Genomic DNA, 115,343 nt, shown 5'->3' on the forward strand with positions numbered 1-115,343 from the left:
TTCTGCTTCGCTAACGCTGCCGCTTTTGCTTTTGCAGCAGCTGCTGCCTTCGCCTTGGCTTTCGCTTTTTCTTCTTCCGTTACTTCTTCTGTTCCCTCTCTTTTTTGCTTCGCTAACGCTGCCGTTTTTGCTTTTGCTGCCGCTGCTGCACGTCGTTTTGCTTCTTCTATAGTAATATCATCATTTTTTGGTAGCGCTTTCTCTTTTTCTTGATCTTCTGCCTCAAGCTCACTTATTTCCGCCTCGTGTTTCGCTACAAGGCGTTTTCTCGCTTCTTCTTTTGCACGCCTAGCTGCTTCTTTTTTCAGATCCTCTAAATCTTTGTTTGGATTACTCATTTATTCGTCACCTGCTTCCCGGTCTTTGCTTCGTAACGAATTTTTTCTTTTAATTTATTAATTCCATAAATTAAAGCAGCCGGATTTGGGGGACAACCAGGAATATACACATCAACTGGTACGATTTGGTCTACACCTTTCACAACAGCATATGAATTTACATACGGACCACCTGCTGTCGCACAAGATCCCATCGCAATAACCCATTTCGGTTCAGGCATTTGATCATATAAACGCCGAACAATAGGAGCCATCTTCTTCGTTACTGTTCCCGATACAATCATGACGTCCGATTGCCTTGGTGAAGTCCGAAAAAATGACCCAAATCGATCTAAATCATAATGTGATGAGCCTACTCCCATCATTTCAATTGCACAGCACGCCAGTCCGAATGTCATCGGCCATAAAGAATTGCTCCTCGCCCACCCTTTCAACTGTTCCAATGTAGAAAAAAAGATATTTCGTTCTAATTCTGCTCGCTCATTTGGATGTAATTCCTCAAAATTTATAACCATTGTAACACCTTCTTTTTCCAAGCATACGCTAATCCAACTAGCAACATTACAACAAAGATGAGCATCTCAATTAATGCAAATAAACCTAGCTTGTCATACGCAACAGCCCAAGGATATAAAAATAAAGTTTCTACATCAAAGATCACAAACAATAAAGCGAAAATATAATAACGAGCATGAAACCGAATATTTGCATCGTGAAAAGGCTCAATTCCACTCTCATACGTCGTCGCCTTTGCTGCACTTGGTTTATTTGGGCGCAGCATCCTTCCTAATGTAAGAGCCACTACCGGCAGCAATATACCTAATAGCAAGAAAATCAAAACGATCATATAACTATTTTCATATACACTTGCCATTGTGAAACCCTCCCCCCTAAATTAAGAACAAGTTCACATAGTAAACAATATGTCCTAGTTGCAGCAATTATTATTTTTAAATTTTTCTAAATAATGCAACTATTCTAATCATTATAGCAAACTTCAAATTCCTATGTCGATATGTTGGGAGACAGAAACAAGAATTATTAAAATCTATCTTTACAACTTGCTATAATTGTGCAAAATAAATATAAAACTTATATATGCTTTTCAAGAAACCGTAGGTGATATAAATGAAAAAACAAACACATGTAAGTATTCTTATAATCATTGCATTACTGTCTATAACGATTCACTACGTAGCGATGCCTTTTTTATATGATTACTCATTTCCTTTTCAGCTATTAATCGGAATGAGTACCCTATTAATTGATATTATCGCTTGTAGTTATATACTTTACTTTTCAAACATGAAAGAAGGGCTACCTCGTTTATTTTGGATCATATTATCTGTTGGAGCTCTCTCTTATTTTATCGGTGATATAGTCGTTGCCTATCAGCGTTTAATTGTAAAGGACTTCTATACGTTCGTTGATCCATCTGACTTTTTTTACTTACTTTTTTTAGTTAGTTTTGCCTTTGCCTTTCTATACGAAATCATTTACAACCGAGATTTATTAGAAAAACTTTTTATGCTATGTGATATTTGTATTATCGTTACAGCTCAATTTACTTTAAGTTACTACTTACTTATTGAACGAACCATTCACATCTTTACAACATCCTATATCGACATATTTGTTCAACTTACCTATCCAATGGCTGATTTACTCTTTCTCTTAATAGGAATCAATCTTTTATTCAAACCACTATCCTTATTACCTAAAAAGGTTGGTGCGCTTCTTGGCAGTGCTTTAATTTTATATGCTACTACCGATGCGATTTATGCTTATATAAAATACTTCATACCAGAGTATTCTATGTTTACAGTTACTCCTTTCTATCAAGTAACCTTAGTACTAGTAGCAATTGCCTGTATTCTCCATACAAAAGAACCTGAAAAACAAGAACAAGTACTACTAACACTTAAAATTGGTGAAGCAATCCGATTATCATTACCGTATATTTCGGTAGTAATGCTTATTGTTTTTATATTAGTCGAATACGTTTTTACGCCTATTATAGTAATCGGACTTATAATAACTTTCTCTTTCGTTCTCATACGTCATAGTTTAGTTCGAAAACAAAATAAAATATTATTGCTTGCTCAAATGCAATTCAACTCAGAACTCGAGAAACAAATTGAACTACGTACAGAAGATTTAGTAGAACAGAAAAATGAACTCTATCATAATCAACAAATGTTTAAATCTTTATACGAGCATCATCCAGATCCAATCTTCACATTAGATTTGTACGGTAATTTTCTCAAAGTAAATAACGCTGGTACTACTTTACTTGGTTATCAAACGAATGAATTATTAAATCAGCCTTACTATTCACTCATATACGAAGAAGATTTAGAAGAAATGATTAACGCCTTTCATCGTGTAAAAAAGGGATATTCTATCTCTTTAGAAATACGGGCGTACCATAAAAACAGAGATATTTACTACTTGCACGTTACCGCCGTACCGATCTTTTTAAAAGAGAAAATTTCTGGGGTTTATTTAATGATTAAAGATATTACGGAAAGCAAACAACAACAAGAACAAATTAATTTCCTAGCATACCATGATACTTTAACAGAGCTTGCAAATCGTCGTGCATTTCATCAACATTTAGAACAGGCAATTGCACGAGCAAAAGTATCGAAAAAGTCTTTTGCTGTTATGTTTCTCGACCTAGACCGTTTTAAAGTTATTAATGATACCCTCGGTCATCGAGTAGGAGACCTATTGCTTATCGCAGTAGCAAAAAGGCTCGAAAGAATATCAACATCAAATATGAAACTCGCACGGCTAGCTGGGGATGAGTTCACGATCCTTATCGAAAATTACAAAAAAAAGCCAGATGTCCAAAAAATGGCTGATATGATTGTAGCGGCCATGAATGAGCCATTTGAAATCGAAAATCAACATTTACAAATCTCACCAAGTATCGGAATTGCAATATATCCTGAAGCAGGTGAAGATCCGCTATCCATTTTGCAGCATGCTGATATGGCCATGTACGAAGCAAAGAATAAAGGAAAAAACGGTAGCTCTCTTTACACGAAAGAACTATATAAAAAAATGGAACGAAAAGCTCGAATCGAAAAAGATTTGCCAATCGCTTTAGTAAACAAAGAATTTTATCTCGTTTATCAACCACAAATCGATACGACAACAAATAAAATTATCGGTGCTGAAGCTTTAATACGGTGGAAACACCCGCTATTAGGTGACATTTCACCATGTGAGTTTATTCCAATTGTAGAAGAGACGCCACAAGTAGTCCCACTTGGACATTGGGTATTACAAGAAGCTTGTCTCCAATTAAAAATATGGCATACCTTTGGCTACCAAAATTTAAAAATAAGTGTTAATTTATCTGCAAAAGAGTTCCGGCAAGATCAATTAATCGAAAACATTTCACAAATATTAAACGACGTGCAAGTCGATCCAAAATATGTAACCCTCGAGTTAACAGAAAGAATTGCAATGATTGACGAGAAAGAAACGTTATTGAGACTGAAGCAATTAAAAGAATACGGTATCCAAACTTCCATTGATGACTTCGGTACTGGGTATTCTTCTCTTGCTTATTTATCAATTTTTCCAATCGACACATTAAAAGTACCGAGAGAATTTACACAATTAGCTGATCATCGTCCTGAAGAACGAGCCATCGTTTCTACAATCCTTTCCCTCGCAAATACTTTAAATCTTTCAGTCGTTGCCGAAGGAATTGAAACCGAAAAACAGCTTAAGTTTCTGCAAAAACATAAATGTAAATATATGCAAGGTTACTATTTCAGTAAACCACTTACTAGCAATCAATTTATAAAGTTTCTACAAAAAAACCCCAGTATGAACAAATAATTCATACTGGGGGTTTTATAGTGCTAAATATTTTTCTCATAATATTCTTCTGCGATCTCTTCGTAAAAAGCCGCAGATGTTGTGTAGAAATATGGAATTAACCATAAGAATCCAATCCCTAACGTAATACAACTTAATATAAACCAACCGATAAAACTTAAACATAAAATGAAATACTCCATCTTATGTCCATCCATCATACGACGACTTTCTGTAATAGCTTGGTTCAGTGAATACTCAGGATGATCATTTATAATAAAGTATGTCATCGCATAAGAAAATGATTTAATAATACCTGGAATAACGAACAATAACGTCCATAAGAAAAGATAAAGATTTACTAATAAATATAATAAAAATGATTTTAGAAATCTCTTTCCCTCTGAAAACCAAATGAATACATTACCGATACTAGCTTGATTTTCACGAAGGATATTTAAACCAAGGTAATATCCACCTAAAGTTAACGGTCCAGTAACAAAAAATGTAAGAATATTCGTTGAAAGTGAACCATTTGTTTTTTGCCAACCGAAAATTAAAGAAAATCCCCAATCAACACTAAAACTAAAAGCCGTGATAAGAATTGAAATGAGCAGTGTAGCCCCAACAGCTAATCCCCATTTCCCTTCTAATGAATCTAGTGCTTCTCCTTTTAGATCACTAATCATGCGTAGCCTCGCCTCCTATACACAATAATTCTATTAGTATAGCATGTTCCTATTGAAATTCGCCTTTTGAAATGTAGCGATAAAAGTGTGCTGTCGTTGTACTCATATACGGACTAAGCCAAAGAAATCCTATTCCAAAAGTAAGAAGCGCTAAAACAACCCAGCCTATGAAGCTCAGCCATAAAAGAAACAAATCTAACTTATGACCCCTCATAAGATTCTTACTTTCCTTCATCGCCTGCGAAACACTATATTCTGGATTTTCAATCATCACATAGTACGTCAGTGCATAAGAAAAATACATCACAATCATACCAACAATTGAAATTGCTAATAGTACGAAGAAAGCTATTTTAAACGACAGATTTCCTTCTTCACCTAAGAATATGAATAAACCTGTTAACAACATCGGAATCCATGTACCTGTATATAACAAAATCGCAAGCATTGCCCACATTGTTTTCATCATTCTTTTAAAGCCACGAAATCCTTCGAATAAGTAATCTACTTTAGCATCTTCTCGTTTACTAATCTGTAAAAATACATTTGTATAACCATATGACGTAATCCCATACGATGCGTTACTCAAAATTATCATAATGCAATAAAAAATTCCAAAGGTAATACCCGCTCCAATTGACATCGTTTCCGCTTCAAATGATCCAGTCACACTTACAACTAAAAGAAATATAATAATTCCTGGAATTAATAATATAAGCATTGCAGCCATCGAAACGACATAACTTAAAATAAAATATAAAATCGTTGATCCAACACCTAGTCCCCATTTCCCCTTTAAAGAGTACAATGCTTCTCGTTTCATTTCACCGATCATTGATTCATCCCCTTCATAAAATATAAATTGCTGTACACCTCTACTTATACAAGCATCAATATAATTATACCAGTTTTGTAAAATTATCCATAAAACAAATAAAAAATCCGTAAAGGCAAGGCCCTTACGGATTTTTTTACTTCATATCAGAAACATTTAAACGGTTCACAGCACGTTGTAATGCCATTTCTGCACGTCTAAAGTCAACATGTGCTTGTTTGTCTTGCATACGTTGCTCAGCGCGACGCTTCGCTTCATTTGCACGATGGATATCGATATGGTTTGCTTCTTCAGCAGATGATGATAATACAGTTACTTTATCTGGACGAACTTCGATAAAGCCACCGCTTACTGCTACATAATCAGTGTGTCCACCATTTTTCAGACGAACTGCACTAATTTTTAATGGTGCAACAGTTGGAATGTGACCTGGTAAGATCCCCATTTCCCCACTCTCTGCTTTTACACTTACCATTTCTACTTCTTTTTCGTAAACCGGTCCATCAGGAGTTACAATACTGACTGGAAATGTCTTCATACTTCGTCCCTCCTAAGGCCTTACGCCATCATTTTCTTCGCGTTCTCAATAACTTCTTCAATACTACCAACAAGGCGGAATGCATCTTCTGGAAGGTCATCATATTTTCCTTCTAGAATTTCTTTGAAGCCACTAACTGTATTTTTTACAGGTACGTAAGAACCTTTTTGACCTGTAAACTGCTCAGCTACGTGGAAGTTTTGAGATAAGAAGAATTGAATACGACGAGCACGATGTACAACTAACTTATCTTCTTCAGATAACTCATCCATACCTAAGATAGCGATGATATCTTGAAGTTCTTTGTAACGTTGTAAAGTTTGCTGCACTTGACGTGCTACTTCATAATGCTCTTCTCCTACGATTTCTGGAGAAAGTGCACGAGATGTAGATGCTAATGGATCTACGGCTGGGTAAATACCCATTTGTGTTAAACGACGCTCTAAGTTTGTTGTTGCATCTAAGTGAGCGAATGTTGTAGCTGGTGCTGGGTCAGTATAGTCATCGGCTGGTACATATACCGCTTGGATAGACGTGATAGACCCTTTATTTGTAGATGTAATACGCTCTTGTAATTGACCCATTTCTGTTGCAAGTGTTGGTTGGTAACCTACCGCAGATGGCATACGACCAAGAAGGGCAGATACTTCAGAACCAGCTTGCGTGAAACGGAAGATGTTATCGATGAACAGAAGTACGTCTTGTCCTTGCTCATCACGGAAATGCTCAGCCATTGTTAAACCTGTTAATGCAACACGTTGACGTGCTCCAGGTGGCTCATTCATTTGTCCGAATACCATCGCAGTTTTCTTGATTACGCCAGAATCGCTCATTTCATGGTATAAGTCATTACCCTCACGAGTACGCTCACCTACACCAGCGAATACAGAGATACCACCGTGCTCTTGTGCGATGTTGTTAATTAATTCCTGAATTAATACTGTTTTACCTACGCCGGCACCACCGAATAGGCCGATCTTACCACCCTTAATGTAAGGAGCAAGTAAGTCTACTACTTTAATACCAGTTTCAAGAATTTCTACTTTAGTAGATAATTCTTCGAATGCAGGTGCTTGACGGTGAATTGGATCACGGTGTACATCCGCAGGAAGTTCACCATCTAAGTCAATTGCATCACCTAATACGTTGAATACACGACCAAGTGTTGCATCACCAACTGGTACAGAGATTGCTTTACCAGTATCTTCTACTTCTGTGCCACGAACAAGTCCATCTGTGGAAGACATCGCAACTGTACGAACTGTATCATCACCTAAATGAAGTGCAACTTCAAATGTTAAGTTCATGCTTCCGTTTTCGTTGCTTTGTTTTACCGTAAGGGCGTTGTAGATTTCTGGTAGCTTTCCGCCATCAAACTTAACGTCTACAACCGGACCCATGATTTGCGTAACGCGCCCTTTATTCATCGGGTTCCCTCCTAGCTTTCTTTTAATTAGCCAGCTTTCTAAGCGAAGTCGGCTTTTAATTTTTTATTAGTTTAGCTTACGCGACTCTTTTGAAAGAGCCGCTTCCGCTTTTTATTACTATTCTAACGCTGCTGCTCCACCAACGATTTCCGTAATTTCTTGCGTAATCGCTGCCTGACGCGCACGGTTGAATGAAAGTGTAAGTGAATCGATAACTTCCATTGCGTTGTCTGTAGCACTCTTCATTGCTGTCATACGCGCTGCGTGCTCACTTGCTTTACCATCTAGTAATGCACCGTACACTAAGCTTTCTGCGTATTGTGGCAATAATACTTTTAAAATTTCTTCTTCAGAAGGTTCAAATTCATAAGCTGTCGTCGGTTTGTCAGACGCCACATCAGTAAGCGGTAAAATTTTATTTTCCGTTACTTCTTGTGAAATTTTACTTACGTAATGGTTGTAGTAAATATACAGCTCATCATAAGCACCATCTGCGAACATCGCAATTGCTCGAGAAGCAAGATCTTTAATATCAGTAAATGATGGGTGGTCAGATAATCCAACTACTTCATCAATGATGTTAAAGCCGCGACGTTTTAAATAATCACGTCCTAGTCGTCCAAGTACAATAATTGAATATTGATTTGAATCCATATTATGACGTTCACGAATTACGTTACTTACTGTACGTAATACGTTACTGTTATAACCACCTGCTAGTCCGCGATCAGATGTAATAACGATGTATCCTGTACGCTTTACAGGACGCGCATTTAGCATTGGATGATTAATTCCTTTACTTCCTTGCGCAATGCTCGCTACTACTTCTTGAATCTTTTCCATATACGGAACGAAAGATTTAGCATTTTGCTCTGCACGGTTTAACTTAGATGCAGATACCATCTCCATCGCCTTCGTAATTTGACTCGTTTTCTTTGTCGAGGTAATCTTCGCTTTTATATCGCGTAAAGATGCCACAGGTTTTCACCACCTTTTTTCCGGAAGTTGGCACGATTAGTAAGAATCCTCTTCCTAATCTACGTTGCAAGATATTCTTGCTCATGATTGAAGGAAAAGAATAGGTGCACCTACTCTTTTCCTTTACATAACCGTCAGCAATCTCAGAGTCTGAGATGCCTTATATATTATCTAGCGTCGGCGGCTTGTACGAGCCGCTTCCGCTTTTATTAATCTAGTTCCGCCTCTTAGCCGATGGGGCTGAACAGTCGGCTTCACTTTTATTATTATTCAGAAGCTACGAATACTTTTTTAAATCCATTAATTGCTGCTGCAAATTTGTCGTCATCCGCAAGTTTCTTAGTTGTGCGGATTTCTTCTAATAAGTCAGTCGCATTAGAATCTAACCAAGCATGGAATTCTTCTTCGAAACGAGTGATATCTACTACTGGGATATCATCTAGGAATCCACGTGTTAAAGCGTAAAGAATGATAACTTGTTTCTCTACACGTAACGGTTTGTGTAATCCTTGTTTTAATACCTCAACAGTACGAGCACCACGGTTTAATTTCGCTTGAGTTGCTTTATCAAGGTCAGAACCGAACTGAGCGAACGCTTCTAACTCACGGTAAGATGCAAGGTCAAGACGAAGTGTACCTGATACTTTACTCATTGCTTTAATCTGAGCAGATCCACCTACACGAGATACAGAAGTACCCGCATCGATCGCTGGACGTACGCCAGAGAAGAATAGGTCAGATTGTAAGAAGATTTGTCCATCCGTAATAGAAATTACGTTTGTTGGGATGTATGCTGATACGTCCCCTGCTTGTGTTTCGATGAAAGGTAGTGCAGTTAAAGAACCGCCGCCTCTTGCATCACTTAATTTTGCTGCACGCTCTAATAAGCGAGAATGTAAGTAGAATACATCCCCTGGATAAGCTTCACGACCTGGAGGACGACGTAATAGTAATGACAGCTCACGGTAAGCCGCTGCTTGTTTTGATAAGTCATCATATACTACTAATACGTGTTTACCATTGTACATGAACTCTTCACCCATTGTTACACCAGCATAAGGAGCTAAGTATAATAATGGAGCTGGTTGAGAAGCAGATGCAGTTACAACGATTGTGTACTCTAATGCACCGTGCTTACGTAGTGTTTCTACTACGTTACGTACAGTTGATTCTTTTTGTCCGATAGCTACATAGATACAAATCATATCTTCATCTTTTTGGTTAATGATTGTATCAAGTGCAACTGCTGTTTTACCAGTTTGACGGTCACCGATGATTAACTCACGTTGACCACGGCCAATTGGTACAAGAGCGTCGATCGCTTTAATACCTGTTTGAAGTGGCTCATGAACAGATTTACGATCCATTACACCTGGTGCTGGACTTTCGATTGGACGAGTGTTTGTTGTATTGATTGGGCCTAAACCATCAACTGGTTGACCTAATGGGTTTACAACACGACCAATTAGTTCTTTTCCTACTGGTACTTGCATGATGCGACCAGTACGACGAACTTCGTCACCTTCACGGATTTCTGTGTAAGGTCCTAAAATGATAATACCTACGTTGTTTTCCTCTAAGTTTTGTGCTAGTCCCATAACGCCGTTAGAGAACTCTACAAGCTCACCAGCCATAACGTTATCAAGACCATGAGCACGCGCAATACCGTCACCAACTTGGATAACTGTACCAACATCACTAACTTCGATTTCAGACTGATAGTTCTCGATTTGTTGCTTTATCAGTGCGCTAATTTCTTCAGCTCTGATGCTCATGTGCTTCACCCCTATCTATTCTTCATTAATTCACGCTGAATACGTGCTAATTTTCCTTGTAAACTTCCGTCATAAATGCGATTTCCAATGCGTACTTTAATTCCGCCTAGTAAATCTTCATCTACAACATTTTTCACGCGAATTGCATCTTTTCCCGTTCTCTTTGCAAATGCTTCTGCAATGTTAAGCTTCTCTTCTTCAGATAGAAGACGAATAGAATATACAGTTGCATCCGCTACGTTACGTTCTTCATTAGCAAGAACAACATATTCATCTGCAATTTCAGGTAAGATATCAATACGCTTGTTATCAATTAAAATATATAACGTATTTAAAATTGATTCAGAAACAGATCCGAATACGTTTGCAAGAAACGTTTTCTTCTGCTCTTTTGAAATGTTCGGTTGCGTTAAAAAGCTATGTAGTTCTCCGTTCTTTACATAAACGTTTTGTACAAGGCGTAATTCTTCTTCAAACATTTCTAATACGTGTTTTTCTTTTGCAATTTTAAAAAGAGCGACAGCATAACGTTTTGCTACAATCCCATTGCTCATCGCGCTTCTCCTACTTCTTTAATATAATCGCGAATTAACTTAACTTGATCTTCTTCTTTTAATTCTTTTTCAATTACTTTAGAAGCAATTTGAACAGATAAAGAAGCGACTTGTTCTTGTAAAGCAGCAATCGCTTGCTCTTTTTCGCGTTGAATTTCTTGTACAGCAGATGCTTTAATTGATTCTGCTTCTTCTTTCGCAGCAGCAACAATAACATCCTTTTGATCTACAGCTTGTTTTTTCGCTCTTTCGATTAACTCTTGTGCTTCAACACGTGATTGTTTTAACATTTCACGTTGTTCTTCTACTAACTTCTTCGCTTCAGCGTTACTTCTTTCTGCAGCGTCGATTTCATTAGTAACATGCTCTTCACGTTCTTTCATAATTCCCATTAAAGGACCCCACGCAAATTTGCGTAGCATTACTAATAGAATTAAGAAAATGAACAATGTATAAGCAATCGTTCCAAATGGAATGGCAGCTCCTAATAATAAAGTTGGCACAAGGATTCACTCCCTTCAAAATATCTAAATTGATCATATGAAAAAAAAAGACATACGTTTCGTTCATAAAGCAATGGCGAAGAAAGTTCGGAAAAACACTCTTCGCCATCTATGTAAGGGGAGTCTCCCTTATTTGTTCATTACGATGAATGCAATAACTACACCGATGATTGGAAGTGCCTCAACTAAAGCAACCCCGATGAACATAATTGTTTGAAGTGCGCCTTTTAATTCTGGTTGACGAGCAACACCTTCGATTGTACGTGATACGATAAGACCGTTACCAATACCTGCACCTAATGCTGATAAACCAATTGCAATTGCAGCTGCGATTACACCTAAACTCATTTAATTTGTCCTCCTTTGTATTATAAAAAAATAAATTTTTTCTTACTTAAATTATATTAATGGTCATGACTTACTTTATGAGCCATATAAACCATCGTTAACATAACGAAAATAAATGCTTGGATTGATCCAACGAATACACTGAATCCCATCCATGCTAACATTGGTACAAGCGCACCTAATGCTCCAAGGAATGATGCCCCGCCTAACTTAGCAAGTAATCCTAATAAGATCTCACCTGCATAAATGTTACCGAATAAACGAAGACCTAACGTTAATGTGTTAGCAAACTCCTCAATAACCTTTAATGGGAATAAGAATTTCATAGGTTGGAAATAACCTTTAACATACTCTTTCGTACCCTTCATCTTAATTCCATAATAATGGGTGAGGGTAACTACCATCACGGCTAATGTTAATGTAACTGCTGGATCAGACGTTGGTGACCTCCACCATGCAATATGTTCGCCAGCTTCAGTTGCTGAATACATGAATGGTAAACCAAGGAAGTTCGATACGATGATAAACATGATAAGCGTAACGCCAAGCGTTAAGAAACGTCCACCTGTTTTCCAGTCCATCGTACTATTGATAATCCCTTTCACGAAGTCAAACACCCATTCCATGAAGTTTTGCATCCCGGTTGGGCGAAGGGCTAAGCTGCGAGTTCCGATAACAGCGATTAAGAAAACAATAACTGCTGCTACAGTAACCATCATAACTGATGACAAATCGAACGTTAAACCTAGAAATTCAACTAATTTACCGTGTTCCACTAGTAATTCACCTCTCTTCCCTGCTCTTATACTCTAAATAAAGAAAATCTATGATCATGACAAGGTATCCTGTCAGCAATCCTACACCTAAGCCCCACATCGCAATTAACTCTTGATATTTGGCTGCAAATAAAATTAATAACCCAATCGTGGCGAATCTTGAATATGTACTTACAGCTGTCGCCTTAAACTTCACGTTTTCTCCATTTGTTACGCGATCTAACAGCTTGTCTGTTCTACGTGCAATGATGCGCAAACTAAGAAAACTGAAAATCGTTCCGATAATCAGCCCAAGAAATACATCCTTGTAAGAGGTAAATCCCCATCCTAGCACTAGAAGCGCAAGCAAGTAGTACATATATTTCTTTTGTCTTTGGACAAGTCCATGTACGTCTATCATCATTGCTCTCCCGAATAGTAATGTCGAATGAGTCGAATCATTGCGTATACCCCTGTTCCTAACCCGAGTAATAACCCTATAATAAGAAACAATGGAAACGTTCCAACCTTATTATCAATCCACTGCCCACCAAAGATTCCAACAAGTATAGAACCGACTAACTGAGCAAGAATTCCTGACATTAAAGCATATGCTTTTATATGGCTGCGATCGTTTTTTTGCAAGGATTCATCCCTCCAATATGTAACCCTCATTCACGATGTGTTAATAATAACTCATTTTTTTGCATAAATCCTATACAAAACAAAAAGTTTACATTTTCGTCACGGAATAGATGTAATTTTGTCACTGAAAGCCCTACCATCTATCCCCGTTGTTAGCATACAATAGGGTATTAACAGTGTCAACGAGAAATCGTAAAAAATCTAAAAATTTGAGTATTAGGCATTTCCTCCCAAAAATGAAAACGTTCCCCTTCTAAATACTGGTTACATATATGCAATTTCTAACAGTTTTCTCTTTATAATAGAAGGAAATGTTCACAAGTTTGTCACTATTATATTTTCGAGATATAACGCTTTCCTTCCATAATATAGTGTTCCTCAGACGTAAGACTTCTATATTATATGTGATGTGTATGCAACTTATGTTGTATATACGATGTATATTTATCCTCCCCCTCCCCTACTTGCTTGCAGCAAAAAAAAACGAGCAGGGGAATCTCCCCTGCTCGTCAGTTGTCTTACTTCGTTCCGAATAAACGGTCACCAGCATCACCAAGACCTGGTACTACATATCCGTGGTCATTTAATTTCTCATCTAATGCTGCTACATAAATATCAACATCAGGATGTTCTTCTTGTACTACTTTTACCCCTTCTGGAGCTGCAACGATACACATTAATTTAATTTGTTTCGCACCGCGCTTTTTCAGAGAGTTAATCGCTTCAGCCGCAGAACCACCTGTTGCTAGCATCGGATCTAGTACGATAAAGTCGCGCTCTTCTACATCCGTTGGAAGTTTCACATAGTATTCTACCGGTTGCAATGTTTTAGGGTCACGGTATAAACCAACGTGTCCTACTTTTGCTGCTGGAATTAATTTCAGAATTCCATCAACCATTCCTAAACCTGCACGTAAAATCGGAATTAAACCAAGTTTTTTACCAGCGATCACTTTTGTTGTCGCTTTGCTTACAGGCGTTTCAATTTCGATGTCCTTAAGCGGAAGGTCGCGAGTAATTTCGAAAGCCATTAAGCTTGCTACTTCGTCCACTAATTCACGAAAATCTTTCGTACCTGTATTCTTATCGCGAATATATGTAATCTTATGTTGAATTAACGGGTGATCAAATACATACAGTTTTCCCATGTGAATCTCTCCTTTAGATGATATTCATGCGTTTGCACGCTTTTTTACACTATTTACGATTGTAAAGAAAACGCTACTAATATTCAAGGGCAAATTTGGCAAAATCATGATTTTACGATGAATCTATCTAGTATCTTTACCAATTATGGGAGCTGTATCCTTCATTATATCGCCAAAATTTATTCATCATTTGTATACATACTTTAAAAATAATATATGTCCACAAAAAAGACCGCCAAAACAATTAAGTCTCGGCAGTCTTCTTCAATCTATTATAGATTTGGATACATTGGGAATTTGCTAGTTAACGCTTCTACACGCTTACGTACTTCTTCTAATGCAGCTTCATTTTCATGATTTTTTAATGTATAAGCAATAAGTGACGCAATTTCATCCATTTCTTCTAAACCGAAACCACGAGATGTTACAGCTGCTGTACCGATACGTACACCACTTGTTACAAATGGGCTTGCTGTTTCAAATGGAATTGTATTTTTGTTCACTGTAATACCAACTTCATCTAATACGTGCTCTGCTACTTTACCTGTGATTTCTAAGTTACGAACATCAATCAAGATTAAGTGATTGTCTGTTCCGCCAGAAACAAGTGTAAGTCCTTCTTTTTGAAGACCTTCAGCTAAGCGATTCGCATTGTTAATGATATTTTGTGCATATGTTTTGAAATCATCTTGAAGTGCTTCACCAAACGCAACAGCTTTTGCAGCGATTACGTGCATAAGTGGACCACCTTGAATACCAGGGAAGATTGATTTATCAATTTGTTTTGCAAATTGCTCTTCACATAAAATCATACCACCACGCGGGCCACGTAACGTTTTATGTGTTGTCGTTGTAACGAAATGTGCATGTGGTACTGGATTCGGATGTAAACCAGCAGCTACTAAACCAGCGATATGTGCCATATCAACCATTAAATAAGCGCCCACTTCATCTGCAATCTCACGGAATCGCTTGAAATCGATAACACGAGGGTATGCACTTGCACCTGCAACGATTAATTTTGGTTTATGTTCTTTCGCTTTTGCTAATACATCATCGTAATTAATACGGTGAGAGTCAGCATCCACGCCATATTCTACGAAATTATATTGTACTCCACTGAAGTTAACAGGGCTTCCGTGTGTTAAGTGACCACCATGAGATAAATTCATACCAAGTACTGTATCGCCTTGCTCTAAAATCGTGAAGTATACTGCCATGTTCGCTTGTGCACCAGAGTGTGGTTGAACATTTACGTGCTCTGCGCCGAAAATTTCTTTCACGCGATCACGTGCGATATCTTCTACTACGTCTACGTGTTCACAGCCACCATAATAACGTTTTCCAGGATATCCTTCAGCATACTTATTCGTTAAAACAGAACCTTGCGCCTCCATTACTGCTTCACTTACGAAGTTTTCCGAAGCAATTAACTCAATCTTCGAACGCTGTCTTCCTAGTTCTGCCTCAATTGCAGCAAATACCTTTTCATCTTGACGTTTTAAATGATCCACCAAAATCCCCCTTTTCTGAACGAATTACATCAATTCCCAACAGTTTTTTCTTATTTATTCAGAAAAAACGAAAATTCAGGTTGTAATTCTTTCGAACCTTCATGTTTTCAACTACATTCTAACATGACTTTCTATATCATAAAAGAAAAAAAAGACCGAAAATCGGTCTTTTCTTTCTTCTACTATAAAGTCAGACAACATACCTTTTATCTTATGATAAACAGCTACTATATGACTTCCTAATTTCTCATATTTAACTGCAAGTGGTAGTCTCTTCCGCCACCGCGTAAACAGCACGTGCTCCACCTATTAGTTTTCCACGTGTTTTGGCCATCGTTACATGTGCACTTCCAATTGCCTTCACACTTGTACGAACCGGAACAGCTACATGTTTTAAATGCATACCAATAAACGTATCACCAATATCCATTCCTGCATCTGCTTTAATAAACTCAACTACTACCGGATCTTTCAAATTGTGATACGCATATGTCCCCAATGCACCACCTGCTGATCTAACAGGCGCAACTGTTACAATTTCAAATTGATATTTTATCGCTACTTCTCTCTCAACCACTAAAGCACGGTTTAAATGCTCACAACATTGAAACGCTAATTCAATACCTGTTTGCTCTTGAAATTGTTTTAACTCAGAAAAAATCGCCTCTGCTACTTCCATCGTTCCTGATGTTCCAATTCTTTCGCCTAGCACTTCACTCGTGCTACAACCCACTACAAAAATTTGACCGCTTTGTAATGAAGCTTGTTCTTGGAAATCAGAAAGCGACATTTGTAGCTGTTCTCTTACCTTTACGATTTCTGTCATTACGCCTCTTCCTTTCACAGGTTGGTTCACCAAATTATATTTCACACTACTGATAGTTAGAATGTATTACTTTGTTTCGTATGTTTTAATTTTTCCTACGCGGTTTTCGTGACGACCACCTTCATAGTCAGTTGTTAACCAGATTTTCGCGATATCACGCGCTAGACCAGCACCAATTACACGCTCGCCCATTGCTAGCATGTTAGTGTCATTATGCTCTCTCGTTGCTTTCGCGCTGAAAGTATCATGCACTAACGCACAACGGATACCATTTACTTTGTTTGCTGCGATTGACATACCAATGCCTGTCCCACAAACTAAAATACCACGATCCACTTCACCATTCGCTACCATTTCAGCTGCTGGAAACGCAAAGTCAGGGTAATCAACAGAACCAGCTTCACATTCACAACCTAAATCAACATATTCAATATTTAACTCTTCTAATAAATTTACAAGTTCTTTGCGGATATTCATACCGCCGTGATCAGATGCTATTACTACTTTCATTTTTACCCCTCCAAAGTTTCAATCAATTATCTTCATTTCACACTCGCTACCTCAATAGGACGAAGTGATCTCCAATATCGTATTATACACGAAACATCAACCTACCGAATGTTTTTTCAGTAAAGTTTGTACAAGTTTTTCCATCTCATCTAACGTTTCTTTATAAATAGAAAGCGAGCCTCCAAATGGATCTGAAATGTCCTTGCCTATACCTTCAGTTAATCCATATAACGTATTCAATTTCTTTTCAACACTCGGATAATGCCCAAGTACAATTTGTTTATGATTTTCTGTCATCGTTACGACAATATCAGCCCAATCAAGCAAAGTTTCGTTTACTTGCTGCGCGGTATGGTCAATTGAAATCCCTTTTTCAGCTAAAGCTTCCTTCGCATGTACCGATGCATCGCTCCCAGGATAGGCGAAAACACCGGCAGATTGTACTTCAAACCTATCTCCTCCGTGATGACGAAGCAACGCCTCAGCCATTGGACTACGACATGTATTGCCAGTACAAACAAATAATACTCGTTTCATCCAAACCCACCCCTATATTCGATTTCTTACCACTCATCATAACTTACATTAGAATAGAACAAAAGAAATGTGAATATACAAAAGGCGCATTTCTCTTATATTTTTTCTAAGAAAAATGCGCCTTATCCACATATATGTGAAACCCTATTTCCAAGTGCCCAGAGTATTTTAACATACCTACTGAATATGCAACAAAAATAAGGAATCCATTTCATACGAAACGGATTCCTCTTATACAGCAATTATTTCATTGTAACTTTCATTACTTCTGTTGAACCTTTTGTAGCTGTTACGCCTACAGTTGTCTTAATAGACTCAGCTGCATCTGTGTTTGTAATAACGATTGGAGTAATTGTGCTTTTCGCTTTTTCACGGATTAATTCTAAGTCGAATGAGATTAATTTATCTCCAGCTTTTACAGCTTGGCCTTCAGAAACGTGAGCTTCGAAACCTTCGCCTTCCATTTTTACAGTTTCTAATCCAACGTGGATTAAAATTTCTGTGCCATTTTTCGCTTTAATTCCGATAGCATGTTTTGTGTGGAATAATTGTACGATTTCACCATCAACTGGAGATACAACTACACCTTCAGTAGGATCGATTGCAACACCGTCACCCATCATACGACCAGCGAATACTGGATCTGGTACTTCTTCAATATTTTTCACTGCTCCAGTTAATGGAGCTACGATTGTTTCTTCATTTGTTTTTGAACCAAGACCGAATAATTTTTTAAACATAGGATAGTCCTCCTTATAATTTACCTAAAAGTTTATAGGGCAATCCCTAGTAAAGCTCGGGATACATGTAAGACTTCATACTTCGAATATTATACTGTAAAAACGCTTTCGAAATAAATTACGTCATTACTAATAGACTCTTATTGTAGCGCTTCACAAAATTCCAGTCAATTCTGATTGTCTGAATAACAATAAGAAGTTAACTTCTATTTATATTTTCTCTTTTTTTGCCCAACTTGTCTAGAGGTCTTTACCACATTTTATTTTTTGTTGTTAATTTGTAAAATTTAATTCAAACTTTTTTCAAAATCCACTTGACTAAAGTAAGTAACTATTTTATTATTACTTACGTAAGGTAAGTTAATAACTTTTAGGAGGTTTTTAAAAATGATGGATTTCGGTCTACTTATTATTCGTCTTATTATAGGAATTACATTCATGGGTCATGGCGCTCAAAAATTATTTGGTTGGTTCGGCGGTTACGGTTTAAAAGGAACAGGTGGCTGGATGGAGTCAATCGGTTTACGCCCTGGTGTATTTATGGCATTTATGGCTGGCGCAACTGAATTACTAGGTGGTTTCTTATTCGCATCAGGTATTTTCATTGTAGTTGGTTCATTATTTATCGTTGGAACAATGTTAATGGCTATCTTCACTGTTCACGGAAAAAATGGTTACTGGGTAACACAAAATGGATATGAATATAACTTAATGTTAATCGCTGTTGCTGTTGGTGTAGCTTTAATCGGACCTGGCGCATACGTTTTACTTTAATTTTTATCTCAGATTTGAGATTCTTGAAAAAGAACTTACTTCATTACAATTGAAGTAAGTTCTTTTTATGAAACAAAATATTATTTCCAGCAGGATTTTCTCATCGTTATCTTGTAAACAAACAATAAGTATTCATATTTAGAAAGGGGATTACAAGCATGTTATCCATTAATCCAAATGAACAAACTGAAAAAGATAATTACAAATTACTTACTGGAAGTATCATCCCTCGCCCTGTCGCATTCGTTACTTCTTTAACAAAAGACGGTGTATTAAACGGCGCACCATATAGTTATTTTAATATTGTCGCTGCTAATCCACCACTTATCTCAGTATCTGTACAACGAAAAGCCGGAGAAAGAAAGGACACTTCCCGAAACGCAATTGAAAAAGGTGAATTTGTCGTACATATTTCTGACGAATCATATGTAGCAGCAATTAATGAAACAGCAGCTAATCTCCCGCCAAATGAAAGTGAAATTGAACTAGCAAAACTAACACCAATTGAAAGTGAAGTCATCTCCGTTCCAGGTGTAAAAGAAGCAAATATTCGAATGGAATGCGTATTAGAACGTGCAATTCCACTTGGTGGAACAGAAGACTCACCAGCTTGTGATCTACTAATTGGACGCGTCGTTCGTTTCCACGTTGCCGAACATCTATATGAAAAAGGGCGCATTCACGCAGAAGGACTCAAACCAATAAGCCGCCTAGCAGGACACAACTATGCAAAATTAGGAGAACAATTTGAATTAGTTAGGCCAGTTTAAAAGCGAAAGCGGCTCGCTCATGGGAGGGGGATGGAGCTTCTGACGTAGAGGCGCTTTTTGCCTCGCAGGAAGACGCGAAGCCACCGACCATTCTAGCCGCTGGAACTGGATAATATCTAAAAGCGGAAGCGGCTCGCTCAGAATCGATTCCTGCCATCACTTAAACATAAAAACCCCCTGCTTTTTAGCAGGGGATTTTTATCATTGTAATTCTTCCTTCTTTTCCTCTAAAGTAGGCAGTTTTTCTTTTTTCGGTTTCCCTAGCTTAATTACGAAGAAGTATAGGGAAAGCAGTGTAATAAGAAAAACAATTAAAAACGGGTACGGAGAGTAAAAGGCACGTGCCGCCTCAGTCTTTCCCGCAACAAATTTCAATGACTCAATATCTAAAAACTCAGCAAACATTTGTACACCGAGCATACTAAACCAAAAAACAAAAAAACTAATAATAACACCAAAAACTTGCTTCAATCTCGTCATTCATCTCATCCTTTCTATATCTGTAATTTTTAGTGCAATAAATATAGTACCAACAAAATATTCACAGAAAGGAACCATCTCACCATTCACGAATTAACTTAATACAACCTAACATCGAAATTTGCAAAATAATACCCCAAATTATAAGTATTCTTAGCCATCGAGGAAAGAAGGTTAAAAACTTAACATACCATTCCAATAGCTTGTTCATAATTCCCTCCCACATAAAATTATATAGGAAAAAGGATATATAATCCAAATCCAACCAAAATGATACCACCTACTATCTCACCATATGTACCGAGCATATCTTTCGCATGTCTCCCAATTAATAAACCAATCCACGCTAATAACATGCTAACAAATCCAAAAAGTAATATTGTAATGATTGTTTGTGCCCCATAAATACCAAGACTAAGCCCTACTGAGAAACTATCTATACTAACGCCAAATGCAAATACGAATAAGCTAATTCCAATAGGGGCAGTTCTAGTCTCTTCATTTTGTAAAATGGTCGAATATACGATATAAAAACCTAGTCCGATTAATAAAATAGCACCCGCAAAATGTGCAATATCTCCATATTTCTCTGATAAAAAACGACCTAGTACCATTCCTATAAACGGCATAATAATATGAAATATCCCTATCGTCATACCAATATACAGGATTTGTCTTAACTTTAGGGGCATCATCCCCATACCAAGACTCACCGAGAACGCATCCATCCCTAAGGCGAATGCCATAATTATTAAAGGTATTAGCTGTTCAAACGTCATTCATGCCCCTCCTTGGACGTGCTACTTCACAATATGCTTATCCAAGGAGAAATATTCTGTTTGCTAATCGTACCTTATCATTCAATAATAATATGATGTCCTGCCGCTTTTGTTAAACGATTCATAATAGCATTTCCTATTCCTTCATTAGGGAACGACTCACTAAAAATAACATCCACTTCACTTGCATCAAATGTTCTAAGTACATCATATAATTTAGTCGCAACGCTAGCTAAGTCACTTCGAACACCACAAGATAATATAACATCTGCGCTATATACATGCTGATACTCTTCCGTCGTTAATACGCCTACTTTAAATCCTTCTTCCTTTTTCTCATCTACAAGATGCTGAATAAACTCACGTGAGCCCTCAACAATACTAAGTGGTGCTTTCGGCGCATAATGTGTGTATTTCATTCCAGGTGATTTCGGTTTTTCCTTCTCATCCTTTAAAGCTGGATCTAAAGAAACGGTACCTATCACTGCTTCTAATTGTTCTTTCGTAATCCCACCTGGACGTAATATTGTTGGAACCGCGCTTGTACAATCAATTACAGTTGATTCAACGCCTACTCCAGTTGCACCACCATCAACAATACCTGCAATCTTCCCATTCAAATCTTCATATACGTGAGAAGCTAATGTTGGACTTGGACGCCCTGAACGATTCGCACTTGGTGCCGCAACAGGTACATTCGCCTCTTCAATAAGAGCAAGTGCAATTGGATGATCAGGCATTCTTACTCCAACCGTATTAAGTCCTGCGGTCACCTTCTCTGAAATCCCTTCTTTTCTCGGCAAAATAATTGTTAATGGCCCTGGCCAAAAATGCGCCATTAACTTCTCTGCAACTGGTGGAATTTCTTTCACAATGCCATCTAACTGAGATTTTGTACCTATGTGGACAATGAGTGGATTATCACTCGGTCTTCCTTTCGCTTCGAAAATTTTTGCGATTGCTTCATCATCCATCGCGTTTGCACCTAACCCATAGACTGTTTCCGTAGGGAAAGCAACCGCCTCATTTTCTCTTAATAATTTTGCTGCTTCTTGTAACTGTGGATAATATTTTTTTCTTTCCACAACATTATCCACAACCCACATATTTGTATGCATTTTTTTCCACGTCCTTTTCTACCCTTAAATACTTGTCTATTTTTAGTTTACTATGAGATTTATCCAAAAGACAAACAAGGTTTATCCACAAAATGTGGATAAACCTTGTTAATCCGTGGATAACTTTGTGAATAGCTGACAATTTAGTATTATTGCATTCTGCTCTTTTATATTTTTACAAAAATGTTCTAACTGTTGAATTCCCTCTGGAACCTCATCCTTTTCTATAGTAAAAAAGTCAAAGAACTGAAAGATTGGTACAGATTGTGGATGGTTTGTTAGTAAGTACAATTGTTGAACACTTTTTTCTTTCATATACTGCAAAAACATTTCAAAAAAATATAAGAAAGTCTGTTTATCCACATGAGGTGTGAATAAACAAGAACGAATAAGTACATCTTCCCCACTTTGTTCATAACCAATTACAGCTCGTATTTCTTCCGCCTCTTCCAAAATCATAAATTGTGCGTACAACTCATTTATTTTATCATCTTTTTTATTAGCTTGTCCGAAAAAAGAATGTAATCTTTCCACATCTGCCTTCGTAGCAAAATACACTTTCTTCATAATAAATCCCTCCTCATTTTTATATATGAGGAGGGATTTATTAATAGTACTATTTAGAGAATAAAGATGTAAAAGCTTCTACAATAAACAATTTAACTTCTGGCTTTTCTTCTTCCTCTTCTACTTTTACATACTCATTTTGCTTTTCTTGTTTTTTCTCCACAGGTTTCTCCACTTTTTCCACAGTTTTTGTTTCTTCTTTGCTTACAGGCTGCTCTTCGACTTTTGTTTCATTTTTTACTACTTTCTTTTCAGAAGATGTTACTTTTTTTACTACTTCCTGTTTTACAACTTTCGTTTCTTTTACCTTATCCACTTTCTTCTCTTCTGTATTTACTACTTCCTCATCTAGTTGTTTCACCTGCTCCTCTTCAGGAGATTCCGCCTTCACAACGTGCTCTTCTTTTCTTACAGCTGTCCCACTCGAAAAATCTAAGAAACACATTGGTGGAAATAATACACACCACCAGTTCGCCCCTTCACCTTCTCCAATTGTAATCAATACCGCTTCATATTCTCCTGCTGGATAAATAAAATTCCCATATACCTTTGTAGGAAACTTTACATTCTTACTAAATTTCACTTGAAATGATTCTTTACTTCCTTCTCTTTTTAACGTATTTTCCACCGTTTTCTCGATTTCTGGAATATGACTTTGAATTACTTTGCGCGCCTCTTCAAATGAAGTTAAATCCGCTACCCATCCATCAATTTGTGCTTTTACTTCATCACGCACTTTACGCTTTAATGCCTGATCTTTATCTGAATCACTATTTGCTAAAATGCGTAATCGAACGGCCTCTTTCGGAATAACTGAAGGCCCTTTTGCATCAGCTTTCATATATCCAAACTGCACAAGTAACTGTGCACCAATTAATAGTATAAGAAGATAAGCAATAACTTGTTTTTTCATTTCCTCCACCGTCCCCTCTACAAACAGTGTGGACAGACTTTCATATTTCTAAACTATTAAATTCAAAATCTATATGAATTTTCCCACAAAAAAATGGAGTAAGGTGTGAACCTTACTCCATCTCTGCAAATACCATACGGTCTTTTCCGTTAATATCAAAAACAACCTCAACATGGGCATGTGGAAAAGCTTGTTGTAACAATCTTTTTACATCCTCACCTTGTCCTACTCCAATTTCAAACGCTACAATTGCTTTCTCCTGCAACACATTCGGCAATTCTTCCATAAAACGGCGATAAAAATCTAATCCGTCTTCTCCACCAACAAGCGCTCTCTTCGGCTCATGCTCTTTCACAACAGGAGAAAGACCACGCCAATCCTCTTCCGGTATATATGGAGGATTTGAAACAACAACATCTAGCTTTTGACCCGTTTTATCAAATGGTGACAATAAATCACCGTGATAGAACGTTACTTCTGCACCTAAAGCTTTTGCATTTTCTTTTGCAACTTCAATCGACTCTTGTGCAATATCTACTGTATACACGTGGAGATTTTTATTTTCTAAAGCAAGCGTAATAGAAATCGCTCCACTACCTGTGCCTATATCTGCTACATGTAGTTCCTTGTCGCCAAAATGGCGCTCAATTCTTTCTAATACTCCTACTATAAGCTCTTCTGTTTCCGGTCTTGGTATTAATACTTCTTCATTCACAAAGAACGACCGGCCATAAAACATTTCATAACCAATCATATATTGAATAGGAATACCTTCTACATGCTTGTGGATAAACTCCGTAAAGCTTGCCTCTTGTTCCTCATTTATTTCTTCACGCATATTCATAAGTAATCCTGTTCTGTTCATCTTTAATACATGACAAAGGACAATTTCTCCCGCATTTTCATCTCGTCCATTTTCCTGTAAAAAAGAAGAAGCCCATTTCAGGGCTTCATAGACACGCATTACTCAGCTGCCTCCATCCTTTGAGCCTGATCTTCCATCACTAAGGCATTGATGAAATCATCTAACTTACCTTGTAAGATTTGATCTAGCTTTTGAATCGTTAAACCGATTCGATGGTCTGTAACACGGTTTTGCGGGAAGTTATACGTACGAATACGCTCTGAACGATCACCCGTACCAACAGCTTGTTTACGGTTTTGATCATATTCAGCTTGTGCTTCTTGTCTAAACTTATCATAAACACGTGCGCGTAATACTTTCATCGCTTTTTCTTTATTCTTAATTTGTGATTTCTCATCCTGACAAGATACAACTACACCAGTCGGTAAATGCGTTAAACGTACCGCTGACATCGTTGTATTAACACTTTGTCCACCAGGACCACTAGAAGCGAATGTATCAACACGAACATCTTTCTCGTGAATGTCGATTTCTACTTCTTCTGCCTCTGGTAATACAGCTACAGTTGCTGTAGATGTATGAATACGTCCACCAGATTCCGTTTCAGGAACACGTTGTACACGGTGAGCACCATTCTCGAATTTCAGCTTCGCGAAAGCACCTTTACCGTTAATCATAAAGATAATCTCTTTATATCCACCTAACTCTGTATAGCTAGCCTCGATAATTTCTGTTTTCCAACCTTGAACCTCAGCATAACGGCTATACATGCGGTATAAGTCACCAGCAAATAAAGCGGCCTCGTCGCCACCAGCAGCCCCACGAACCTCAACGATAACGTTCTTATCATCATTAGGGTCCTTTGGAACTAGTAAAATTTTCAGACGTTCTGATAACGTTTTTTCTTGTGATTCTAACTCAGAAACCTCTTCTTTTACCATGTCACGCATTTCTGCGTCTAACTTCTCTTCTAACATTGCTTTCGCATCTTTTAATTGCTCACGAACATCCTTATACTCACGATACACCTCTACCGTTTCCTGTATATCAGACTGTTCCTTTGAATATTCACGAAGTTTATTTGTATCGCTAATAACCTCTGGGTCACTTAACAATTCATTTAACTTCTCATAACGATTTTCTACAGCTTGCAAACGATCTAACACATCATTCACCTCTACATCCTAGTATCTAATACAAATAGTATATGGTACTTACTCAAAAAAACGCAAATTATATTTAAAAGTGGCGGTGGCTCTTTCAGCTCTGACCAGCTAAGGTTCTTTCGACCTAAAGGTGCTTTTTACCTTTTGGGCGGAAGGTTCTTAGATGCGAAGAGCTAGCCACCAGAACTAGATATATTTAAAAGCGTAAGCGGCTCACACCAACCACACTCTCTATTCTGAAAAAAACCCGCCTTGCGCAGCGAGTTTTACTTATCTTTGTTTGTAGGAACTGCATGACAATGACGACAGCGTGGCTCATACGATTCTGAAGCCCCAACTAAAATAATCGGATCATCAAATGCCGCTGGTTCTCCATCAATTAATCGTTGTGTACGACTTGCCGGAGATCCACATGCAGAACATACTGCTTGTAGCTTTGTTACATGTTCAGCAATCGCCATCAGCTGAGGAACTTGTCCAAATGGTAGACCACGGAAATCTTGGTCTAAACCAGCTACAATGACACGATAGCCACGATTTGCCAATACTTGCACCACTTCCACAATGTCCCCATCAAAGAATTGTACCTCATCGATTGCAATTACATCCATATCTTCAGTGATATGTTCAAATATATCTTTTGAAGCTGAAACAGGAACTGCTTTTACCTTTAATCCGTTATGTGATACAACGTCTTCTTCACTATAGCGATTATCAATACATGGTTTAAATACAATTGCATGTTGTTTCGCAAATTGCGTACGGCGCACACGGCGGATTAACTCTTCTGATTTACCAGAAAACATACTACCGCAAATCACTTCAATCCAGCCATTTTGATTTATTAAGTACATGAAGCTCTCCTTTCATCTACTTTTTAGTTAAAAGTAGGGTAAAGGTATAATATTTTCACAAAAAAAACAGACAAGCGAATACATACACTTGCCTGTTTTATGTTTTTATTACTTGATACCGTATTTCTTATTGAAGCGATCAACGCGTCCGTCTGCAGTAGCAAACTTCTGACGTCCAGTGTAGAATGGGTGAGAATCAGAACTGATCTCAACTTTTAGTAATGGATAAGTGTTACCATCTTCCCACTCAACAGTTTCGCTAGAGCCTTTAGTAGACCCGCTTAAGAATTTGAAGCCTGTGTTTGTGTCCATGAATACAACTTTCTTGTAATCTGGGTGAATTCCTGCTTTCATTCTTTTCATCTCCTTCCGCCCTGAATCATTTTCGAAACAGAGTTTTTCATCTTCAGCTGCATACACAACTATATTGATGAAACACATATGATGAAATTATAACAAGGCTAACTTCATTTTGCAACTACCTGTTTTTGTCTTTTGAAATTTAAAGTGTAGACGGCTCGTTTAGCTCTGACTGGCTAAGGTTCTCTCGCACAAAAGGTGCTTTTTACCTTTAGTGCGGGAGGTTCTTAGACACGAAGAGCTAGCCGTCGGAACTAGATACAATTTAAAAGCAGAAGCGGCTCGTTCAAAATGGGAGGGGATGGAGCTTCTGACGTAGAGGTGCTTTTTACCTCGTAGGAAGACGCGAAGCCACCTACCATTCTAGCCGCTGGAGCTAGATATCATCTTAAAGTGGAGGCGGTTCGTTCTGCTCTGACCAGCTAAGGTTCTCCCACTTATTTCTCTCTTTAATATCACCTAAAAGGCATAAAAAACTCGCTTACTATAAAATAAGCGAGTCCCAATCTTTTCCCTTTACTTAGTTGTTACATATCTTTTCGAGTCTGCAACAATGTTTTGTAAAAATTCTTCGTTTGTCTTCGTTTGACGAAGCTTACGTAAGAAACTTTCAACAAAGTCTGGTGTATCACGCATTGTTTTACGAATGCCCCATAACTTGTCTAAATGCTCTTTTGGAATTAATAGATCTTCTTTACGTGTACCAGAACGACGAATATCAATCGCTGGGAAGATACGACGTTCAGCTAACGAACGATCTAAGTGAAGTTCCATATTTCCAGTTCCTTTAAATTCCTCGTAAATAACATCGTCCATACGAGATCCTGTATCAACAAGGGCTGTTGCTAAAATCGTTAAGCTACCGCCTTCTTCAATATTACGTGCCGCTCCAAAGAAACGCTTCGGTCTATGGAAAGCCGCTGGGTCGATACCACCCGATAATGTTCTACCACTTGGCGGAATAACGAGGTTGTAAGCTCGCGCTAAACGGGTAATACTATCCATTAAAATGATAACATCTTTTTTGTGCTCTACAAGACGCATTGCACGTTCTAACACAAGTTCAGCTACTTTAATATGATTTTCTGGTACTTCATCAAAAGTAGAACTTACAACGTCGCCCTTAACAGAACGTTCAATGTCTGTTACTTCCTCTGGACGCTCATCAATTAAAAGCACAATTAATTCTGCTTCTGGATGATTTGTTGTAACACTGTGTGCAATTTCTTTTAATAGACTTGTTTTACCAGCCTTTGGAGGCGCAACAATTAAACCACGTTGTCCAAATCCAACTGGTGCGATTAAATCCATGATACGTGTCGGTAACTTTTTCGGTTCCGTTTCCAATTTCATTTGGCGATCTGGGTATAATGGTGTTAATGCAGGGAAATGCACACGCTCTTTTGCTGAATCTGGATCATCTCCGTTTACAGCTTCAACTTGTAATAACCCAAAATAGCGTTCATTTTCTTTCGGAGGTCGTACTTTACCAGAAACTTTGTCTCCATTACGTAAATCGAAACGACGAATTTGCGAAGCTGAGATATAAATATCTTCTGAGCTTGGAGAATAGTTGATAGGACGTAGGAATCCAAATCCTTCTGATTGAATAATTTCTAATACGCCTTCCATGAAAAAGAAACCTTCTTTTTCTGCTCGAGCTTTCAAAATAGAAAAGATTAACTCTTTTTTCGTTAACTTGCTATAATACGAAATCTTAAATTCTTTCGCAAGCTCGTATAACTCTTTTAATTTCATGTTTTCTAATGCTGCAATTGACAAATTCATTCAGACACCACACTTTAACGTTATTCTCTTTTTTCATGGGTAAAGGGAAAAAATACGGAAGGCAAATAATTAATAATGAAAGGCAATAAGTTCAAGTAGGGTAATATTCACTATTGTAACCCTTTTATCTAGTTTTAATCAATACGTTGGAACACAAATACAAGAAGCGAAGACAAGAAAAGTTGTCTTCGCTTCTTATTTAATTTAGTTCCGGCTCCGATAGTTAAAAAGATCGACCATTTTAACCTTTCTGAACGAGCCGCTTACGCTTTTTACTTAATCCAGCTTCAGCAGCTAGAATGGTCGGTGGCTTCACTTCTTTCTGCGAGGCAAAAAGCGCCTCTACGTCAGAAGCTCCATCCCCCTCCCATTCTGAACAAGCTGCTTACGCTTTTTACTTAATAACCAAGTTCGGTTTTTTATTTAAGCTATGACGACCATCTACGAAGCGAACTGTGCCTGATTTTGCACGCATAACAAGAGATTGTGTTGTTCCTACGCTACCTTTAAATTGAACACCACGTAATAGTTCACCATCTGTTACACCTGTTGCTGCAAAGATTGCATCGTCACCTTTTACTAAGTCCTCCATACGAAGGATACGATTAATGTCTTCTATGCCCATTTTTTTACAACGTGCTAATTCAGCTTCGTTTTGTGGCAATAGTTTTCCGTGAATTTCTCCACCTAAACATTTTAAAGCAACTGCTGCTAATACACCTTCAGGTGCTCCACCAGATCCAAATAGAATATCTACACCTGTACGGTCAAACGCTGTATTAATTGCTCCAGCTACATCTCCATCATTAATTAATTTAATGCGAGCACCAGCCTTACGAATTTCTTCGATAATTGCTTGGTGACGTGGACGGTTTAAAACTGTTGCTACAACATCTTCAATGTCTTTATTTTTCGCTTTCGCAACTGCACGTAAGTTATCAATAATAGGCGCATCAATGTCGACTGCCCCAACTGCTTCTGGGCCAACCGCGATTTTATCCATGTACATGTCAGGAGCATGTAACAAATTACCGTGATCTGCAATTGCAATAACAGCAAGAGCATTCCAGCCACCAGCTGCTACGATGTTTGTCCCTTCTAAAGGATCAACCGCAACGTCTACACGTGGTCCATATCCTGTACCTAATTTCTCTCCGATATATAGCATTGGTGCTTCATCCATCTCACCTTCACCAATGACAACTGTACCTTTCATCGGAATTGTATCAAATACATCACGCATAGCTGATGTTGCTGCACCGTCTGCCTCATCTTTTTTCCCGCGCCCCATCCAACGCGCTGATGATAATGCTGCAGCCTCTGTTACACGTACTAACTCCATAGATAAACTTCTTTCCACAATAATCCCTCTCCTTTAAGTCTTTATATTTCTGCCGTATTTTGTGAACCGTGTTTTTCTATAAAGTGTACTTCCGCAAGTAGTGATGCTTCGCTTCCCCCTTACGGAAGTATCACTTATGCGTTCTTCATCTCTTCAATTTCTTGTTTTGTCATTTGTTCTCGCCAAATGTTTGCTCCAAGCCCTTTAAGCTTGTCCACTATATTCTCATAACCTCGATCAATATGCTCAAGTCCTGTTACTTCTGTAATTCCATCTGCCATTAACCCTGCAATAACAAGTGCTGCTCCCGCTCGTAAATCACTCGCCTTCACTTTTGCACCTTGCAGTAACACAGGACCAGTTACAATTGCCGAACGACCTTCTACTTTAATTTGAGCATTCATACGACGTAATTCATCAATGTGTTTGAAACGGGCACCGTAAATTGTATCTGTTACAACTCCCGTCCCGTGTGCTTTTGTTAAAAGCGTCGTAAAAGGCTGTTGTAAATCTGTTGGAAAACCTGGATATACAAGCGTTTTGATATCAACTACTTTTAACTTTCTATTACCGTTCACTGTAATTTGATCATCATTCGTTTCAACTTGAACACCAGCTTCTCTTAGCTTAGCAGTAACTGATTCTAAATGCTGAGGAATAACGTTATCAACCGTTACTTCTCCTCCTGACGCAGCTCCTAGAATCATATACGTACCAGCTTCAATACGATCTGGGATGATAGTATGGTGACAACCATGTAAAGAGTCCACACCATCTATTCGGATTACATCTGTACCGGCACCTTTAATACGTGCTCCCATGCTTGTTAACAATGTAGCTACATCAATAATCTCGGGCTCTTTCGCTGCATTTTCAATAACAGTTCTACCTTTTGCTCGTACAGCTGCTAGCATAATATTAATCGTAGCCCCCACACTAACAACATCTAAATAAATACGTGCTCCATGTAGTTCATCTGCTCTTAAATAGATAGCACCTTGTTCATTTGTAACATGTGCACCTAGCGCTTCAAACCCTTTAATATGCTGATCAATCGGCCTCGGTCCTAAGTGACATCCACCCGGAAGCCCAATAACAGCTTTTTTAAAACGGCCAAGCATCGCACCCATTAAATAATAAGAAGCGCGCAATTTTTTCACTTTTCCATTTGGCAAAGGCATTGCAACCATGTTAGAAGGATCGACTACCATCTCTTCCTCCTGTCCATAAGTTACTTTCCCTCCAATTTCCTCTAGTAAGTCGCCTAACATTTTCACGTCCGAAATATTAGGGACACCACCAATAGTTACTGGAGTATCTGCTAAAATTGTCGCTGGAATTAATGCAACGGCACTGTTCTTTGCACCGCTTACTCGAATTGTTCCATTTAAAGCTCTTCCGCCTTCAATTAGCAATTTTTCCATATTGAGCTCCCTTCTTGTGAATGTATTTACTTTCTATCTTTTCATAGAAAGCTCCCCTTAAGAATCTCAATTACTCTTTCCATCCCAAAACTCAATAAATAGGAAACCATTATCTCCATTTCTCCTGTAGCACGAATAGATAAAGATCAACTATTCATCGAATTCACTTTATCAATTTAGATACGTTATCACATTTATTAATAGGACTATGCACATTATTTTCTATTTAAAAACCAAAAATGATAAAATCTTTCGACTTGTTCACGCTTTCATTATACAACGAAAGGAAACCGTCTAAAAGACTAGACGGTTTCCAAAACGGAATTTTATTCTTACGCTTTACCGTTAGAACCGAACTCACGCATTTTACCAGCAACAGTTGCTTTAATAGCGTCGCGGCCAGGTCCAATAAATTTACGAGGATCGTAAACTTCTTGGTCTTTGTTTAATACTTCACGAACAGCTTTTGTAAACTCGATTTGGTTCTCAGTGTTTACGTTGATTTTTGAAGTACCTAAAGAGATAGCTTTTACGATATCAGCAGTTGGGATACCAGTACCACCGTGTAATACTAAAGGTACGCCAGTGAAGTCACGAACTTGTTCCATTTCAGCGAATCCTAAGTTAGGCTCACCTTTGTAAGGACCGTGTACAGAACCTAAAGCTGGAGCTAGGCAATCGATACCTGTTGCTTCAACAAGGTGCTTACACTCTGCTGGGTCAGCGTAAATTACGCCTTCAGCGATTACGTCGTCTTCTTGTCCGCCAACTGTTCCAAGCTCAGCTTCAACAGATACGTTACGAGCGTGTGCGTATTCTACTACTTGTTTAGTAGTTTCAACGTTTTCTTCGAATGGGTGGTGAGAAGCGTCGATCATTACAGATGTGAAACCTGCATCGATTGCTTCTTTACATTTTTCGAAGCTTGAACCATGGTCAAGGTGAATCGCTACAGGAACAGTGATGTTCATTTCTTCGATTAAAGCTTTAACCATAGCTACAACTGTTTTGAAACCAGTCATATGACGAGCTGCACCCTCAGATACACCTAGGATTACAGGAGATTTTTCTTCTTCCGCAGCAGCTAAGATAGCTTGAGTCCACTCTAAGTTGTTCATGTTGAATTGACCAACTGCGTATTTTCCTTCTAGTGCTTTGTTTAGCATTTCTTTCATAGAAACTAAAGGCATGGTGAATCCTCCTAAAAAACGTTTTTTGTATCCGATAAGTTCTTATCGCTGGTAGTATGACCAGAATAAGGTAAAATATGTATATCTACATACCGGACTTTTTTCTACACTCAATAGGATAACAACTTGTACTCAAAAACTCAACCGTATTCACCTGCACAATAGTCCATGTAAACGCTTTTTTCCATATTTTTTATAAAAAATTCATTTTTACGCCTCTACAGCGAGCTCATTTCTCACAGCTTGACGAATTTCATCAATATCAAATGGTTTAGCAAAATGCATTAAAGCTCCTAAATCTTTTGCTTCTTGGATCATATCAAGCTCTCCATAAGCAGTCATTAAAATGACTTTAATACTCTCATCAATTTCTTTTACATGCTTTAAAATCTCTATACCATCCATGCCTGGAATTTTCATATCTAACACTACTAAATCTGGATTATCTTTTTTCACGATATCTAAAGCTTGAAATCCATTCGCTGCTTGGAATGTCTGATAACCTTCTTTTTGGAACACTTCATGTAATAACACACGAATCCCATATTGATCATCAACAATTAAAATTTTACCTTCCATAATTCCCAACCTTTCTGTGTAAGTACAAGATTTAAAGCTTCTTATATCTTAACGATTTATTTTCGCTATTCTTTGGCAAATTCCTTCCTATTCTTTCTTATTTTACCGTTTCCTATTTTGTTATGCTACCCTACGATTTCACCTTTCTAAAAAAATAAACTATAATGAAAGCCGGCAAGCACGTACGAAGGGAGTAATATTATGTTAAAAATTTTTTCAACTCAATTAAGTGGTTATTTCTCCAAAATTTCTCAAAAAGAAGAAATGAATATAGAAGATAGCGCTCGTTTACTTGCTCAAGCACTAGTTAGCGATGGTTTCATTTATTTATATGGTACAAATGAAATGGAGGGCGTTGTTGCCGAAGCACTATTCGGTGCTGAACCATTGAAGCAAGCAAAACGCTTATTTGAAAATGGTAAAGAAGCAGACGTAACCTCTGCGGATCGTGTACTTCTTATTAGCCGTTTTTCAACAGATGAAGCGGTTGTAGAAATTGCAAAAAAACTACAAGAAGAGGGACACTCTATTGTCGGCATTTCTGCTCTTCAAGAAGGTACGGAATCACTGGAACAATATACAGACGTACATATTGATACAAAACTGTTAAAAGGTCTTATTCCAGACGATGAAGGTAATCGCTACGGGTTCCCAAGCTTAATAGTAGCTTTATTTGCTTATCACGGAATCAAATTTACAATTGATGAAATGTTAAATGAATATTAAAAAAAGCGCCTTATTTCAGGCGCTTTTTTTATTACTTGCTCTCTTTATTCGTAATAGAAGCTCTTACGAAGTCATGGAACAATGGTTGTGGACGGTTTGGACGAGAAACAAGTTCTGGGTGGAACTGTGCTGCCACGAACCAAGGGTGGTCTTTTAATTCAATGATTTCAACTAGACGGCCGTCTGGGCTTGTACCAGAGAATACAAATCCTTCTTTTTCCATATCCGGACGGAACTGATTGTTGAACTCATAACGATGACGATGACGCTCATATACAACCGGCTCATTATAAGCATTGTAAGCATTTGTTTCTTCAGCAAGCTTACATGGGTATAGACCAAGACGAAGTGTACCACCTAAGTCCTCTACATCTTTTTGTTCTGGTAATAAGTCAATGATTGCATATGGCGTATCAGGATTGATCTCAGAAGAGTTAGCACCTTCTAAACCTAATACATTACGTGCGAATTCGATTGATGCAAGTTGCATACCTAAGCAAATTCCTAAGAATGGAACTTTGTTTTCACGAGCATATTGAATCGCAACGATTTTACCTTCTACACCACGATCGCCGAAGCCACCTGGTACAAGGATACCATCTGTGTCTCCTACTAATTCTTGTACATTTTCTGCTGTTACGTGCTCAGCATTTACCCATTTTACTTCTACATCTGTGTCGAATGAGTAACCAGCATGACGAAGTGCTTCTACAACAGAAATATATGCATCTTGAAGTTCTACATATTTACCAACAAGAGCGATTTTTGTTTTCTTAGAAAGATTACGTACTTTGTTAACTAGCGCAGTCCACTCTGTCATATCTGCAGCTGGATTGTCTAATTTTAAGTGATCACAAACGATTTGGTCCATGTTTTGTTCTTGAAGAGATAATGGAACCGCATATAAAGTATCTGCATCGCGAGCTTCGATAACTGCTTTTGTATCGATATCACAGAATAATGCAAGCTTGTCTTTCATATCTTGAGAAACAGGCATTTCTGTACGAACAACGATAATGTTTGGTTGAATACCTAAGCTACGAAGTTCTTTAACACTATGTTGCGTTGGTTTTGTTTTCATTTCACCCGCTGCTTTTAAGTACGGGATTAACGTACAGTGAATGTACATTACATTGTCACGACCGATGTCGCTCTTAATTTGACGGATTGCTTCTAAGAATGGTAGAGACTCGATGTCACCAACAGTTCCACCGATTTCTGTAATAACAACATCCGCATTTGTTTCACGACCAGAACGATATACGCGTTCTTTAATTTCGTTAGTGATGTGAGGAATAACTTGAACCGTTCCTCCTAAATATTCACCGCGACGCTCTTTTTGAAGAACTGAAGAGTAAATTTTACCTGTTGTTACGTTGCTGTATTTGTTTAAGTTAATGTCGATAAAACGCTCATAGTGACCAAGGTCTAAGTCAGTTTCTGCGCCATCATCTGTTACGAATACCTCACCGTGTTGATATGGGCTCATAGTCCCTGGGTCTACGTTAATGTATGGATCAAACTTTTGAATCGTTACGTTTAAACCACGATTTTTTAAAAGTCTTCCAAGAGATGCTGCTGTAATACCTTTTCCTAAAGACGATACTACACCGCCTGTTACAAAAATATACTTAGTCATGAAAAAGCTCCCTTCTATTTTGCTGTTATATAATCACCGTTGCAAAGCGCAACGTATGTAGATAACACTGTATCCATCTTATTGTTAGACTCTTTTTATTTTCTAAACAAAAAACAAAAAAGAAAATTGCTCCCCTCATCACATAAAGTAATAAGTAGGGAGCAATTTTCTTTTATATTTACACTTTAAAAGTATTATCGTCCTTTTTTAAAGAGCCCAAAAATGATTCTACATGGACGATAATGAAAAGTCAAGAACTACAGTTCTTCCTCTTCTTCTTCTTCAGTTTCATCATACTCAAGTTCTTCTTCAGCGAAGTCGTCGTCTTCATCTTCTTCTAAATCATCAAGATCGTCGTCATCTCCGTCTTCATCTTCAAGAACCTTGTCCAAATCTTCTACATCATCTTCGTCGTCTGCATTTCCGTCTGCATCGTCAAAGTCATCTTCATCTTCTTCAATGTAGTCGTCAAAACCGTCTTCCTCAACTTTACGTTTCTTCTTCGGTTTTGGCTGCGGTAAGATTTCTTCATCAATTTGCTCATATGGGTACCAGCTGCGTAGTCCCCAACGATTTTCTCCTAAATTAATGAAACGTCCATCGATGTTTAAGTCTGTATAAAATTGTGCGAGTTTCGCATTAACTTGCTCTTGAGATAGTCCCAGCACTTGAGCGATTTCTTGAACCAACTCGTTGAATGTCGTTGCTTGTCTTTTATCCCCTAAAACGCTATGTACAACTTCAATCATTGAACATTCTTTTAGCTCTTCTGGTGAATATTGCTTAAAATTCACTTATGCGGCACTTCCTTTCATCAAATATAACCTTATATATAACGGTCTGCCTAAAAAAATCCATACTATTCATTATAAACAAAAGTCGCACAAATATGCTACAAAAAAAAACGGGAAACTTTTATATGGTAATAAAATTAATAATTTGTCTGTCCCTTATTTCGGAAGCATATGGGCCCCTTGCAATACATACCTAATTTGCATTTCTGTATATTCTTCGAGCGTATACAGTTTTTGCAGCGCCCAGCGTCTAAATCCCCACATCTGTCCTTGTATAAAAATATTATGGGCAAGAAGCTGTATTTCTTTTTTATTTAATGTAAATGTTCCATTTTCCGTACACTGTTCTAAAATATTCTCGAACATTCCTACCATTTGAAACTCCTTTTCTAATACATACGGAAGTGATTCTTTTGGTAAAAAGCGTACCTCTTGATACATTATCAATACTTCTTCCTGCAATTCGTCCATCACTTTAAAGTAATTCGTTATTGCTATCTTTAAACTTTCTATACTCCCTTTTTCTGTACACACTACTTCCTCTAATCGTTCTTTTACATGTTCATATATACTATCACAAACTAAATACAACACATCATCTTTTGTACGAATGTACTCATAAAGTGTCCCTATACTAAATCCAGCCGCTTTTGCAATTTCTCTCGTTGTTGTACGCGGAAATCCTTTTTGTTTAAACAGTTGCACCGCACCTTTAATCATTTGTTCACGTCTTAACGCAACTAATTTTTCATCTTTCACCGATGCATGTACATTATGTTTAACCATTCCCTTCACCTCTCTCTATTATTTTTTGGAAGGAAAAAGCGTAGGAAAATACCTACGCTTTCGTCCCTACTTCGTTAACATACGAGAAATTACAAGCCTCTGAATCTCTTGTGTTCCTTCGTATATTTGTGTAATCTTTGCATCTCGCATATAACGCTCTACTGGATAATCTTTCGTATAACCGTAACCACCAAATACTTGCACCGCTTCAGTCGTCACCTTCATCGCTGTATCCCCTGCAAATACTTTTGACATCGCTGATTCTTTTCCATACGGAAGCCCTTCTGATTCAAGCCAAGCCGCTTGATATGTTAAAAGGCGTGCCGCTTCTACATCTGTTGCCATATCCGCAAGTTTAAAGCCAATCCCTTGCTGCGCCGCAATTGGTTTTCCAAATTGATGGCGCTCCCTTGCATATTCTACAGAAGCATCTAAAGCCCCTTGTGCAATACCAACAGCTTGCGCCGCAATACCGTTACGACCTCCATCTAATGTTTGCATCGCAACTTTAAATCCTTGCCCCTCTTCTCCAAGTAGATTCTCTACCGGAATACGGCAATCTTCAAACATAATTTCAGTCGTTGGTGAAGAGCGAATCCCTAGCTTGCTCTCCTTCTTCCCAACTGAAAATCCCGGTGTATCACTTTCTACAATAAATGCACTCGTACCGCGCTGCTTCGATTCAGGATCAGTTAGCGCAAAAACAACATAAATATCAGCAATACCGCCATTTGTAATGAAAATTTTTGATCCATTTAAAATATAATGGTCGCCATCTCTTTTTGCGATTGTCTTCATTCCACCAGCATCCGATCCAGATCCTGGCTCCGTTAAGCCGTATGCACCAATTTTCTTCCCTTCAGCCATCGGTCGTAAAAACTTTTGCTTTTGTTCTTCTGTCCCAAATTTAAAAATTGGCCATCCCGCAAGTGAAGTATGCGCAGATAGTGTTACACCTGTTGAAGCACAAACTCGAGATAATTCTTCAATCGCAATTACGTAAGCTAAGTAATCGCTTCCAATTCCGCCGTACTCTTCAGGCCATGGAATACCGGTTAAACCAAGCTCTGCCATTTGATCAAATAACTCTCGATCAAATCGCTCTTCCTCATCACGCTCAGCTGCTGTTGGTGCTACTTCATTTTTAGCAAAATCTCGAACCATTTTTCTTATCATTTCATGTTCTTCTGATAGTTTAAAATGCATCTCCGTCTCCCCCTCGCCCTTTTATAAAGCACGGCTAATAACAAGTTTCTGTATTTCACTTGTTCCTTCATATATTTGCGTGATCTTCGCATCACGGAAAAATCGTTCTACTGGATATTCTTTCGTATAACCGTAACCACCAAATACTTGCACCGCCTCAATCGCGACTTCAACCGCTGTCTTAGAAGCAAATAATTTCGCAATAGATGCTTCTTTACCGCATGGTAATCCTTGTGCCCTAAGAGACGCCGCTCTATATACGAGTAACCTTGCTGCTTCGACACTTGTTGCCATATCTGCAAGCTTGAAGCCAATCCCTTGCTGCGCCGCAATTGGTTTCCCAAATTGTTCTCGTTCTTTTGCATAATCAATCGCACATGCAAGCGCCGCTTCAGCAATTCCTAACGCCTGTGCACCGATTCCAATTCGCCCAACATCTAAATTCGCCATCGCCACCTTGAATCCTTGTCCTTCTTCCCCAAGTAAATTCTCCGCTGGCACTTTCATATCTTCAAAAGTAAGTTGTACTGTACGAGAACCGAGGAGCCCCATCTTATGTTCATCTTTTCCGATGATTAAACCAGGTGTATCTTTCTCTACTATAAATGCAGAAATACCACTTTTCCCTGCCTCTGGATTTGTAGAAGCGAATACAATGTATGTACTTGCTTCACCACCATTTGTAATAAACACTTTCGATCCATTAATAATATAATGATTGCCTTTTTTGACAGCTCTTGATTTCAAACTCCCTGCATCTGATCCTGCATTTGGCTCTGTTAAAGCAAATGCGCCTAAATATTCCCCGGTTGCAAGTTTAGAAACATATTTTTTCTTCTGTTCTTCTGTTCCGAAATATAAAATCGGATTCATTCCAACTGACGTATGTACAGCTAAAATTACACCAACTGTTGCACTTACCTTTGAGATTTCCTCAATGGCTAGAATATAAGAAATAAAATCCATTTCTGCCCCGCCGTATTTTGCAGGCGCTGGAATACCCATTAATCCAAGCTCACCCATCTTTTGCAAAATCTCTTTCGGGAACACCCCTTGTTCCATACTAGGAACAAAGGGAGCAATTTCCTTCTGTGCAAAATCCCGAACCATTTTCCTCATCATTTGCTGCTCTTCATTAAAACGAAAGTTCATATATTCCGCCTCCATTTGCTATATATCCTTTAAATAATTTGGTAAGACCACTATTTTGTAACAAAAGGGGCATTTATTCGTAAACGTAGAATCCACGACCTGTTTTACGCCCTAACCATCCTGCATTTACATACTTACGTAATAACGGACATGGGCGATATTTACTATCTCCTAATCCTTCATGCAACACTTCCATAATGTATAAACACGTATCTAAACCGATAAAATCAGCGAGTGTCAAAGGCCCCATCGGATGGTTCATACCAAGCTTCATGACCTCATCAATTGCTTCTTTCGTCGCTACACCTTCGTATAACGTATAAATTGCTTCGTTAATCATCGGTAGCAAAATGCGGTTTGATACAAAACCTGGGAAATCATTTACTTCAACTGGCACTTTCCCAATTTTTTTCGTAATATCTTCAATTGCTTCATATACTGCATCATCTGTAGCCAAACCACGAATAATCTCAACAAGCTTCATAACTGGAACTGGATTCATAAAGTGCATGCCGATTACTTTTTCCGGACGCTTCGTTACCGCTGCAATTTCTGTAATTGGCAGAGATGACGTATTTGTCGCTAAAATTGCGTGTTCTGGAGCAATTTCATCTAGATTCGCAAAGATTTTCTTTTTAATATCCATTTTCTCAACAGCTGCTTCAATAATAAGATCCGCTTCTTTCACACAATCTAAATCAAGCGTTACTGTAAGACGATTTAATGTCGCTTCCTTCTCTTCTTCCTTCATGCGTCCTTTTTCTACTTGGCGCGCTAAGTTTTTCGTAATGATAGCCAATCCTCTATCTAATTGCTCTTGTTTTAAATCTTGTACCTTCACGTCATATCCTGCCATTGCACATACTTGTGCAATTCCTGATCCCATTTGCCCTGCACCAATTACAACAATGTTTTGTACACCCATTTTTTCTTCCCCCTTAATTGTTAATAAATTTTATACCCTCGAACTTTAATTAGTGAACTTCAATCATCACTGCGTCCCCTTGACCGCCACCGCTACAAATCGATGCAATTCCAATTCCGCCGCCGCGCTGCTTAAGTGCATGGATTAGCGTAACGATAATGCGCGCTCCGCTTGCTCCAATTGGATGGCCCATCGCTACCGCGCCGCCATTTACATTCAATCTTTCTGGATCAATTCCTGCGATTTCTGTACTTGCAATTGCTACCGCTGCAAATGCTTCATTAATCTCGAATAAATCGATGTCTTCAATTGTCTTGCCTGTTTTTTCAAGCAATGCGTTAATTGCATAACCTGGCGTTCTTGGGAAATCTTTAGATTCCACTGCAATTGCTGTATGCGCCAAAATTGTCGCTAATGGCTTTCTTCCTTCTTGCTTCGCTCTGTCTTCGCTCATTAACACAAGTGCGGCACCACCATCGTTTAGTCCTGGCGCATTACCAGCTGTCACTGCCGCTGTCTTATCAAATACAGGTTTTAACTTTGCTAACTTTTCAATCGTTGTATCTTCACGTGGCGCCTCATCCTTTGCAACAACAATAGGATCGCCTTTTCTTTGCGGGATCGTTACTGGTACGATTTCCTCTTCAAAACGTCCTTCTTTATGCGCTGAAACCGCACGCTGATGGCTACGATATGCCCATTCATCTTGCGCTTCGCGAGAAATTCCATCTTCCTTCGCAACTTCTCCGCCATAAACACCCATGTGTGTACCTGAAAATGCGCATGTTAAACCGTCAGCAACGTTTAAATCAATAACTTCGTTGTTGCCCATTCTGTATCCCCATCTTGCTCCGCGTAAAATGTAAGGAGTGTTACTCATCGACTCCATACCGCCAGCTACAATCAGTGATTGATCGCCAGTACGAATAATTTGATCCGCTAACGTAACCGCACGAAGTCCTGATGCACAAACTTTATTCACTGTTTCCGTCTGCACTTCCCAAGGGATTCCAGCAGCCCTTGCAGCTTGACGCGATGGAATTTGCCCCTGTCCCCCCTGAATAACCGTTCCAAATATAACTTCTTCAACATCACTAGCCGCAACATTTGCTCTTTCAAGCGCTGCTTTAATTGCAATTCCTCCAAGTTCCGTCGCTTTTACATCTTTTAAAGATCCTCCAAATTTTCCAACTGGTGTTCTTGCAGCACTTAAAATAACTGTTTTACTCATGTTTCTTTCCCCCATTTCTTTTTTTAACACTGAGCGCTCGCTCGGTATCCCTACGTTGAGAAGAGGTGCAATCATTGCACCTCTTTCTAAAGTTGTATACATTCTTATAAACTACATCGCTTCTTTTTTCTGTCCGATAACAGATCGTTCTAAAATCTCTGTCACATCAAGAGTTTGAACTTTCTCTTCTACCTCTTTCGCTTTCGTTCCATCACTGATCATCGTTAAGCAATATGGACAACCTGTACCGATAATGGATGGCTGTACAGCTAATGCTTGTTCTGTACGAGCAACGTTAATACGAGAACCTGTTGTTTCTTCCATCCACATTAAGCCACCACCTGCGCCACAGCACATTCCAGTTTCACGGTTACGTGCCATTTCTACAAGATTCACTCCAGGAATCGCTTTCAAAATGTCACGTGGCGCTTCGTACACTTCGTTGTATCTTCCTAAATAACAGGAATCATGGTACGTAACTGTTTCTTCAATAGCGTGAACAGGCTTTAAGCGCCCTTCTTTCACCCACTGAGCTAACAATTCTGTATGATGATAGACTTCTGCTTGCAAGCCAAAGTCCGGATACTCATTTTTAAATGTGTTATAAGCATGAGGATCAATCGTAACGATTTTCTTCACTCCTACCTTTTCAAATTCTTCGATATTCTTTGTCGCCATCTCTTGGAATACAAATTCATTTCCAAGGCGGCGTGGTGTATCTCCAGAATTCTTTTCTTTATTACCGAGAATTGCGAATGAAATGCCTGCTTCGTTCATTAACTTCGCAAACGATATCGCAATCTTCTGACTACGATTGTCGTATGATCCCATTGAACCAACCCAGAATAAATACTCGAATTCCTCCCCAGCTTTTGATTTTTCTTTTACAGTTGGAACTGTTACTTCGTCATCACCTTGGCGCCATGTTTCACGCTCTTTACGGTTCAGACCCCACGGATTCCCTTGACGCTCGATATTTGTCATCGCGCGTTGTGCTTCCGCGTCCATTTTTCCTTCTGTTAAAACGAGATATCGACGTAAATCAATAATTTTGTCAACATGCTCATTCATAACTGGACATTGATCTTCACAGTTACGACACGTTGTACATGCCCAAATCTCTTCTTCTGTAATAACATCTCCGATTAAACTCGGATCGTAAGCGAGAGTTGTAGCCGCTGATTCTTGTTGTCCTTTTCCAGCTGCCATCATCGCTAACTGATTTCCTTGTGTATTATTAAAGGCAACTACTGGAACCCACGGTGCTTTTGATGTTACCGCAGCTCCTTTATCAGTTAAATGATCACGAAGTTTTAAAATTAAGTCCATCGGCGATAACATTTTTCCTGTTCCTGTTGCCGGACACATATTTGTACAACGACCACACTCTACACAAGCGTATAAGTCAATAAGTTGATTTTGTCTAAAGTCTTCAATTTTACCAACACCAAATGTTTCTTGCGTTTCATCTTCAAAATCAATCTTTTCAAGCTTCCCTGGGTTTGAAAGACGACCGAAGAATACATTAGCTGGTCCCGCAATTAAATGCGCATGTTTTGATTGTGGAACATAGACTAAAAACGTTAACAAAATTAGTAAATGCACCCACCAAGAAAAATAGAACACTGAAATGGCTACGGTTTCATTTATCCCGCTAAAAACGTAAGCGATTGCAGAAGCGATTGGTTCACTCCATGAAAGCTCCTCGCCATGCCATATAAGTCCCATACCGTTACCAAGTAGCACAGAAATCATTAAGCCACCGATAAAGATAAGAACAAGACCTGATTTGAAGTTACGTTTTAAACGAACAAGCTTTTCTACATAACGTCTATGAAAAGCCCAAAATACTGCAATTAAAATAACAAGTGTGACAATTTCCTGGAAGAATGTAAATGCAGGGTATAGTGGTCCAAGTGGAAGATGTGATCCTGGTGCGAGTCCTTTCCAAACGAAGTCAATTGCTCCAAATTGGACAAGAATAAATCCGTAAAAGAACATAACGTGAATGATGCCGCTTTTCTTATCTTTCAGCAGCTTTTTCTGACCGAAAACATTGACCTTAAGGAGATCCCAACGCTCTTTAAAACGACGGTCAAATTCAATTTTTTTTCCTAATTGTATGTAGGCCATTCTCGTCCGTATAAGATATACAAACAAATATCCTGCATAAGCAATAACAGCAATGGCAGCCAGCCAATTAATGATCAGTAAGCTATTCATTTTTATGCTACCCCTCTCTTTGTAAGCCCTCTTTCTTTTTTTGAATCTTCAAAAATATATAATTTTCTGAATTATATCCCCTATCCCCATTATATAATGAGTGAGCATTCAGTCAACAGTTTTTTGTTATAGAACAACACATTTTTTCATAAAGCTGTTTATTTCGGTGAAACTATAAAGTGAAACTTTAATCAGTAGGGGTGGTTCATCCCCCACTGATTATTAGTTGAACCAATCGGGATTTTACGGGCAGTTGATTTCCAAACTAACTTCTACTTATTCATCAGTTTTTGAGGTGAGAAGCTTACTGCCCGTTAAAGCGGGGTAAAGTGAAACTTTAATCAGCGCAACATACTATCATCTGATGAAATTTATAATAACAGCCGTGCTACCCGTATCATTTGTAACACACTGAAGGTGAAAAGAATGCGAAGGAGGGAATTCACTGATGCTCTACTTATCTCTTTTGTTAATATCCGTTGCTCTTTGGATTACAATTGATCTTTCATACGGGAGATTTCTTCATTTAAAACGGGTAAGCTCTCGCACTTTCCCTTTACGTCAAAGTGATTTTCACCTTTATACATACGGGAAAGATTTGTATGACGCTTTATTTACTGATATAAAACAAGCACAGCACCACATTCATATTTTATTCTTCATTGTAAAAAACGATAAAATCAGTCGTGAATTTTTAAATTTGCTGATTGATAAGGCTCAGGAAGGAATTGAAGTACGACTTTTACTTGATCGATTTGGCAGCCATTCTTTATCAAACGAAGCTATTCGCTCCCTCCGAAAACATGGTGTATCTTTTTCATTTTGTCATAAGGTAAAATTTCCTCTGCTTTTCTTTTCTGCCAATCAAAGAAACCATAGAAAAATTACAGTGATTGATGGGAAAATTGGCTATATCGGGGGATTTAATATCGGCGAAGAGTATCTGGGGCATAATGAATATTTAGGATTATGGCGAGACTATCATTTACGTCTTACAGGAGAAGGGGTTCAAGATTTACAAAAGCAATTTTTGCATGACTGGTTTGATGATACGAAACAGAATTTATTGGATGCTTCTCTTTATTTTCCAAAACAAAACCTAGGTACCATACTGCATCAGTTTATTCCGACTGATGGTGCTTATTTACAGCATACTTTTTTACATTTAATTAACGGCGCAAAAAAAGAAATCTGTATCGGTACACCATATTTCATTCCTGGAAAAAAAATTATGAATGCCTTATTAAAAGCAAGAGAAAGAGGGGTTCAAATCACAATTCTTGTTCCAGAAAAAGCTGATCACCCTCTCGTTCGAGAAGCAAAATTCCCGTACTGCCGAAAATTAATACAGGCTGGTTGCAATATTTATGCATTTCAACAAGGTTTTTTTCACGCCAAAATTATTATAGTGGATGATGATATTTGTGATATTGGAACAGCAAACTTTGATATGAGAAGTTTATATATTAACCATGAAATAAACTGCCTGTTATATAGTAAACATTTCGTTCAAACAGTAAAAAATAAATTCCATGAAGACCTAAAGAATGCATCCATACTTTCCTATAGCGATGTAAACCCAACTTCTCTTATCGATAGAGGAAAGGAATGGATTGGAACAATGCTTGCTTTCTTTTTATAGGAAAGACAATGAATAAAAGAGGTGTATCTTATATGATTATGCGGTTTGGATATGTCTCACATGCAATGGCACTCTGGGACTGTTCTCCTGCCAAAACAATGACGTTTACAAGCTTTAAGAAACTCAGCAAGCAAGAGCGAGAAGACAAACTGTACCATGTTATAAGGCAAAATTTAGAGCACACAATACGTATCCTACATTACAATATAGCGCATGAAATCCCACTATATCGCCTATCGTCTTCAATCGTCCCACTTGCAACACATCCCGAAGTCGAGTTTGACTATATTGGGGTATTCACACCACTTTGGCGTAAAATAGGAGCTTTAATTAAAGAACACAATTTACGAATAAGTTTTCATCCAAATCAATTTACGCTATTTACAAGCGACAAGCCACATATTACTACTAACGCTATTACGGATATGACTTATCATTATAAAGTATTAGATGCTATAGGCATTGCAGATTCCTCTTACATTAATATTCATGTAGGTGGAGCCTATGGAAATAAAGAAAAGGCAATCGAGCGCTTCCATGAAAACATAAAAAAACTTCCTGCACATATAAAAAAACAAATGACTCTTGAAAACGATGATAAAACATATACAACTTCTGAAACTTTATCAATTTGCCAAAAAGAAAATATCCCATTTGTATTTGATTATCATCATCATATGGCCAATCTTTGCGAGGAACCACTAGAAGAGTTGCTTCCTGCAATTTTTGAAACTTGGTCACATACAAATATCTCTCCTAAAGTTCACATTTCCTCTCCGAGATCGGAAAAAGAATTTAGGGCTCATGCTGAATATATCGATTTAGAGTTTATCAAGCCCTTCTTACACGTTGCAAAAAAAAACAATCATAATTTCGATATTATGATTGAAAGTAAACAAAAAGACTTAGCACTATTCCAATTAATAGATGAACTTTCTGCTATAAGAGGAATTAAAAGAATAAGTGGTGCAAAGTTACAGTGGTAAATTGTAACTTTGCACCATTTTTTCAAAAAAGTAATTTTTATAGTAAAAAACATCCTATTTTATATGCTATTATTTAAATTAGCATTCCCCCGAGATTCAACTTTATTGAAACGGAGTCATAATATGATTAGTCAAAAAAAGTATGTACAATTTGTCATAATATACATATCTATATTTGCTCTTTGGATACTCTTTATTCCAAATGAGTCGCATATAAAGGAAATTGGGATTCTTTTCTTATTCTGTTTCGCTGCACTTTTTTCTTGCCACTGTTTATATAAAGCTATTAAGAAAATGAAACGCAGTGATAAACTATTTTGGATTTTATTACTATGTACTTGCCTATGTGGATTAGTTATGGAGATAACCCTATTTCTTAGTTCACTTTCCATACATGATCAATCTATATTTTCATATAAAGCATTGCCTTTTTTTATCATACAATATATTTTGCTCTTTGTTGGATTTGCTATAAAGTTTATAAAGAATTACTCTATTAAGGGGCTTTCGCAATTTTCATTCGATAGCATCTTTATTATTATTATGAACATTTATTTCACCTTAACTTTTATCTTAGATCTTTCAAGTTTCCGCATGTTAACAAAGGATACTTGGATTTTAATTGGGTATTTCATTGCACAATCATTAGTAATTTACGCCGTTATTAGCCTATATAGAAGAGAACAATATTCTTCTAGTAGAATCGCATTAATTATTGGTTTCACTATTATACTCGTATACGGTTATATTCATCTATTTCAATTGAATTTTGGGATGAAAACTTCTGCTGAAATTAATTATTTAATACACACTGCTTCTATTTTATTAATTGGACTTTCTTCCATACTATATATTTTAGATAAACCAATGCAGCATGAAACGAAAGCAAAATATTATCGATTCGATTATGTACGTTTTATACTACCTTATTTTAGTATAATTATTACTTTTTCTTTTATTATCATTCAACCTTGGGATGATAAGTTCATGTTAATCGGTCTCGTATTATCACTTATTTTGTTATTCTTGCGGCAACTTTACATGTGGAAAGATAATCAAGCACTAATCCATACATATGAACAGTTGACTACACAACTAGAGGATGAAGTTGAAGAAGGTGCATTTGCATTATCAAAAAGTGAACAACGTTATAAATCTTTATTCGAGGACCATCCCGATGCCGTTTTCTCTTTAAATATGAATGGCATTTTTCAACAATCTAATAAGGCATGCGAAAGCTTATTTACTGCCTATTATTGCGAAGTGGCAAGCTATTCTCTGGTACACTTCATTGATTCAAAAGACCACGAACTACTAAAGAAGGCTTTACAAATTACAAAGGAAGGTAGGCCACAAACGTTAGAAGTTCGTACAAAAGAACAAGAAGGCTATTATTATTATCTCCATATTACACTTATCCCTACTTTTATAAACAAAGAAGTGGTCGGAATGTTTGGGATAGCTCGTGATATCACCACTTTATATGAAAAACAAAAACAAGTAGAACATTTAGCCTTTCACGACGCACTTACTGGATTACCAAATCGCCGAAAGTTCGAAAAAGATTTAAAAGCCACTTTAAATACAGCTCAAACTAACGCCAATGATGTCGCCGTCATATTTCTTGATTTAGATCGATTTAAAAAAATTAACGATAGACTTGGTCATGACGTCGGAGATTTATTATTAATTGAAGTAGCAAAAAGATTACGCGGTTGCTTGCGTTCAAAAGATGTCGTCGCTCGCCAAGGTGGAGATGAGTTTACAATTCTATTACCAGAAATGTACTCAGAAAAAAGTGCAATTTTTATAGCTGAACAGATTTTAACTATTTTAAACAAACCATTCTTCATTCAAGGCGAAGAACTCTCTATTACACCAAGTATCGGAATTGCGATGTACCCTGATTATGGAACTGATGTAAATGAGTTAATGAAAAATGCTGATATGGCTATGTACCGTGCGAAAGCAAATGGAAAAAACAGATTTGTTTTCTTCTCAAAAGAAATGAGTATCGCTCAAAATGAAATTCAATTCTTAGAAGGTGAACTTTCAAAAGCATTACAACAAAATGAATTTTTCCTTGAATACCAGCCACAAGTAAGCACAAAAACAAAACAAATTATCGGTTTTGAAGCATTAATACGTTGGAAGCATCCAAAACTCGGTATCGTATCTCCGGCCCAATTTATCCCCCTAGCAGAGGAAACTGGTTTTATTATTGAACTTGGTAATTGGATTTTACGTACTGCCTGTTTAGAGGCAAAAAGATGGCATAATCAAGGTTTTTCTCACTTAAAAGTTGGTGTGAATTTATCTGTTGTTCAATTTAACCATGCAGATTTAATCCCAACTATTTCAAAGGTGTTGGAAGAAACAGAACTGAAACCAGAAGCACTAGATATTGAAATTACGGAAAGCATCGCAATTAATCAAAATCAATCTGTAGTTGCAAAACTAGAACAACTTCAAAATCTCGGTATTCAAATTTCAATCGATGACTTTGGAACTGGTTATAGTTCTTTAGCTTATTTAACAAAATATCCAATCAACACATTAAAAATTGCTCGAGAGTTTATTTGTGGAATTACAACTAGTCCTTTAGAAGAAGCAATTGTCTCTTCCATTATTACACTATCAAAAGAATTAAATTTAGAAGTGATTGCAGAAGGTGTAGAAACAGAAGAAGAATGGGAATTTTTACATAAACAAAATTGTGATCACATTCAAGGATTCTTTATTAGCAAACCTGTTTCTAGTAAAGACGTTTGGATGTTACTCCATAAAAAAACAACCGTCTAAATAAGGCGGTTGTTTTTTAAAACTCAAAAGGTAAATCTGCAGCTACTTGTACCTCTTGATCATTATGAGAAATTATTTGACTTTTCTCTAATGCTGTATCACCTAATGAAATACCCCATGCCATTGCTAACGTTAATAAACTACCAATAAGTAATTTCTTCATATTCCATCACCCACATTTTTTACTTTTAATATATCATGAAAATTTATTCACATTGTATGCAATTATGCATATCCACTTTTTAGGTTGTTTATCTGCTGATTTTATTTACAAGCGCTTCTTTATATGCATGCATTTCTAATATATCAAAAAAGAAACTTGCCTTCTTATATGCATCTTCAATCTCTGCCTCTTCATACTCCAACTTCCTTAGGCATTCACCTCTTTGATAATATAGCTGTCCAATTAATGCCATACTATTAATTCGGCATGATATTTCAATCGCTTTATTTACTTGATAAAGTGATTCTTCATATCGATTATCTAAGTATAATGCTTTTGCATGATTATACCTTACCTTTACGTCAAATTCTTCATTATCATGCAATGCCTCTAATTGTTTTAATATTTGTTCAAATAAATCAATACCCTTCTTCAAATAGCCATTTTCAGCATAAATGTTTGCAATTGCGTTTTCAATATAAAGATTCTGATATACATCTATTCCTGTCAATTGTTGATTGAGCAATTTCTTTAATTCTAAAATACAATATTCGTAATCGACTTTTTTCAATACGTAAGCAGCTACATAATATTGCCATTGAAGAAATTGCTGGAATTCAGGATGATATTCTTCCTTTTTCAGCTCATTCCATACTTTATTATAAATTTCTTTATATCTTTTTTGCTTACAAAGCATAATGACTTGATCTTTAAACTGTTTTTTTCTTTCAATATCCGAATAAATGAGTACCTCATAAAAATGAATAATGGGAATTTGTAATTTTGCTGCAATACCTTGCAATATATCCATACTTGGGTATACTGCACCCGATTCAATTCTGCTTACTTCCGATTGATGACATATGTTCTCGGATAACTGTTTTTGTGTTAATCCTCTCAACACTCTAATTTTCTTAATTTCACTTCCTAATTTCTCTGCTTGCATACTTACTCACCATCCCATTATAACAATCTAATTTTTTAAGTTGTCATACCACTACAATAATGTGAATTCGACAATTTTTGATATGAAATAATGCATAATATATATAAAATTCGGCAAATTTTTCATACAATTCATCTCACATATAATAATAGATTAGGAGTGTTATAGATGAATTATAGAAAACTTGCCAGTGCTTTCGTTACATTCGGTCTTCTTTATCCTTTATCAACAGAAGCTATTCATGCTCAAAAATTGGACAAAAGTGAAGTAAAAGTTGAAATCGCTCAGCCTGGTTTAACAATCGGGAAATTAACACAACCTCAAAATGATACGAAAGAAAATATTGCTAAAAAATATTTAAAAGGTGAGGTAAATGGGGCTAAAGCTCAACAAGAACAAGTCACTACTGAAAAAAATGTAGATTTCCAACCTACAAATAAAGAAACCAAAGAAAATCAAACCGAAGTTCGCCTTGCACAAACATATAAAAACTATAAAGTATATGGCCAAGATCTCATTGTAAAAGTAGATAAAAATGGAGTGATCACAACTGTTAGTGGTAAAGTTGTTCAAAATTTAAATCAACAACCTAATCTTACTATAACAAATTTTTTGTCGAAAAATGAAGTGAAATCTAAATTACGCGATATAGTTCAAATTCCAAGTGATGCAGCTGAGACGGAATTCTCTAGCGAAACCGTTGTTTATAAGAAAAAAGATGGCTATTATACATTCGCAACTGTTATTACATTTACTTATGAAAACAATGAACAAATTATAAACGGCAATGCTATCGTTGATCTAAAAACTGGCGAAGTACTTTTCCAAGAAAAATTCATAAAAAACAAAGAGAACAAGACTATAAATCAAATAACATCACCTAGATTATCCCCTGCAAGTGAGCAAGGAACTGGGAAAAATGCACTTCAAGAAAACATCTCTTTCAATATTGCCAAAGGAACTGATGGAAAATTTTATTTAGCCGATTTATCACGCGGAAATGGTATTTATATTTATAATGCAAACTACGCCGATTCCCTCGGGGGATATAGTCAAGCTGGTTATCCAGGGACACTAATTTCAAGTAGTACTCCTAATTTTGCAGATAAAGAAGCCGCGGGCGCTATGAAGAACATGAGTGATATTTATGATTACTTTAAGAAAGAACATAATCTAAAAAGTTACGACAATAAAGATTCAAAAGTTGTTGCTAGTGTACACGGTTTTGATTCTACTGAAGTTAGTGATGGTTTAAAAGAAGACTATGTAAATGCATTTTGGCATCCTGCTTGGAACCAAATGGTATTTGGTGATGGTTTAGACGGAAAACTAACATCAGCTCTTGATGTAACAGCTCATGAATTTGGACATGCTGTATTCAGTGGCACGACGAAAAATAAAGTCGTGAGATATCCAAGCGCTGAAACATCTGCACTAAACGAGGGATTAGCAGATTTCTGGGGTACACAAATCGAATATTACGTAAAGAAAGATAAAGGAAACTGGATTATGGGCGATACATTAGGTGGCCTAACAATTCGTGATATCCCAAGGGAAATTGGTGACGGCGGCCATAAACTATATACAAATTTACAAGATTTCTATAACGATGGTAATAATCAAGAATCACACGTAAATTCTGGTATTATTAGTCACGTATTATATCAATTAGCTGAAGGTAAAACATATAACGGTGTTGCTGTTCAAAAACAAGGTAATGAAAAAGTAAGTAAAGTTGTTATGCGTGCATTGCAAAATTACGCAACTTCCGCTGAAGACTTTGAATCACTTCAATCTCACATCGTACAAGCTGCAAAAGATCTATATGGCACTGCCGTATCAAATGAATTTGCAAAGGCATTTGAAGCACATGGTTACAAGTCATTACAAAAAGTAAATCAAGTAATAGAAGTAAAATAAGTATAAAAAGAAGGTCACCTCTCATAGGTAACCTTCTTTTTACATCCAACCCTTTTCTTCCGCAATTGTAATTGCCTCAATTCTATTTTTCGCGTCGAGCTTCGTTAATACTTCAGAAATATAATTACGTACTGTACCCGGTGAAAGATAAAGTGCCTTCGCAATTTCGTTTGCCGTCTTTCCTTCTTTCGCAAGCAACAATACTTCCTTTTCGCGATCTGACAACGGATTTTGCTCCTGCCATAGGCCGAACATTAAATCTTGGGAGATCTCTCGCTTTCCCTTCATTACATTACGAATTGCTGCCGCTAAATCTTCACTTGGGCTATCCTTTAATAAATAACCGTGCACACCAGCTTTCATTGCCCTTTCAAAATATCCTGGCCTTGCAAATGTTGTTAAAATCATTACTTTACATAATGATTTTTCTTTCTTTAACGCTTCAGCAACATCTAATCCACTTTGAATCGGCATTTCAATATCCATAATACTTACATCCGGTTTTAACGATTTAATTAATTTTAGCGCCTCTTCCCCGTTTGCCGCTTGCCCAATTACTTCGATATCATCTTCTAGATCAAGTAGGGCCCCTAATGCACCACGAAGCATCCGTTGATCTTCTGCAAGAATAATTCGAATCATGCCCTCACCTCATCTTTTCCTGTTCTAATTACAACTGGAACTTTTACTGTTAACAACGTCCCTGGATTGATTGTACCTAGTTCAACAAATCCATCAATAAGAGCAATTCGTTCTTTCATGCCGCGGATACCATTTCCATCATGATTTTGATCTGTTAAACCGATTCCGTTATCTTTTACTTTCAAAATCAGCTCACCTTGCGATTCTAATACAGAAACTGTGCACCGCGTTGCCTTGCTATGTTTTACAACATTCGTAACAGCCTCACGTAAACACATCCCGACAATATTTTGTTCAATTGGTGATAACGAACTCGAGCTGGCTTCTTGCCTCACTTCTAATTCAATATTAGCTGCTTGTAAGATCGCTTTTATTTGCTCTAGCTCTTCTTCTACCGTAATCATACGCATATCAGAAATTAATTCTCTCAGCTGTTTTAAGGCTGTACGAGACGTTTGTGTAATTTCCTTCGCTTCCACACTTGCACGCTCCGGATTTTTCACAATTAACTTCTCTACAAGCTGGCTTTTCAAAGTAATAAGAGATAACGTATGTCCTAATGTGTCATGAAGATCTCTTGCAATCCGCTGCCGTTCTTCACGTTTTACTAAGTCTTTAATTTGCTCGTTTGCTTCATTCAGTTGGTTCTTTAACATCTTTTTCTGATTAAAATTGCGCATACCAAATGGCGTAAGAAGCATTAAAATAAACATCGGAACGATATTTACTAAACTTGTAGTTGTTAGTTGATTCATATTTACAAATAAAAATGCTCCAAGCATGATAACTAACGAACATAACAGCACTCGAAATACTTTCTTATTTGGCGCAAATCCCATCGCACTTGCTGTGAAAAAGCCAAAAAATATCATAAAAGGATTATAAAATAAAGCAAATAAAAAGATGAGTACCATTTGAATACACGCCCAAAAAACAAACGTCCTCTGAACAAAATAAAGCTGACGGTATGTGACGATAAAAATTATCAACATACCGCTTCCTATTACAAGCTTCCATCCTGATGCCTGCGCTAAGTGATAAATTGGAAATAATAGATAAACAAACCACATATACGGGAAGAATCCCATATGTTTCGGAAAAATCTCAATCCTCTTCTTCTCTATCATTTATACCGCTTCCTGTCTTTTTCTTATATATATTGATACTACAACAAATATAAGGAAATAACCTCCTAATACCGCGATATTTTCCCATCCAATTGATTTTCCAGCTACAATATCCCACGCACCACTTCCGAAATGGTATGTCGGTGTCCATTCACCAATCGTTCTTAATATTTTGGGGAATACTTCAATCGGCATCCATAACCCGCCAACTATAGCTAAACTCATATTTAAGATATTTGCTAAGCCAGCAGCTGCGTCCGCCTTCTTAATGGAACCTATTACTGTTCCTAATGCTAAAAATGGTGTTACCCCTAACAATAACCATAACCCCGCACCAATCCATTGCTCTACTGTTAACTCAACATGATTAATCAATATCCCTGCTATAAAAATAACTAAGATTGAAAAAGCATTCACCACTGTTTGGGCAATAATTTTAGCAGTTATATACGCACCCTCTGGAAGTGGTGTGATTTTCAAAAGATGTGTCCATCCTTGCCCTCTTTCCTGAGAAAGTCTCACACCGAAACTAAAGAGTGCAGTCCCTACAATACTGAAAGTTGCCATCGAAATTAAATAGTGTGCTTTCCACGCATCTCCGTTTTGTGGTACTTGAACAACATTTGTGAAAATGTAGTAAAACATAACAGGCATTAATAATGAGAAAAAGATAAATAATTTATTGCGAAATGTACGTAAAATTTCTATTTTACACTGCATCCATAACGCTCTCATGCGATTTCCCCCTTCTGATTTGCGACGAACTGTTCAAATGCTTCATCAAGGCTTCCACGTTCAACTGAAACATCTGTTACAGGTAAACTCCTTTGATAAATGGCTTTTAAAGTTGCATCCGTATCCTCTGTTGTTAAAATGAAGCGTCCTTCGTTTGACTTAACTTCTGTTACATTTGGTAATTCCTTTAGTAATTTTGTAGGAATGCTTTCCTTCGAGTAAAATGTGATTGTTTTTCGCGAAATCGTCGCTTTCATTTCGTCTGGTGTACCATCTGCGATAATCTTTCCGTTCGCAAATAATAAGATACGATTTGCTAAAGCATCTGCTTCTTCTAAATAATGCGTCGTTAAAATAATTGTTTTCCCTTCACTTGCTAACTTTCGAATCGTTTCCCAAAACATTCTTCGAGACGTAATATCCATTCCGACTGTCGGCTCATCTAAAAATAACAAATCTGGATTTCCCGCAAGTGCAAGCGCAAAATTCAACCTTCTTTTTTGCCCACCTGATAACTTCTCACATCTTTGCTTTCGCTCCGATTCTAAATTTGATAGCTGTAATAACGTTGCTTTCTCTACCGGATTCGTATAATAACTACGGAACAACTCAATTGCCTCTTCGACTGTAATACTATCAATGACACTTACTTCTTGCAGCATCGCACCGAGGCTATTACGAACATCTCTATGCTTTGGACTCTTTCCAAATATAAAGACCTTACCTTCTGTTGGGTCCTTTAATCCAAGCATCATCGACATCGTCGTTGTTTTCCCCGCACCATTCGGACCAAGTAACGCTACTATTTCCCCTTTATTTACATGAAATGAAACATTATTTACTGCGTTTTTATGTTTAAATGTTTTAGAAACACCATTTACTTCAATAATCTTTTCCATCTCTCCACCCCCGCTGTTTCTTATATTTACATTGTATTACTTGGAAAACTTAGGAAACAGTATGATGCGTCATGACATCGATATGACAATTGTCATGTATTCTTTATGAGAGGAATCAAGCTGCATACCGCAAGCGAGTAGCAGGACGAAAATAAACATGATACAATCGGTTAAGATATATATTCGAGGAAGGACAGTGGTTTTCATGATTATTCGTAATGAACAAGATTTAGAAGGCTTACGAAAAATCGGCCGCATCGTTGCGCTTGCACGTGAAGAAATGAAAAAAGAAGCGAAGCCAGGTATGACAACGAAAGAGCTTGATTTGATCGGTAAAAAAGTATTAGATGAGCATGGTGCTATTTCTGCACCTGAAAAAGAATATGATTTCCCAGGTGTAACTTGCATTAGTGTAAATGAGGAAGTTGCTCATGGTATTCCAGGAGATCGCGTATTAAAAGAAGGCGACTTAGTAAACGTCGATGTATCTGCTGCACTTGATGGCTATTATGCAGATACAGGTATCTCATTTGTTCTTGGAGAAGACGAAGCAAAAGAAAAGCTGTGCCAAGCAGCGGTTGATGCATTTTGGGCAGCAATGAAAAAGGTTAGAGCTGGCTCAAAACAAAATCAAATTGGTCGTGCTGTTTCAAACTTTGCACATAAAAGTGGATACAATGTTATTCAAAACTTAACTGGTCACGGCATTGGTCTTAGCTTACATGAAGCACCAAATCACATTTTAAGTTACTATGATCCAATGGATAATGCGCTTCTAAAAGACGGTCTTGTTATCGCTGTAGAACCGTTCATCTCTATGAAAGCTGATCATATTATTGAACGTGGTGACGACGGCTGGACATTCGTTACACCTGATAAAAGTCTTGTTGCACAATGTGAACATACCGTTGTCGTAACGCGCGGCGAACCAATAATTTTAACAGAAATCTAATACCAAAAACGGCTGTTTTGTAGATTTATTCCACATAAAACAGCCGTTTTTATTTTTGGGAAAATATGTGAAATACTGTTGAACTCTTTATCATTTAAGTATATAATCTTTAGCGGAGGTTACTTAAGCTTATCTTTACTAAAAAGATATTGTAACTAAGGAGTAAAACACCTTCTTTCTTATTGTTTAAACAGTCTCAAAAATGACCGTAGTAACGTGTTAGTCGAATATTCTGTAATTCTTATATTCCTCTAACAATGTAAGAAACTATCATCTTTCAACTTCGGTCCACTAATCGCACAACTCTCTTTAGACAAAATAAATGACTATTTTCAAAGTACATATTGTCTTCATTCTGACCAAAACCAACCCTATCTAGCTTTTTATCTCCACATAACTTTAAGGCAAAAATAAGCCTTCACAAAGGGATACACTACATTGGTTAGTATGTATCGTAAAACTTACCTTTATAACCATTCTTTTTTACTAGATATACATGAAAACTATCTCACATATAAAGGTCTGATATCATTCTTTATATCAGTATTTTTTTCGACATTTTTTGTCGAATTGTGTATATTTCCATAGAACTGTGTAAATATACATTGTGTTTTACGTTAAACAATTTTACTTTGAACATAATCCTACTTGTCTGAGAACGCGTATAGAAACGGAGGGATAGCAAAAATAAATAGCTTATAACAAATACTTTTAATATTCCATTTGTTCATGTGGAATAAGTCCCCAATGGACAAATGAATGTTCAGAGGAGGAAAAATGAAAAAACTTTTCAATGTATGTTTAATTGTATTCGTACTATTTTCGCAACTTGCTAGTTTTCCATACAATCAAGTAAAAGCGGAAACCTTAACAGGAGATTCCTTATTTGACACTGTTGAAATGAAAGATGCAACGAATCATATTATTGACGAAGCATTAAATCCTAAAAACTTAATAAAGATAGGATCAATCATTCACCTAGAATATGCTTGGTCAATAAAAGATCATCAAATTGCACAAGAAAAAGATTCAACAGTTCTTCAAATACCTAATGCATTAAAAGTAAAAAATGACCAACAAGGAAACTTAATGGCAGATCAACAAATTATTGGTCAATATTTTGTTACAGCAAACGATAACAAAATGAAAATAGTCTTTAACGATTCAGTAAAAGATTCAAAAGGTGTTAAGGGAAAAATTAAATTTGACACTGTATTCAATCCAGATTTAAAACCTGGCATAAAAGCCGTCCCACTCACTTTCCCTCTAGGTACAGTAGCTAAGACTATCTCAGTTCCTGTTCAAGTAGATAACCCTACTTCACCTACTATTAATAGTGATGATGCTAAGCAGACTACCGAAGAGCAAAAGAACGGTGACGCACAGCAACCTACTGAACAGCCAAAAGATGGTGAAACACAGCAGAAACCTGCGGAACAACCAAAAGACGGGAATCCTCAGCAGCCTGCGAAACATTCAAAAGATGGTGAGACACAGCAGAAACCTGTGGAACAACCAAAAGACGGGAACACTCAGCAACCTGCGGAACAGCCGAAAAACGGGAATCCTCAGCAGCCTACGGAACAGCCAAAAGATGGCGGGACACAGCAACCTACTGAGAACCCTGGTGATAACACAACAGGGCAACCTGTTGAAAATCCAGACCCATCACCTAAGCAAATTAAAGAAAATATTTTAACAAGCGTAAAATTAACAGATAAAGACGGAAAACCATTTAATGATACAGATAATCGTCCAAATCCTGATTCTGCTGCCAATATCGATTTTACATGGGAAGTTTTAGAATCATTAAAAGTAAAAAAGGGAGATTACTATATTTTCCAACTTCCGGAATATTTTATCGTCCACAACACCATTACACAGCCTTTAGTTGATGGAACAGGACATGAAATTGGGACGTTCGTTGTTGACTTAAACGGAAAAGTAACTATGACTTTTAACGAGTACGTTGAAGACAATCCTAATATAGATGGTCATTTAAAAGTTGGTACGGAATTCAATAAAACAAAAATTAAAGGGACTACGGAACAAAAAATTCCTTTCCCAATTAAAGAACAAGACGTTATTATCGAGCTTGATTTCAAACCTAATGTAAAGAAATCTATGAATAAAAAAGGTATACCTGATAGACCGATTAATACGAATCAAATCAATTGGACAGTCGAAATGAACAAAACAAAAGACATTCTTACAAACGCTGTCTTCCAAGACAATATTCCAAATGGAGCCAGTCTCAATGAAGATTCTATTAAGGTTTATGAGTTAGAAGTAGATATTAACGGGAAAACGACTCGTGGAGCCGAAGTTAGTAAAGAAGAATATACACTCACTTCATCCTCCGATAAATTAAATATCGCTTTTAAAAATGAAACGAAAAAAGCATATCAAGTTGAATATGCGACAAAAATTACTGACGAAAGTGTTACTAGTTTCAAAAATGAAGCAAAAGTATCCAGCAAGAATCAAGGAGATGTATCCGCAAATGCAACTGTAACTGTTTCACGCGGTACACATCTAGAGAAAACTAGTAAATATAATCCAAAAACACAAACAATTGAATGGACAATTACTTTCAACGGTGACCAAAGAGATATTAAACAATCTGATGCGCTTTTAAAAGACATCTTGGACAAATCTCATAAAGTTGATGCAAGTTCTATCGTGGTTAAAAATGCTTCTTATGATAATAACGGAAAACTTGTTACAGGTGACAACGCCACAAACTTTACTGTAAAAGAAACCGATGAGGGATTTGATTTACAATTTAATGAAGATATTAATAGTGCCTATGTGATTACTTATACATCGAAAGCCAAGAATGATGTTATACAAGATGGCGAAATCGAAAATACAATTATTGCAGATGGAAAATGGAGTAAAACAAACAAAGTTACATTACAACAACAAAACATCATAAAGAAACATAATAAAAATGCAAACGATACAGATTACAATAAGAAAACAACGAAATGGACAATTATTGTAAATGATAACAATTACGTGTTAAATGATGCTGTTATCACTGATACGTTTGACTATAGTGGACTTACATTACAAAAAGATAGTTTCAAAATTACTGATGGATCAACTGAACTGAAATTAGACTCTGATTACACACTTGATGTAACAGCTGACGGATTCAAAGTAACACTAGCTGGTAGTTATAAGTCTAATATGGATAAAACTTTAACCATCACGTACACAACAGACTTTAATTACGAGACTCTATCTAAAAAGGATGATAATAAATCATTCAAAAATACAGCTGAGTTATCATGGAAAGATATAAATGGGAACGATAAAAATAGTAAATCTCATGATAGATTCAATCCTGACGGCTATACAAAAGGAAACGGATTTAAATACGGTTCTTACAATGCCCAAACGAAAGAAATCAAATGGGACATAGGGTTTAACTATAATAACAGGACTATTAAAGACCCTTCTATCGTTGACGTACTAGAAAACAATCAAAAACTTATACCAGACTCCATTGAGATTCATCATATGGAATTAACTGGTGGTGCAGACGGTTATAAATTAGGGGCACTTGTTTCCCCTGACGAATATACGGTAGAAAATGCAACGAAAGATAATAAAAATACATTAACGATTCATTTTAAAAATGAAATTAAAACAGCGTACCATATCAGCTTTAAAACTTCACTTGCAGGTGAAGAAATTAATAAGCGCTATGATAATTACGCCAAATTAAAAGATGGATCGGAAACTATCGCCAATATTCATGGTGCATTCGAGATCAAAAATGGTGGTAGCGGCGTTACGAAAAAAGCAAAACAAAATGACAAGTACATTGATTGGAGCGTTTCTATTAATGCAAGTCAATCAACGATTGAAAATGCTGTCGTAACAGACGATCCGACAGACAATCAAATTCTCGATGAAAAGTCATTCCACCTATATGGGACAACAGTAGCCGTGGATGGCACTTTAACGAAAGATACAACAAACGAATTAAAAGAAGGAAAAGACTATAAACTCAAAATAACAACAGACAACAATACGGGGAAACAACAATTTACAATTGAATTTCTTCATACTATTGATCGAGCTTATATTTTAGAATACCGTTCACTCATTAATGCAGACAATAATGAAAAGGTAAGCAATAAAGCGAAGATTACTGGTAATAGTTTGAAATTAACAGAAACTGAAAAAATTGAAGAAATAGTAGTTAAAGTATCTTCTGGATCTGGAGGCGGTTCTGCTACTAAGGGACGCGGAAACCTTCAAATTAAAAAAGTAGATAATGCAGATCCAAATAAAATTTTATCTGGCGTAGTATTTACTTTATTCGATCGCACAGGTACAACTGCTATTCGAACAATTACAACAGACGACAATGGTATCGCTCAGTTTAACAACTTAAAACGCGATGAATATCTGCTTAGAGAAATGAAAACTCTTGATGGCTATGTCATTAGTAAAGAATTAAAAGCAGGTAAACTTGTTAAGCTTGGTGCAGAAGAAACTACAACATATACTCTTAAAAACGAGAAATTTGTTGGAAAAGTAGTACTTACAAAGACTGATGCTCATAACAAAGAAAAGCTTAAAAATGCAGTTTTCTCTCTGCTTGATCAAAACCATAATGTCATTCCTGAACATAAAGAATTAATAACAAATGATAAAGGACAAATTACTGTAGATAATTTAAAACCAGGAACTTACTACTTAAAAGAAATAAAGGCTCCTGAGCATTATCAATTAGATGATCGACTTATTGAATTTACAATCGAGGAAGATCAAACAACAGTAATTAATAAAGAGGCCCAAAACAACTTGATTAGAGGCTCAGTTATCCTAACAAAAGTTGATAAAGAGGGTAATACTTTAGAAGGTGCAGTATTTAGTGTACGGGACCGAAATAACAAAAGAATTCCTGGTTATACCAAATTAACGACAAATGGTAACGGACAAATCGAAGCGAAAAATTTACTTCCTGGAGAGTACCAATTTGTTGAAGAAAAAGCACCTGAACATTATGAAATAGATAAAAAACCGCTTAAATTTACAGTTGAAAAGAGCCAACAGAAAGCACTTACTGTTACAGCGACAAATCACCTCATTAAAGGTGGTGTCACTTTAACGAAAGTCGATGATGTCGATGGCACTGCCCTTGAAGGTGCTGTATTTAAAATTGTCGATGCGAATGACGAGAAACAAGTAATTCGTGAAAATATAAAAACAGGTTCAGATGGAAAAGTTACCGTTAAAGATTTAGAGCCTGGTGCTTATAAATTTATCGAAACAGAAGCTCCTAAGGATTATACGTTAAGTACAAACCCTATCGAGTTTACAATTGATAAAAGCCAACAAGCTCTTGCTACTGTTACGGCAAATAACAGCTTAAAAACGGGCGAGGTTGAATTATTAAAAGTTGATGAGTTTGGTGAGAAAAAACCACTAGAAGGTGCTGTATTCAAACTTGTCGATACAAATAATAATGACGTTTCCCCTCACACTAACTTAACTACTGATAAACACGGTAAAGTTAAAGTTAGTAACCTACGTCCTGGTACGTATAAATTTATTGAAATAGCTGCTCCTGAACATTACGTTTTACGAGCAGAACCTATTGAATTTACAATCGATAGAAGTCAGAAAGAAACTCTACTTGTGAAAGCTGAAAATGCTTTAAAACCAGGAGATGTTGAATTAACAAAAGTTGATGATATCGATGGTACAGCTCTTGAAGGTGCTGTATTTAAAATTGTTGATGCAAATGATGAAAAGAAAGTTATTCGCGAAAATGTAAAAACTGGTGCGGATGGTAAAGCTATCGCTACTGGCTTACGCCCTGGCGATTATAAATTTATCGAAGTAACAGCACCGAAGTATTACGACAAAAATACAAAACCAATTAAATTTACGATTACAGAAAGTCAAACAACTCAGGCTACTGTTACCGCTAAAAACAGCTTAACAAAAGGCGGTATTGAGTTAACAAAAGTGAATGCTGCAGATGAAAAGGAAACACTTGAAGGTGCAGTATTTAAAATCGTTAATAGAGATACTAATGAAGATGTTCGTACGGACCTTGTTACGAATAGTAAAGGAATGCTAGTTGTAGATGACTTACGTCCTGGTAACTATAAGCTTATCGAAACAAAGGCTCCAACTTATTACGATGTAAATGTAGAACCAATTGAATTTACAATCGAAAAAGGACAACAAAAACTCCTTCCACTTACATTTAAAAATAGTTTAACGAAAGGAAAAGTTAAACTTATTAAAGAAGATGATGTGGAAAGTAGTAAAGCTCTTGCCGGCGCTGTATTCACATTGCAAGATGCAACTGGCAAAGAAATTATGAAAGATTTAACAACAGATGATTACGGAGTGTTAGTTATTCCTGATTTAGCACCAGGGGATTATCAATTTATCGAAACAAAAGCACCTGAACATTATAAATTAGACAAAACACCTATTAAGTTCACAATTAAAAAAGGTAGTAAGGAAGATCTTCCTATCCCTGTTACTGTAAAAAATAGTTTACTTACAGGTGGCGTCACTTTAACAAAAGTTGATGATGTTGATGGCACTACTCTTGAAGGTGCAGAATTTATAATCGTTGACGCTCATGATACTAAAAAGGTAATTCGCAAAGGTTTAACAACTGATAAAAACGGTAAAATTTCTGCTTCTGATTTACGTCCTGGAGACTATCAATTTATTGAAGTAAAAGCTCCAAAAGACTATACCTTAAGCAAAGACCCTATTCCATTCACTATCGAAAAAAGTCAAAAAGAGAATATTACTGTTACTGCTACTAACAGTTTAAAGAAAGGTGCAGTAACATTAACAAAAATTGATGACATCGATCGTACGATGCTCGAAGGTGCAATCTTTAAGATTGTGGATATGAATGGTAAGGAAGTTCATACGAATCTTGTTACAGATAAAAACGGTAAAATTTCTGTTTCTGATTTACGCCCTGGAGACTATCAGTTCATTGAAACAAAAGCTCCTGAGCACTATGTATTAGATGAAACAACGATTCCATTTACAATTGAAAGAAGTCAAACGAAAGAGATCAATGTTACAGGCAAAAATGCTTTGAAAAACGGTAGCGTTGAACTAACAAAGATTGACGATATTGATATAACTACAAAACTTGCTAACGCCGTATTTAATTTATTAGATGCAGACGGAGAGCTAGTTAAAGAAGGCTTAAAAACAAATGATGAAGGTAAAATTGTTGTTGAAAACCTACGTCCTGGTACGTATCAATTCGTTGAAACAATTGCTCCTGAACATTACGATTTAGATAAAAAACCTATCGTATTTACAATTAAAAAGAGCCAAACTGAAACTCTTCATATCACTGCTACAAATGCTTTAACAAAGGGTGCAGTTAAACTTTCTAAAGTAGACGATGTTGATGGCACTGTTCTTAAAGATGCAGTATTTAAAATTGTTAATATGAACGGTGATGTAGTTCATAAAGACCTTGTTACAAATGAACAAGGAATAATCGAAATTAATGACCTACGTCCTGGTGATTACCAATTTATCGAAACGAAAGCTCCTAAGCATTACGTTTTAGATGAAACACCAATCAAATTCACTATTGAAAAAGGACAGAAGAAAGCTATTTCTTTAACTGCTACAAATAGCTTAAAACAAGGTAGTATCGAATTACTTAAAGTTGATGATTTAAACACTCAAACAAAACTTGCTGATGCAGTATTTAATTTACTGGATCAAGATGGCAAAGTACTTAAAACAGATTTAAAAACAAACAGTGAAGGTAAAATCGTTATCGAAAACTTACGTCCTGGTACGTATCAATTCGTTGAAATAACGGCTCCTGAACACTATGATTTAGACAAAAAACCAATTATATTTACAATTGAAAAAAGCCAAAAAGATATTGCTACCGTTACTATGAAAAATAGTTTAACAAAAGGCGGCGTGGAACTTTCTAAAGTGGATGACGTCGATGGCACTATTCTTGAAGGCGCAGTATTTAAAATTGTGGATATGAATGGTACTGTAATTCGCAAAAATCTTGTTACGAATCAACAAGGTAAAATTAGCGTTTCTGACCTACGTCCTGGTGATTATCAATTCATCGAGACAACGGCTCCGAAACACTACGATTTAAACAAAGAGCCAATTCCATTCACAATTACAAAGAGCCAAGCTGATCCTATCTCCGTTACAGCTACAAATAGCTTAACGAAAGGCGCTGTGGAACTTTCTAAAGTGGATGATGTAGATGGTACTGCTCTTAAAGATGCGGTATTTAAAATTACTGATCTGAATGGTAACGAGATTCGTACTGAGCTTACAACAGATGTACATGGAAAAATTTCTGTTTCTGATTTACGTCCTGGGGACTATCAGTTTGTTGAAACGAAAGCTCCTGAACACTATAAATTAGATAGTACACCTATTAAGTTTACAATTAAGAAAAGCCAAAAAGAAAAGCTCCAAGTTACTACTACAAATAGCTTAACTGAGGGTGCTGTAGAATTAATAAAAGTGGATGATATAAATCCAGATACAAAACTTTCTGATGCAGTGTTTAACATCATCGATGCGAAAGGTAAAATTGTTCGCACTGATTTAACTACTGATAAAGATGGTAAGATTACTGCTACGAACTTACGCCCAGGAGACTATCAATTCATTGAAACGAAAGCTCCTAAGCATTACGATTTAAATAAAACACCTATTAGCTTCACTATCGAAAGAAGTCAACTAACTCACGCTTCTGTTACTGCTAAGAATGGCCTAACAAAAGGTGGCGTGGAATTAACGAAAGTTGACTCTATAGATAAGAAAGAAATGCTAGAAGGTGCGGTATTTAAAATTACTGATCTGAACGGTAACGACATTCGTACGAATTTAGTTACCAATAAAGACGGAAAAATCATCGCTAAAGACTTACAACCAGGAGACTATCAATTTATTGAAACAAAAGCTCCTAAACATTACGACTTAAATGAAGAACCAATTAAGTTTACAATCGAAAGAAGTCAAACAAAGCATGTCTTCGTTACAGCTATTAATAGCTTAACGAAAGGTAGTGTTGAGTTAATTAAAGTTGATGATGCCAAGCAAAACACAACACTTGAAGGTGCAGTATTTAAAATTGTTAATAAGGATGGACACGATGTTCGTACCGATTTAACTACTGATAAAAACGGCCGTTTAGTTGTGGATGAATTACCGCCAGGAGACTATGAGTTTATCGAAACAAAAGCTCCTGAACACTATGACTTAAACAAAACACCTATTAAGTTCACAGTTAAAAAAGGCCAAGAAAAAATCGCCTCTGTTACTGCTACGAATAGCTTAACTAAAGGCGCAGTTGAATTAACTAAAGTTGATGACATCGATGGTACTACTCTTGAAGGAGCAATCTTTAAAATTGTAGATATGAACGGCAAGGATGTTCGTTCTGATTTAACTACTGATAAAGATGGGAAGATTTCTGTTTCTGATTTACGTCCGGGAGATTATCAGTTTATTGAAACGAAAGCTCCTAAGCATTATGACTTAAACCAAAATCCTATCAAGTTTACTGTTGAAAAGAGTCAAACTGCTAAAGCTTCTGTTACTGCTACTAACAGCTTAACTAAAGGCGCAGTTGAATTAACTAAAGTTGATGACATCGATGGTACTACTCTTGCAGAGGCTATCTTTAAAATTGTAGATATGAACGGTAAGGATGTTCATTCTGATTTAACTACTGATAAAGATGGTAAGATTTCTGTTTCTGATTTACGTCCAGGAGATTATCAGTTCATTGAAACGAAAGCTCCAACTGGCTATGATTTAAACATTAAACCAATTCCTTTCACAATTACGAAAGGACAATCTCAGATTACCTCTGTTACAGCTTTAAATAGTTTAACAACAGGTTCAATTGAGTTAACTAAAGTTGATATTGATCACCATGGAACACTTGAAGGTGCCATTTTCAATATTTTAGACCAAGATGGAAAAATCATCCGAGAAGGTTTAAAAACAGACCAACACGGAAAAGTAATCGTAAATGATTTGAAACCTGGTAATTATCAATTAGTAGAAACACAGGCTCCTAAAGGCTATCAATTAGATGCATCACCAATAAACTTTACAATTGATAAAGCCCAAGCTACACCACTACAAATTACAGTTTCAAATAAAAAGATTGAATCTTCGTCAGGTGGAGATGACAAGCCAGTTACTCCTCCAAATAAAGAAGAAAACAAAGGCAATGAAACATCTGAGAAACACAAAAACGGAACTTCCGAAGAAACATCAAATGAAACAGATAACAAACAGCAAGATGATCGAAATACGGATAAACACCTTCCAAATACAGGTCATAAAGAAGACCCTACACAAACAGTAGGTATCGTCCTTCTACTAGCTGGATTATTAAGTATTTTAGCTACAAAACGCAAAAAACATTATTAATAATGTTTTTACATCCAATCAATCTCTCAATTGATTGGATGTTTTTTTATACAAAAAGGACGATACATAAAGTATCGTCCTTTTAACGGGGTGAGGCTGCCCAAAAGTACGGAAAACCTTTGAACAGCCTCTTATTTTCATATGGATGCCTTACATATATCACTGATAATAATTATGAAATGCGGAAACATAATTACCATCAACTGATTCAAACATGAGAAATGAAACCCTACAGTGGTTCCATTTCTCTACATAATCTAAAGTTTGGGTACACTAGATTCATGCAATGTAGGAGCTTTCAGAGTAGAAAGCGAACCTTCGTTTAAAATGATAGCATACATATCTTCCTCAAAAATATGCAAATATGCATATATTGTTTTTATTTCTCAATGTCAGAATATTGAAAAACAAAAGACGCGAAGGTAAAATAAAGTCATTATCCGTCTTCTTTTGTCAGTCACAGAGAATAGAAGAATAGGAGAGGAAAAAATGAGAAAATCATTGAAACAAAAAATAGTAAGCTCTTTGCTTGCTGTATCACTCGCTGTTAGCTTAGCTCCAATTGGGCAAGCAAAAGCGGATTCCACGTCAGAGGTTACACAAACTCCATCTATTACAAAACAGATTGATCCAAACCGCGCAATTGAACATGTTCGTTTCTTATCTGAAACAATTGGTCCTCGACCCGGTGGAACAAAATCCGAAGAATGGGCTTCTCGTTACATTGGTATGCAGCTTAAATCGATGGGCTATGAAGTAGAATATCAGCCATTTCAGGTTCCCGATCAGTACGTTGGATTCATTGAATCACCACTGTCAATAAAACGTAATTGGCAAGCTGGTGCTGCTCCTAATTCACTAATTTCTACAGAAGCTGTTACAGCTCCCCTTATCTTTGTTCAAGGTGGGACAAAATTAGAAGATATTCCAAATGAAGTAAACGGTAAAATTGTTTTATTTGAAAGAGGAACGACAATTACAGACTATAATAAACAAGTTGAAAATGCTGTTAGCAAAGGTGCAAAAGGTGTTCTTTTATACAGTTTAATTGGCGGACGCGGAAATTATGGACAAACCTTCAATCCCCGCCTAACGAAAAAGCAATCTATCCCTGTCTTTGGTCTTGCTTATGCGCAAGGAAATGCATTTAAAGAAGAAATCGCTAAAAAAGGGACAACAATTCTTTCCCTAAAAGCGAGACATGAATCTAAATTAACATCTCTAAATGTTATCGCCAAAAAGAAACCAAAAAAGAGTACCGGTAATGAAAAAGCAGTCGTTGTAAGTTCGCACTATGATAGTGTTGTCGGAGCACCTGGCGCAAATGATAATGCTTCTGGAACTGGATTAGTATTAGAACTAGCTCGTGCTTTTCAAAATGTAGAAACTGATAAGGAAATTCGTTTTATTACCTTTGGTTCTGAAGAGACTGGCTTACTTGGCTCCGATTATTACGTTAATAGTCTATCCCAAAAAGAACGCAATCGAATTTTAGGTGTCTTTAACGCAGACATGGTTGCAACAAATTATGATAAAGCAAAGAATTTATACGCTATGACACCTGATGGCTCTACAAACTTTGTAACAGATGCTACCTTGCAAGCAGGTAAACAACTAAATAATGACCTCGTCCTACAAGGTAAATTCGGTTCTAGTGATCATGTTCCATTTGCTGAAGCTGGTATTCCTGCTGCTCTATTTATTTGGATGGGTGTCGATAGTTGGAATCCATTAATCTATCATATTGAAAAGGTATACCATACACCTCAAGATAACGTATTAGAAAATATTTCACCTGAACGAATGAAAATAGCATTAGACGTTATCGGAACAGGGGTTTATAACTCGCTTCAAAAACCTGTTACTCAAACTGAACAGAAAGCTGCTTAATCAATAAAAGACCACTGATTTTTATCAGTGGTCTTTTATTGAGAAAAAATATATATGCATAAAAGCATATTTTATCCTCCTCATTATCGTATACAATATTAACTGTAACAATATCGATTACAACTTATAAGGAGGCTTTTTCTATTATGAAAAAAATGATTTTAGCAGGTGCGTTAACTTTAGCAGGAATTACCGGCGCTACCGCGTTTATTCCTGAAACAAAAGTCGCTGCTGCCGCTCAAGAACAAAGCTTTACAAAATTTTATTCTTTGCAAACTGGAGGTAGTTCTGAACAAGAACCTGTTTTCCTTCAAAAGGGACAAGAGTTAACAATTCAACCTAACAGCAAAACTCCTAGTTACAGTGTTTATGACTCAAATCATAACCTTATTGGACGTTATTCTGATGGTTACGGCCGAATTTTCACTGCAAAAACAGATGGAAATATGTACGTTCAATTTCATGCACCTTACGTTTACTATAGTCCTGTTAGTTTTTCTGTTACTTATACAATCCAATAAAATAAAGGGCCTTTCTCAAGGGCCCTTTATTTTGCTTCCCAATTCACTTTTACAAAACCATCTTTCACCATTACCGTACCAATCGGTATATTTAATATTTCACTCATTTCCTTGTAAGAATATTGTTCATAGTAATAGAGTACGAGTACCGTTTTATATTTTTCATTTAATAACTGTATTACTTCCCGTATCATTTCCGCTTCCACTTTTTGAATAAATTCTTCTGATATATTCACTTCATCTGCGAAATCTATTTCTCCACCATCTTCTTTATGAAACAAATCCAATATTCGATCTTTCCACCTTTTTTTCTTACGATAAAAATCATAAAACGTACGAACACAAATTGTAGTAATCCACTTTTTATAATTATCCACATAAGAAAGTTGGTGCCTTGATGAAAAAACCTTTATCCACGTCTCTTGAAAAATATCTTCCGCATCTTCTTTCGTTTTCGCTAACTTATAGCATAAGGAATATATTTGCTGCTTATATATATCAATTAATTCTTCTACCTTTTCTTCCATCATAAGCCTCCTGTCATTTATATAAGACGACGCAAATTATCCTTTTGTTTGATAAAATTTTATTTTTTTATTATCTCCATACAAAAAGGCAATCACAACATCGTGTGATTGCCTTTTACTGAAAGCGAAAAATCGGCTCCGCTTTGCTAGAATACTCGGTGGCTTCGTGCCTTCCTCCGAGGCAAAGTACGCCTCTCTGTCAGGAGCTCCATCCCCCTCCTATTCTAAACGAGCCGCTTTCGCTTTTCTTAATTACATTTTTTCTGGTGCAGATACTCCTACGATTGCTAATGCATTTTGAAGTGTAGTGCGTACTGCTTTCATTAACTCGTAACGAGCTTTACTTAATTCTAAGTTATCTTGGTTCAATACTTTTTCTGCATTGTAGAAGCTGTGTAATGCTGCTGCTAATTCAAATGCATAGCTTGTAATGCGGTGTGGCAGACGTTTTTGTGCTGCATCCGCAACTACAGCTGGGAATTCACCAAGTTTTTTCAGTAACTCTACTTCTTTCTCAGAAGTAACAAGTTTGTAATTCACGTCTCCATCTGCAGCTAATCCTAACTCTTCACCTTGACGAAGGATACTGCATACACGAGCATGAGCATATTGTGCATAGTATACTGGGTTTTCATTAGATTTTGATACAGCTAAGTCCATATCGAAGTCTAAATGAGAATCACCGCTACGCATCGCGAAGAAGTATCTCATTGCGTCCACGCCTACTTCTTCCATAAGCTCACGAAGTGTAACTGCTTTACCTGTACGCTTACTCATTTTCATTTTTTCACCATTTTGGTACAGTTGTACCATTTGGATGATTTCTACTTCAAGTGTTTCTTTATCGTAACCTAGCGCTTGAATAGCAGCTTTCATACGAGGAATGTAACCGTGGTGGTCAGCACCCCAAATGTTGATTAACTTATCGAAACCACGCTCTAATTTATCACGGTGATAAGCGATATCTGGCGTTAAGTATGTGTAAGAACCATCATTTTTAATTAATACACGGTTTTTGTCGTCACCGTAAGTCATTGAACGGAACCAAGTTGCTCCGCCTTCTTCAAAGATTTCATCACGCTCTTTTAATACAGCAAGTGCAGCATCAATTTTTCCGTTTTTGTATAATGATGTTTCTGAGAACCATACATCAAATTTAACACGGAAGCTCTCTAAGTCTTTTTGAAGTTTTGCTAACTCATATTTCAAACCATATTCACGGTAGAATTCATAGCTTTCTTTTTCATCAGCTTTTGCGTAACGATCACCAAACTCTTCAGCTAAACGTTTACCGATTCCAATGATATCCGCACCATGGTAACCGTCTTCTGGCATTTCTTTCTCTAAACCTAATGCTTGCATGTAACGAGCTTCAACAGAAAGAGCTAAGTTATGAATTTGGTTACCAGCATCATTAATATAGTACTCACGAGATACATCGTATCCTGCTTTTGCTAATACGTTACATAAAGTGTCACCTACTGCCGCACCACGTGCATGTCCTAAGTGAAGGTCACCTGTTGGATTCGCAGATACGAACTCAACTTGTACTTTTTCACCTTTACCAGTGTTCGTTTCACCGTAAGCTTCACCAGCGTTTACGATTGTTGGAATTAAATCTGTTAAGTAGCTATTATCCATATAGAAGTTAATAAAACCAGGACCAGCGATTTCGATTTTTTCAATAGAAGCTTTTGCTTTATCGAAGTTTGCAACTAGTTCTTCTGCAATCATACGAGGTGCTTTTTTCGCAACGCGTGCAAGTTGCATTGCCATATTTGTAGAGAAGTCACCATTTGTTTTATCTTTTGGAGATTCTAATACAACGTTTGGAATCTGTTCTTCTGTCGCTAATTCTGCCTTTAATACAGCAGCTTGAATTTCTTCTTTAATCAATCCTTTTACCTGTTCTAAGGAATTCATTATTTTGCCTCCTTCAAATTAATTGTAATTGTATATCTGCCAGCTTCTTGTTCACTTAGAAGCAATGCGTACGTTAAGAAGAGTTGTCCTTTTTTCTTTTCATCCGACCATTTAAAAAGAACGTTATCAGTTTTCGTTTGCAGTGCAAACGTACCAAGTTCACTCGTATACGTACCCGTTGTCCATTCACCTTTCACATGCGTCTGACGCATAGAAATAGCACCTGAACGCATAATGAGAACTTGTTCATCTTGAATTTTAATAATTGTTTTCACTTCGCCTTGTTCGTTCGGCTCCTGGAATGTTACATATGTACCTTGACCTTTTACATAGTATTGACCATTTGCTTCAAAAGCAACGGTTTCCTTCCTCGCCCCTTCACGGATTTCTGTTACGAAATGAACGTGTACCGGCAAGCCTGCAAGTTGTTTCTTCACGTCTTGCACACCTTTCAAATGTTATAGATATTAAATACTACTTATAATAAATCACTTTTCCTATCATATCAAAAAAAGACGCTGTCTGTCTGCTGAAAAATCAGGAAAACTCCATTTCAAAAAATAATTCACTTCTACTTTATTTCATGTGATAAAATATTTTTTAAATCTAAATATTCTTTTAATTATAGAGGTGAATTCAGTGATACCAACAAAGTTAAAAAAGGGTGATGAAATACGCGTAATTTCACCATCCTGTAGTTTAAGTATTGTTTCAAATGAAAATAGAAAACTTGCTATAAAAAGATTAACTGACATGGGCTTTCAAGTTACATTCTCAAAATATGCCGATGAGATAGATCAATTTGCTTCCTCTTCTATTTCTTCCCGCATTCAAGACCTCCATGAAGCATTTGGAGACCCTAATGTAAAAGCTATTTTGACGACACTTGGCGGATACAACTCCAATGGTTTATTGAAACATCTCGATTATGATCTAATTCGTAAAAACCCGAAATTTTTCTGTGGTTATTCTGATATTACTGCCTTAAATAATGCAATTTACACAAAAACAGGGCTTGTTACATATTCGGGTCCCCACTTCTCTTCATTTGGAATGGAGAAAGGGCTCGAGTATACAAACGATTACTTTTTACAATGCTTAACCACTAATGAGCCTATTGAAATCATTCCGGCGGAAACGTGGAGCGATGATTCTTGGTATATGGATCAGGAAAATCGAGAATTTATAAAAAATGAAGGGTATGTTCCAATTCAAGAGGGGGAAGCGACAGGAGAAATTATCGGTGGCAATATGAGCACACTTAATTTACTACAAGGCACACCATATATGCCAAACTTAAAGGACAAAATTTTATTCCTTGAAGAAGACAGTTTAACAGGAAAATCAACGCTTAAAACTTTTGATCGCTATCTACATTCCCTTATGCAGCAACCTGATTTTGAACATATAACAGGTATTGTAATAGGAAGAATGCAAAAAGAAGCAGAATGTACGATAGCGGACATTCAAGAAATGATTTCTTCAAAACCTGAACTTGCACATATTCCTATCATTGCAAATGCAAATTTTGGACATACAACTCCAATTTTTACTTTTCCAATTGGTGGACATGCCAAAATCATTTCTAACAAAGAAAATACATCTATCACTATTTTAACGCACTAAAAAAGGAGCGAACGATTCGCTCCTTTTATGATTTTTCTATTTTTTGCAACGCTTTTTGCGGGATTGACTCTTTCGTTATTTCAGCCCATCCTTTTCCTTGCATACCTTTTGCATAAATTTTTATAAAAGCACCTGCATGCAATTCACGATTTACCATTCTTTTAATAATTTGTTGCTTTCCGTCCTCTGTATACCCTTTAAATGTATACAAATATTCACCGTCTTTTTTCTCACCTTTATCTACAACCGCATAATAATCTTGTATTTCTTTATTTGAAAAGAAGTTGTCTACAAAAGCATGTACACCTTCTGTTTTTGTGTTTAAATAATATGCTGTTCCCCCTAAAATGATGGCGAATACAGCTAAAACTTTAATTACCAATTTCATACATGCGCCTCCTGTTTGCACTTCTTTCTCACTAGTATTATATCTATACTTGTATTATACGGAAAAGAGCATACTATACTCTATCTAAAAGTCTTACACTTTCCTTACATTATTGTAAGGGATTTTTTCTTAAAGCAAGTTCCCAAGAAAAAATTTTTCCGTTTCATACACTTTTATATTATTATTGAATGATACGAATTTTTATTACAAAAATCAAAGGAGACAGTTTTCAAATGGCTATCTTGCAAGGTTTAGCACTATTACTTGTTGTACTTTGTCTATTTACACTTTTCAGTTACCGTGCGCCTTACGGAATGAAGGCGATGGGCGCTTTAGCTAATGCAGCAATCGCAAGTTTTCTTATTGAAGCATTTCACCGTTATATAGGTGGAGAAATGTTTCATAATGACTTTTTACAATCAGTAGGAGAAGCTTCTGGTAGTATGAGCGGTGTCGCAGCAGCGATTTTAGTCGCATTAGCAATCGGTGTTTCCCCCGTATACGCTGTTTTAATTGGTATCGCTACTAGTGGATTCGGTATTTTACCAGGATTTTTCGCCGGATACGTTTGTGCCTTCGTCGTGAAATTTCTCGAAAAGAAATTACCGGCTGGTGTGGAATTTTTAGCAATCCTATTTATCGCTGCACCAATCTCACGTGGAATGGCAATGCTTATGGATCCGCTCGTTAACGCAACACTTGGTAAAATCGGTTCTATGATATCAGTTGCAACTACAGAAAGTCCTATCATTATGGGTATTATGCTTGGTGGATTAATAACAGTTATTTCTACCTCTCCACTGAGTTCTATGGCACTAACTGCAATGCTTGGATTAACAGGTTTACCAATGGCAATTGGTAGTCTTGCCGTAGCAGCCTCAGCCCCGATGAACTTTATTTTCTTTAAGCGACTAAAAATTTGCTCAAAGAAAGACACAATCGCTGTAGCAATCGAGCCTTTAACACAAGCAGATGTTGTTTCAGCAAATCCAATTCCAATTTATGCAACAAACTTCGTTGGCGGTGCACTTGCCGGTATTATTACATCGCTATTCCAGCTTGTTAATAATGCACCAGGAACAGCATCACCAATTCCAGGTCTTCTTGTCCTATTCGGATTTAATGACGTTATAAAAGTAACGATTGCTGCTGTACTATGTGGAATCGTTACCACTATTGTCGGATACATCGGGTCTATTGTGTTCCGTAAATATCCGATCCGCTCTGCTGATGAAATTCGTGGAGTTACTTCGGAAGAGAAGGTTGCATAAGAAAAAGAGCTATTCCCATCGTTTGAGAATAGCTTTTTTTGTGTTGCGTAACGGTAAATGAAATTATATCGGCGATTTTTTAAATATATCGACTTACCGACACATAACGACAAAGTAAGAGCCCTCTAATCATATAGAGGGCTCTTACTTTATCTAGCTGCAGCGGCTAGAATGATCGGTGGCTTCGCTTCTTCCTTCGAGGCAAAAAGAGCCTCTACGTCTGAAGCTCCATCCCCCTCACATTCTGAGCGAGCCGCTTCCGCTTTTATTTCTATCCAGTTACGCCTCCTAGACCCTTGCGTCTAAGAACCTTCCCTGCCAAAAGGTAAAAAGCACCTTTTGCAGGAAAGAACCTTAGTCACCGGGTCTAAACAGTCGGCTTCACTTTTATTTTACCCAACCGAGCAGCATTTCCCGCACGAATTTGCTTGCTGCGACTGGTGTTTGATCACTATGGTCGTAGACTGGGGCTACTTCTACTAAGTCTGCTCCAACTACATTTATATTTGAATTTGCAATTGCTACGATGGAATCTAATAATTCTTTAGATGTGATACCGCCAGCTTCTAACGTTCCTGTTCCTGGAGCGTGAGCTGGGTCTAATACATCAATGTCGATTGTGACATAGACTGGGCGTCCAGCAAGTTTCGGTAATACTTCTTTTAACGGTTCTAATACGTCAAATTTATATAAGTTCATACCTACTTCTTTCGCCCATTCAAATTCTTCCTTCATTCCAGAACGAATTCCGAAAGAATATACGTTTTCCGGACCAATTAAATCACACACTTTACGAATTGGTGTAGAGTGGGATAAAGGCTCCCCTTCATACGATTCACGTAAATCAGTATGAGCATCCATGTGGATGATTGCTAAATCCGGATATTTTTTTGCCATTGCCTTAAAAATTGGCCAAGACACTAGGTGCTCACCGCCGAGACCTAGTGGAAACTTATCGGCATCTAAAAGTTTTGATACATACTCTTCAATCATGTCTAAGCTGCGTTGTGCGTTTCCGAATGGTAATGGGATATCACCCGCATCAAAATATTTTACCTCTTCTAATTCACGATCTAAATACGGACTATATTCTTCAAGACCGATTGATACTTCACGAATACGTGCAGGGCCAAAACGAGATCCTGGACGGTAACTTACTGTCCAATCCATAGGCATCCCATAAATAACTACCTTTGACTCTTCAAAACTTGGATGACTTTTAATAAATACTTTACCTGAATAAGCTTCATCAAAACGCATATTCTTTTCCTCCTTATGTGGAACTTAAGGTATCCCAACCTTTCACTATTTCTCAAATTTGGAGCGAATTGCTCCTCTTTCTCGATTTACCGGGTCTTCTTTTTAACAACAAGAAGACGATTTTCTCTACAGAAGTGTAAGTAGCTAGCATGTTCAAGTCTTCTGGACAAACACCTTAAATGAGCTACTCACACTTTATTTGTTCAAGCTCGATTTTCTTACTTAATTAAATCGCCAACAAATTTCGGTAATGCGAATGCTGCGTTGTGTAATTCTTTTGTGTAGTATTTCGTTTCGATTTCGTGGAAACGCTCTTCACTTACTTCTAATGGATCATGTTTTTTAGATCCAATTGTGAACGTCCAAAGACCACTTGGGTATGTTGGAATATTAGCTGTGTATAAACGAGTAATTGGGAAAATTTCTTTTACATCTTTAAACACAGTCGTAATTAACTCTGGTGTGAACCAAGGGTTGTCCGTTTGTGCAACGAAAATACCATCTTCTTTTAACGCTTTTGAAATTCCAGCGTAGAAGCCTTTTGTAAATAGGTTTACTGCTGGTCCTACTGGCTCAGTAGAATCTACCATAATTACATCGTATTCATTTTCGCTTTCTGCGATATGTAGGAAACCGTCTCCTACTTTTACTTCTACACGCTCATTATCTAATGCGCCTGCAATTGATGGTAAGTATTGTTTAGAGTACTCAATTACTTTTCCATCGATTTCAACAAGAGTTGCTTTCTTTACACTTGGGTGTTTTAACACTTCACGAATAACACCACCATCACCGCCACCAACAACTAATACGTTTTCAGGGTTAGGATGTGTAAATAAAGGTACGTGCGCTACCATTTCATGATAAACGAACTCATCTTTTTCTGTTGTCATAACCATGCCATCTAAAATAAGCATGTTTCCGAACTCTTCCGTTTCAACCATATCAAGTTTTTGGAATTCTGTTTGCTCCGTATGTAATGTGCGGTTAATACGCGCCGTAATCCCAAAATGTTTTGTTTGTTTTTCAGTGAACCATAGTTCCATCGTACAATCACGCCTTTCAATGCAAATTTATAATAGGGACATCATTAATGTCCCCTAACAAAAATAAAACAAAACATCCAAAATGTATAGTTAAAAGTACAAAAATACCGAAAATATATTTTAGTCAGAGGGTTCTAACATATATGTATAAAGAAAACCCTTTCTTAAGAAAGGGCTTTTGTCTCTATTTCTACTGGTTTACGAATTGGAATTAGGATCATAATACAACCAACTAACACCACAATTCCACCTACTAAAAACGGGCTTTGTGGTGAAACAGTATGACCGATAATTCCTGATAAAATCGGAGCAATTGCGCCCCCTAACCAACGAACAAAGTTATAAACACCTGACGTAACAGATCTTTCATAAGGTGAAATATCCATTACATAACTTGTATATAATGCATTGTTTAAGCCAGATGCTAATCCTGATAAAACGATAAGAGTAATTTGTAACCACATAATTTTCACAAAGAATAGTGCAATTAAGAAAATCGCAAATACAAGTAAACTACCCTTCAATAATGTTTTTGGTTCATATTTCCCTTCTAGCTTATGTGCTAAAATTGCAGAACCGTAAGCTAACGCTAATCCCCATCCGCAAAATACAAAGCCTAATTGAATAGCTGATAAATGCATAATAAGTGGTGAATATGCTAACACAACGAAAAATCCGTAGTAGTATAACATTCCTGAAATCGCACCTTGCATAAACGGTTTATACTTCACCAGGTTAAGTAATTCTCCTACGCCAGCAGCCTTACGCTTCACTTTTCGCTCCGGTTCTTTTACAAAAAAGAATACTAAAATAAATGCTAAGAAAATTAAAATACTCGTCGCGAAAAATGGATAACGCCAAGAATGTCCACCTAATATTCCACCCAATAACGGCCCCCCAGCCATACCTAAGCCGATCGCTGCTTCGTATAATCCTACTGCTTCATGAACTTCTCTACTTAATGCTATTAACAGCGTCATTGCTGTAGCAAAAAACATCGCATTTCCTAATCCCCATCCAGCACGGAAAAGAGATAATTGAGCAATCGTTTGCGATATACCACATATAAACGCAAATACAGTCACAATCGCAAGACCGATTGTCATCATCCGTTTATCACCAAATCTTGATGCAAATATACCAGCTGGTAACATCATGATTGCCATCGTTAAAATATAAGCAGTAAATAACATTTCAACTTGCCAATGCGTTGCACCAATTTTCTCTGCAATAATCGGCAAAATTGGGTCGACTACTCCTATACCCGAAAAGGCAAGGAAGGTAGCCACCACTGTAATCAATCTCCCTAGTTTTTGTTTGCTCTCCATTTTGATTACTCTCCTTTTGTGCTCTCTAAAAATGTTACTGCACGATGTAAACTATCTTCAAGTTCTGCCTTTACACGTTGCATTTGCTCCATTTTTTCGTCTAACGTTTGCACTTGTTTTTCAAGCATATCTTTAATTTCTTGAATCACTTCACGATCACGAGGGTTCTCGCTATTTCTTCTTTGCTCCATTCTTTCTTTTAGTGATAAGAAATGCTGCATTTCTTGAAGTGTGATTCCTAGCACTTCTTTCGCTTCTACAATTCTTTTAATTCTGGCAATATCCTCATCCGTATACAGACGAATATTCCCCTCACTACGTTCTGGGGGATGAATTAAACCAATTTCCTCATAATAACGAAGTGTACGTTTTGTTAAACCGACTTGCTTTGTTACTTCATCAATTTTATACATGTTTATTCCTCCCTTCACTTGATTATTACATTTTACGTTAACGTTAACTTTTCTGCAACTGTTAGACTTTTGTAAATGTTTATCATATTCAATTGTATTTTCCCTAAAGCAGTTTCATAATGAAAGAAAAGAGATAATAAGGAGAATTTCACATGAGTAAACCACTTATTTTCGCTCACCGCGGAGTAAAAGGTACACATCCCGAAAATACGATGATTGCCTTCCAAGAAGCAGAACGCATTGGCGCTCACGGGATTGAACTCGATGTCCACTTATCAAAAGATGGTGAACTTGTCGTAATTCACGATGAAACCGTCGATCGTACAACAAATGGCGTTGGACTTGTTTCGGAAAAAACGGTAGAGGAACTACAATCATTGGACGCTGGTAGCTATAAAGACCCTTCTTTCCATGAAGCAAAAATCCCAACGTTGCGTGAGATTTTCATTTGGCTTTCCACAACGAACTTACAACTAAATATTGAATTAAAGACAGATGTTATTCATTACCCAAATATTGAGGAAAAAGCTGTTGCACTTGTGCGCGAATATCATCTTTCTAATCAAATTGTATTTTCATCATTTAACCATGACTCTGTTTCATTATTAGCAGAAATTGCTCCTGAAATCCCAAGAGCAATTTTATATGATACACCGATTGCTGATCCAATTGCCGAAGCAAAACAGAGAAAAGCAAGTGGATTACATCCAAACTTCCAGCTATTAACGAAAGAATTTGTGCAATTAGCACAAGAGCAAGGATATGTTTTCCGTCCATATACAATTAACGAATACAAAGATTTACAAACTATGATTGATTATGGTGTAGATGTCATCATTACCGATTGGCCAGCACGTGCCTTTGAGCTCCTTTCTTAATGGAAGGAGCTTTTTATTTTCGAAATTTCATTGTTTAAAATAAATGAAAACCCTCAATACTAATACAATAACGCTTGTATTAATGAGGGGCTGAAAAAAGATGGATCAGACTATGAATCCAAAACTTAAAAAATATAAACGTCTTTTCTTCACCGCAATGTTTTCTTGCGTCCTTTTCTTCGTTTTTTCTTTTTTTGTTATTATTATAGTCGCAAAAATTATGGGACCTCCTCCTGTTGCGGTCCCGCAAACAAGCGTCTTTTACGCAAACGATGATACTGTTATTGGACAAAGTAATGAAATTCAAAAACGTTACAATGTATCTCTCAATGAAATTTCTCCTTATGTAAAAGAGGCGACACTATCTATCGAAGACCAACGATTCTACAAACATCACGGCTTCGATGTGAAACGGATTGCGGGTGCAATTGTTGCTGATTTAAAAGCGATGGCAAAGGTACAAGGAGCTAGTACAATTACACAACAATACGCGCGTAATCTGTATTTAGATCATGATAAAACGTGGAAACGGAAATTATTAGAGGCAATGTACACTGTCCGCCTTGAAGTAAACTATAATAAAAATCATATTTTAGAAGGATATTTAAATACAATTTATTACGGACATGGCGCTTATGGAATCGAAGCTGCGTCCCGTCTATATTTCGATAAAACAGCAAAAGATTTAACATTAGCAGAAGCTAGTATGCTCGCAGGTATCCCGAAAGGGCCAAGTGTCTATTCTCCCTTTTTGAAAGAGGATCGTGCTAAAGGACGACAAGCTCTCATATTAGATGAAATGGTCGAACAAGGATATATTACGAAGCAACAAGCAGCCTTAGCGAAGAAAGAGCCACTAACTTTTGCCTCATTAGATACGAAAAAAGTAGCAGAGGTCGCACCATATTTCCAAGATGCTGTACAAGCTTCGCTTCTTCGTGATGTTGGATTAGACGAACAAGCTTTACAACGGGGTGGCTTGCGAATTTATACAACGCTAGACCCTAAACTACAAGCTGTAGCAGAGCAAGCTGTAAAAGATCATATACCTGACACAACAAACATACAAACTGCTCTCGTCTCTATGAATCCAACGACAGGTGAAGTGGCTGCTCTTGTTGGCGGAACTGATTATACTACGAGTCAATTTAACAGGGCTACACAAGCCGTTCGTCAGCCTGGTTCTACATTTAAGCCATTTCTATATTATGCAGCATTAGAACGAGGATTCACGCCTGCTACGCGCTTAAAAAGCGAATATACTGTATTTACTTTAGGTGACGGCGTTTCAAAGTATAAACCAAAAAACTATAAAGATTATTATGCAGATGATTTTGTAACGATGGCACAAGCTCTCGCAGTCTCTGATAACATATATGCTGTAAAAACGAATTTATTTTTAGGAGATGACGCACTCGCAAAAACAGCAAAACAATTTGGAATTACAAGTGCATTAAAAGATGTGCCTTCTCTAGCTCTCGGCACATCACCCGTAAAACCAATTGAAATGGTTAACGCTTATAGCATGTTCGCAAACGGTGGAAAAGAAGTAAAACCTACTTTCATTCGCCGCATTATGGATCATGAAGGAAATATATTATACGATGCTCATTTAGAGAGTAAACAAGTTCTCGACAAGAGCAAAGCGTTTGTAATGGAAGAAATGATGACCGGTATGTTTAATAAGAAACTAAGCAGTTATGCTGCTGTAACTGGCCAATCGATGTTATCAAAATTATCAAGAACATATGCCGGAAAATCTGGTTCTACTGAAACGGATAGTTGGATGATCGGATTTACTCCGCAAATCGTAACAGGTGTATGGGTCGGATATGATCAACCTAAATCTATTTCAAACGTAGCAGAACAAGGATATGCGAAGAAAATATGGACTGATACGATGGAGAAAGGCTTAGATGGACAGCCCAAAAAAGAATTTAAACAACCAGGTGACGTCGTAGCGGTTAGTATCAACCCAGAGAACGGTAAAATTGCTACAAAAAATTGTCCTATTTCTGTGAAAATGTATTTCGCTAAAGGTACCGAACCGACTGAATATTGTATGGATCACGTCGATGATAAAGAAGAATTTGAAAAAACGACTGAAGAAAAGAAAAAAACAAGTTGGTGGAAAAAATATCTTCCTTGGTAAAAAAATAGCTGACGGGCATCCGTCAGCTATTTTTTATTCACTTAATAATGCACGACGCAATTCTTCACTAGATTCGTTCCAAATCGCTTCATTATGTTCTTTCAAGAACGTACCAAGTACTTTTTTAGATGATTCATCCATATGGTCAACCATAATGTGACGCTTCATTGATTTATCCATTTTGTTTACGTGTTCTGGAAGTGATTTATATCCGCGACGAATTTCACGGTCTACTGTCATTTCACAAGCTGTTACACCTGCGTAATAAGCACCAGTTGCAGTTCTTTCAATCGTTACCCAAACAAGCCAAAATGGTTTTCCGTTTGGAACTTCATCTTTATTTGTTAAAAACTTAATACCTTTTTCTACTGTACTACGCGCATGCATCGCACCGATATCAACGAATGCGGTTTTCTCTAGTACATCAACAAATACAGGTGAAATGTTTTCTAGGCTTAATGCCCCAACACCAAATCCACCATGTCCATCTGTTGAATCATTTTTCACGATATTAAAACCGATTTTTTTCTTTTTCTCTGTCATATGTAAAATCCTCCTCACTTAAAAATTATAAAAGGCCAAAAATAGGCGCAATGATACTTTGTAAAAACATTAATACATGCGGAATAACTACCTGGAAAATAGGTTGAATTGTGTAATTACTAAGCGGTGTAATAACGAGAATTAATAACGCAATCGCTCCATATTTTTCATACTGTGTCATTTTCGCGCGAATATTTGCTGGTGCTAAATCTTCCACTACACGATACCCATCAAGTGGCGGGATCGGTAATAAATTAAATACAAGTAAAACAATATTTAACATAATAAAGAGCTCAAAAAACTTTCCTAATGTTTCAGCTACTGCAACTGGAACTGCATCTAACACTCCAAATACTGCTAAGCTATACAAAATAATTAAACCAATTGCACTTAAAATTAAGTTACTAATCGGCCCTGCAATTGAAACTAATATGCCTGCAAGACGCGGTCTTTTAAAGTTATATGGGTTAACAGGAACCGGTCTTGCCCAACCGAATCCAAGAATTAATACTGCAATCAAACCGATAGGGTCTAAATGAGCCATCGGTGATAACGTTAAACGCCCTTGTCTCTTTGCTGTATCGTCCCCAAATTTATATGCAACATATGCATGTGCAAATTCATGAACGGATAATGCAATAATAATCGCCATTGCTACCAACGGAATTTCGTGCAATGGATATCTAAATAACTGATCCATACTTCATCTCCTCTTCCATATGTCAAAAAAAGAAATTATTTGTTTTTTCGATTGTTCTTCCCCATAATCCGCTATAATAAGAGTGTAACTTACATAAAAGGAGCGATTGTACATGCCATACGTAACAGTGAAAATGCTAGAAGGACGCACAGAAGAACAAAAGAAAGCTCTTGCTGAGAAAGTAACAGCAGCAGTAAGCGAAACAACTGGTGCTCCTGAAGAAAACATCGTTGTTTTCATCGAAGAAATGTCTAAGAATCATTATGCAGTTGGCGGAAAACGCTTAAGCGACAAATAATTTCAAGTTTTTCATAAGAAGCAGCCACTAGCTGCTTCTTATTTCTTTCCTTCTAACAACTCAATAATTCTCTCTTTATATTTTCCTTTTCTTCCATCTTCATAGATTAAATCATGTGGATAGAATAGCTTTTGGTCCGTTCTTTTCTTACCTGTAATCGCCTCAACAATATCCGATTCACGTGAAAGCTCTCTAAGCTCTCCGTTTGGCATAAGAAGTAGGATTGGCAAACGCTCTTCTTCTTCTCCTGCACGATAAAAGTCATACGGTAAGTCTGATGTTGAATCAACTACTAAATAATACTCCGGATCAAGTCCAATCTTTTTAAATAAACTACTTAATTCCATCCAATTATCTAAACCGTGTTTATCTGTAAACTCTACATATTTAAATAGATTTCGATTCATAAAACGGCGGCATAGATCGCTTAAAATTGGATCTTCTTCTTCCTGCCATACTTGGAAGTAGTAATACATAACGTTCTCGTCTAACTTTAAATAATCCTCTACTGTTACTTCTTCTTCAAATAAAGAATAGAAATGAACAGGATGATTTTTAAATGTATAATACTTCTCGTGCAATGATTTAGCACGGTGTAAAATCTTCGTTAAAATAACTTCTGCACTTCGCGTTACCGGATGGAAATATACTTGCCAATACATTTGATAACGACTCATAATGTAATGCTCAACAGCATGCATACCACTATTTTTAATGACTACTTGATCCCCATACGGGCGCATTACACGCAGTATACGTTCCATATCGAAGTTTCCATACTTTACGCCTGTAAAATAAGCATCTCTTAATAAATAATCCATACGATCCGCATCAATTTGGCTCGAAATCATACTAATTGCTAATTTATTAGTAGACGTTTTTGCAATTACATCTGCTACCTTTTGTGGAAACTCCTTATCAACACGACTTAATACATCATTAATCTCCGTATTGCCAACAATAATCTTTTGCGTAAATTTCTCATGATCTAATGAAAATACTTTTTCAAACGAGTGAGAAAATGGGCCGTGACCGACATCATGAAGTAATGCCGCACATAAACATAACAATCTATCTTCAGCATTCCAATTTGGTCTGCCATCAAACACATCATCAATCATACGACGAATAATTTCGTATACACCTAACGAATGAGTAAAGCGACTATGCTCTGCACCGTGAAATGTAAAAAATGTCGTTCCAAGCTGCTTAATACGGCGCAAGCGTTGAAATTCTTTCGTTCCGATTAAATCCCAAATAACACGATCACGCACGTGCACATATTTATGTACTGGGTCTTTAAACACTTTTGTTTCGCTGAGTTTGTCGTTTAAATATACCACTTTCCGACATCCCCCTTTCTTTACTACATTCTTACTTTATATTATAAACGAAATGAGAAACAGAAAGAAATGAAAGACTGTATTAATTACCTTTATAAAAAGAAAAAATCACCTTTACCGAAGTAAAAGTGATTTCCTTTATACATTATTTACCTAAAACGAATTCAGCAACTTCGTCTAAGATCATATCTTTCCCTAATGGGAAGTAACCTTTGTTTAAGTCTTCATTTTTAATTGTGAATACGTGGTTGTTTTTAACAGCGTTCATGTTTTTCCAAATTGATTCTTCTTGGAATTCTTTTAAGCGCTGAGAACCGTCACCAGTTGTAAATACGAATAAGTAATCTGGGTTGTAATCGATTAAAGCTTCTTTTTGTACTTGTACTAGTGGTTTATCAGTTGGTGTACCTTTAACTGCTGGTAGTTTTAAATCATTAAAGATTACGCTACCGTAACCGTAGTCACCGTATACGCGGAAAGCATTTGGATACGCAGCCATTTTCATGAATGTTGCTTCACCAGTTTTAGCGACGATTTTGTCATGTAATTTGCTTGCTTTTTCATCATACTTTTTGAACCATTCTTTTGTTTCTTTTTCTTTACCGAAGATTTGACCTACTTCTTCGAATTTTGGACGCCATTGATCTAATGGAGTGTTTAACATAACTGTTGGTGCAATTTTAGATAATTGATCATAAATCTTTTCTTGACGATTATTTACAAGAATTAAATCTGGTTTTGCAGCAGCTACTGCTTCGATGTTAATTTTATCGCCCCAAGCAGAACCAACTGGTTTAACGTCTTTTAGTTTCTTTTCAATATGTGCATCAATTTTTTCTTGAGATGTATTAGCAGTAATAACCGGTTTCATATCGAAAATTAATAATTCTTCTGTTGAACCACTAAGGTCAGCAATTTTCTTTGGGTTTGCAGGAATTTTAATTTCCCCTTTTGCATGTTTTACAGTGCGCTCTTCAGTCTTTGCATCTGCTTTCTTTTCTTCTTCTTTGTTAGAACAAGCAGCAAATAGTACAGAAGTCACAACTAATACCATTGCTAATAGTGCCATTTTAAAATTCTTCATGTTCCCACTCCTTCTAGCTGTATTTATCTTATAAGTTGCAATGAACTATAAGAAACGAAGATAACAATTAATCAATATATTTTTATTAATTGTTGTTAATACCCCATTCTAACGGGCGTTCAACTTCCCATTCTTATATAAGAAGCTCAACGTCCATTAGAAGTCCCCCCTCTTCACGAGGGGGTTCTACTTAAGCTTTTTTACGCAATTGATTACTAATCATCGCTAAATCATATGTTAAGCAAATCGGCTTACAGTTTACTGGACATGGAACGATTTGAGCTTCAATCTCAAATACGTTACGAAGTGTTTCACTTGTCATAACTTCATCTGGTGTTCCTTGTTTCATTAACTTACCTGCTTTTAATGCAATCATATGATCTGAGAAACGAGAAGCGTGGTTTAAGTCATGGATAACCATAACAATCGTTCTACCTTCTTCTTCATTTAACTTTTTCAATAAGTTTAATACTTCTAATTGATGAGCCATATCTAAGTACGTTGTTGGTTCATCCAATACAAGTAATTCTGTTCCTTGTGCAAGAGCCATTGCAATCCAAACACGTTGACGTTGACCACCAGATAGCGCTTCTGCTGGACGATTCGCAAATTCTTTCATTCCTGTCACTTCAAGTGCCCAGTTAATGTAGCGATAATCCTCTTCTTTCAACGTGCCAAACCCTTTTTGATGAGGGAATCTTCCGTATGACACAAGCTCAAATACAGTAAGACCCGTTGGTACTTCTGCAGTTTGTGGTAAAATCGCCATTTTCTTTGCAATTTCTTTCGTTGGCTGTTTCTCAATTGCTTTTCCGTCAAGATAAACAGTACCTTGTTTTGCCTTCAAAATACGAGACGCCGTTTTTAATAATGTGGACTTCCCACAACCATTTGGCCCAATAATTGTTGTAATTTTCCCTTCCGGAATTTCAACTGTTAATCCATCAATAATTAAACCTTCATTATAGCCAACAGATACCGCATCAACCGCTAAAGTTGCCATACGAAAAGCCTCCCTTTATTTTGTCCTCATAAGTAAATAAATGAAATACGGTGCACCAATTACAGAAATAACAAGACCGACTGGTATTTCTGAAGTTGTTAGTACACTTCTTGAAATTACGTCTGCGAATAAAAGTAAAAACGTTCCTATTAGCGCAGCTGTGGGCAACATGATTTGATGTTTGCCACCAACAAGGCGCCTTGCTAAATGCGGGGCCATTAAACCGATAAAGCCAATTCCACCGGCAACAGCAACAGATGCACCCGCTAAACAAACTGCAATAAATAATAATTTACGTCTTTCTTTTTCTACATTTACACCAAGGCCAACTGCTGTAGAATCGCCTAGGTTCATTACATTTAATATGTGTGCTTTACTTATAGCAAGCGGTAAGAAAATAACCATCCATGGAAGTACACTTAATACGAATTTCCAATCTGTACCCCATAGACTTCCCGCCAGCCAAATCGTAGCAAAACGAAAATCGTTAGATGTCATCTTCATAGAGAAAATTAAACTAACAGCTCCAAATCCAGCTGCAACGGCAATACCGACTAGTATTAATCGAGTCGATGAAACGCCGTCTTTCCATGCTAATAAATAAATAATTACCGCTGCTAATATCGCTCCAACTAGTGCGAAAAATGGAAGAATGAATACAGATAAAAATGTACCAGTCCCTACTTTCCCGAAGAAGAAGTAGACGAATATAACAACTGTTAATCCCGCTCCAGCATTAATCCCTATAATACCTGGATCAGCAAGTGGATTTCGTGATAAACCTTGTAAAATCGCACCTGACATAGCTAAAGCAGATCCGACTAGTATAGCAATTACCATACGCGGCATACGGAATTCAAATAAAATAACAGACTGATCTTCAGCCCCTAGTCCAACCAATGACTTTAATACGTCCATTGGGGGTATTTTAAAAGTTCCTGTATTTAAACTAATAAGAAATATAGAAACGATTAGTCCTACTAAAATCGTTAATATAGAAATGTTCTTTTTTGTTAAGACACTCGTCCTCACATCTTTCCTCTCCCTTCATTACGTGCTAAGTAGAGGAAGAATGGAACCCCAATTAGCGCTGTAATTGCTCCAATTGGCGTTTCAAATGGCGGGTTAATAACGCGAGATAACATATCTGCACATTCAATTAACAGCCCGCCTAAGACCGCAGAACATGGAATAACCCATCTATAGTCCGAGCCTACAAGGAAACGAGTCATATGCGGGATTACAAGACCAACAAACCCTACTGATCCTGCCATGGAAACTGCGGAACCCGTTAAAACAAGAACAAGTACTGTTCCGATAAATTTAATTAATGTCGTATTTTGACCAAGTCCAATTGCAATTTCTTCACCGAAGCTCAAAATTGTAATATATCTCGACATCATAATTGCGATAAAAAGACAAACAAGGCCAATTGGCACTAACATATTAATACTTTGCCATTTCACTCCAGCAACTCCGCCTGCATTCCACATGCTCACCTCTTGGGCAAGATTAAAATACAATGCGATTCCAGATGAAATTGCCCCTAATAAAGCACTAATAGCTGCACCTGCTAAAGCTAATTTCACAGGTGTTAATCCACCTGGTGAAGAAGACCCAATTCCATATACAATGCTTGCACCAAACGCAGCTCCAATAAAAGATGCGATAACAAACATTAAATAAGGTGAATTAGGGAAAAATGCATACATAATTGCAATTCCAAATACAGCCCCATCTGTAATTCCCATTAACGATGGTGAAGCAAGTGGATTTCGCGTCATGCCTTGCATAATTGCTCCTGATACCGCTAAAAAGGCACCTGCAACTACGCCCCCTATTGCTCTAGGCATGCGAAGCTCTTGAATTACGTTATGATGCGTAATAGATCCATCAAACTGAAATACAGCTTGCCATACAGTCTTTAAACTAATATCTGCAGCCCCAAAAGAAATAGAAACTGCCATGCTTAAAGCTAACAAAACTGTACCCGCTACTAAAATAATAGAAGCGATGAGCGGTCTGCTCTTAATCTCTTTAACATTCTCTTCTTGCTGTTCTATACTGCTTGCGCTCGCTTCCATCCCTCAACCATCCTAACCAACAACATATATTTATTAAAATGAAATTTATTCTCAAATAGTAATAAAAAAATTAGGTGAATTGTTATTTTCCTGATAATGATTCTCAGAATCAGACACTTCTATTCTACCTATCGCTTTAAAAGACTGTCAACCATTATTTTGAAATATAAATTTATATAAATTGGAACTTTAATACAAAAGTTATATCCATCCTTTAGAAAACGTTCGTCCACACAAGAGTACTTTCGCAGAATAAATCTTTCCTCTTATGGGCATAAAAAAAGAAGAGTAATCTTTTCACTCTTCTTTTTCTTACTTATTTAACTTTGCTTCAATTTTTACGATTAACTCATCTTCTGTTGGAGCCGCAACTGGACGGTTATTTACAAATGCGAATGATTTTTTACGACCAGGACCACAGTAAGACTGACATCCAACTTCAATCGTTGCACATGAATCTACTTTTTTTAACTTCGGAACTAACGTTTTAACGTTCGTTGCCTGACAGTCATCGCACACGCGAAATTCGTTTCCCATTATATAACACTTCCTCTATTTTAAACTTTTCTCAAGTTCGTTTAAAAATAAACACTAAATGGTATTTTACCGCTCTTTGAAGCTCGTTGCAAGTTTCCCTACAAAGCCTATTCTCTACATAATGCTACTTATTTATATGCTCTCCTACAGAAGCGCTCACCATTCATGGGAAAATTTTTACCTTTCATCGAAATCTACCATATTTTTAAAAGCTTTGTATAAAAGTTTATTTTTTTGCCCATTATAAAAATAGGAAGTTCATAAAAAGAAAGGGAGTTGAATCTATGAAAGTAAGACAAGATGCTTGGACAGATGAGGATGATTTATTACTTGCTGAAACGGTACTTCGTCATGTTCGAGAAGGAAGTACGCAATTAAATGCATTTGAGGAAGTAGGAGATCAGTTAAATCGTACATCTGCTGCTTGTGGTTTCCGCTGGAATGCTGTCGTTCGCTATAGCTATGAACAAGCTCTTCAACTAGCAAAAAAACATCGTAAAGATAAAATGCGTGCTGCAAGCGGTGAACAAGCGAAAAAACGTTTACTTTATACACCACCAGCTTCAGATTCGATAACTGATTATGAAGAATTAGTACAAGAGGAATCAATCGTACAATATAAAGAAGCTATTCCATATCAAGAATCTACTGCTCCTGCTGCAAGAAGCTCTATGACAATGCAAGATGTTATTTATTTTTTACAAACAGTCGGATCTTCAAATATAAAAGTGACAGCTCTTGAAAACGAGAATACGAGATTGAAACAAGAAATTAAAGCACAAATCCTTCGGAATGAGGAACTAGAAAAGAAACTAGAAAAGTTAGAAAAGCAATCTCATACTGTACAAGAAGATTACGAAACACTTATGAACATTATGAACCGAGCTCGTAAATTGGCAGTCATGGATGACGAAGAACGTTCTCAAACATCTTTCCGAATGGACCGAAACGGTAATTTAGAAAAAATTGCAGAATAAAAAGGATGCATGTAATGCATCCTTTTTATTATTTCACCTTTAAGCTCCCCCTTTATATGTGAGAAAACTCCATTCTTCATTTTTTGCTATAATAGAGATTGTCATTTTAAAGATAAGGGGTTAGTTATATGAGCAATTCCCGTTCCATTTTATCTCAGCCAGAGTGGCGCATTGTAGATCAGTCTAGTTTGGGACCAACATTCCATGCACTTCAGTCATTCGCAATGGATGACACATTATGCACAAGCATTGGAAATGGCAAGTCAGCCGCAACAATGCGTTCTTGGGTTCATCACAATACAATTGTCCTTGGCATTCAAGATTCACGCCTTCCGCATTTAGAAGAAGGTATTTCTTTTTTAAAACAACACAACTTCAATGTTATTGTTCGTAATTCTGGCGGGCTTGCAGTCGTGCTTGATGAAGGTGTTTTAAACGTATCACTTTTATTCCAAGAAACAGAAAAAGGTATCGATATTGATCTTGGATACGATACGATGTGGCATTTAATTAAGGAGATGTTAAAGGATTACAACGTTACTATCGAGGCAAAAGAAATTGTTGGCTCTTACTGTCCTGGTAGTTATGACTTAAGTATTCGCGATCAAAAATTCGCTGGTATTTCACAACGTCGTATTCGCGGCGGTGTCGCTGTCCAAATTTATCTCTGTGCTACCGGAAGTGGCTCTGAGCGTGCCGCACTCGTTCGTGATTTCTACAACCTAGCAATTCAAGGAAAAGAAACACGCTTTACGTACCCTGAAATTGTACCAAGTACGATGGCCTCACTCTCAGAATTACTTGGCGAAACCATTACAGTACAAGATTTAATGATGCGTCTTTTAAAAACATTGCAGCAATTCGCTCCAAAGTTAACACCATCTCAATTAACAATAGATGAGATTCCTTTATATGAGACGAATTTACAACGTATTATTGATCGTAATAATAAAGCACTTGGCTTAGAAAAATAAAAATGACCACCCTAAGGGTGGTCATTTTCCATACCAATTCATTTTAGAATTAAAGTGCTTGAGCTGCTGTAATTAAAGCTAACTTGTACACTTCTTCTTCGTTACATCCACGAGACAGATCATTTACAGGCATGTTTAAACCTTGTAAGATTGGTCCTACTGCTTCGAAGTTACCTAAACGTTGAGCGATTTTGTAGCCGATATTACCAGCTTCTAAGCTTGGGAATACGAATACGTTAGCATCACCTTTAATTGTAGAACCTGGAGCTTTTTTCTCAGCTACAGATGGTACGAATGCAGCATCGAATTGGAATTCTCCATCTAAAGTTAACTCAGGAGCCATTTCTTTTGCAATGCGAGTTGCTTCTACAACTTTTTCTGTTTCTGGAGATTTCGCAGAACCTTTTGTAGAGAAGCTTAACATAGCAACACGTGGATCAATGCCGAATAACTCAGCAGTTTTCGCACTTTCGATACCGATTTCAGCTAAATCTTGGCTGTTTGGTGCAATGTTAATTGCGCAATCAGCGAATACATATTTCTCTTCTTCACGTACCATGATGAATACGCCAGAAGTTTTTGTAACGCCTGGTTTTGTTTTAATAATTTGAAGTGCCGGACGAACTGTATCAGCTGTAGAGTGAGCTGCACCACTTACTAAACCGTGTGCTTTGCCCATGTATACAAGCATTGTACCGAAGTAGTTTTCGTCTTTAAGGATTTTGCGAGCGTCTTCTTCAGTTGCTTTACCTTTACGGCGTTCAACGAAAGATGCTACCATTGCATCCATTTCTTCGTATGTAGCTGGGTCGTAAATATCAACGCCTGCTAATGTTAAATTCATGCTAGCAGCTTTTGCGCTAATTTCTTCCTTATTACCAACTAAGATTGGTTTTACTAACTCTTCTTTTGCTAAACGCTCTGCAGCGCCTAAAATTCTTTCATCAGTTCCTTCAGGAAGTACGATAGAAATGCCTTTTCCTTGAACTTTTTCTTTTACTGTTGTAAATAAGTTGCTCACGAATAAACCCTCCTACATATGTTAAAAAACTCTATCTTTAAGAATACTGCTTTTCTTCTATATTTTAAACTTATAGCTCCCAAAAAATAGATAAAATAAAAATGATTATATTTTCATAAAATTCAGCCGTTAAATTCACCTCGCTTAAACACTTAAATGTGACAATTTTATGCGCCAAGGTTTTATATAGATGATTTTAAAACTATATATGCTATAGTTAACGTGTAAAACTATCATTAACTGAGGTGAATAGAATGAGTGAAGCAACAACAACGTTAGATGGCTGGTATTGTTTACATGATTTACGTTCTATTGATTGGGCTGCATGGAAAACATTATCTAGCGACGAACGCGGACAAGCAGTGTCTGAATTTTTAAATGTCGTTGAAAAATGGAACGAAGTAGCTACTGCGAAAAAAGGTAGTCACGCAATGTATACAGTTGTTGGTCAAAAAGCTGATATTATGCTTATGATTTTACGTCCAACAATGGAAGAGTTAAATGAAATTGAGACAGAATTGAATAAAACAACATTAGCTGAATATATGGTTCCTGCATATTCTTACGTATCTGTTGTTGAACTAAGCAACTACCTTCCAGCTGATGAGGATCCATATCAAAATCCACAAATTTTAGCTCGCTTATATCCTGAATTACCGAAAGCAAATCATATTTGCTTCTATCCAATGGATAAGCGTCGCCAAGGTGATGACAACTGGTACATGCTTCCTATGGAAGAGCGTAAAAAAATGATGTACAGTCACAGCAAGATTGGTCGCCAATACGCAGGGAAAGTACGCCAAGTTATTTCAGGATCTGTTGGATTCGATGATTTCGAGTGGGGCGTAACATTATTCGCTGACGATGTTCTTCAATTTAAGAAACTTATATATGAAATGCGATTTGATGAAGTAAGTGCTCGTTATGGTGAATTCGGAACATTCTTCGTTGGAAACATCTTACCAGACGAAAAAGTAGAGAAATTTTTACACATATAATATTGAAAAAGGGACGAAATTCGTTCCTTTTTTTATTTCCCTCTATATTTCTCCTCAAAAAACTCCTTTTTCCCGCAAATTCGAACAAAAACCGACAAATCCCTTACAAAATTGTAACTTTTCTATATCCAAATTCATGCTAAAATGGTACGAGCTATATGCTAATAACGATGCGAAGGTGATAATTTATATGAAGAAAATCTTGTCTATTTTACTAGCGCTTCTATTGTCAATTTCTTCCTTAGGAGTAACAACATCCCATGCGGAAGAAAAAATACAAATAGAAGCTGCTGCTGCACTTCTATTTGATGCAGATACAGGGAAAATACTGCATGAACAAAACCCAGACGAACTGCTAGCTATTGCTAGTATGTCAAAATTAATTGTTGTTTACGCTGTTTTAGAAGCAATTAAAGAAGGAAAAATTACTTGGGATACGAAAGTAAATATTTCCGATTACGCTTATGAAGTCTCACGTAATAATGAATTCTCTAACGTACCATTTGAGAAAGGACGTCAATATACTGTAAAAGAATTATATCATTCTATTGTTATCTTCTCTGCAAACGGGTCTAGTATTGCTTTAGCAGAGCTACTTGCAGGAAGTGAGAAAAACTTCTTAAATCTTGCAAATGAACATGCAAAAAAACTAGGGTTAAAGAAATATAAATTTGTAAACGCTACTGGTTTAAATAACGCTGACTTAAAAGGGAAACATCCCGAGGGTACTGATCCAAATGCAGAAAACTCTATGTCAGCTCGCGATATGGGTATACTTTCAAAAGTAATGATTACAAAGTATCCAGAAATGCTAGAGGATACAAAACAAAGATTTAGAAACTTCCCAGACAATCATCCAAAACCAATTCGTATGGAAAACTGGAACTGGATGTTACCAGGAGCTGCCTTCGCTTATGAAGGTACTGATGGTTTAAAAACAGGAAGTTCTGATACAGCTGGATATGGATTTACTATTACTGCGAAACGCGGTGATTTACGTCTTATCTCGGTTATTATTAAAACGAAATCAATGGACGAGCGCTTCACAGAATCTCGTGAATTAATCGAATATGGATTTAATAACTTCGAAAAACAAAAGTTCAAGGTTGATAAAAATAACACAATCTCTGTAGTAAAAGGGAAAGAAGATCAAGTAACGGTTGCACCTGAAAAAGAAATAACAGTAATTGCGAAAAAAGGTAGCAAAGATCCTTATAAAATTGGGACTGAATTAGATAAATCTCTTGCTGAAGATGGACATTTAGTTGCTCCTGTTAAGAAAGATGCTAAAGTAGGCTCAATTACTTTAGCATCAACTGATAAATATGGTTTCTTAGACGGTAGTAAAAGTATGAAAGTTACTGCAAAAACAACAGAGGAAGTTGAAAAAGCAAATTGGTTTGTGCTAACAATGCGCTCTATTGGAGATTTCTTCTCAAACTTATGGTCTAAAGTATTTTAATGATGAAAAGCTAGCTCACGCTAGCTTTTTTTATTTTCCTCTCTCAATGTAAAACTTCGTTTGGTTGTCATATCTGAGTCCTTTTTCTCATACGTATGAACTAGTAATTGTTCCACACTTCATCTAGAAATAAACCTCTTTCCAAAAGGTATTACAAAAAGAGAGGTGACACATAATGGGTGTTATTGCTTATAACGAAGCAGATGTAAAGTTGTTAGCTAGACTGATGCGTGCTGAAGCCGAAGGAGAAGGGCAACAAGGAATGTTAATGGTCGGAAACGTTGGGGTAAATCGTGTCCGCGGAAATTGTTTAGACTTTAAAAATATTCGTAATTTACGTCAAATGGTGTATCAAAATCCTGGTGGTTTTGAGGCAACACAAAAAGGATATTTTTATCAAAGAGCCCGTGAACAAGATATCGCCTTAGCAAGGCGAACTATTCAAGGACAACGTTTTTGGCCCGCTAACTTTGCCTTATGGTTCTTTAGACCTGAAGGTCCTTGTCCACCAACTTGGTATAACCAACAAAACTCTGGTCGCTTCAAAAAGCACTGCTTCTTCCAACCATCTGGTGAAGACTGTCCTAGCGTATATTAAGAGATGAAAATGAGGAGGGATTTTTGAATGGCACAGCAACAAAATCCGTACTATGGAACAGGTTTTTATCAACCATCTGGAACTTATGTCCAACCACAACAAATGACTCAACAACAACAGCAAGCAATGCAACAACAAACAGCTCAAGCTGCGCAAGCTCAATATGCAATTTCTCAAGGCATGTTACCTCTAGAGCAATCCTATATTGAAAATATCCTTCGTTTAAACAAAGGTAAGCAAGCTACAGTTGTAATGACTTATGAACGTGGCAGTTCCCTTGGTACACAATCTTATACAGGTATTATTGAAGCAGCCGGCCGTGACCATATCGTTATTAGTGAACCGCAATCAGGAAAACGCTATTTACTATTAATGATCTACTTAGATTACGTAGAATTTCCAGAAGAAATTACGTATTTACCTAGTCAACAAGCAACTTATACTCCAAGACCATAAAAAAAGCTGGCAAATGCCAGCTTTTGTTTTTTATAATCCTTTTACAACTGCAGTCCCTACTAGAATCCACGCCACAATAAACGCTACACCACCAAGAGGTGTAATTGGGCCAAAGAACTTAATGCCTGTCGTACTTAATGCATACAAACTACCTGAGAACATAATAATCCCAGCTACCATTAGCCAACCAGCGGTAGTTAAAAGTGATGATTGAACCTTATCCATCAATAAAGCAACTACGAATAATCCACCTGCATGAAACATCTGATATGTAACGCCTGTTTTCCAAACTTCTAACATTTTCGCAGAAATTTTATTTTCTAAACCGTGTGCTCCAAAGGCCCCTAACGCAACAGATAGCCCCGCTGCAATACAACCTAGTAAAAAGAAAATTTTCATCTTAATTCCCCTTTTTTACCTTTATCATAAGCAATTTTTTCATATAAGCCAAACGATTTAATTCTTAAAAATCAAATAAAGAATTACCATTTGCACCTTCTTCTTTTATATACACAGGTTCTCCAGAAACTGGTATAACTGGTTGAACTGTTGTTATAGGCTGTGATCCAATTACTTGCGATTGAATTTGCGGCTCCCTATACGTAGAAGATTCAACCTGTTCATCTAATAGTAAATCGCATAAAGCACGCACAACTAATAAATGTTCTTTTGACTTTTGTCCTTCGCTACTTTTTGCCTTCGCAATTTCATTCGCCATTTTATTTAAAATCTTGTCACTAGATATTTGCATTCCTTATCACCTCGTACTTTGTAATTCTTTCTCAAATTGTCCCAGTTTCTCTACTGAACCAAATACTATTATCATATCATGTTCTTGTAGTTTTTCCTGCCCTGTTGGATTATGTATAATATTCCCATTTCTTAAAATCGCTAATATCGTTACATCAAACTGATTCCTTACATTACTCTCTAGTAACGATTTACCGACTAGTATTGAATCTTTGCCAACTAGAATTTCTTCAATGACAAATGACTGTTCTACTCCATACAACACTGTATCAATATAATGAACGGTTAATGGATTTGCAATACCTTTTGCTATATGAATACCTGCCATACTAGATGGATTAATAACCTTATTTGCACCAGCACGCCTTAATTTCTCTTCAGTTTCTGGCTTTTCAGATCTCGCCACAATTTTAATCGTATCGTTTAATCCTCTTGCTGTTAATGTAATAAATACATTTTCGGCATCATTTGCAACAATAGCAACTAAACCAGCTGCTTTTAAAATTCCGGCATTATGTAATACTTGATCTTCCGTTGCATCTCCATGTACAAATAAAAGCTTTTCCTGCTCCAATATACTTTCATCTTTATCAACAACGACAAATGGAATGTTCTTTTCTTGCAATTCATGTACAACTTGAAGCCCCACTCTACCGCAACCACATACTATAATATGATTTTTCAACTGCGCTATTTGTTTATCCATCTTCTTCCTCCGTACTGCATGAAATAAATTCCCTTCAATAATCATAGCTGCCACTACCCCAATTGCATACGTAACAATACCTACACCAACAGGAATAATAAGGAGCGCAAATACTTTCCCTGCTTGCGTTACAGGAACAGCATCTCCGTATCCAACAGTCAATACAGTAATCATCGTCATCCAAAATGCTTGAAACAAACTAATCTCTTCAATTGTCATAAATCCTATCGTTCCTAGAATTACAACAAAAGTCATACATATAACTGCTATCCATAATTGCTTACGTGCATTCATACCGTGTTTCAACTCTTTTCTCTATCTACAATCTTTGCCAGTGGAAATAAAATACGTATATACTAGATACGGAATCTATGAAAGAGGTTGATATAATGAAGACATTTCTTTCCGCCTTACAATGGGCACTATTTATTTTAGCTGGAAGCCTTATTGTACCAATTAGTGTCGCAACTAGTTATGGTCTTGATGGCGCTGAAGCCATTGCATTCGTACAAAGAACATTATTTGTTCTAGGCTTTGCTGGTCTCTTGCAAGCTATATTTGGGCATAAACTTCCTATTCAAGAAGGTCCTGCTGGCCTTTGGTGGGGAATTTTCTCCCTTTACGCAAGTTTAGGCGTCGTATTATTTGGATCAAGCAATGAGACACTTAAAGTTCTTCAATATGCTTTCTTATTAAGCGGTATTATTTGTATTATTCTTAGCGTTTTTGGACTTATTGATAAACTCGTTCGCTATTTTACACCGACAGTCATTGGAACGTATTTATTTCTTCTTGTCGCGCAACTCAGTGGCTCCTTCTTAAAGGGAATGTTTGGCCTTGATGGAAAACATACAGAAGTACAACCTAACGTATTTATTCTTTCACTCATTGTTATTTTACTATCCTTTTTCATCATGAAGCTACCTATTATTGGACAATATTCCGTTCTTTTCAGTATCATATGCGGCTGGATATTATTCGCATGCTTCGGATTATCTAATCCAATAACACCAGTGACAGACATAATCCGTTTTCCGTCCTTATTTGTTTTCGGCATGCCTCGTGTTGAATGGAACATGGTAATTACGGTCATATTTGTTACACTCTTACTTCTAACAAATATGTTAGCAAGTATTCGCGTTGTACAAAAGGTTGTCTCTAAATATGAAGAAAATGCTGCATCAGATCGTTTTAAACAAGCCGGCATTATAACAGGAATCAACCAATTGCTAGGCGGCCTGTTTTCAGCTATTGGACCTGTCGCTATTTCTGGATCAGCAGGTTTTATTGCAACGACTAATATTTATAAACGTCTCCCTTTTATATTAGGGTCAAGCTTTATTATTGTCGTTAGTATATTCCCAAAGATTACTTCATTCTTTGCAGCAATCCCTGTTGCAGTTGGTTATGCCGCTATTTATCCTGTATTCGCAAGCATGATTGGCCTCGCCTTTCGAGAATACGAAACTGTCCAGGATAAGGAACAATTATTTAAAGTAGCCGGTCTTTCAATCTTCACAGGAGTCGGAGTTATGTTTGTTCCAGCAGGAGCATATTCCACACTTCCACCATTTCTAGCATCGTTTTTAAGTAACGGTCTCGTTCTTGGATCTGTAATGGCCATTTTGCTAGAAATACTATTTTCTCGTTCCACAGCAAAACAAATATCGTAAATTGGAAAACTTCCATTATTGCACTCTACCTTTAGAGTTGTTACGATAAAATCAAACTTGAATCATTGGGGCTTTATCCATCCCCAATGATTATTAACCGATATTATGAGCAACACACTCATAATGATTTATCTACTTCTTTTCAAAGAGGTTTGATGTCTTACTATTATTCCTCAACATCTTCATGAACATGTATTTTGATTTCAATTAAAGAAAGGAATTTTCTATATGACTTATAAAATGATTGTTTTAGATTTAGATGATACTTTATTACGTGATGACCATACTATTTCACCTCGTACGAAAGAAGCGTTAATGACTGCACAAGAGCAAGGGGTAAAGGTTGTACTTGCTTCTGGACGTCCAACGTTTGGTATGCGCAATGTAGCCAAAGAACTTCGCTTAGAAGAATACGGCAGTTTCATTCTATCTTTTAATGGCGCAAAAATTATTAACTGTAAAACAAACGAAGAAATCTTTAGTAGTACACTATCTCCTGAAATCGTTCACAACCTATTTGAAATTAGTAAAACTGAAGATGTATGGATTCATACTTATATGGGCGATGATATCGTAACGGAAGAAAATAATCCTTATACTGAAATTGAGGGCGATATTACTGGTATGCCAATTGTTGTAGTAGATGACTTTAAAGCCGCAGTTAAAGAGCCTGTAGTAAAAGTATTAATGAATAAAGAAGCTGAACGCCTTGTTGAAGTTGAAAAGAAACTTCAACAACAACTAGAAGGCCAATTAAGCGTGATGCGTTCGAAACCATTCTTCTTAGAATTTACTGAAGCCGGTGTTACAAAAGGAACGAGCTTAAACAAACTGATTCAAAAGCTTGGCATTAAGCGTGAAGAAGTTATCGCAATGGGCGATAGCTATAACGACCAAGCAATGATTGAATTTGCTGGTCTTGGTGTTGCAATGGGCAATGCACCTGATGATATTAAAGAAATTGCAAACTACGTAACAGATACAAATATGAATGATGGTGTCGCAAAAGTTGTAGAGAAATTCGTTTTAAAAACGGATGTACTTGTTTAATATTTTCATTCACAAAACCTATTTGAAGTCAAATACTTCAAATAGGTTTTTATTTAAATTCTCATGCTTTTGTGACTATATTTTGAACTTTGCACTATTCTCGTAGTGTAAACTTTCTTTTTGTATATAATGAAACAAAATAGACTATTTTATTTTGAAAAAGAATACAAATTTACTATATACAAGCATACGTTAAAGGAGGCTACTTTATGTTATCTACACCAATCGGACGATTAAGAGCAATTGGACTAGTTGAGGGTATTTCTTTCCTATTACTATTATTTGTAGCAATGCCATTGAAATATTTCGCAGGATTTGCAACAGCTGTTAAAATTACAGGCATGGCTCATGGTGTTCTGTTTATTCTATTCATCTTTGCAGTAATTCAAGTAACAATCGTACACCGTAAATCAATTTTATGGGCACTTGGAGCATTTGTTTCATCAGTTATCCCATTTGGTACTTTTGTACTAGATGCAAAATTAAAGAACGAACAACAATAATAAAAAGGTAGTTAACGACTGTTAACTACCTTTTCTATTTATAAATTTGGAATTTCCCAATCAATTTCTCTTTCTCCCATATTAGCTAAAATCGTATTTACTTTAGAGTATGGCTTACTACCAAAGAAACCACGTCTTGCCGATAATGGGCTTGGATGTACAGATTCGATAATATGATGATTCGGATTCGTAATTAACTTCTTCTTCGCCTGCGCATGGCGCCCCCACAATATGAAAACAACTGGCTTTGCACGTTCGTTCAACAGTTCAATCACACGATCTGTGAAGTGCTCCCATCCTTTTCCCTTATGAGAATTTGCTTCGCCTTGACGAACTGTTAATACGGTATTTAGTAGTAATACTCCTTGTTCCGCCCATTTTACTAAATAACCGTTATTCGGGATTTCATAACCATATTCATCTCGAAGTTCTTTATACATATTTAACAATGATGGTGGTGTTTTAACATCAGGTTGTACAGAAAAACTTAAACCATGCGCTTGATTCGGTCCATGATATGGATCTTGTCCTAAAATAACAACCTTTGTATTTTCATAACTTGTATACTGAAGAGCGTTAAAAATATCTTCTACCTTCGGATAAACAACATGCGTGCTGTACTCTTCTGTCAAAAAACTGGATAGGGTACGATAATACTCTTTCTCAAATTCTGGTGCCAATAATGGTCCCCAATCATTCTTTAAAACATTTTCCATACTGTCACTTCCTGTCTAATTAATTCAACATATCCTGTTTTGTAAATACTAAGAACGAAATAATAAGGGAAACAACTGCCCAAACAGTTAAATTCATCAAAGAAAATCCCATTGATAAGCCTTGTAATGCAGGTAATTTTCCTGATAAATAATCCGTTAATGATAAATTCACGCTAAAAATATATTTCGCACCTTCCCAAGATGTTGCGAACGAGCTTAAGATACCGCCTGCAATTAATGCAGCTAGCATAACGCCCATACCAGCTGGTGTATTACGAATTAAAACAGAGACCATAAATGATATAGTTCCGACAACGATAGCAACAAACCAGGCTAGTCCATACGCCATTAAGATGTATTGCCACTGCGGAATCAGATGCACAAAGTTCGTATTTAACGTTTCCTTATCAATGACGAATCCTGTTAAAACAGGTAAATTCCATCCCGAGTATCCGAATACAAGCCCTGATAATATGTAAGCAAACAAACCTACAAGAAACAGTATGAGCGAAATGAAAAATAACATCGTCACGTATTTACTAAGGAGTATTTTCCAGCGCCGAATCGGCCGCGTAAGTAACATCTTCATTGTCCCATCACTTCGTTCTCCTGAAACGATATCAATAGCGACAATCATTACGAGAAGCGGAATAAACAATGTAATTCCTTGTTCAATAAATGCTCTGACAAAAGTCGGTGCACCCGGTGCCATCGGGTTAATATTATGATCTAAATAATATTGTTGTTGCTCAACTCTTACCTTTAACCAATCACGCCATTCTTCTGGCAACCTAGAATTGTTCAATCGGTTCTGAGAATCAACAATTTGCTGTTGCAATGAAACCTTCCAATCAGTTGTACCGAGTCTTTTTTGTGTCGTTTCTATTTCACGATACTGCGCGTACACAAAAAGCGGGATCAAGATTGCTAAAATAAGCATGACAACAAAAATACGTTTCTTACGGTAAATCTTTTCTGATTCATTTAAAACTAGATTCGCAAATTCACGCATGCTGCTCACCCCTTGTGAGTTCAATAAATAAATCTTCTAGCGTAAATACAAGCTCCTTAACGCTATGTACATCTATTTCATTTTCTACAAATTTTTTATTCCAACTACTTATAGATGCAATATCCATGCGGCATAGTAATCGCTCGCCTTTTACACTCACTTCTCTTATTTCCTCGGCCGCTTCTAGCATATCTTTCGCCTTAGAAATTGGTGTAACAATCCATTCTACACGATCACTTGCTGTTTTAATTAATTCTTCAACCTTGGCAACTGTTATCATCTTTCCTTTATGAATAATAGCAACGCGATCGCATATCATTTGCACTTCACTTAGCAAGTGACTTGAAATAAACACGCTCATATTTTCTTCTTTCACAAGCTTATGTATAAATTCCCTAAGTTCTCTAATCCCTGCTGGATCTAAACCATTCGTTGGCTCATCTAATATAAGCAATTTAGGATTCCCAAGGAGCGCCTGTGCAATTCCAAGGCGTTGTTTCATACCAAGTGAGTACGTTTTTACCTTGTCATGAATTCTTTCATCTAAATGAACCATTTCAGCAATTTCAATAATACGTTCATCTGATATATCACCTAACATACGAGCAAATTGCTTTAAATTTTCCCATCCTGTTAAATATGTATACAACTCTGGGTTTTCAACGATACTCCCAATTTGACGCATCGCTTCTCTGAAATTTTCCTCAATCGAATAACCACCGATAGAAATCTTACCTTCTGTCGCCTTAATCAATCCGACTAACATTCGAATGGTAGTCGTCTTTCCAGCACCGTTTGGTCCTAGGAACCCGAATACTTCTCCTTGCTTTACATCAAAGGAAATATTCTCTACAAGAGTCTTCTTTCCAATTACCTTCTTCAAGTCTCGTACGGAAAGTATCGTCGTCATTTTATCCCTCCTTGTTCTAGTTTTAATTTACTTACAACATTTTGAACTAAACGTTCTGCCATATACGTATAACCTACTTCATTCGGATGAAAATGATCAGAGTATAATAAATCTTTCCCGCGGTTTTGGAATAAATCAAATGTCGGTGTAATATACACATTTTTATCGTTTAGCGCTAACTTCTCTAAAGATGCATTCCAGTCCACAACAATGTTTGAAGACCCTTTTAAATCTTCTACATCTTCAAAAGGATTGTATAAACCAAGCCAAAAAATCGGACTATTTGCATTTAATTTACGAATTTCTTCTATAATTTTCTTTGCTTCATTTTGAAACGTTTCTGTATCAGGACGATACGTCTCTAAATCTATTTTCCCGAGCGATTCCCAGCCTGGGAACAAATCATTCCCGCCGATCGTTAACACGATTACATCTGCTTGCTTAATTGAATATTGAGCGCCACTACTTTCAATTTGTTTTAATAAATCGGGCATTTTTGCACCACTAACTGCTAAATTTGTTAATGCAATTTTTTGCTTATAATCTTTTTGTAAATCCTCTTTCATTCGCCCAACATAGCCAATTCCTTCTTTATCACCAACGCCACGCGTTAATGAATCACCTAAACTAACGATTTGTAACGTTCCCGTTTTCTTTTTCTCTTTTGCCACTACATCGGTCTTTTTAATTAAATTTGAAGCTTTCGGATTTAATACATCATTTACACCTGAAACAAAGCCATATGCAAATAAACAGAAAGATGCAATTGTAATGAGTAGAATTACTTTTACTACTTTTGATCTCATATCAAAACCCCTTTTAGCCCTCATAGATTGTCCATAATTATACCAAACGAAATTTTGAAAAGCGATTTTCACACCTTCTCAATTATGTCGTTTCTCTATCTACTAACTCTGGTAATAACTCTATATGCTTCACATCTAATTTCTCTTCATTAATCTTTTCATATAATAATTCAAACGCTTTCACTCCAACGTTTTTACTAGAATGCGAAATCGTCGTTATACCCAATATATCTGCCACCTCTTGATCATCACACCCGATAATCGTAATATCCTCTGGAATACGAAATCCTTGTTTTTTTGCTTCTGTAACCATCCCCGCTGCAATATGGTTACAAGATACAAGGAACGCCGTCGGTTTTACTGACATATGAGCCCATTCTCTAATTACATTGCGTCCATCTTCCACTGTAAAACATCCCTCAAATTTCCAGGTCTCTAACGATGTTACGATACTCTGTTGAAGCGAATCTTCGTACGCCTTCTTTCGTCTTTGGCTATTAACGCTATTACTTCTTCCAATACAATATCCAATACGTGTATGACCGGCATCTATTAAACTTTTCATCCCACGTGAAAATACTTTGTAGTAATCGATATGGACACTTGAAATATACTTCGAATCTATTTCTTCACACATAACAATCGGGCCGAATTTCGTATATTCTTCAAGCTTCTCCTTACTATTTGTCCGAGAACAAATAATAACCCCATCAAGCTTTTTCATTTTTAACATATTTAAAATTTCTAGTTCTCTTTCTTCGCTATAATTTGTCTGGCAAAGCATCATATTATAATTATTCTTTGCTGTTTCTTTTGATATCCCCTCGATAATAGCACTATAATATTGATCATTTACGTGTGGCAATAAAACGCCAATTACATTCGTTTTTCCTTTCACTAAATGAATTGCATTCACGTTTTGCGTGTAATTTAATTCTTCTATAATTGCTAAAATTTCTTTTCGTTTCTGTTCATTTACGTACGGATGATTATTTAGTACACGTGAAACAGTTGAAACAGATACTCCAGCAAGTTCAGCAATCTTTCTTATATTTGTCATCTCATTTTCCCCTTCTCACAAAAATTCTCCCTTGACCTGGTAAGCTTTCCACAATATATCCTTTCCTAGCAAATACATGTAGAAAGGATATACAACTATGCTTCGATTCAAATTAGAATATATATTTTTCATTGGCGGTTTACTCATTCTTGCCATCGGTATTAATATGATGACAACAATTACTTCCTTTGGACTTAGTCCTTATGATTCCTTCTTTATTGCACTATATCAAAATTTTGGGATAAGCATTGGTTTTTGGATTTTCATGATTAACTTTGCCTTTACACTTATCGTACTCTTTTGGAATAAAAAACAAATTACAATCGGTACAATTGTAACGATGGTTCTTATTTCTCTTTTTGTTGATTGGATTGGTTCCATTACAACTATTATGGACGCTATCCGCTCTCTTCCAAAATATATAACACTTATTTGCGGAAATCTATTCGTTGGAGCTGGAATTGGTCTTTACGTCTCTACAAACCTTTGCGCGGCGCCTCAAGAAGCTTTCGTTTTAACGGTTGCTGAAAAGAAAAAATGGACGTTTAGAAGAACAGAGATTTCATTAGCCTTTTTATTTTTAACGTTAAGCTTTTTATTAGATGGACCTATCTATTTTGGAACAATCATCTTATCCTTTACAACAGGCTGGATTATCCAAGCATTTATTCAAGTTGGTACGCAGATTTTAAATAGAAAAGAGCCTATTAAGCAAGCTGCTTAATAGGCTCTTTCTGTTTTATGGTAAGAGATACTACTTAGCATCCCCTTCAATTCGATAGTTCGCTTTCAAACAATCGATTTCTTCATACCCTTGCAACGTATGTAGAATATAATCATAATCAGCAAGAGACGCACGATGCGTTACAATTACAATTTCAGCCTTTCCTTTCTCTTCAAGCGGCATTTGAATAATCTTTTCAAAGCTAACGCCACGCTCAGAGAACAATGAAGTAATTTTTGCAAATACACCAATTTCGTCTTTTACATGCAGTCTTAAAAACTTTTTCACGACAATTTCGTCTGGCTCTTTTAATACTTTTTGATATTGTGGGACTACAGCACTATTTCCTGTTACCCCTAATCTAATATTTTGCATTACAGCAACTAAATCCGAAACAACAGCTGTCGCTGTCGGTAAACTTCCTGCGCCTGGTCCATAAAACATCGTTTCTCCAACTGCTTCACCGTACACATACACAGCGTTATATTCATTTTGTACTGCCGCAAGAGGATGTGTATTTGGAAGTAAAGTTGGTTCAACTGTAACCTCCAATTTTTCACCATCTCGTTTTGCAAGACCGATTAATTTAATTGTATAACCTAAGCTCTTACTGTATTCAATATCTTCCTCTGTAATAGAGGTAATCCCTTTTACTTTCACATCTCCAAGCTCTACATTTGTAGAGAAACCGAGAGTAGCTAAAATCGTCATTTTTCTTGCTGCATCTAAACCTTCTACGTCTGATGTTGGATCTGCTTCTGCAAATCCAAGTTGTTGGGCTTCTTTTAACACGTCGTTATATGCTCTCCCTTCATCTGACATTTTCGTCAAAATAAAATTTGTCGTTCCATTTACAATTCCCATTACTTTCGTAATAAGATCTGAAGAAAGTCCTTCTACGATACTGCGTAAAATTGGAATTCCCCCTGCCACACTCGCCTCATAGAATAAATCAGCCTTATTATCTTTTGCTGTCGCTAATAATTCAGCTCCATGTAATGCCATTAAGTCTTTATTTGCAGTTACAACATGCTTTCCGCTTTTTAAAGCTTGTAAAATATATGATTTTGCATCATCAATGCCACCCATCACTTCGATGACAACATCAATATTTGGATTATCTAAAATTTCATTTGCATCTTGTGTTAATAGAGTAGAAGGTACCTCTACCTCTCTCTCTTTCTCAATGTTTTGCACTAATACTTTCGTTACCTTAACTGGACAACCTACTTGGTGTATGAGTCGTTCTTGATGATCTGTAATAATACGAACCACACCACTACCAACTGTCCCAAGACCTAATAACCCAACTTGAATTTCTTTCATAGTACTGTCCACCCCTCAAAAATTGTGTTTAGATGAAATTATATGAGTAAAAAATCTGAAAAACAATGTATTTTGAACATTCGGAAAAATATAAGTTAATCTTTACAAGGAAAACGTTGCCACGTGTTACACAATCTTTCTTTACAATATATAAGGGGTTTCTTGATACACGTAATAATTCAACCAATTAGAAAACAATAAATTACCATGACTCCTCCACCTAACAAGCGGCTTTTCATCTGGATTATTATGTTTAAAATAGTTTTTTGGCACATCAATATTTAATCCCTTGTCACGATCTCGTTCGTATTCTTGTTTTAACGTCTCACAACTATATTCGCTATGTCCAAGGGCAAAAACTTGCCTTCCTTCTGGCCCAATAACAAGGTGAACACCTGCTTCTTCAGAGTTTGCTAACAATGTTAATTCTTTCACTTCTCTAATATCATTCTCTCGTACTTCTGTATGACGAGAATGCGGAGCAAAAAACAATTCATCAAATCCTTGTAACAATTTCACATGTTGCTCGCAAACCTCATGTTCAAATACACCGAACATTTTTTCCTTAAGGGGATACTTTGGAACACCATAATGATAGTACAAACCAGCCTGTGCCCCCCAGCAAATATGGAGCGTAGATGTTACATTCGTTTTTGAATACTCCATAATACGTTTAAGCTCTTCCCAATAATCTACTTCTTCAAAAGAAAGAGTTTCAACTGGTGCTCCTGTAATAATGAGCCCATCAAATTTTTCATTTTCAATATCACGAAACGTTTTATAAAAGCTCGTTAAATGGTCCTGCGCTACATTACGAGACAGATGTGATTCCATATGAAGTAAATGAACATCTAATTGCAACGGTGTGTTTCCAATTAAGCGAAGTAATTGTGCTTCTGTGTCTTGCTTCGTTGGCATTAAATTTAATATAGCAATTTTCAAAGCGCGTATATCTTGTGTTTCTGCTCGCTCCTTCGTCATTACAAAAATATTTTCTTTTTGCAACACTTTGCGAGCCGGTAAATCTTTATCAATTATGATCGGCATGTGTTTTGCCTCCAACTAGAGCTGCTTCCAAATCTGCAATAATATCAGAAACATCTTCTATACCAACCGATAAACGAATTAAATCAGATGTAACACCAGCTAAACGCTGATCTTCAGCATTTAATTGTCTATGCGTCGTACTAGCGGGATGTATAACGCAAGTTCGTGCATCAGCTACGTGCGTTACAAGAGTTGCTAGTTTTACATTTGCGATAAATTCTTTTGCTGCTTCTAATCCCCCTTTAATACCAAATGTTAAAACCCCACTAGCACCTTTTTTCAAATACTTTTGTGCTAACGAGTAATTTTCATTACTATCTAATCCCGGATAATTCACCCATTCAATACGTTCATGATTAGCAAGCCACTTAGCAACTGCCAGAGCATTTTCGCTATGACGCTCCATTCGTAAATGCAAAGTCTCTAAGCCAATATTGCTAATATATGCATTGAATGGGCTCATACAATTTCCATAATCTCTTAATAGTTGAACACGTGCCTTCACAATATATGCTGCTGCACCAAAGTTTTGAACGTAACTTACACCGTGATAACTTGGATCTGGTTCAACAAGCTCAGGATATTTTCCATTTGTCCAATCAAAGTTTCCACCGTCAATTACAATACCGCCTAAAGAGCTCGCATGCCCATCGATATATTTAGTCGTAGAATGAACAATAATATTTGCCCCATATTCAAACGCTTGGCATAAATAAGGAGTTGCTAATGTATTATCAACGATAAAAGGTACCTCTAATTCTTTAGCGGCAGCTGAAAATTCTTTGAAATTTAAAACATTCATCGCTGGATTTCCTAATGATTCTGCATAGATAAGTTTCGTCTTATCGTTAGCAAGTGCCGTAATTTCATCTGCCGTTAAATTTGGATTAAAGAACGTAACATCAATGCCAAGCTTACGTAAACTCACCCCAAATAAATTAAACGTTCCCCCGTAAACAGTTGAAGAGCAAAGTAAATGATCCCCACTACTACAAATATTTAAAACTGCGAGCATAATAGCTGCTTGCCCAGAAGCCGTTGCAACAGCTCCTACACCGCCTTCTAAATCTGATAACTTCTGCTCAAATGCGGCTAGAGTAGGGTTTCCAATACGCGTATAAATATATCCTTCTGCCTCTAAGTTAAATAGAGCTGCTAAATCATCCGAAGTATCGTATTTATAAGTTGTGCTTTGATAAAGTGGTAAAACACGTGGTTCACCATTCTTTGGCGTATAGCCACCTTGCACACAAATCGTTCCTTTTCCCCATGATTCTCCCATCTCTCATTCTCCTTTCTTTTATACAAAATAAAAAACTGCCCCTTTCCTGAAAACAAGAAAGGAGCAGTTTGAAAACACGCTCTAAAGGCTCTTTCTTATCTCTCAGGATTACTACCTGCAGGATTTGGCACAATTCCGTTATACGGCTGTTGCCAAGGTTTCATCGGGCCTGTCCCTCCACCTTTTCTTGATAAGACTATGCAATTACCGTTGATTTTATAGCAATAATTTCCTAATGTCAAACAGTTTTTCTGAATGTTCTAAAATAAATGTTAACAGTTTCATATAAAGCAACAAAAGAAATATATTCTAGTCTATTTCAAAAAAGACCTTTAAAAAACTCAAATCAGTCTATAAAATTAAATAAGTAATTTAACCTATAAATTCAAATTCTCTAAAATTCAGCCTATATGTTGAATAGGCGGTCCTCTCAAAAAGATACTATATATATTCAATCCATTTTCCACTAGTATATTTCACTTTTTCCCTACTGAGATTTACATAACGGAGGTATAACATGACAAATAAAAAAGATATGCAGTACATACTTGCTCTATATGGCATTCTTCTAGGATCTATAGTAGGAGCTACAGTCTGGTTATTTTTAGTCACAATAAATATTGGAATCCACTTTATTTGGGGATACTTGCCTGAAGTTCTCTCTTATCCCTCTTATTACACCCTTTGCGTAACAATAATTGGCGGGGTCCTCGTTGGTCTATCACAAAAATATTTCGGTATATATCCACGCCTTATGCCTGAAGTGATGACTGAATATAAAAAAACTGGTCGAATCGAATATCGCTTTGTCCATCAGGCTACTTTAACAGCGATTATTGTTTTAATTTTCGGAGCTAGTCTTGGTCCAGAAGCCGCACTAGTTGGAATTATAGGCGGACTGTGCACATGGGTAGGGGATCGCTTTAAATTTGCCTTAAAGGGTATGAATGAGCTAACCGAGATTGGAATTGGCGCTACTTTAAGTGTCATTTTTAACGCACCATTATTCGGTTATTTAGCACCGAATGAAAATGAGGGGGAACAAATTGCTGCTTTTTCTAAAGGAAAAAAGGCAATTGTATACTTAGCTACTACTTTCGCAGGTTTTTCTGTTTATTTACTACTGAGTAAACTCGATAATCGTGGATCCTTTATTGTTGATTTCGAGGAAGGTGCACTTTCTTTCAATGAATGGATCGCATTTCTTCCACTTGCTAGTATCGGTGCTATAGTTGGTTTCTTTTATTTCAAGTTAGAATTCACATTAGAGAAGTTAATTCACCCTTTTAGGGAATACAAGCTGACACTCGGAATTATCGGTGGCATTTTATTAGGAATTGCAGGAACTTTTCTTCCGTACACATTATTTTCAGGGGAACATCAATTAAAAGAGTTAGTTGTTGAATGGAGCCATTTATCTTTTTGGATACTACTTCTTTCAGGGATTTTAAAGTTGTGTATTACTGCCGTTTGTTTGAACACAGGGTGGCGGGGTGGACATATCTTCCCAATTATATTTTCTGGGTCAAGTATCGGATACGCTGTAGCATCTATTCTTCCTATAGATCCAGTAGCATCCGTTGCTATCGTAACGACAGCAATTTCAAGCTATGCGTTACGAAAGCCAATAGCTATAACATTACTATTACTTATGTTTTTCCCGCTTAATTTACTATTGCCCATGCTTGGTGCAGCTGCTATCGGGAATGCCTTTCCACTCCCAAAACATAACGAAAATAAAAATTAATAAAAATAGGCAGTGGGGACGAAAGCTCCACTGCCTATTTTTTTATTACACATGCTGCTTTAATAACGCTTCTAACTCCTCAAAATTATGCACTTCATATGTCGGTATAATCCCACTATCATTTAATTTCCTTTCTGGATTAAACCAACAAGTATCAATTCCCGCTACATATCCACCTTTAATATCAGCGCTTAATGAATCACCAATAATCAGCCCTTCTTCAGGTGCAAAGTTAGGAATCCGTTCAAAAACATAATCAAAATACTCTTTCATCGGCTTTTGAAAACCTGTATCTTCTGAAACAAAAACATCTTTAAACAATGAATGTAACCCTGCATTACGCAAACGTTTATCTTGCGTCTTAGAAACACCATTTGTCACTATATACAACTCATACTCCCCTTGAATTTGATTTATAAATTCAAACGCACCTTGCATGAGTTGATTTCCTTCTTCTAAGTAGTTACGGTAATTATTTTCGAATAATATTCCGTCTACTTCTTCTCCATACTCTTGAAACAACAGAGAGAATCGTGTATTTATAACTTCATTGCGTGATAGTTCACCTTTTTCAAAAGCATCCCAAAGACCCTTATTTATTTTTTTATAACGAGCCTCTATCTCGTCTGTTAAAGAGATTCCCTTCTCTTCAAAAAGCACCCGTAAAGCCATTTTTTCAGCCTTTTGGAAATCTAATAATGTATCATCTACATCAAATAGCAATGTTTTATATTTTTTCATAAACTCATCACACTCTCTTTTCTACAAAAACAAATTTACATAAATCGTATCATTCCTTCTTGTAAAGATAATAGGAGATATCTCATACTATAAATAGGGGTGAAAATATGAAAATCAGCAAAAATGAGGAAGAAATTTATCAATACATGCAAATCCATCAATTCCATACCCTATTTTCATTTCATGTCTTGCCATATGTAGAGCTACATTCTTTTCAAACGAAAGAGATGATATGTAGCGAAGGAAATACTCTCCCTTATCTCTATTACTTAATTTCTGGGAAGGCAAAAATATATATGAGTCATAAAAACGGGAAGGTTTCATTAATTAATTTTATTCAAGCACCATCTTTTATCGGGGAATTAGGATTAATAGGAGTAGAAAATATTACTAAGTCCGTTGAAGTACTAGAAGATTGTGTTTGTTTGGCACTTCCTCTTAAAGATTGTCAGCAACTTTTATTACAAGATGCAACGTTTTTACAGCACTTATGCAAATTTATTGGAGAAAAGACAATTACTCGCACTGAAAATTACGCAAAAAACTATAGTTATCCTTTTGAAAATCGATTAGCTGCTTTTATTTTATTAACAGAACAAAATAATTGTTATATAGAAAAGCATACTGAGGCCTCGGAATATTTAAATGTCAGCTACCGTCATCTTTTATATGTATTAAATCAGTTTTGCCAACAAAATTACTTAAAAAAAGACGGAAGAACCTATTACATACGAGATCGAATTCAATTAAAAAAACTTGCTGATGAACTAAAAATATAAAAAAACAGCATTAACGTTTACATGTTAATGCTGCCTTTTCGAGTGACGATTATAATTTTAATTAAAATTTACTTGCTACTTTAGCTGCTTCTTCAAGACCTGCAGCAATGATTTCTTCCGCTTTATCTGGGAATTGGTTATGTCCTTCAATAATTACTGTTTCCATGTTTGTTGCGCCGAAGAAGCCCATCATACTTGCTACATATTTAACAGCCATTTCTACCTCAGCTGCTGGACCTTCTGAATATACGCCGCCTCGTGCATTTAATAATGCAATCTTCTTATCACCGATTAGGCCAACTGGACCCTCTGGCGTGTATTTGAACGTTTTACCAGCACGGTTTAAATAATCAATATATGTGTGTAACACTGCTGGAATCGTTAAGTTCCATAATGGGAAGCCGAAAACAACTTTATCAGCTTCTAGGAATTGATTTAAATACTTATCAGCAACTGCTACTGCTTTTGCCTCTTCTTCTGTTAAATCAAATCCTTTACCTGCCTTGAATGTACCATTGATCATGTCTACACCTACATATGGTAATTCTTCTTTATATAAATCCAGTTCTACTACTGTATCATTTGGGTGTGCTTCTTTATAGTTTGCTAAAAATGCCTCATATAATTTTACACTAACTGCTTGTTCCGCTGGACGGTTGTTTGCTTTAACGAATAAAACTGTTGCCATTATTTCTTCCTCCTAATACTCACTCTTATGTTGTTATATGCTTTCAAAAAAGGTATCCCTTGTAATTGTTGTTTTGTTGCTTACAAACATATTTTATCTTTATATCAAGACAATTTCGTCCTCACATAGACGTATTTTTCCATAAAAAAAGTCCACCTTCTAAAGGCGAACTAGGTCTTACGACTTTTGTCTTATAAAATTCCATTTTTCACTGCATATAACGCCGCTTGCGTACGATCGGATAAATTTAATTTACTCAAAATGCTACTTACATGCGCCTTAACCGTCTTTTCTGTAATAACTAAAACAGATGCAATTTCCTTATTGCTCATCCCTTTTGCTAATAGTTGCAACACCTCATTTTCTCTCGCTGTTAGCACATCCACTTGAATAGAATGTTCTTCTTCCTTTTCTTCTACAGGTAATGTTTGAGAGAGAAGAGCATTTGCTATATCCGGATGTAATTGAATATTACCTTTATATGCACTTCGAATAGCCTCAACAAGCTGATCCGGTTCTACATCTTTTAAAATATACCCACTTGCTCCAGCCCTTAATGCAGGTAACACATGCGCCTGATCAGAAAAGCTAGTTAACACAATTACTTTCACATTTGGATACTCTTTTTTAATATATGCCGTCGCCTCAACACCATCCATTTCAGGCATATATAAATCCATTAATATAACATCAGGATTTGTTTCTCCTACTTTCACTAACGCTTCTTTCCCATTATTCGCTTCTCCAACTAACTCTAAATCTTCCTGTGTACTTAAGAAAAATGCTAATCCTTTTAAAACGACTGTATGATCATCAACTAACAATACTTTTATTTTCACAAACTTCCCTCATTTTCACATCATAATGGTACATTTACTTTTACGCTCGTTCGTTTATTACTACTTACAATTTTAATTGTTCCACCAACTAATTCTACTCTTTCACGCATCGTAGTCATACCTAGTGATTTCTTTTCTTTTATATTCTTTTCCACAAAGCCCTTTCCTTGATCAACTATTTCTAATGATACATTTTTCTCATTCACTGTAAAATAAATCGTCGCTTCTTTTACACCTGCATGCTTACTTACATTGTTCAGTGC

110 protein-coding genes, 1 pseudogene and 1 riboswitch (1 of these 112 running past the window's edge) are annotated in these 115,343 nt (G+C 36.7%); of the genes and pseudogenes, 29 read left to right on the forward strand and 82 right to left on the reverse strand.

What is annotated here, in order from left to right; genetic code table 11:
- The 3 genes and pseudogenes from BM089_RS23785 to nuoA all read right to left on the reverse strand — a co-directional run.
- Positions 1 to 338 (reverse strand): annotated as a pseudogene (locus BM089_RS23785) (NADH-quinone oxidoreductase subunit C); the annotation flags it as partial.
- Positions 335 to 853: an NADH-quinone oxidoreductase subunit NuoB gene (gene nuoB / locus BM089_RS23790; RefSeq protein WP_000236331.1), complete on the reverse strand. Its 519-nt coding sequence runs from the start codon at positions 851 to 853 to the stop codon at positions 335 to 337. The pseudogene BM089_RS23785 and the gene nuoB, both read right to left, overlap by 4 nt.
- Positions 844 to 1,212, reverse strand: coding sequence for an NADH-quinone oxidoreductase subunit NuoA (gene nuoA, locus BM089_RS23795; protein ID WP_000179273.1), 369 nt, complete (start codon positions 1,210 to 1,212; stop codon positions 844 to 846). Before nuoA ends, nuoB begins: the two co-directional genes overlap by 10 nt.
- 254 nt (positions 1,213 to 1,466) lie before the next feature.
- Here nuoA and BM089_RS23800 point away from each other — a divergent pair, with 254 nt between their 5' ends.
- A complete protein-coding gene (locus BM089_RS23800) occupies positions 1,467 to 4,196 on the forward strand; it encodes a putative bifunctional diguanylate cyclase/phosphodiesterase (RefSeq protein WP_090978277.1) in 2,730 nt (909 codons plus the stop codon).
- 23 nt (positions 4,197 to 4,219) lie between these two features.
- On the opposite strand, the gene BM089_RS23805 is transcribed toward BM089_RS23800, so the two are convergent.
- The 19 genes from BM089_RS23805 to BM089_RS23905 all read right to left on the reverse strand — a co-directional run bounded on the left by BM089_RS23805 (position 4,220) and on the right by BM089_RS23905 (position 18,497).
- Complete coding sequence (locus tag BM089_RS23805; protein ID WP_000622468.1) at positions 4,220 to 4,864, reverse strand: DUF975 family protein; 645 nt, start codon at positions 4,862 to 4,864, stop codon at positions 4,220 to 4,222.
- A gap of 49 nt (positions 4,865 to 4,913) precedes the next feature.
- On the reverse strand, positions 4,914 to 5,699 hold the full coding sequence (locus BM089_RS23810) for a DUF975 family protein (protein ID WP_090978279.1): 786 nt from the start codon (positions 5,697 to 5,699) through the stop codon (positions 4,914 to 4,916).
- Positions 5,700 to 5,835: 136 nt separating this feature from the next.
- Entirely contained in the window at positions 5,836 to 6,237 is a 402-nt protein-coding gene (gene atpC, locus BM089_RS23815; RefSeq protein WP_000847215.1) for a F0F1 ATP synthase subunit epsilon, read from the reverse strand.
- Between the two features lie 20 nt (positions 6,238 to 6,257).
- The gene (gene atpD, locus BM089_RS23820; protein ID WP_001032596.1) at positions 6,258 to 7,664 is read right to left on the reverse strand and encodes a F0F1 ATP synthase subunit beta; all 1,407 of its coding nucleotides are present in this window, start codon (positions 7,662 to 7,664) and stop codon (positions 6,258 to 6,260) included.
- Positions 7,665 to 7,781: 117 nt separating this feature from the next.
- Positions 7,782 to 8,642, reverse strand: a complete 861-nt coding sequence (gene atpG / locus BM089_RS23825) for a F0F1 ATP synthase subunit gamma (RefSeq protein ID WP_000157703.1) — start codon at positions 8,640 to 8,642, stop codon at positions 7,782 to 7,784.
- A 266-nt stretch (positions 8,643 to 8,908) separates the two neighbouring features.
- On the reverse strand, positions 8,909 to 10,417 hold the full coding sequence (gene atpA, locus BM089_RS23830; protein WP_000027521.1) for a F0F1 ATP synthase subunit alpha: 1,509 nt from the start codon (positions 10,415 to 10,417) through the stop codon (positions 8,909 to 8,911).
- A gap of 11 nt (positions 10,418 to 10,428) precedes the next feature.
- The gene (atpH, locus tag BM089_RS23835) at positions 10,429 to 10,971 is read right to left on the reverse strand and encodes a F0F1 ATP synthase subunit delta (protein ID WP_000064682.1); all 543 of its coding nucleotides are present in this window, start codon (positions 10,969 to 10,971) and stop codon (positions 10,429 to 10,431) included.
- Positions 10,968 to 11,474 carry a F0F1 ATP synthase subunit B gene (atpF, locus tag BM089_RS23840; RefSeq protein WP_001142615.1) on the reverse strand — a complete coding sequence of 169 codons (507 nt, stop codon included), beginning with the start codon at positions 11,472 to 11,474 and terminating at the stop codon, positions 10,968 to 10,970. The genes atpH and atpF overlap by 4 nt, the downstream gene beginning before the upstream one ends.
- Before the next feature lie 129 nt (positions 11,475 to 11,603).
- Positions 11,604 to 11,822, reverse strand: coding sequence for a F0F1 ATP synthase subunit C (atpE, locus tag BM089_RS23845; protein ID WP_000052064.1), 219 nt, complete (start codon positions 11,820 to 11,822; stop codon positions 11,604 to 11,606).
- Positions 11,823 to 11,878: 56 nt separating this feature from the next.
- Positions 11,879 to 12,598: a F0F1 ATP synthase subunit A gene (gene atpB / locus BM089_RS23850; RefSeq protein WP_000399870.1), complete on the reverse strand. Its 720-nt coding sequence runs from the start codon at positions 12,596 to 12,598 to the stop codon at positions 11,879 to 11,881.
- Positions 12,599 to 12,605: 7 nt separating this feature from the next.
- Entirely contained in the window at positions 12,606 to 12,998 is a 393-nt protein-coding gene (locus BM089_RS23855) for an ATP synthase subunit I (protein WP_000567600.1), read from the reverse strand.
- Positions 12,998 to 13,222, reverse strand: a complete 225-nt coding sequence (locus BM089_RS23860) for an AtpZ/AtpI family protein (RefSeq protein ID WP_001171223.1) — start codon at positions 13,220 to 13,222, stop codon at positions 12,998 to 13,000. Before BM089_RS23860 ends, BM089_RS23855 begins: the two co-directional genes overlap by 1 nt.
- Positions 13,223 to 13,248: 26 nt before the next feature.
- Positions 13,249 to 13,362, reverse strand: coding sequence for a DUF4024 domain-containing protein (locus BM089_RS23865; protein WP_000232962.1), 114 nt, complete (start codon positions 13,360 to 13,362; stop codon positions 13,249 to 13,251).
- A gap of 378 nt (positions 13,363 to 13,740) precedes the next feature.
- A complete protein-coding gene (upp, locus tag BM089_RS23870) occupies positions 13,741 to 14,370 on the reverse strand; it encodes a uracil phosphoribosyltransferase (RefSeq protein ID WP_000517539.1) in 630 nt (209 codons plus the stop codon).
- A 272-nt stretch (positions 14,371 to 14,642) separates the two neighbouring features.
- Positions 14,643 to 15,884, reverse strand: coding sequence for a serine hydroxymethyltransferase (glyA, locus tag BM089_RS23875; protein WP_000349806.1), 1,242 nt, complete (start codon positions 15,882 to 15,884; stop codon positions 14,643 to 14,645).
- Positions 15,885 to 16,137: 253 nt separating this feature from the next.
- On the reverse strand, positions 16,138 to 16,710 hold the full coding sequence (locus BM089_RS23885; protein ID WP_090978281.1) for a TIGR01440 family protein: 573 nt from the start codon (positions 16,708 to 16,710) through the stop codon (positions 16,138 to 16,140).
- A 66-nt stretch (positions 16,711 to 16,776) separates the two neighbouring features.
- Positions 16,777 to 17,220, reverse strand: coding sequence for a ribose 5-phosphate isomerase B (gene rpiB, locus BM089_RS23890; protein WP_000869539.1), 444 nt, complete (start codon positions 17,218 to 17,220; stop codon positions 16,777 to 16,779).
- A gap of 96 nt (positions 17,221 to 17,316) precedes the next feature.
- On the reverse strand, positions 17,317 to 17,757 hold the full coding sequence (locus BM089_RS23895; protein ID WP_000832375.1) for a low molecular weight protein arginine phosphatase: 441 nt from the start codon (positions 17,755 to 17,757) through the stop codon (positions 17,317 to 17,319).
- A gap of 242 nt (positions 17,758 to 17,999) precedes the next feature.
- The gene (locus BM089_RS23905; RefSeq protein WP_000473666.1) at positions 18,000 to 18,497 is read right to left on the reverse strand and encodes a PTS sugar transporter subunit IIA; all 498 of its coding nucleotides are present in this window, start codon (positions 18,495 to 18,497) and stop codon (positions 18,000 to 18,002) included.
- Positions 18,498 to 18,884: 387 nt separating this feature from the next.
- Here BM089_RS23905 and BM089_RS23910 point away from each other — a divergent pair, with 387 nt between their 5' ends.
- Together BM089_RS23910 and BM089_RS23915 are read left to right on the forward strand one after the other, a co-directional pair.
- Complete coding sequence (locus BM089_RS23910; protein ID WP_000968616.1) at positions 18,885 to 19,271, forward strand: DoxX family protein; 387 nt, start codon at positions 18,885 to 18,887, stop codon at positions 19,269 to 19,271.
- 158 nt (positions 19,272 to 19,429) lie between these two features.
- Positions 19,430 to 20,041, forward strand: coding sequence for a flavin reductase family protein (locus tag BM089_RS23915; protein ID WP_000949046.1), 612 nt, complete (start codon positions 19,430 to 19,432; stop codon positions 20,039 to 20,041).
- A 201-nt stretch (positions 20,042 to 20,242) separates the two neighbouring features.
- On the opposite strand, the gene BM089_RS23920 is transcribed toward BM089_RS23915, so the two are convergent.
- From BM089_RS23920 to spo0F, 14 genes are all read right to left on the reverse strand, one after another.
- Positions 20,243 to 20,521, reverse strand: coding sequence for a DUF3935 domain-containing protein (locus tag BM089_RS23920; protein WP_023523563.1), 279 nt, complete (start codon positions 20,519 to 20,521; stop codon positions 20,243 to 20,245).
- Between the two features lie 230 nt (positions 20,522 to 20,751).
- Positions 20,752 to 21,300, reverse strand: a complete 549-nt coding sequence (locus tag BM089_RS23925) for a manganese efflux pump MntP (protein ID WP_000142475.1) — start codon at positions 21,298 to 21,300, stop codon at positions 20,752 to 20,754.
- Positions 21,301 to 21,377: 77 nt separating this feature from the next.
- Complete coding sequence (locus tag BM089_RS23930) at positions 21,378 to 22,418, reverse strand: L-threonylcarbamoyladenylate synthase (protein WP_000557351.1); 1,041 nt, start codon at positions 22,416 to 22,418, stop codon at positions 21,378 to 21,380.
- A gap of 108 nt (positions 22,419 to 22,526) precedes the next feature.
- Positions 22,527 to 22,985, reverse strand: a complete 459-nt coding sequence (locus BM089_RS23935) for a GNAT family N-acetyltransferase (RefSeq protein ID WP_000758437.1) — start codon at positions 22,983 to 22,985, stop codon at positions 22,527 to 22,529.
- A gap of 49 nt (positions 22,986 to 23,034) precedes the next feature.
- Complete coding sequence (spoIIR, locus tag BM089_RS23940) at positions 23,035 to 23,898, reverse strand: stage II sporulation protein R (RefSeq protein ID WP_000745068.1); 864 nt, start codon at positions 23,896 to 23,898, stop codon at positions 23,035 to 23,037.
- A 112-nt stretch (positions 23,899 to 24,010) separates the two neighbouring features.
- Positions 24,011 to 24,862 carry a peptide chain release factor N(5)-glutamine methyltransferase gene (gene prmC / locus BM089_RS23945; RefSeq protein WP_001267022.1) on the reverse strand — a complete coding sequence of 284 codons (852 nt, stop codon included), beginning with the start codon at positions 24,860 to 24,862 and terminating at the stop codon, positions 24,011 to 24,013.
- On the reverse strand, positions 24,862 to 25,929 hold the full coding sequence (gene prfA, locus BM089_RS23950; RefSeq protein ID WP_000887066.1) for a peptide chain release factor 1: 1,068 nt from the start codon (positions 25,927 to 25,929) through the stop codon (positions 24,862 to 24,864). Before prfA ends, prmC begins: the two co-directional genes overlap by 1 nt.
- 266 nt (positions 25,930 to 26,195) lie before the next feature.
- Positions 26,196 to 26,783, reverse strand: a complete 588-nt coding sequence (locus BM089_RS23955; protein WP_000280851.1) for a thymidine kinase — start codon at positions 26,781 to 26,783, stop codon at positions 26,196 to 26,198.
- A 108-nt stretch (positions 26,784 to 26,891) separates the two neighbouring features.
- Entirely contained in the window at positions 26,892 to 27,137 is a 246-nt protein-coding gene (locus tag BM089_RS23960; RefSeq protein ID WP_000643435.1) for a type B 50S ribosomal protein L31, read from the reverse strand.
- 522 nt (positions 27,138 to 27,659) lie between these two features.
- On the reverse strand, positions 27,660 to 28,931 hold the full coding sequence (gene rho, locus BM089_RS23965; protein WP_001053903.1) for a transcription termination factor Rho: 1,272 nt from the start codon (positions 28,929 to 28,931) through the stop codon (positions 27,660 to 27,662).
- 394 nt (positions 28,932 to 29,325) lie between these two features.
- On the reverse strand, positions 29,326 to 30,291 hold the full coding sequence (glpX, locus tag BM089_RS23970) for a class II fructose-bisphosphatase (RefSeq protein WP_000442336.1): 966 nt from the start codon (positions 30,289 to 30,291) through the stop codon (positions 29,326 to 29,328).
- 116 nt (positions 30,292 to 30,407) lie between these two features.
- Positions 30,408 to 31,697 (reverse strand): UDP-N-acetylglucosamine 1-carboxyvinyltransferase, encoded by a 1,290-nt coding sequence (murA, locus tag BM089_RS23980; RefSeq protein ID WP_000413248.1) that lies wholly within the window; start codon positions 31,695 to 31,697, stop codon positions 30,408 to 30,410.
- 332 nt (positions 31,698 to 32,029) lie between these two features.
- Entirely contained in the window at positions 32,030 to 32,887 is an 858-nt protein-coding gene (locus tag BM089_RS23985) for a class II fructose-bisphosphate aldolase (protein WP_001131856.1), read from the reverse strand.
- Between the two features lie 210 nt (positions 32,888 to 33,097).
- Positions 33,098 to 33,466, reverse strand: a complete 369-nt coding sequence (gene spo0F / locus BM089_RS23990; RefSeq protein WP_000398594.1) for a sporulation initiation phosphotransferase Spo0F — start codon at positions 33,464 to 33,466, stop codon at positions 33,098 to 33,100.
- Positions 33,467 to 33,667: 201 nt separating this feature from the next.
- On the opposite strand from spo0F, the gene BM089_RS23995 reads away from it, so the two are divergent.
- Positions 33,668 to 34,192 (forward strand): DUF2529 domain-containing protein, encoded by a 525-nt coding sequence (locus tag BM089_RS23995; RefSeq protein WP_090978283.1) that lies wholly within the window; start codon positions 33,668 to 33,670, stop codon positions 34,190 to 34,192.
- Positions 34,193 to 34,223: 31 nt separating this feature from the next.
- On the opposite strand, the gene pyrG is transcribed toward BM089_RS23995, so the two are convergent.
- From pyrG to BM089_RS24035, 8 genes are all read right to left on the reverse strand, one after another.
- Entirely contained in the window at positions 34,224 to 35,831 is a 1,608-nt protein-coding gene (pyrG, locus tag BM089_RS24000) for a CTP synthase (protein ID WP_000170461.1), read from the reverse strand.
- Positions 35,832 to 36,088: 257 nt separating this feature from the next.
- Positions 36,089 to 36,625, reverse strand: coding sequence for a DNA-directed RNA polymerase subunit delta (rpoE, locus tag BM089_RS24005; protein WP_075717888.1), 537 nt, complete (start codon positions 36,623 to 36,625; stop codon positions 36,089 to 36,091).
- Between the two features lie 156 nt (positions 36,626 to 36,781).
- Positions 36,782 to 37,411 carry a TetR/AcrR family transcriptional regulator gene (locus BM089_RS24010; RefSeq protein ID WP_000238599.1) on the reverse strand — a complete coding sequence of 210 codons (630 nt, stop codon included), beginning with the start codon at positions 37,409 to 37,411 and terminating at the stop codon, positions 36,782 to 36,784.
- Positions 37,412 to 37,477: 66 nt separating this feature from the next.
- The gene (gene acdA / locus BM089_RS24015; protein ID WP_000545543.1) at positions 37,478 to 38,617 is read right to left on the reverse strand and encodes an acyl-CoA dehydrogenase AcdA; all 1,140 of its coding nucleotides are present in this window, start codon (positions 38,615 to 38,617) and stop codon (positions 37,478 to 37,480) included.
- A 21-nt stretch (positions 38,618 to 38,638) separates the two neighbouring features.
- Positions 38,639 to 39,769: an acyl-CoA dehydrogenase gene (locus tag BM089_RS24020; protein ID WP_090978285.1), complete on the reverse strand. Its 1,131-nt coding sequence runs from the start codon at positions 39,767 to 39,769 to the stop codon at positions 38,639 to 38,641.
- 73 nt (positions 39,770 to 39,842) lie between these two features.
- On the reverse strand, positions 39,843 to 40,694 hold the full coding sequence (locus BM089_RS24025; protein ID WP_000538874.1) for a 3-hydroxybutyryl-CoA dehydrogenase: 852 nt from the start codon (positions 40,692 to 40,694) through the stop codon (positions 39,843 to 39,845).
- Between the two features lie 49 nt (positions 40,695 to 40,743).
- Positions 40,744 to 42,027 carry an acetyl-CoA C-acetyltransferase gene (locus BM089_RS24030; RefSeq protein ID WP_139213326.1) on the reverse strand — a complete coding sequence of 428 codons (1,284 nt, stop codon included), beginning with the start codon at positions 42,025 to 42,027 and terminating at the stop codon, positions 40,744 to 40,746.
- Between the two features lie 9 nt (positions 42,028 to 42,036).
- Positions 42,037 to 44,148 carry a (Fe-S)-binding protein gene (locus tag BM089_RS24035; RefSeq protein WP_090978287.1) on the reverse strand — a complete coding sequence of 704 codons (2,112 nt, stop codon included), beginning with the start codon at positions 44,146 to 44,148 and terminating at the stop codon, positions 42,037 to 42,039.
- 448 nt (positions 44,149 to 44,596) lie between these two features.
- Between BM089_RS24035 and cls the strand changes: the two genes are divergently transcribed.
- The 3 genes from cls to BM089_RS24050 all read left to right on the forward strand — a co-directional run bounded on the left by cls (position 44,597) and on the right by BM089_RS24050 (position 49,578).
- A complete protein-coding gene (cls, locus tag BM089_RS24040) occupies positions 44,597 to 45,790 on the forward strand; it encodes a cardiolipin synthase (RefSeq protein WP_090978289.1) in 1,194 nt (397 codons plus the stop codon).
- 32 nt (positions 45,791 to 45,822) lie between these two features.
- Positions 45,823 to 46,776, forward strand: coding sequence for a UV DNA damage repair endonuclease UvsE (gene uvsE / locus BM089_RS24045; protein WP_100910598.1), 954 nt, complete (start codon positions 45,823 to 45,825; stop codon positions 46,774 to 46,776).
- A 123-nt stretch (positions 46,777 to 46,899) separates the two neighbouring features.
- Positions 46,900 to 49,578 (forward strand): DUF4084 domain-containing protein, encoded by a 2,679-nt coding sequence (locus tag BM089_RS24050; protein WP_090978291.1) that lies wholly within the window; start codon positions 46,900 to 46,902, stop codon positions 49,576 to 49,578.
- Between the two features lie 16 nt (positions 49,579 to 49,594).
- Here the strand turns inward: BM089_RS24050 and BM089_RS24055 are convergent, their stop codons facing one another.
- Together BM089_RS24055 and BM089_RS24060 are read right to left on the reverse strand one after the other, a co-directional pair.
- Complete coding sequence (locus BM089_RS24055; RefSeq protein ID WP_016079631.1) at positions 49,595 to 49,741, reverse strand: quorum-sensing peptide PapR; 147 nt, start codon at positions 49,739 to 49,741, stop codon at positions 49,595 to 49,597.
- Positions 49,742 to 49,829: 88 nt separating this feature from the next.
- Positions 49,830 to 50,687: a helix-turn-helix domain-containing protein gene (locus BM089_RS24060; RefSeq protein ID WP_090978293.1), complete on the reverse strand. Its 858-nt coding sequence runs from the start codon at positions 50,685 to 50,687 to the stop codon at positions 49,830 to 49,832.
- Between the two features lie 168 nt (positions 50,688 to 50,855).
- On the opposite strand from BM089_RS24060, the gene BM089_RS24065 reads away from it, so the two are divergent.
- On the forward strand, positions 50,856 to 52,607 hold the full coding sequence (locus BM089_RS24065) for a M4 family metallopeptidase (protein ID WP_090978295.1): 1,752 nt from the start codon (positions 50,856 to 50,858) through the stop codon (positions 52,605 to 52,607).
- A gap of 39 nt (positions 52,608 to 52,646) precedes the next feature.
- On the opposite strand, the gene BM089_RS24070 is transcribed toward BM089_RS24065, so the two are convergent.
- From BM089_RS24070 to BM089_RS24085, 4 genes are read right to left on the reverse strand one after another with little or no spacing between them, the layout of a single operon-like run.
- Positions 52,647 to 53,249, reverse strand: a complete 603-nt coding sequence (locus BM089_RS24070) for a response regulator transcription factor (protein ID WP_090978297.1) — start codon at positions 53,247 to 53,249, stop codon at positions 52,647 to 52,649.
- A complete protein-coding gene (locus BM089_RS24075; protein ID WP_090978299.1) occupies positions 53,246 to 54,376 on the reverse strand; it encodes a sensor histidine kinase in 1,131 nt (376 codons plus the stop codon). Before BM089_RS24075 ends, BM089_RS24070 begins: the two co-directional genes overlap by 4 nt.
- On the reverse strand, positions 54,377 to 55,111 hold the full coding sequence (locus BM089_RS24080) for an ABC transporter permease (RefSeq protein WP_090978301.1): 735 nt from the start codon (positions 55,109 to 55,111) through the stop codon (positions 54,377 to 54,379). It abuts the gene before it with no gap.
- Positions 55,108 to 56,010, reverse strand: coding sequence for an ABC transporter ATP-binding protein (locus BM089_RS24085; protein WP_090978303.1), 903 nt, complete (start codon positions 56,008 to 56,010; stop codon positions 55,108 to 55,110). Before BM089_RS24085 ends, BM089_RS24080 begins: the two co-directional genes overlap by 4 nt.
- Before the next feature lie 157 nt (positions 56,011 to 56,167).
- Here BM089_RS24085 and map point away from each other — a divergent pair, with 157 nt between their 5' ends.
- The 4 genes from map to BM089_RS24105 all read left to right on the forward strand — a co-directional run bounded on the left by map (position 56,168) and on the right by BM089_RS24105 (position 69,831).
- Entirely contained in the window at positions 56,168 to 56,962 is a 795-nt protein-coding gene (map, locus tag BM089_RS24090; RefSeq protein ID WP_100910518.1) for a type I methionyl aminopeptidase, read from the forward strand.
- Between the two features lie 777 nt (positions 56,963 to 57,739).
- Positions 57,740 to 67,420 (forward strand): SpaA isopeptide-forming pilin-related protein, encoded by a 9,681-nt coding sequence (locus BM089_RS24095; protein ID WP_090978305.1) that lies wholly within the window; start codon positions 57,740 to 57,742, stop codon positions 67,418 to 67,420.
- A gap of 489 nt (positions 67,421 to 67,909) precedes the next feature.
- Positions 67,910 to 69,310 carry a M28 family metallopeptidase gene (locus BM089_RS24100; RefSeq protein WP_090978307.1) on the forward strand — a complete coding sequence of 467 codons (1,401 nt, stop codon included), beginning with the start codon at positions 67,910 to 67,912 and terminating at the stop codon, positions 69,308 to 69,310.
- A gap of 146 nt (positions 69,311 to 69,456) precedes the next feature.
- A complete protein-coding gene (locus tag BM089_RS24105) occupies positions 69,457 to 69,831 on the forward strand; it encodes a hypothetical protein (protein ID WP_000738223.1) in 375 nt (124 codons plus the stop codon).
- Positions 69,832 to 69,857: 26 nt separating this feature from the next.
- Here the strand turns inward: BM089_RS24105 and BM089_RS24110 are convergent, their stop codons facing one another.
- From BM089_RS24110 to BM089_RS24125, 3 genes are all read right to left on the reverse strand, one after another.
- Positions 69,858 to 70,358 (reverse strand): RNA polymerase sigma factor, encoded by a 501-nt coding sequence (locus tag BM089_RS24110; RefSeq protein WP_139213327.1) that lies wholly within the window; start codon positions 70,356 to 70,358, stop codon positions 69,858 to 69,860.
- A gap of 252 nt (positions 70,359 to 70,610) precedes the next feature.
- A complete protein-coding gene (gene argS, locus BM089_RS24120) occupies positions 70,611 to 72,281 on the reverse strand; it encodes an arginine--tRNA ligase (RefSeq protein ID WP_001086464.1) in 1,671 nt (556 codons plus the stop codon).
- Positions 72,281 to 72,718, reverse strand: a complete 438-nt coding sequence (locus BM089_RS24125; protein WP_000744343.1) for a YwiB family protein — start codon at positions 72,716 to 72,718, stop codon at positions 72,281 to 72,283. Before BM089_RS24125 ends, argS begins: the two co-directional genes overlap by 1 nt.
- Positions 72,719 to 72,920: 202 nt before the next feature.
- On the opposite strand from BM089_RS24125, the gene BM089_RS24130 reads away from it, so the two are divergent.
- Positions 72,921 to 73,907: a S66 family peptidase gene (locus tag BM089_RS24130; RefSeq protein ID WP_065229611.1), complete on the forward strand. Its 987-nt coding sequence runs from the start codon at positions 72,921 to 72,923 to the stop codon at positions 73,905 to 73,907.
- A 25-nt stretch (positions 73,908 to 73,932) separates the two neighbouring features.
- Here the strand turns inward: BM089_RS24130 and BM089_RS24135 are convergent, their stop codons facing one another.
- Complete coding sequence (locus BM089_RS24135) at positions 73,933 to 74,295, reverse strand: YxeA family protein (RefSeq protein WP_000779932.1); 363 nt, start codon at positions 74,293 to 74,295, stop codon at positions 73,933 to 73,935.
- A gap of 233 nt (positions 74,296 to 74,528) precedes the next feature.
- Here BM089_RS24135 and BM089_RS24140 point away from each other — a divergent pair, with 233 nt between their 5' ends.
- A complete protein-coding gene (locus tag BM089_RS24140; RefSeq protein WP_000996313.1) occupies positions 74,529 to 75,566 on the forward strand; it encodes a PTS sugar transporter subunit IIC in 1,038 nt (345 codons plus the stop codon).
- Between the two features lie 387 nt (positions 75,567 to 75,953).
- On the opposite strand, the gene speB is transcribed toward BM089_RS24140, so the two are convergent.
- The 4 genes from speB to BM089_RS24165 form a co-directional block, all read right to left on the reverse strand.
- Positions 75,954 to 76,826, reverse strand: a complete 873-nt coding sequence (speB, locus tag BM089_RS24150; protein ID WP_001209831.1) for an agmatinase — start codon at positions 76,824 to 76,826, stop codon at positions 75,954 to 75,956.
- Between the two features lie 218 nt (positions 76,827 to 77,044).
- Positions 77,045 to 77,872: a polyamine aminopropyltransferase gene (gene speE / locus BM089_RS24155; RefSeq protein ID WP_000424696.1), complete on the reverse strand. Its 828-nt coding sequence runs from the start codon at positions 77,870 to 77,872 to the stop codon at positions 77,045 to 77,047.
- Between the two features lie 164 nt (positions 77,873 to 78,036).
- Positions 78,037 to 79,200, reverse strand: coding sequence for an MFS transporter (locus tag BM089_RS24160; RefSeq protein ID WP_090978309.1), 1,164 nt, complete (start codon positions 79,198 to 79,200; stop codon positions 78,037 to 78,039).
- A gap of 5 nt (positions 79,201 to 79,205) precedes the next feature.
- A complete protein-coding gene (locus BM089_RS24165; RefSeq protein WP_000276560.1) occupies positions 79,206 to 79,613 on the reverse strand; it encodes a MerR family transcriptional regulator in 408 nt (135 codons plus the stop codon).
- A gap of 152 nt (positions 79,614 to 79,765) precedes the next feature.
- On the opposite strand from BM089_RS24165, the gene BM089_RS24170 reads away from it, so the two are divergent.
- On the forward strand, positions 79,766 to 80,491 hold the full coding sequence (locus BM089_RS24170; RefSeq protein ID WP_000042783.1) for a glycerophosphodiester phosphodiesterase: 726 nt from the start codon (positions 79,766 to 79,768) through the stop codon (positions 80,489 to 80,491).
- A 100-nt stretch (positions 80,492 to 80,591) separates the two neighbouring features.
- Positions 80,592 to 82,643 carry a transglycosylase domain-containing protein gene (locus BM089_RS24175; protein ID WP_088022134.1) on the forward strand — a complete coding sequence of 684 codons (2,052 nt, stop codon included), beginning with the start codon at positions 80,592 to 80,594 and terminating at the stop codon, positions 82,641 to 82,643.
- Between the two features lie 33 nt (positions 82,644 to 82,676).
- On the opposite strand, the gene BM089_RS24180 is transcribed toward BM089_RS24175, so the two are convergent.
- Together BM089_RS24180 and BM089_RS24185 are read right to left on the reverse strand one after the other, a co-directional pair.
- The gene (locus BM089_RS24180) at positions 82,677 to 83,186 is read right to left on the reverse strand and encodes a YwhD family protein (RefSeq protein WP_000136683.1); all 510 of its coding nucleotides are present in this window, start codon (positions 83,184 to 83,186) and stop codon (positions 82,677 to 82,679) included.
- Positions 83,187 to 83,211: 25 nt separating this feature from the next.
- Positions 83,212 to 83,886 (reverse strand): site-2 protease family protein, encoded by a 675-nt coding sequence (locus tag BM089_RS24185; RefSeq protein WP_000372443.1) that lies wholly within the window; start codon positions 83,884 to 83,886, stop codon positions 83,212 to 83,214.
- Between the two features lie 112 nt (positions 83,887 to 83,998).
- Between BM089_RS24185 and BM089_RS24190 the strand changes: the two genes are divergently transcribed.
- On the forward strand, positions 83,999 to 84,184 hold the full coding sequence (locus BM089_RS24190) for a 2-hydroxymuconate tautomerase (protein ID WP_001147171.1): 186 nt from the start codon (positions 83,999 to 84,001) through the stop codon (positions 84,182 to 84,184).
- Between the two features lie 38 nt (positions 84,185 to 84,222).
- Here the strand turns inward: BM089_RS24190 and BM089_RS24195 are convergent, their stop codons facing one another.
- The 6 genes from BM089_RS24195 to BM089_RS24220 all read right to left on the reverse strand — a co-directional run bounded on the left by BM089_RS24195 (position 84,223) and on the right by BM089_RS24220 (position 90,235).
- Positions 84,223 to 85,527, reverse strand: coding sequence for an HD domain-containing protein (locus BM089_RS24195; RefSeq protein ID WP_000262741.1), 1,305 nt, complete (start codon positions 85,525 to 85,527; stop codon positions 84,223 to 84,225).
- Positions 85,528 to 85,672: 145 nt separating this feature from the next.
- A complete protein-coding gene (locus BM089_RS24200; protein WP_090978311.1) occupies positions 85,673 to 86,611 on the reverse strand; it encodes an ABC transporter substrate-binding protein in 939 nt (312 codons plus the stop codon).
- Positions 86,612 to 86,801: 190 nt separating this feature from the next.
- Positions 86,802 to 87,614 (reverse strand): ABC transporter ATP-binding protein, encoded by an 813-nt coding sequence (locus tag BM089_RS24205; RefSeq protein WP_000212068.1) that lies wholly within the window; start codon positions 87,612 to 87,614, stop codon positions 86,802 to 86,804.
- A 15-nt stretch (positions 87,615 to 87,629) separates the two neighbouring features.
- Positions 87,630 to 88,646, reverse strand: coding sequence for a FecCD family ABC transporter permease (locus tag BM089_RS24210; protein ID WP_001260757.1), 1,017 nt, complete (start codon positions 88,644 to 88,646; stop codon positions 87,630 to 87,632).
- Complete coding sequence (locus BM089_RS24215; RefSeq protein WP_000388296.1) at positions 88,643 to 89,698, reverse strand: FecCD family ABC transporter permease; 1,056 nt, start codon at positions 89,696 to 89,698, stop codon at positions 88,643 to 88,645. Before BM089_RS24215 ends, BM089_RS24210 begins: the two co-directional genes overlap by 4 nt.
- A gap of 312 nt (positions 89,699 to 90,010) precedes the next feature.
- Entirely contained in the window at positions 90,011 to 90,235 is a 225-nt protein-coding gene (locus BM089_RS24220; RefSeq protein ID WP_000526079.1) for a YuzB family protein, read from the reverse strand.
- A gap of 284 nt (positions 90,236 to 90,519) precedes the next feature.
- Between BM089_RS24220 and BM089_RS24225 the strand changes: the two genes are divergently transcribed.
- Positions 90,520 to 91,212: an RsfA family transcriptional regulator gene (locus BM089_RS24225; RefSeq protein WP_000868358.1), complete on the forward strand. Its 693-nt coding sequence runs from the start codon at positions 90,520 to 90,522 to the stop codon at positions 91,210 to 91,212.
- A gap of 128 nt (positions 91,213 to 91,340) precedes the next feature.
- Complete coding sequence (locus BM089_RS24230) at positions 91,341 to 92,186, forward strand: octanoyl-[GcvH]:protein N-octanoyltransferase (RefSeq protein WP_000071945.1); 846 nt, start codon at positions 91,341 to 91,343, stop codon at positions 92,184 to 92,186.
- A 49-nt stretch (positions 92,187 to 92,235) separates the two neighbouring features.
- Here BM089_RS24230 and pta read toward each other — a convergent pair whose 3' ends face one another.
- Complete coding sequence (gene pta / locus BM089_RS24235) at positions 92,236 to 93,207, reverse strand: phosphate acetyltransferase (RefSeq protein ID WP_000067215.1); 972 nt, start codon at positions 93,205 to 93,207, stop codon at positions 92,236 to 92,238.
- A 254-nt stretch (positions 93,208 to 93,461) separates the two neighbouring features.
- Between pta and hemQ the strand changes: the two genes are divergently transcribed.
- The 4 genes from hemQ (at position 93,462) to gerQ (ending at position 96,721) form a co-directional block, all read left to right on the forward strand.
- Complete coding sequence (gene hemQ, locus BM089_RS24240) at positions 93,462 to 94,205, forward strand: hydrogen peroxide-dependent heme synthase (protein ID WP_001287595.1); 744 nt, start codon at positions 93,462 to 93,464, stop codon at positions 94,203 to 94,205.
- 190 nt (positions 94,206 to 94,395) lie between these two features.
- The gene (locus BM089_RS24245; protein ID WP_090978313.1) at positions 94,396 to 95,667 is read left to right on the forward strand and encodes a serine hydrolase; all 1,272 of its coding nucleotides are present in this window, start codon (positions 94,396 to 94,398) and stop codon (positions 95,665 to 95,667) included.
- A gap of 175 nt (positions 95,668 to 95,842) precedes the next feature.
- Positions 95,843 to 96,265: a cell wall hydrolase CwlJ gene (gene cwlJ / locus BM089_RS24250; protein WP_090978315.1), complete on the forward strand. Its 423-nt coding sequence runs from the start codon at positions 95,843 to 95,845 to the stop codon at positions 96,263 to 96,265.
- A gap of 27 nt (positions 96,266 to 96,292) precedes the next feature.
- Positions 96,293 to 96,721, forward strand: coding sequence for a spore coat protein GerQ (gerQ, locus tag BM089_RS24255; RefSeq protein WP_000068652.1), 429 nt, complete (start codon positions 96,293 to 96,295; stop codon positions 96,719 to 96,721).
- A 30-nt stretch (positions 96,722 to 96,751) separates the two neighbouring features.
- On the opposite strand, the gene BM089_RS24260 is transcribed toward gerQ, so the two are convergent.
- The 3 genes from BM089_RS24260 to BM089_RS24270 all read right to left on the reverse strand — a co-directional run bounded on the left by BM089_RS24260 (position 96,752) and on the right by BM089_RS24270 (position 98,471).
- Positions 96,752 to 97,120, reverse strand: a complete 369-nt coding sequence (locus tag BM089_RS24260) for a DUF423 domain-containing protein (protein WP_000688315.1) — start codon at positions 97,118 to 97,120, stop codon at positions 96,752 to 96,754.
- Between the two features lie 64 nt (positions 97,121 to 97,184).
- Positions 97,185 to 97,472, reverse strand: coding sequence for a YwdI family protein (locus BM089_RS24265; protein ID WP_001167346.1), 288 nt, complete (start codon positions 97,470 to 97,472; stop codon positions 97,185 to 97,187).
- Positions 97,473 to 97,478: 6 nt separating this feature from the next.
- A complete protein-coding gene (locus tag BM089_RS24270) occupies positions 97,479 to 98,471 on the reverse strand; it encodes a potassium channel family protein (protein WP_139213328.1) in 993 nt (330 codons plus the stop codon).
- Between the two features lie 95 nt (positions 98,472 to 98,566).
- Between BM089_RS24270 and BM089_RS24275 the strand changes: the two genes are divergently transcribed.
- The 3 genes from BM089_RS24275 (at position 98,567) to BM089_RS24285 (ending at position 101,403) form a co-directional block, all read left to right on the forward strand.
- Positions 98,567 to 99,850: a purine/pyrimidine permease gene (locus tag BM089_RS24275; RefSeq protein ID WP_000847031.1), complete on the forward strand. Its 1,284-nt coding sequence runs from the start codon at positions 98,567 to 98,569 to the stop codon at positions 99,848 to 99,850.
- 228 nt (positions 99,851 to 100,078) lie between these two features.
- Complete coding sequence (locus tag BM089_RS24280; RefSeq protein ID WP_000221387.1) at positions 100,079 to 100,900, forward strand: Cof-type HAD-IIB family hydrolase; 822 nt, start codon at positions 100,079 to 100,081, stop codon at positions 100,898 to 100,900.
- A gap of 209 nt (positions 100,901 to 101,109) precedes the next feature.
- Complete coding sequence (locus tag BM089_RS24285; protein ID WP_000953396.1) at positions 101,110 to 101,403, forward strand: DUF3817 domain-containing protein; 294 nt, start codon at positions 101,110 to 101,112, stop codon at positions 101,401 to 101,403.
- A 38-nt stretch (positions 101,404 to 101,441) separates the two neighbouring features.
- Here the strand turns inward: BM089_RS24285 and BM089_RS24290 are convergent, their stop codons facing one another.
- The 5 genes from BM089_RS24290 to BM089_RS24310 are packed head-to-tail and all read right to left on the reverse strand — an operon-like array spanning position 101,442 to position 105,907.
- The gene (locus tag BM089_RS24290; protein ID WP_000432541.1) at positions 101,442 to 102,119 is read right to left on the reverse strand and encodes a uracil-DNA glycosylase; all 678 of its coding nucleotides are present in this window, start codon (positions 102,117 to 102,119) and stop codon (positions 101,442 to 101,444) included.
- Between the two features lie 19 nt (positions 102,120 to 102,138).
- Positions 102,139 to 103,131, reverse strand: a complete 993-nt coding sequence (locus BM089_RS24295; RefSeq protein ID WP_090978319.1) for an ABC transporter permease subunit — start codon at positions 103,129 to 103,131, stop codon at positions 102,139 to 102,141.
- Positions 103,124 to 104,041 carry an ABC transporter ATP-binding protein gene (locus BM089_RS24300; RefSeq protein ID WP_090978321.1) on the reverse strand — a complete coding sequence of 306 codons (918 nt, stop codon included), beginning with the start codon at positions 104,039 to 104,041 and terminating at the stop codon, positions 103,124 to 103,126. The genes BM089_RS24295 and BM089_RS24300 overlap by 8 nt, the downstream gene beginning before the upstream one ends.
- On the reverse strand, positions 104,038 to 104,919 hold the full coding sequence (locus BM089_RS24305; RefSeq protein WP_139213329.1) for an SGNH/GDSL hydrolase family protein: 882 nt from the start codon (positions 104,917 to 104,919) through the stop codon (positions 104,038 to 104,040). The genes BM089_RS24300 and BM089_RS24305 overlap by 4 nt, the downstream gene beginning before the upstream one ends.
- 10 nt (positions 104,920 to 104,929) lie before the next feature.
- Positions 104,930 to 105,907 (reverse strand): LacI family DNA-binding transcriptional regulator, encoded by a 978-nt coding sequence (locus tag BM089_RS24310; RefSeq protein WP_053563286.1) that lies wholly within the window; start codon positions 105,905 to 105,907, stop codon positions 104,930 to 104,932.
- Positions 105,908 to 106,004: 97 nt separating this feature from the next.
- Here BM089_RS24310 and BM089_RS24315 point away from each other — a divergent pair, with 97 nt between their 5' ends.
- On the forward strand, positions 106,005 to 106,631 hold the full coding sequence (locus tag BM089_RS24315; RefSeq protein WP_000943411.1) for a YczE/YyaS/YitT family protein: 627 nt from the start codon (positions 106,005 to 106,007) through the stop codon (positions 106,629 to 106,631).
- A gap of 30 nt (positions 106,632 to 106,661) precedes the next feature.
- On the opposite strand, the gene BM089_RS24320 is transcribed toward BM089_RS24315, so the two are convergent.
- The 3 genes from BM089_RS24320 to BM089_RS24330 form a co-directional block, all read right to left on the reverse strand.
- Positions 106,662 to 107,957, reverse strand: a complete 1,296-nt coding sequence (locus BM089_RS24320; protein ID WP_000659109.1) for a homoserine dehydrogenase — start codon at positions 107,955 to 107,957, stop codon at positions 106,662 to 106,664.
- A 141-nt stretch (positions 107,958 to 108,098) separates the two neighbouring features.
- Positions 108,099 to 109,004, reverse strand: coding sequence for a homoserine O-acetyltransferase MetA (gene metA, locus BM089_RS24325; RefSeq protein ID WP_001121531.1), 906 nt, complete (start codon positions 109,002 to 109,004; stop codon positions 108,099 to 108,101).
- Positions 108,988 to 110,286, reverse strand: a complete 1,299-nt coding sequence (locus BM089_RS24330) for a bifunctional O-acetylhomoserine aminocarboxypropyltransferase/cysteine synthase (RefSeq protein WP_000504786.1) — start codon at positions 110,284 to 110,286, stop codon at positions 108,988 to 108,990. Before BM089_RS24330 ends, metA begins: the two co-directional genes overlap by 17 nt.
- A gap of 92 nt (positions 110,287 to 110,378) precedes the next feature.
- A riboswitch (SAM riboswitch) is annotated at positions 110,379 to 110,483 on the reverse strand.
- A 320-nt stretch (positions 110,484 to 110,803) separates the two neighbouring features.
- Between BM089_RS24330 and BM089_RS24335 the strand changes: the two genes are divergently transcribed.
- The gene (locus BM089_RS24335) at positions 110,804 to 112,033 is read left to right on the forward strand and encodes a chloride channel protein (protein WP_090978325.1); all 1,230 of its coding nucleotides are present in this window, start codon (positions 110,804 to 110,806) and stop codon (positions 112,031 to 112,033) included.
- A 45-nt stretch (positions 112,034 to 112,078) separates the two neighbouring features.
- On the opposite strand, the gene BM089_RS24340 is transcribed toward BM089_RS24335, so the two are convergent.
- Positions 112,079 to 112,774, reverse strand: a complete 696-nt coding sequence (locus BM089_RS24340; RefSeq protein ID WP_090978327.1) for a YjjG family noncanonical pyrimidine nucleotidase — start codon at positions 112,772 to 112,774, stop codon at positions 112,079 to 112,081.
- 107 nt (positions 112,775 to 112,881) lie between these two features.
- Here BM089_RS24340 and BM089_RS24345 point away from each other — a divergent pair, with 107 nt between their 5' ends.
- Positions 112,882 to 113,553, forward strand: a complete 672-nt coding sequence (locus BM089_RS24345; RefSeq protein ID WP_000703310.1) for a transcriptional regulator YeiL — start codon at positions 112,882 to 112,884, stop codon at positions 113,551 to 113,553.
- 61 nt (positions 113,554 to 113,614) lie between these two features.
- On the opposite strand, the gene BM089_RS24350 is transcribed toward BM089_RS24345, so the two are convergent.
- The 3 genes from BM089_RS24350 to BM089_RS24360 form a co-directional block, all read right to left on the reverse strand.
- Entirely contained in the window at positions 113,615 to 114,241 is a 627-nt protein-coding gene (locus BM089_RS24350; RefSeq protein WP_000246721.1) for an FMN-dependent NADH-azoreductase, read from the reverse strand.
- Positions 114,242 to 114,432: 191 nt separating this feature from the next.
- A complete protein-coding gene (locus tag BM089_RS24355; RefSeq protein WP_000695797.1) occupies positions 114,433 to 115,080 on the reverse strand; it encodes a response regulator in 648 nt (215 codons plus the stop codon).
- 20 nt (positions 115,081 to 115,100) lie between these two features.
- A protein-coding gene (locus BM089_RS24360) for a GAF domain-containing sensor histidine kinase (protein WP_000488132.1) crosses the window boundary here: on the reverse strand, positions 115,101 to 115,343 show its final stretch. The gene runs 1,329 nt beyond the window's last position; 243 of the gene's 1,572 nt are visible here — the last part of the coding sequence; its start codon lies beyond the right edge, outside the window; the stop codon is at positions 115,101 to 115,103.

Source organism: Bacillus sp. 5mfcol3.1 (assembly GCF_900114335.1).
In the GTDB taxonomy this organism is placed as follows: Bacteria; Bacillota; Bacilli; order Bacillales; family Bacillaceae_G; genus Bacillus_A; species Bacillus_A thuringiensis_S.

Coding starts and splice junctions, on each gene's coding strand:
- nuoB (WP_000236331.1), bottom strand. CDS start 853: ATGGTTATAAATTTTGAGGAATTACATCCAAATGAGCGAGCAGAATTA.
- nuoA (WP_000179273.1), bottom strand. CDS start 1,212: ATGGCAAGTGTATATGAAAATAGTTATATGATCGTTTTGATTTTCTTG.
- BM089_RS23800 (WP_090978277.1), top strand. CDS start 1,467: ATGAAAAAACAAACACATGTAAGTATTCTTATAATCATTGCATTACTG.
- BM089_RS23805 (WP_000622468.1), bottom strand. CDS start 4,864: ATGATTAGTGATCTAAAAGGAGAAGCACTAGATTCATTAGAAGGGAAA.
- BM089_RS23810 (WP_090978279.1), bottom strand. CDS start 5,699: ATGATCGGTGAAATGAAACGAGAAGCATTGTACTCTTTAAAGGGGAAA.
- atpC (WP_000847215.1), bottom strand. CDS start 6,237: ATGAAGACATTTCCAGTCAGTATTGTAACTCCTGATGGACCGGTTTAC.
- atpD (WP_001032596.1), bottom strand. CDS start 7,664: ATGAATAAAGGGCGCGTTACGCAAATCATGGGTCCGGTTGTAGACGTT.
- atpA (WP_000027521.1), bottom strand. CDS start 10,417: ATGAGCATCAGAGCTGAAGAAATTAGCGCACTGATAAAGCAACAAATC.
- atpH (WP_000064682.1), bottom strand. CDS start 10,971: ATGAGCAATGGGATTGTAGCAAAACGTTATGCTGTCGCTCTTTTTAAA.
- atpE (WP_000052064.1), bottom strand. CDS start 11,822: ATGAGTTTAGGTGTAATCGCAGCTGCAATTGCAATTGGTTTATCAGCA.
- BM089_RS23855 (WP_000567600.1), bottom strand. CDS start 12,998: ATGATAGACGTACATGGACTTGTCCAAAGACAAAAGAAATATATGTAC.
- BM089_RS23865 (WP_000232962.1), bottom strand. CDS start 13,362: ATGGTAGGGCTTTCAGTGACAAAATTACATCTATTCCGTGACGAAAAT.
- upp (WP_000517539.1), bottom strand. CDS start 14,370: ATGGGAAAACTGTATGTATTTGATCACCCGTTAATTCAACATAAGATT.
- BM089_RS23885 (WP_090978281.1), bottom strand. CDS start 16,710: ATGACAGAAATCGTAAAGGTAAGAGAACAGCTACAAATGTCGCTTTCT.
- rpiB (WP_000869539.1), bottom strand. CDS start 17,220: ATGAAAGTAGTAATAGCATCTGATCACGGCGGTATGAATATCCGCAAA.
- BM089_RS23895 (WP_000832375.1), bottom strand. CDS start 17,757: ATGAAACGAGTATTATTTGTTTGTACTGGCAATACATGTCGTAGTCCA.
- BM089_RS23905 (WP_000473666.1), bottom strand. CDS start 18,497: ATGTTTAAAAAATTATTCGGTCTTGGTTCAAAAACAAATGAAGAAACA.
- BM089_RS23910 (WP_000968616.1), top strand. CDS start 18,885: ATGATGGATTTCGGTCTACTTATTATTCGTCTTATTATAGGAATTACA.
- BM089_RS23915 (WP_000949046.1), top strand. CDS start 19,430: ATGTTATCCATTAATCCAAATGAACAAACTGAAAAAGATAATTACAAA.
- BM089_RS23920 (WP_023523563.1), bottom strand. CDS start 20,521: ATGACGAGATTGAAGCAAGTTTTTGGTGTTATTATTAGTTTTTTTGTT.
- BM089_RS23925 (WP_000142475.1), bottom strand. CDS start 21,300: ATGACGTTTGAACAGCTAATACCTTTAATAATTATGGCATTCGCCTTA.
- BM089_RS23930 (WP_000557351.1), bottom strand. CDS start 22,418: ATGCATACAAATATGTGGGTTGTGGATAATGTTGTGGAAAGAAAAAAA.
- BM089_RS23935 (WP_000758437.1), bottom strand. CDS start 22,985: ATGAAGAAAGTGTATTTTGCTACGAAGGCAGATGTGGAAAGATTACAT.
- spoIIR (WP_000745068.1), bottom strand. CDS start 23,898: ATGAAAAAACAAGTTATTGCTTATCTTCTTATACTATTAATTGGTGCA.
- prmC (WP_001267022.1), bottom strand. CDS start 24,862: ATGCGTGTCTATGAAGCCCTGAAATGGGCTTCTTCTTTTTTACAGGAA.
- BM089_RS23955 (WP_000280851.1), bottom strand. CDS start 26,783: ATGTACTTAATAAATCAAAATGGCTGGATTGAAGTGATTTGCGGTAGT.
- BM089_RS23960 (WP_000643435.1), bottom strand. CDS start 27,137: ATGAAAGCAGGAATTCACCCAGATTACAAGAAAGTTGTATTCATGGAC.
- rho (WP_001053903.1), bottom strand. CDS start 28,931: ATGAATTTGTCAATTGCAGCATTAGAAAACATGAAATTAAAAGAGTTA.
- murA (WP_000413248.1), bottom strand. CDS start 31,697: ATGGAAAAATTGCTAATTGAAGGCGGAAGAGCTTTAAATGGAACAATT.
- BM089_RS23985 (WP_001131856.1), bottom strand. CDS start 32,887: ATGCCTTTAGTTTCTATGAAAGAAATGCTAAACAAAGCACTAGAAGGA.
- spo0F (WP_000398594.1), bottom strand. CDS start 33,466: ATGGAAGGTAAAATTTTAATTGTTGATGATCAATATGGGATTCGTGTG.
- BM089_RS23995 (WP_090978283.1), top strand. CDS start 33,668: ATGTTAAAAATTTTTTCAACTCAATTAAGTGGTTATTTCTCCAAAATT.
- pyrG (WP_000170461.1), bottom strand. CDS start 35,831: ATGACTAAGTATATTTTTGTAACAGGCGGTGTAGTATCGTCTTTAGGA.
- BM089_RS24010 (WP_000238599.1), bottom strand. CDS start 37,411: ATGGTTAAACATAATGTACATGCATCGGTGAAAGATGAAAAATTAGTT.
- acdA (WP_000545543.1), bottom strand. CDS start 38,617: ATGCATTTTAAACTATCAGAAGAACATGAAATGATAAGAAAAATGGTT.
- BM089_RS24020 (WP_090978285.1), bottom strand. CDS start 39,769: ATGAACTTTCGTTTTAATGAAGAGCAGCAAATGATGAGGAAAATGGTT.
- BM089_RS24025 (WP_000538874.1), bottom strand. CDS start 40,694: ATGGGTGTACAAAACATTGTTGTAATTGGTGCAGGGCAAATGGGATCA.
- BM089_RS24030 (WP_139213326.1), bottom strand. CDS start 42,027: ATGTATACAACTTTAGAAAGAGGTGCAATGATTGCACCTCTTCTCAAC.
- BM089_RS24035 (WP_090978287.1), bottom strand. CDS start 44,148: ATGAATAGCTTACTGATCATTAATTGGCTGGCTGCCATTGCTGTTATT.
- cls (WP_090978289.1), top strand. CDS start 44,597: ATGCTCTACTTATCTCTTTTGTTAATATCCGTTGCTCTTTGGATTACA.
- uvsE (WP_100910598.1), top strand. CDS start 45,823: ATGATTATGCGGTTTGGATATGTCTCACATGCAATGGCACTCTGGGAC.
- BM089_RS24050 (WP_090978291.1), top strand. CDS start 46,900: ATGATTAGTCAAAAAAAGTATGTACAATTTGTCATAATATACATATCT.
- BM089_RS24055 (WP_016079631.1), bottom strand. CDS start 49,741: ATGAAGAAATTACTTATTGGTAGTTTATTAACGTTAGCAATGGCATGG.
- BM089_RS24060 (WP_090978293.1), bottom strand. CDS start 50,687: ATGCAAGCAGAGAAATTAGGAAGTGAAATTAAGAAAATTAGAGTGTTG.
- BM089_RS24065 (WP_090978295.1), top strand. CDS start 50,856: ATGAATTATAGAAAACTTGCCAGTGCTTTCGTTACATTCGGTCTTCTT.
- BM089_RS24070 (WP_090978297.1), bottom strand. CDS start 53,249: ATGATTCGAATTATTCTTGCAGAAGATCAACGGATGCTTCGTGGTGCA.
- BM089_RS24075 (WP_090978299.1), bottom strand. CDS start 54,376: ATGATAGAGAAGAAGAGGATTGAGATTTTTCCGAAACATATGGGATTC.
- BM089_RS24080 (WP_090978301.1), bottom strand. CDS start 55,111: ATGAGAGCGTTATGGATGCAGTGTAAAATAGAAATTTTACGTACATTT.
- BM089_RS24085 (WP_090978303.1), bottom strand. CDS start 56,010: ATGGAAAAGATTATTGAAGTAAATGGTGTTTCTAAAACATTTAAACAT.
- map (WP_100910518.1), top strand. CDS start 56,168: ATGATACAATCGGTTAAGATATATATTCGAGGAAGGACAGTGGTTTTC.
- BM089_RS24095 (WP_090978305.1), top strand. CDS start 57,740: ATGAAAAAACTTTTCAATGTATGTTTAATTGTATTCGTACTATTTTCG.
- BM089_RS24100 (WP_090978307.1), top strand. CDS start 67,910: ATGAGAAAATCATTGAAACAAAAAATAGTAAGCTCTTTGCTTGCTGTA.
- BM089_RS24105 (WP_000738223.1), top strand. CDS start 69,457: ATGAAAAAAATGATTTTAGCAGGTGCGTTAACTTTAGCAGGAATTACC.
- BM089_RS24110 (WP_139213327.1), bottom strand. CDS start 70,358: ATGGAAGAAAAGGTAGAAGAATTAATTGATATATATAAGCAGCAAATA.
- argS (WP_001086464.1), bottom strand. CDS start 72,281: ATGAATTCCTTAGAACAGGTAAAAGGATTGATTAAAGAAGAAATTCAA.
- BM089_RS24135 (WP_000779932.1), bottom strand. CDS start 74,295: ATGAAATTGGTAATTAAAGTTTTAGCTGTATTCGCCATCATTTTAGGG.
- BM089_RS24140 (WP_000996313.1), top strand. CDS start 74,529: ATGGCTATCTTGCAAGGTTTAGCACTATTACTTGTTGTACTTTGTCTA.
- speB (WP_001209831.1), bottom strand. CDS start 76,826: ATGCGTTTTGATGAAGCTTATTCAGGTAAAGTATTTATTAAAAGTCAT.
- speE (WP_000424696.1), bottom strand. CDS start 77,872: ATGGAACTATGGTTCACTGAAAAACAAACAAAACATTTTGGGATTACG.
- BM089_RS24160 (WP_090978309.1), bottom strand. CDS start 79,200: ATGGAGAGCAAACAAAAACTAGGGAGATTGATTACAGTGGTGGCTACC.
- BM089_RS24165 (WP_000276560.1), bottom strand. CDS start 79,613: ATGTATAAAATTGATGAAGTAACAAAGCAAGTCGGTTTAACAAAACGT.
- BM089_RS24170 (WP_000042783.1), top strand. CDS start 79,766: ATGAGTAAACCACTTATTTTCGCTCACCGCGGAGTAAAAGGTACACAT.
- BM089_RS24175 (WP_088022134.1), top strand. CDS start 80,592: ATGGATCAGACTATGAATCCAAAACTTAAAAAATATAAACGTCTTTTC.
- BM089_RS24180 (WP_000136683.1), bottom strand. CDS start 83,186: ATGACAGAGAAAAAGAAAAAAATCGGTTTTAATATCGTGAAAAATGAT.
- BM089_RS24185 (WP_000372443.1), bottom strand. CDS start 83,886: ATGGATCAGTTATTTAGATATCCATTGCACGAAATTCCGTTGGTAGCA.
- BM089_RS24190 (WP_001147171.1), top strand. CDS start 83,999: ATGCCATACGTAACAGTGAAAATGCTAGAAGGACGCACAGAAGAACAA.
- BM089_RS24200 (WP_090978311.1), bottom strand. CDS start 86,611: ATGAAGAATTTTAAAATGGCACTATTAGCAATGGTATTAGTTGTGACT.
- BM089_RS24205 (WP_000212068.1), bottom strand. CDS start 87,614: ATGGCAACTTTAGCGGTTGATGCGGTATCTGTTGGCTATAATGAAGGT.
- BM089_RS24215 (WP_000388296.1), bottom strand. CDS start 89,698: ATGGAAGCGAGCGCAAGCAGTATAGAACAGCAAGAAGAGAATGTTAAA.
- BM089_RS24220 (WP_000526079.1), bottom strand. CDS start 90,235: ATGGGAAACGAATTTCGCGTGTGCGATGACTGTCAGGCAACGAACGTT.
- BM089_RS24225 (WP_000868358.1), top strand. CDS start 90,520: ATGAAAGTAAGACAAGATGCTTGGACAGATGAGGATGATTTATTACTT.
- BM089_RS24230 (WP_000071945.1), top strand. CDS start 91,341: ATGAGCAATTCCCGTTCCATTTTATCTCAGCCAGAGTGGCGCATTGTA.
- hemQ (WP_001287595.1), top strand. CDS start 93,462: ATGAGTGAAGCAACAACAACGTTAGATGGCTGGTATTGTTTACATGAT.
- BM089_RS24245 (WP_090978313.1), top strand. CDS start 94,396: ATGAAGAAAATCTTGTCTATTTTACTAGCGCTTCTATTGTCAATTTCT.
- cwlJ (WP_090978315.1), top strand. CDS start 95,843: ATGGGTGTTATTGCTTATAACGAAGCAGATGTAAAGTTGTTAGCTAGA.
- gerQ (WP_000068652.1), top strand. CDS start 96,293: ATGGCACAGCAACAAAATCCGTACTATGGAACAGGTTTTTATCAACCA.
- BM089_RS24260 (WP_000688315.1), bottom strand. CDS start 97,120: ATGAAAATTTTCTTTTTACTAGGTTGTATTGCAGCGGGGCTATCTGTT.
- BM089_RS24265 (WP_001167346.1), bottom strand. CDS start 97,472: ATGCAAATATCTAGTGACAAGATTTTAAATAAAATGGCGAATGAAATT.
- BM089_RS24270 (WP_139213328.1), bottom strand. CDS start 98,471: ATGAATGCACGTAAGCAATTATGGATAGCAGTTATATGTATGACTTTT.
- BM089_RS24275 (WP_000847031.1), top strand. CDS start 98,567: ATGAAGACATTTCTTTCCGCCTTACAATGGGCACTATTTATTTTAGCT.
- BM089_RS24280 (WP_000221387.1), top strand. CDS start 100,079: ATGACTTATAAAATGATTGTTTTAGATTTAGATGATACTTTATTACGT.
- BM089_RS24285 (WP_000953396.1), top strand. CDS start 101,110: ATGTTATCTACACCAATCGGACGATTAAGAGCAATTGGACTAGTTGAG.
- BM089_RS24290 (WP_000432541.1), bottom strand. CDS start 102,119: ATGGAAAATGTTTTAAAGAATGATTGGGGACCATTATTGGCACCAGAA.
- BM089_RS24295 (WP_090978319.1), bottom strand. CDS start 103,131: ATGCGTGAATTTGCGAATCTAGTTTTAAATGAATCAGAAAAGATTTAC.
- BM089_RS24300 (WP_090978321.1), bottom strand. CDS start 104,041: ATGACGACGATACTTTCCGTACGAGACTTGAAGAAGGTAATTGGAAAG.
- BM089_RS24310 (WP_053563286.1), bottom strand. CDS start 105,907: ATGACAAATATAAGAAAGATTGCTGAACTTGCTGGAGTATCTGTTTCA.
- BM089_RS24315 (WP_000943411.1), top strand. CDS start 106,005: ATGCTTCGATTCAAATTAGAATATATATTTTTCATTGGCGGTTTACTC.
- BM089_RS24320 (WP_000659109.1), bottom strand. CDS start 107,957: ATGAAAGAAATTCAAGTTGGGTTATTAGGTCTTGGGACAGTTGGTAGT.
- metA (WP_001121531.1), bottom strand. CDS start 109,004: ATGCCGATCATAATTGATAAAGATTTACCGGCTCGCAAAGTGTTGCAA.
- BM089_RS24330 (WP_000504786.1), bottom strand. CDS start 110,286: ATGGGAGAATCATGGGGAAAAGGAACGATTTGTGTGCAAGGTGGCTAT.
- BM089_RS24335 (WP_090978325.1), top strand. CDS start 110,804: ATGACAAATAAAAAAGATATGCAGTACATACTTGCTCTATATGGCATT.
- BM089_RS24340 (WP_090978327.1), bottom strand. CDS start 112,774: ATGAAAAAATATAAAACATTGCTATTTGATGTAGATGATACATTATTA.
- BM089_RS24345 (WP_000703310.1), top strand. CDS start 112,882: ATGAAAATCAGCAAAAATGAGGAAGAAATTTATCAATACATGCAAATC.
- BM089_RS24350 (WP_000246721.1), bottom strand. CDS start 114,241: ATGGCAACAGTTTTATTCGTTAAAGCAAACAACCGTCCAGCGGAACAA.